Source organism: Pseudomonas sp. Sample_21 (genome assembly GCF_004307525.1).
GTDB classification, from domain to species: Bacteria; Pseudomonadota; Gammaproteobacteria; order Pseudomonadales; family Pseudomonadaceae; genus Aquipseudomonas; species Aquipseudomonas atacamensis.
Genome location: NZ_RCNZ01000114.1, coordinates 1 through 94,527 on the forward strand (window position 1 = coordinate 1; position 94,527 = coordinate 94,527).

Sequence of the window (94,527 nt, forward strand, 5' to 3'; positions counted from 1 at the left end):
TGAGGTTTGAGGTTTGAGGTTTGAGGTTTGAGGTTTGAGGTTTGAGGTTTGAGGTTTGAGGGGATGTGGTAGCGCATCAGCAGCATCGCAATTGCCTCCGATAAAGGTGGCAATTGCATGCCAAGGCACGCCAGTTACCAACTACCGTAAGGGATGCCGTATTTGTCGATATACCGCTTGGCCTTTTCACTTACAGGATAAGCATAGCGTCCTTCGTTCTTCCCTTGGCTAGGTCCCAACGGCTCGATTTCAGCCTTGGCCCTGGCTACTTTGACGGGGCGATGACAGGCATCGCGAACAAACACCTGCACGACGCCTCCGGGCGCCAGTCCCAAATAAATCGAGGCGCTATAGCTGGCTTGTTCATCCGGAGTTTCAGGACATCTTTGATTAACCGATGCCGCCATCAGTTGCCTGGCTTCTTCCGGCACATCTATCCAGACCCGATAGGTCTGTGATTCGGCAATAGACTGCCAGCGCACATAAATACGTTTGGGCAAGTCGGCACCAATCACCGGTTTTGCAGCAGCGCCAACCGCATGCCAACCTCGAGCGGATTCTTCACCGGTTTCCGGTTCGCCGCCTGCTGCAGTTCCCGATCCGGTGCGTCGATATAACTTGCCGTTGATGTCTTCAACAGCGCTGTCTTCTACCCATACCTTCATGTAGTACGGTTCAGTGAAGGCGAGCTCCCATGCACTCGATTTGGGGTCGGATTCGGCGGACAGCGGATCAGCGGATTGGCAGCCAGACATAAAGAGTGCAAACAAGATGGTTACATAAATCTTCATCACCAGAGCGTCCAGTCAGGTACGTGTGGATGTTGCACTCGGATGGAGTCTTGAGTTGGTGCATTGATGTAAACCGCGTTTATTCCGCCTCCGTCTGTTCGTCCTAATGGATGGTTCCAGTTGGCGGAGGTGTGAATGTACTTTAATTTCAGCAATTCGTTTTCCTGCGCTGTAACGCTGTAATTTCCAGCCAAAAATCTATCGCACAACGCTTGAAGCTCTGCCGGAATCGTTAAATCCGGAGTATCTGGAATGTCGTTGAAGCGGGCACCCTTTTCTTTCGCCAAGCGATGCATCAATCGCAAATACACTCTGGAGAGCATGCCGCTCACCGGGCGCTTGAGCTGAAGAGCAGCATAAACACGCTTTTGAGTACGACTGAGCCGATCCCGAGGTTCATTAGGGATCAACGATGCTTCAGGCGTCACTATTTCCAGCATGGCCTTAGGCCAACCTTTGGCCATCCATTGGCTTTGTGCATCAAGTGCATCGCGATAGATTGACGTCGCTTTGACGTCGGTGTTTAAGGATACAACCAGCGTTTGCATGGGGCTTACCAGTACACACTCTTGGGCGCTTTCGAGATAGCCTCCGCCGATATCCGAATGTACCCCCGGTAGCGTAATTTCCAAATGGTCAGCTTTGACACGACTCAGTGCGAAGTTGGCCCTGCATTCATCGCGCGCTGATAGCTGAACCACATCGGTAAAGAAACGACGGTCGAGATAAAGTTTTATGCCGGTCGCGATTGGGCTTTTGATATTTCCGACATTGGACCAACCAGCTATCGACGGGACTGTGTCGAACAAGCCGATGAAGCCTATGTCGATGTCACCTTGGTATTGATCGTTGAATTTTGGACTGAAAGCGCGTGGCAAGTTTCTTAGCACAGTGCCAAGTGGGCCGCGGCTAGTGCGGACGACCTCATTGGCAAAATGCCGCGCAGCAGCCGCGCCGCGACTGAAGCCGAACACATCAAATTTCAAAGATGTGATTTCACTACCAGGATTATCGATCAGAGCTCGGCTGATAGCTTGTTGAATGCTCGGAAATGAGGATTCGACTTTGCTGGCTACACCGGTTCCCCCCCGACCAGTGCCTGCACCGAACTTGCTGTCTTCTTCGCCGGATCGCGTTCCGATACCCTCGACATAAACAACGCGAGAAGCGCTCTTCTGAGTGCCCTCTCCTATTGCCTCAGGCATGGCGTCGTACAGGTCACTCAGCTTTTTTACATTGCTGACATCGTTACCATAACTACTATCCGGATCACTCATATAAGGCATACAGCTAGCTGGTATATCCTCAGGCGCAATCGGATGCTGAGCACCGCACAACAACCCCGCAGCAGAGTTGTTCGCATTGTTGCCTGTGCCATCAAAGAAAACCCCGATCCTCAACGCAATGCCTATCTTCTCAGGCTCGCGCGCGGGCTCTTTCCCGTGTTTCTCATACTCGGCCCAATGCTGGGCGTGTAGGTCGACGGGTTTGGCTTGTTCGTAGCGGTAGTTTTTCGGCGGGTTTGGAACGTAACCACTCAATCCTTGATTCCTTGTTCTGATCCTTGAAGAACGGCCCGAAGGGTGACAGTGGAGGCCGGGTGGTGCAAGCCGTGGCCGTGTGCCAGCCCTGGCGCGCCCGGGGATTGCGACGAGGTTTTGCGCTCGTCGCATTGCGGGTCATTTGGCTATTTCGACTTTATCCAACGCCTGATTTACCGCGATTTCGCCGAGCATGACGACCTGGGCAATGCCCAGCAGCGTCTTGCGGCGCGGGTTGTCGAGCAGCGCGGCGAAGTCGTAGAGCATGGTGGTGGCCGAGCCGAGGGATTCGCTGGCGTTGGCCAGCAGGGACTCGGTGTCGTATTTCGGGTTGGCGAGGAACATCTGTTCCGGAGTGTTGGTGCTGGCCAGGATTTCGGCGGGGCCGAGGTAGTGATCGAGGGCGCGTTCGGCGGCTTCGTGAAGCTTTTTCGAGGCGCTGGATTCGTAGGGCGATGCGGGGTCGGTGGCTGGGGGATTGGGTGTGACTTTGAACATGGTGAAACTCCTAGTTAGCTAAAAGGAGCCTTCACTTTCGCTACCAAACGAAGGTGGCGGCCATACGCGGGTTGGTAGACCGGTAACTAGGAACCGGCACACCCGAAGGTGTCCTGCGCATGGCCACCATTGAGCAGCGACCTGAAGCAGGTCTGCGAACGGTGCGCGATGCGACTAGTTATGGCGGGCTACCAAACCCGATCACTGTTTTTCAGCGACCGACAGACGATAGAACCCGCGACCTAGACGCACAAGCCGGCGGATTCTGGCGTAGTCGTAGGGAATGACGCAAGGCGTTGTAGCCGTTTGCTTAAGGCTGGAGTTACTATTCAAACGGGCTGAGGGTTTTCTGTTTATGTAGTGGTGAATGAGCTGACGTCATCTCGAGCAGGCTCGCTCCTTGGTATTGGGACGTTGATTAACCAACACGAGCCTCACACCATCCGCCGCGAATCCCGCCGTACCGCCTGCGGCGGCACGCCAAAGCCGCGCATGAACACCTCGCGCATGTGCCGGCGGTCACGAAACCCGGTTTCCCTGGCGACCACATCCAGACTGTGACTGCTCTGCTCGATCAGCAAACGCGCCGCTTCCAGGCGCAGGCTCTCTATCGCCTTGGCTGGTGACTGGCCGGTTTCGGCGGTGAAAACGCGGGTGAATTGCCGCGGACTCAGGTGCACCACTTCGGCCAGTTCTTCGACGCTCAGCGGGCGATTGAGGTGCTTGCGCGCGTAATCCAGCGCACTCTGAATGCGGTCGGATTTGGGCGACAGCGAGAGCAGTTCCGAATGCTGCGACTGCCCTCCGGACCTACGCTGATGCATCACCAGTCGATGGGCGACCGAGCGGGCGATTTCGCTGCCCAGATCCTTCTCGACCATACCCAGCGCCATGTCGACACCAGCGGTCATGCCCGCCGATGTCCACACCGGGCCGTCGATGATGAAGATGCGGTCGTCCTCGACATTCACCGATGGATGCATCCTGCGCAGCGCCGGGGCGAACGCCCAGTGCGTGGTCACGCGGCGGTTATCCAGCACTCCGGCCTGCGCCAGTACGAACGAGCCGGTGCAGATGCCGGCCACGCGGCGTGCGCCGTCGGCGAGCCCGCGCACGCTGTGCAGCACGTCAGCACCGGGCGGCGTCAGCGGTGTCAGCGTGCCAGCCACCAGCCAACTGTCGGCCAGCCCCGCTTGCGTCAGCGGCAACGTATCGACGTGCAAGCCCAGCGAGGAGCTGACGATGCCGCCGGCCTGGGAAAAATTTTGCACCTTGTACACGGCTTTGCCGGTGACGATGTTGGCGAACTCGAACACCGACTGGGTCGCCAGCGCCATGACCTGAAAACCTTCCGAGAGCAGATAGCCGACTCGATGCATGGTCGCGCTCCGTTTGTTGAATGTCCTGAAACACTACCACATACGTCATTCAGGTCGGAGCAGGTTTTCTCCATCATGGCTTGCATACCAATCAATCCACTCGCGGGACGCAGCTCATGAAACTTGAAGCGAACACGATCTTCATCACCGGCGGCACTTCCGGCATCGGCCGCGCACTGGCCGAGGCCCTGCATCAGCGCGGCAACAAGGTCATCATCGCTGGTCGTCGCCAGACCCTGCTGGCAGAGATTGCCCAAGCGAATCCGGGCATCGACACCGTGCAGCTGGACATCAACGATGCGCGGCAGATCAAGGACGTCGCCGCCGAAGTCATCCGCCGCCATCCGTCGTTGAACGTAATCATCAACAACGCCGGAATCATGCCCTTCGACAACGCGGGTTCAGGCGACTACGACGATGCGCAGGCTGTCGGTCTGTTGCAGACCAACCTGCTCGGCCCGGTACGCGTCAGCGCGGCGTTCGTCGAACACCTCAAGCGCCAGCCCGAGGCCTACATCATCAACAACAGCTCGGTGCTGGCCTACCTGCCGCTGGCGACCACGGCGCTATATTCGGCGACCAAAGCGGCTATCCATTCCTACTCGCTGTCGCAGCGTTTCATGCTGCGCGACACCAGCGTCAAGGTCCTGGAAATCGCGCCACCTTGGGTTGATACCGACCTGATTCACAAGAGCGGCGACGAGCGCGCCATGCCGCTGGGCGAGTTCATCGAGGAAACCCTGATCAAGCTGGAAACCGCCACTACCGAAGTGCTGGTTGACCGAGTCTTGCCGCTGCGAGCCAACCAGGGCGCGAACGAGCACGGGTTGATCGAGCAATTCAACCTGTCGCTGCTGGAAAATCCTATTCCGGTGGCCTGAACTCACCGACAGAAACACCCGGGCTCAATGCCCGGGTAGCCTGGCTGTTGATCATGTTCATTCACAACGCGGCAAGCCAAACACCACCCGCGCCCCGCTCGGCTCATTGCGCTCGGCCCACAATTTGCCGCCGTGTCCTTCAATGATCGTGCGGCAAATCGACAGGCCCATGCCCAGCCCGGTGGATTTGGTCGTGTAGAACGCCGTGAACACTTGCTCCGCCCGCTCGCAGGCAAAGCCCGGCCCTGAATCGCTGACACTGATGTGCACGTTATCACCCAGCGCCTCACTGCGAATCAGCAGACGTCGCTGCCCCTCTGCCATGATCGTCATGGCTTCGAGGCTGTTGATGATCAGGTTAAGCAGCACCTGTTGCAGTTCGACCCGGTCCGCCACTACGAAAGGCAAATCTGCCGCCAGTTCAACGCTGACTTCGGCGCCGTGCTTGAGCGCTTCGCCACGGCTGAAACCGACCATTTCTTCAATCAGCAGATTGAGGCTGACAGGCTGACGCTGCGGTGGCGTTTTGTGAATCAGCGCGCGGATGCGCCCGAGTACGTCGGCGGCGCGGTTGCCGTCGAGAATGATATGCCGCAGGCCCTGCTCGACTTCGTTGATATTTGGTGGCTTTGCACCGAGCCAGCGCAACGCGGCATTGGCATGGGTCACCGTGGCGGCGATCGGCTGATTGACTTCGTGGGCAATCGATGCGGCCAACTGGCCCATGGTTGCCACACGATTGGCGTGGGCCAGTTCCGTTTGCACCTGACGATAACGACGCTCGCCTTCGCGCACTTGCTCTTCAGCCAGCTTGCGTTCGCTGATATCCAGCACAAAGGCCAGGCCCTGTTGCTGACTCGCTTCGAAGGCGGCCAGACCGACAATCACCGGCAGCCGACTGCCGTCCTTGCGGATGTACTCCTTTTCGAATGGCTGGGCCCGGCCGGTGTGGATCGCCGTTGCCAGTGCAATATCGCTGTTAGCGCGCATCGCCGGCGGGGTCATGTCACGCCAATGGACATTGCCCGAAAGCAACTCATCACGGGTGTAACCGACCATGCGCAGGAACGCGTCGTTGGCCTCGATGATTTCCCCTTCCACGCCCCAGACGATGATGCCGATGATGTTGGCGTCGACCAGCCGACGGATCTTCGCTTCTCGCTCGGCGAGGTCGCGGTACAGGCGCGCGTTGTCCAGCGAGATCGCTGCCTGCGACGCCACCAGGCGCAACACGGCGAGACGCGTCGGGCTGAACACCCCGGCGGACAGGTTGTTTTCCAGATACAGCGCCCCGGCGACCCGCGCCTGATTCATCAATGCCAGGCAAAGGATCGAGCGCGCGCCTCGTTGCTGAACGTATGGATCAGCGGCGAACAGCGGATCGGCAACCGCGTCGTCCAGGCACAGGTTTTCGCCGGTGCGCAGCGTCTGGTAGAGCACCGACTCTGCCAGCGCCACCGTGTGCAGCGGCGCGTTGCACAACTGCGTGGCACCGTCGCCGATACGGGTTCGCGCAGCGACATAGGGAACGTCGGCGTTCAACAAAATAAGCAGGCCATGCTCGGCCCCGGCCTGTTCGATCGCGGTGCGCATCACCGTTTCGATCAAACGGTCCAGGACGATCTCGCCGGAGACTGCTTGAGAGACCTTGAGCACCGTCGCCAGGTCGAGATGTTCAACTGGCGTAATGAGCGTGGTGACCGGATTCGGTTGCGCCTCTTCGGCACGCAGAAAACGATGACGTCGCTCCAGCTCCCGCACCTTGCCAGCAGCCCCCCAACGCAGATAGGCATAACGTGCGTCGCGCAGGTAGACGCGGGATATCCTGGCCAGACCGCGAGCGCTGTAGAACCGTGCGGCCAGTTCGTTGGCCAGCGCTTGGATATGGAGCAAACCATTGTCCTGAGCCAATTGAATGGCTTGCTCGTACTGCAATTCGGCTTCGAGCAACTGCCCGGTGACGCGCGCCATTTCCGCGCCGACCAGCGCCACCTGACTGGCGAAGGTCTCTGCACACAAGCGCGCCCACGTCTGCAACTGTTCATGATGTTGACCCAGACGCTGCAAAGCACCGGCGTCAGTTTCGCCGTGGGCCGCCAAGGTCAAAGCCGCGTAGAAATGGTATTCGGCCTCCTCGAAAAACGCCGAAACCACCCACAAAAGTCCCTGCGCCTGGGCCGCGCACTCAGCGGCCGCCGCGTAATCCCCGGCCAGATAGCGCGCCTGCAACTTGCGTACCCAGTACTTGCCGCGCGCCAGCGCCAGATCCGCCGAACCGGCCAGATGCGCTTCGACAGCTGTTTCATCGAACCCCTCATCGTCGAAACAGCCGAACGTCGGCGTCTGCCCGCGCAGCATGCGGATCAGCGTCAACTGGCAGCGCATGAAATCCGCCACCAGACCGAAACCGACCTTTTGTGCATAGACCAGCCCTGATTCCGCTTGCGCCTGCACCTCGGCCAGCGGCTCGCCGATAAACAACAGATCGGAAATCAGGCTGTTTCCAGCGAACGCTGCATACGGCAGATCGCCGCTGCGATGGGCCGCGTTGAGCGCACGGCGCAACAGTTCGCGGCACTCGCGCACTGGCCGCATCCAGCGCACCACGAAGATCGAGAAGCACAACCAAGTGCTCGCTTCATAACGCGTGAGCCCGCGCCGATCAACCAGATCGCAGCCCAGACGGCCAAATCGATAACCAGCGGCATAGTCGCCAAAACGCGGCCCCGACACGCGCCCGAAGTTGGCATAGAGCAGGCAGGAGGCGTCGCAGTTGCCATATTGCAGGCTCAGGCTGATCGCTTTGCAAATGGTCAGGCTGGCGAGGTTCAGATCCGACTGCACCGCCGGCGCGAAGAGTTTGCCCAGCGCATCGAGGGTGGCCCGCGCGGCAGGATCCTCCATCAGCGGCAAGTCGATCATCTGCTCGATACTGCGCCCGCGCAGCCTGGTCCAGACCTGCTGATATTCGTCGCGCACCTGAATATCGTCCGGACGCGCTGGCCAATCGATGCCGACCTGACGCAGAAAGGCCAGACACACCGTCACCGCCCGGTCACTGCGATCGAGCAGCAAGTAGACATCCATCTGCATGCACGCCACCGCCGCGCGCTCGACGGTGGTCACGGCGCGCTCGGCCAATGTCGCCAGGCGCGAGTCGGCAAGCTGCAGTTGGCCGGTGAGAAATTCGCACTCGGCACGGTTCAGCTCCAGAGCGAAACCCAGTTCATGCCGACTGTCATAACCCTGCTCGCCCAACAGTTCTGCGCCGGCGCCCAGATAGGTCAGTGCTGAGGTATAAGCGGTCGAGGCCTTCGCTCGCTGGCCGGCGAGCAGGTTGAACTCGGCCAGCTGCTCGCGCTCGGCACGCAGGCTGATCAGATGCGCACCGCGATTGAGCTGGCCGACAATCTCGAAGATCGCCTCCTCGCGCCGCTCACCCTGGGTTTGCAGTGCCAGCAGCCGGCCGATGCGCAGGTGCATTTGCGCCCGTTCGGTTTCCGCGATCAGCGAATACGCCGCCTCATGGATGCGATCATGCACAAACCTGTAGGCACCGTCCTGACGCTCGACCAACTCCAGCCGCACCGCCGGCGACAATGCGGAGTGAACGTGAGGCACCGGCACATCAAGGACTGTGGCCAGCGTGTCGAGACGCGCGACGTTGCCCAGGCAGGCCAGTTGTTGCAGCGCCTGGCGGGTTTCCTGGGGCAGCCGCGCCAGTTTGCCGACCATCAAATCGACGACATTGTCGGTGTAGTCCTTGCCGTTGATCAGGTGCACATCCCACCGCCAGCGCTGGCGCGCAGGCTCGTATGTCAGCAGCTTCTCCTCGGCCAGGGCGTGCAGAAACTGGATGACGAAGAACGGATTGCCAGCGGTCTTGTCCAGTACCAGCCGCGCCAGCGCGACAATGCTCGCCGGCGGGCAGCGCAGTGACTCGCTGATCAGTTGTTCGATGTGCGCGCCAGCCAGTGGCGCCAGACGAATTTCGTCAATGTGTACGTCGGCGTGATGCAGGGTCTTGAGTGTGCGGCTGAGTGGGTGATCGCCATCTACCTCGTTGTCGCGATAAGCACCGACCAGCAGCAGATGAGGGGTCTCTGCGCGACTGAGCATATCTTCGAGCAGATCAAGGGTGGCCGCGTCGAGCCATTGCAGGTCGTCAAGGAACAGCGCCAACGGATGCTCGGCCTGAGCGAACACGCCGATAAAACGCTGCAAGACCTGAAGGAACCGCTGCTGCGCCTGTTGCGGCTCCAACTCAGGCACGGGCGGCGGCTCGCCGATGATCAGCTTGAGTTCGGGGATCAGATCGGTGATCAACCGCGCATTCGCTTCCAGTGCCCGCAACAGTGCTTCGCGCCAGCCCGCCAGTACGTCGGTGCGCTTGCCCAATAGCGTCCGCACCAGCCCCTGAAAGGCCTGAACCAGGGTCGAATAAGGCACGTCGCGCTGGTACTGGTCGAACTTGCCGGCGGCGAACAAGCCACGCGACGGCACCAGCACCTTGTGCAGTTCACTGACCACCGACGATTTGCCGATGCCGGAATAGCCGGATACCAGCACCAGTGTCGGCGCGCCTGTCTGCACCACATTGGCGAAGGCATCGATCAACGTTTGCACTTCGTGTTCGCGGCCGTAGAGTTTTTCCGGAATCAGCAAGCGCTCGCAGGCGCCCTGCTCGTTCAACGTGAACGTCTCGATCTGCCGCATACGGCGCCAGTCATCGAGGCAACGGCGCAAGTCATGCTCGACACCGGCTGCGCTCTGATAGCGTTCCTCGGCCGTTTTCGCCAGCAGTTTCATGACCAGTCGCGAGAACATCGGCGGCACCGTCGCCACCCGTTCACACACGGGCATTGGCAGCCGCGCGATATGGCAATGCACCCACTCCGTCGGGTCATTTGCACTGAACGGCAGCGAGCCGGTGAGCATCTGGTAAAGCGTCACGCCAAAGGCATACAGATCACTACGCGAATCAATCGAACGATTCATCCGCCCGGTTTGTTCCGGCGCCATGTAGGCCAGCGTCCCGGCGATAGATTCCGGTGGCGTGGGCGCTTGCCGCTCCCGTGGCAAGCGCGTGGCCAGGCCGAAGCCGGTCAGCCGCGCCTGCCCATCATGACAATGGACAAAAACATGCTGCGGTTTCAGGTCTTTGTGCACCAGACCACGCTGATGCATATGGCCCAGTGCCTTGGCGATGTTCGTGGCCAATTCCAGACAGGTTTCGATATCCAGCGGGGCGACCAGCAACCGCGACAACGGCTCGCCGCCCGGATCGTCGAACAGCAGACGAACTCGGGTGCCCGTACGCTCGAAAGCTGTCGGCTGCAGCGCCCAGGCAGGATTGAGGTCGTCCCTGAGGCTGTATTCATGCGCCAGACGCTCCAGGGTGCTCGGCAATGGCTGGCCCATCGCCGGACGCACCGCCAGTAGGCTGCCATCATTCGAACCGCGCTCACGGGACAGCACCCGCTCGCCGTCGTCCCACAAAATCTGTTTTCTGCTGGCCATCTGCGTCAACACTGCTCAGGTTTTTTGCCGCACGGTGAGTTGCACGTCGCCAGCGCTCAGGGGTTGCGCTGGACAGGCTCGATGCCCAGCGCTTCTGCGATACGCACCAGATCGGCCACTGAACGTGCGGCCATTTTGCGCATGACCTGGCCACGGTGGACCTTGACCGTGACCTCGCTGAGGTTGAGCTGTCCGGCAATCTGTTTGTTCATCAGCCCGGCAATGACGAAGCCGAGCACTTCGCGCTCACGTGCGGTCAGGGTTTGGTAAGCCCGACACAAAACGGCGCCGGAGTGTTCGGCTGCCAGCCGCGCACGGTCGCGAGCCAACGCACTGGCCACGGCGTCGAGCATGTCCTGATCACGGAACGGCTTGGCCAGAAAATCCACCGCGCCGGCCTTCATCGCCTTGACGCTCATGGCGATGTCGCCGTGGCCGGTCATGAACACCACGGGGATGCGCAAGCCGTTTTTTTCCATCTGTTCCTGAAACGTCAGGCCACTTTCGCCGCGCAGGCGCACGTCGAGCACCAGGCAACCGGGTACCTCACGTTGCGCTTGCGCGAGAAAATCTCCGGCGCTGTCGAAGGTTTGCACCTGGAGGCCGATCGAGCGCAGCAAGCTGTCGAGCGCCTGGCGCATCGAGGCATCGTCATCGACCACGTACACCACTGGCTCGCCGAGCACGCCGGGACTTTGCGCAGGGCTGGAATGCGACCACAAGGTCATTGTGTCTCCTCGGCGAGATCGCAGCACGCATTGGGCTGGTCAATAAATCTAGTTCAGGATGGCCACCGCAGCCAGACACCGGCCGGACGGTCAGCAATCAGGCTAACAGTCAGCGCCATTGCCGGCCGGCCAGAAACCCCTGAAAATCGGCCAGGCTGAGGCAGTCCCGCCTTTAGCGCTGCAAACAGGCAGGCCCGCGATGTCCACTCATCCCGCTTTTACAACGGCTCCGCGCGACGTGGTGTTCATCGCCTACCCACGCCTGAGCCTGCTCGATCTTAGCGGTGCGCAAACCGTGTTCTGGGCCGCGAGCAAAGCCTTGGCCGAGCGCGGGCAGCCCGGTTATCAACTGCACACCGCCAGCCTCAGCGGCGGCTTGATCCAGACCGTCGAAGGGCTGGCCATCGACACCCAGGCGTTAACCACGCTCGACACCGCCGCGCTGGACACGCTGGTCGTGCCCGGCGCCCCTGACATCTGCCAGACCCTTGAGGAGCACCGCGAACTGAGCGACTGGCTGCAGGACCATGCTCACCTCGCCCGCCGCGTGGTCTCGGTGTGCAGTGGTGCGTTTCTGCTGGCTCAGGCCGGATTGCTCGACGCCCGCCGCGCTGCCACTCACTGGGCGATGTGCGACGCTTTGCGCGATCGCTTTCCAGCGGTCGAGGTAGATGCCGACGCGATCTTCATTCAGCAAGGCAAGGTCTGGACCTCGGCCGGAGTCACTGCCGGGATCGATCTGGCGCTGGCGCTGGTCGAGGCCGATTGCGGCCGTGAAGTGACGTTGCAAGTCGCGCGGGAATTGGTGGTGTACATCAAACGCCCCGGCGGCCAGGCGCAATACAGCACGCTGTTGCAATCGCAGGCGCAGGACGCTGCGATGTTCGATGATCTGCACCTTTGGCTCATGGAGCGCCTCGGCGATCCGAATCTGACGGTGGAGCGCCTCGCCGAGCAAGCCGCAATGAGCCTGCGCAACTTCACGCGGGTCTATAAAGCGCGCACCGGGCGCACACCGTCGAAAGCGCTCGAGCTGTTCCGACTCGAAGCGGCCAAACGCCTACTGGAAAACTCCCCGCACAAAATCGAACGAATCGCCCGCATCTGCGGCTTCAACGATGAAGAACGCCTGCGCGCCTGCTTCCAGCGCCACCTGTCGATCTCCCCGCGCGACTACCGCAGTCGCTTCAGCCGCGATGGTTGAACCGCTATACCTACGTATAGTTTTGCCCGCTGGCCATCAGCGTATGGTGCAAGAACGACAGGAGTCACCAGCTCGGCCGCCCGGCCCGGGAGCGTTATGCACAAGACGCATGTCATTGCGGTAGTGGACGACGACGAGGCAATGCGCACATCGCTGAGCAGCCTGCTGCGGGCGTCGGGGTATCAGGTGTTCTGCTATGCGGCGCCGGCGGACTACCTTGACTCGGACGGGCCGGTGCAGACTGATTGTTTGATCTCCGATATTCAGATGCCGGGCATGGGTGGTTTGCAGATGCTGGATGCACTGCGGGCGCGAGGCTGGCGGATGCCGGTGATTTTTGTGTCGGCGGATCAGAGTGGTTTGCTTTGCGCCAAGTTTCGGGAAGCCGATGTCGTTGCCTGCCTGCGTAAACCCTTTGCGGCGGACGAGCTACTTGCCTGGGTTGAGTTTGCACCGCGTAAATCTGAAAACACTTGATAAGGCCCTCATCGCATTGAATTGCGTGTCGCCTGGATTTATCGCCTCCTATCGACTCGGTCGATCAGGCCGATTTCTGACAGAAGACAACACGGTCGGCTCCCTCTCCTCGAGGAGAGGGCTGGGAGCGAGGGGAAGCTCCAGAGATTACGGAGGTAGTTGAGCTACCCCATTTCCTTAAGCGCTGACTTGATCACATGGAAATGAGAGGCGCCTCAGAATCTAGAATCAAAGCGCCACTAATTGCCACTGCAAACTCCGCCTGTCACCCTTCACCCCGTTCAAAAGGACCAGAACAAGGAACCAAGGATTGAGCGGCTACGTCCCAAACCACCCAAGGGTTACCGCAACGCCGGCGTCGAACCCGTCGACCTAAACGCCCAGCACTGGGCGCAATACAAAGAACTCCCGCCAGCGCCAGACGCGAAACCCGACCTCAAGGGCTGCGTCTTCGCCAAAAGCTGCAACCTGCCCGACGGTGAAATTAACCACAGCAACCCGACAGGCTTCGTTCCCGTCGAAAAGCTGGCCGACTATGGGCTATGGGCCGTTTTGGCCACTGGCGAAGCGATTACCGCCGAAGGCACGTCCCTTCAGTTTGTCGGCGGCTCCGCAACTGGCAGTGCCGTTGCCCAACGGCTGGGTGGCTCACTCGCGCTAGGCCTACTCGACGGCGCAGGCGCCATGGCAGCAGGCGCTGCCGTGGGCACCGTCGCGCTATTGATGCCCAACACCAGCATCGCCCCGGACAGTGCCTTCTATAAGGACGAGCAATACGCCACGCTTGAAACCGGCCGAACGCGTGTTCGTGTCAACGTAAAAACGTTGCCGGACGGCTCCGTCAACGCCTACGGCTTTTACACCGGCGGCAAGAAGGACTGGGAAAATGTACCGGTCATCAAAGCGCAGAAAGACGGCGAAAAATTCATCGCCGACATCGGCAACGGCATCGGTCTGACCTGGACACCCGGAGCAAGCCCGGATGGAGTGCTGGGGATCCCAGCGCTGGAAGGTGCCCCTCAGCTATCTCCCGTCTGGGTCTATCCGCCGACAGCACAGTCGGACACGCTGCTGGCCAACCCCGCGCACCCACCTGAGTTTCAGGATGCGATCATCTGGTTCCCGGAGGATGCGGGGCTTGAGCCCATCTACGTCGTGCTCAGCACGCAGCTAGAGAAGAATAAGCAAAAGGGCAAAGCGTTCGAAGAAGCGTCCTTTGACGAATTCAGTAAGATCAAACCTGAAGCCGCTCGTGAGGTCACCGTCAAAACCGACAGCGGTGTACGCACGCGCATTGATATGATGGGCCGCGATGCGGACGGCAACATCTCCTGCGTCGAATGCAAATCTTCGGAAACAGCGCCACTGACGCGCAATCAGAAATTGGGCTTTCCAGAAATAGAAAAGACCGGCGCAACCGTCGTCGGCAAAGGTAAACCCGGCTTCACCGGAGGCACCCGAATCCCACCCACCAGAGTCGACATCCTTCGACCTGACCCGACCCTCTGAGGGAGCAGACATGTCCATCACCGAAACAAAAGTCGTCGACATCATCGCAGTGCCCGAGTGGGAGCCCGACAATGTCGTACTCGTCATCACTGATCACTTGGAATGGGGCGAAAAAGCCCAACAGGGCGAACATCTGTTGTTGCTACAAGAAAAGATCAACACCTACATCGCCTTCATCGAGAGCGGCGAACTGCTGGAAAGCTATCCGCCAGCCAAGGGCAAGAATCCGAAAATTCGCATCAATGGTTTATATGAGCTGCCTGAGCAAGGTGAAACCTTTATCGACCGCGTGACCGAGGTACTCAAAGGCGTAGGCATCGGATTGGAATTTGTGCTTAAGGACGACTTTGCCGTTCGACACTAGGCGTGTGAGCTAGTAGAGCTGAAGCAAAGCAAAGAAAAGAAAAGGGCGGCAAGCCACAGAGCTGTAGCTCGGTTCCCTCAGAGGTATTGAACAAATCGGCTGGAGGCCAAGGATCCGCAGTGTCCTTAACAGACCCGAACATTATCGATATGTGGGGAATCCCCAAATCGGACAGTGGCACCATCATCCTGGGCATCGCTGACCACCTAGAATGGGGCAATAAGACCCTACAAGCCGAGCACCTGCTCGCGCTACAACGGAAGATAAACGGCTACGTCGCTTTCATCGAAAACGGTGAGATCTATAACAAGATTACCGCTGCACTCGGCAAGTCACTTGTAATCCGTGTTTACGGCAAGTACGAGGTTTCGGAGCAGGGGGAATTGTTCTTCGAGCGCGTGGCCGAGCTCCTGAGAAAAATGGGAATCGGTTTTGAGTTCGTTTTCAAAGCAGACTAAGCGCTATGTCATTTGTGATCCCAGTGCTGGCAGTTAATTTTTTCACCTGCCAGCCGAGGCGTTTTTCTGCTGATCTACGGCCAACAGTGGAAGAGCCAAAAAGCCCGTCTACGACGCGACTTGCTTGAAACTCTCCGCCCCACGGCGCAACGGCCTTGAGATCGGCCTAAACAGATTCGGGTCTCCGATATTCTGAAAATGTGAGATGAGCAGGCACGTACAGCGCATAAACACGACTTGGCAAGCACGTTTAAATTACACCGATTTCTCCTCCAAAAAGCCTACAACGCCTTGCGCCGCTGCCTACGGGTACTTCAGAATCCGCCGGCTTGTGCGTCTAGGCTGCGGGTCCTATCGTTTGTCGGTCACTGAAATAGGTGATCGGGTTTGGTAGCCCGCAGTGTTAGATATACAGATCTGCCGTCGAGATTTCTGTCTCGGATTTGCGGTGGCCATGTATAGGGCGTCCTAGGACGCGCCGGATCCTAACACCCGGTCTACCAACCTGTGCATGGCCGCCACCCTTCGTTTGGTAGCGAAAGGGTGAAGCCTCCCTTAAATGTGTTAGGAGCTTCATCAATGTTCAAAGTAACCCCAAACCCGCCGGAAGCGGATTCAATCCCGTACGACCCTGCTCTGGAACCTCAGCGGATAAAAGATGCGGCTGCTCGCGCCATCAACTTTTACCTCGACCCTCAGACGCTCAAAACCACCATTCCCAAGCGCCAGCCAGGCAGGATCTTTCTCATTGACCCGACGGTGGATGAGGAAACGTTGCTCGTCGAAGCCTGTGAATCGCTGGCAGCCGCCAATGACATGGCCCGCGAAATCGGCGGCGTGATTGACCATCCACAGCGTCGATCGCTGCTGATGTTGCAGCAGGTGATCATGTTGAGTGAGCTCATCGTCAATCGCGTGCTCGACAGCCGACGCGTGTCGAACTAGCCGGCCATCGAGGCATGAGGGGGCGTGCTCCCCTCACTGCCAGCGGACGCGCCACAGCCGTGGCGCGTCGTCCTCATACCCAGACGCTCAAGCGGCGCTCATCGGAGTTTCAGCTGATGTCACAGACACCGTCCCATCCGCCGGTCACCGACCCGGTATCGCCTTACGAATCCTTCCATTCAAAAAAACTTCATGACGCCGCCGAGCGCGCGCTCGACCATTACCTCGCGCCGGCCAAGGTCAACGCCACGCCTTACAGTCCCAACACGCTGTTTATGGTCAACCCGGAATCCGACACCGAATCCTTGCTGGTCAACGCGTGCGAATCCCTGGCGTCCGCCACGGTGATGCTCGGTGATTTCGCCGGGATGCTGGAAGGCTCACGGCGCAATACGCTGTTAGGCATTGCACAGGTGGTCATGCTGGGGGAATTGGCCGTCAACAAAGCGTTGGATAACGTAGTGCCCACCGACTGAACAACGGCATCGGCCGTGCAGGCGTGCTGGCACCCTGCGCGGCGATGTTCGTTTCGAACAACACCTCGCCCGGTATTCCCACCTCGCCCCCCCATACCTTCGTATACCCCTCTTCCACCCATGCGTACCCCACGCACACCGATGGACAACTGCGCCCGCATCCTCCCCGCCCTAGCATGACTCTCGACGGCGAACGATTGAGCGCCAGGTAGTACGGCAAGCAGTTGCGGCGGCCACTGATCGTCACGCCAGAGTCCGCGCCGGGCTCGGGTGTCATCCATCCATCAGCGTCAGGGAGCACATTATGAAACAGCAATTATTGGTGATCGGTGCAGGGTTCGGCGGGCTGTGGAGTGCGCTGAGCGCTGCGCGTTTGCTGGATATGCATGCCCGTCAGGATGTCGAGATCACGCTGCTCGCCCCGCAAGCCGAATTGCGTATTCGCCCGCGCTTCTACGAGCCGGACGTGCACAGCATGTACGCGCCGCTCGACGCGCTGTTCGATGCGGTGGGTGTGCGCTTCGTCAAAGGCACCGCTGAAAGCATCGACGCCCGGGCGCGCCGAATCGGTTACCGCGACGAGGCCGGGCGTCCGGGTGAACTGGCCTACGATCGGCTGGTTCTCGCCAGCGGCAGCCAGCTCGCTCGGCCTCCGGTGCCTGGCCTCAAGGAGCATGCGTTCGATGTCGATCAGATCGAATCCTCGGCGCGTCTGGAACGCCATCTCATCGCCCTCGGCAACCAACCGCCCAGTGTTGCGCGCAACACCGTGGTGGTGGCCGGTGGCGGTTTCACCGGGATTGAAACTGCGACGGAAATGCCGGCGCGCCTGCGTGCGATCATCGGTGAGGATCAAGACCTGCGCGTGATCATTGTCGATCGCAGCAAGGACATCGCCGCGACCATGGGTGATGGCATTCGCCCGTCGATCATCGAGGCGTCCAATGACCTGGGTATCGAATGGATCGTCGATGCCAGCGTTGCCGCTGTGGATGCCAATGGCGTCACGCTCGCCGATGGCCGCCACATCGAAAGCCACACCGTGATCTGGACCGTAGGTTTCCGCGCCAGCCCGCTCACCGAACAACTCGACGCCGAACGCGATGGCCAGGGCCGCCTGCACGTCGATGGCAACCTCAAGGTGCAAGGCATCGATCACGTCTTTGCCGCTGGTGATGTCGCTCGCGCCGCCACAGACGACCTCGGCAACTATGCCGCGATGTCTTGCCAGCACGCGATCAGCTTGGGTCGCTACGCCGGCAACAACGCCGCCGCCGATCTCCTCGGCGTCGCTCCGACAATGTATCGCCAGCCCAAGTACGTGACTTGCCTGGATCTGGGCGCCTGGGGCGCGGTGTACACGGAAGGCTGGGATCGTCAGCTGAAACTGGTGAAGGCCGAAGCCAAAGAGCTGAAGACGCAGATCAACACGGTGTGGATCTACCCGCCCGCCGCCGATCGTCGCGCTGCCCTCGCGGCCGCCGATCCGCTGATCCCTGTAGCCTGATTTCACCCTCCGCTTTAGCCCTGAAAACAAGGAGAACACCATGACCCTGCATCTGGATTCCTTCACCGCCAACCGCGCGGTGGCCCTGCAAACCCAAAGCGAAGAACTGGTGCCGTCGCGCTACGCCCTGCGCCTGGGCGACATTGACGTGATGGTGATCAGCGACGGCGTGTTGCCGTTGCCGACCCAGACCATGTCAACCAATGCCGACCCCGCCGACCGTGCCGCCTGGTTCAAGGAAATGTATCTGGGCCCTGACGCCTTCGACTGGGCGCTCAACGTGCTGGTGGTGCGTAGCGGCGAACAAGTCATCCTCGTCGACGCCGGCCTCGGTGGCCAATTCCCCGGTTTCCCGCGTGCCGGGCAGTTCCCCAAGCGCCTGGCCGCTGCCGGGGTGGATCTCGCCGACATCACTGATATCGTCATCACGCACATGCACATGGACCATATCGGCGGCCTGCTGGTCGACTCGGTGAAGAGCCGTCTGCGTCACGACGTGCGCATCCACGTCACCGCGGCCGAAGTGAATTTCTGGTCCACGCCAGACTTCACCAGCACCGACATGCCCGCACCAGTACCAGACGTCCTGCGCAGCACCGCCAACGCGTTCATCGACCACTATGAAAGCAAGTTGCACATCTTCGAAGACGAATGTCAGGTTGCACCTGGCGTAGTTGCAAAACTCACCGGTGGTCATACGCCAGGGCACTGCGTGGTCTACGTCAACTCCGGTGGCGAGCGCCTGACCTTTGCCGGTGACGCATTGTTCCCGGTGGCGTTCGATCACCCCGACTGGCACAACGGTTTCGAACACGATCCGGCCAAATCGGTGGAAGTGCGCGTGCGCATGCTCAAGGAAGCCGCCGCCAGCGGCGAGCTGTTCGTCGCCACGCATCTGGCCTTCCCTTCGGTGGGTAGGGTCGCGATCAATGGTGCTGCTTTCCGTTGGATACCTGCGATTTGGGATTACTGATTGCGCGCCTGAAATCTTCGCCCGGCTTCTGCCGGGCGAAACCTTTTTCACCGCCATTGCGACGCAGAGCCGTGCGGGCGGTGACCATCCTTCGGTTGCTGTGTACCCTTTCTGCATCAAGCAAATCTGTGCAGAGGAAAGGGTGTTGGCATATCTGGATTGGGTGCAATGGCCGGCGATGCTGGTCACCGTTCTGGCCGCGTGGCTGATCGGTTCGCAACGACCGCAACGGCGCATGAGCGGTTTCGTTTGTTTCAGTCTGAGCAATTTGCTGTGGGTGATCTGGGGCGTCCATGCCGGGGCTTACGCGCTGATCGTTCTGCAGCTCTGCCTGTTCCTGATGAACCTGCGCGGCTTCATGAAGAACCGCGTTTTAGAGCGCTGAGTGACGCTGATCATCCGGCCAGAAAATCCTTTGAATTTTTCTTGTCGGACAAAATCATTTACGTATGAGCGTAAGGAGGAACTCATGCGTAGCACCGATATTTTCGTCATCGAATACAAACATCACGACCAGCCAAAATCATTCGTCATCCGCGCCAAGAGTATGCGCAACGCCGACGCTTGGCATTGGGCGAGCTGTGACGCCGGTATTGCGCCGATTCCGAAACCGGGTAAACCACCGTTGAAAGTGGTTTCCAAACCCCAGGCCGAGCGTTATGGGATTACGGAGGTGAAGTGGCGCGAGACGGCTGCGCTGGACTGGACGGAGGCTTAGGCAAATCGGGTCGCTTGGCTGAGCTTGCACGTCAGCCAGGCGCCCCAGAACAGACTGCTGAAAAACCGTGTTGCATCGCCGAATCCGGCGTCCTGCAGCAGTGCCTGAACCGCCGCCTCCGAGTGCGGCGGATCAGCGCCCTGCAAAATCTTCCCGAGTTTCGCCTGCACCTCGTCAGCGGTTGCGCCCTGCTGTCGCCAGCGCTGGCTCCAGGCTTGCAGCAGCAACGGCTGACTGGCGTAAGCGTAATGATTGCCGGCCACGATCAATGGCGCGCCGGGTTTGAGGCGGGCCTGAATGGAGCGCAGTATCTGTTGCTTGGCCTCATCACCGCCCAGGTGATGGAGTACACCGATCAGGGTGGCGGCGTCGAAAGATGCGTCGGCCGGCAAGTCTTCGACATGACCGAGATGTATCTGGACTCTGTGCAATAGATCATTGGCGCGCAGATGTTCGGTCGCAGCATCGAGCATCGGCCCGGAAGGATCGACCGCAGTGAAGTGCCAATCCGGCTCCAGCGCGGCCATCGCGATGATTTCCTGCGCGGTGCCCCCCGCGCCCACCACCAGCACGTTTGCCGGACGCGACTGCCCGAGGCTGGCGGCTAGCATGCAGGCCGACAGGTCGTGACAGGCATCGTAGCCAGCCAGGGCAATGCGGCTTTGCCGGGCATATTCATTGGCGCGGGAGGTGTCGAATTTGCCGGCGGCGTCAGTGGCGGGTTGGGTCATGGCGATTCTCCTTGTCTTTGCGACACGCTACGCGGTGAGCGTGGAGAAGAAAAATCCAATGATTTCATGGGGGGCATTCCGCTGGGGAATGTGTGGATGTCATCCCGGCGAAGTAAAAGTGACGCAGAGCGTCAGCGGATGCGTCCCCACGCAGGAGCGTGGGAACGATCCATATCGACTAAGACCAGAACCCTTTATGCGGTTCAGCCGCCTCTGCCTCCAGCATCGGCCCGAAGACACTGACCGTGCGTTGCCCTCTGGCAAACACTTCGCGACACGGCAACGAGAACGTCGGGTTCTCCGGATGATCGCCAGTCAGCCCGAGCAAAGCATGTTCCGACAACGCATACACCACTCGCCCGACACCGGTCCAATACACCGCGCCTGCGCACATGCAGCAAGGTTCGGCGCTGGTGTACAGCGTGCACGCCTCCAACTCCGGGGGTGACAACCGCTTCGCCGCCGCAGCCACCGCGACCAGTTCGGCATGCTGGGTGGGATCACCCTCCGGCGGCATCGAATTGTTGCCCGCTTCGGCAATCACCTTGCCGTCGCGATCCGCCACCAGCGCCGCAAACGGGTGCCGGCCACGTTGTTTCGACGCCTGCGACAGGGCGATGGTCTGGCGCAGCAATGCCAGGTCCAGATCGCTGACGCCGGCCGGAACAAGCTGAGTGAATTGATTCATGGGTAACTCCTGGGCAGTGAGAAAAGACAAAAGTCAGTCGGCCAGTTCGGCCGTGGAAGCGCCGACGGCGTCGGTCGATGGTTTTTGTTTGTTGAGCAGTACGTTGAGCAGAATGGCGGTGATCGCACCGAGGAAAATGCCGCTATCGAGCACCAGTTTCAGCGTCGGGCCGACGTGTTCGAACAGGGCCGGAAACGACATTGGCAAGACGCCGACGCTGACCGACACCGCAACAATGATGGCGTTACGTGTGCCTTCGAACTGCACCCGTGACAATTCCTGAATGCCCGCCACCGTGGTCATGCCGAACATGACGATCGCGCAGCCGCCCAGCACCGGCGTCGGCACCGCCGCAATCAGCGCGCCGAGCTTGGGGAACAAGCCCATCAACACCATGATCGCGCCAGCGGCGGCGACGACGAAGCGGCTCTTGATGCTCGAAAGCGCAATCAGGCCGGTGTTTTGCGTGAAGGCGTTATAGGGAAAGCTGTTGAACAGACCACCGAGCATGGTCGACAAGCCGTCGGCGCGGAAGGCGTTGCCGAGGGTCTGCTGCGTAGTCGGTTTGCCGACCAGTTTGCCGATGGCCAGGCAGTTGCCAGTGGTCTCGGCCATGATCACCAGCATCGCCAGGGTCATGATCAGAATCGGTACCAGAGAAAATTCCGGCGGACCGAACGCCATTGGCGCGCTCAACTCGAACCACGCCGCCTCGCTGACCCGATTGAAGTGCGTCATGCCGCAGGCGGCAGCGATCAGGCTGCCGACAAACAAGCCGATGAGCACGCTGAGGTTGCCGATGAAACCGCTGAATTTCGCATAAATCACCAGCGTCACACTGACCGTGGCCAGGCCCAGCAGCAGATTGCCCGGGCGACCGAAGTCAGGCGAATCGGGATTACCGCCACCCAGCCAGATTGCCGCCGCCGGCATCAGTGAAATACCGATGATGGTGATCAGGCTGCCAATCACCACGGGCGGAAAGAATCGCAGCAAGCGGCTGAACACAGGCGCCAGTGCGATGGTCAGGAAGCCGGCGGCGATCACCGCCCCAAAGATCTGGCTGAGGCCGAACTCCTTGCCGATCATGATCATCGGCGCCAGCGCAATGAACGAGCAGCCCTGAATCAACGGTAACCGCGCGCCGAACTTCCAGAAGCCGAGGGTCTGAATCAACGTCGCCACACCGGACGTCAGCAGGTTGGCGTTGATCAGTAAAACCACCTGAGCCGACGTCAGCCCCATCGCACTGCCGAGAATCAGCGGCACCGCCACCGCTCCCGCATACATCACCAGAACATGCTGCAGACCGAAGGTGACCAGCTGCCGCAGGGGCAACACCTCATCGACCGGGTGAACGCGTTGTGTAGTCATGGCACAAGCTCCTGAAGGGGCAGCGTTGGTTGTAATCGCGGGCGCTCAGGGACAGATGCACAGAAAGAATCGGCCCCGGCGTTCGAAGACGCGGGGTCATCCTTGAATGTTTTTGACGATGAAACAAATTGGCAACCATCGCTTTTTTCGATGGCAAAGACGCGGCACAATCGCCGTCTCGCTCAAACCCGGAGTACACCGCGTGCGCTTCTCACTCGATCAGTTGCTGATGTTCGTCCAGGTGGTGAAAAGCGGCTCGTTCTCCGCCGCCGGGCGCAAGCTGGGCAAGACACAGTCGACTATCAGCGCGGCTATTGCCAATCTGGAAACCGACCTTGGCGTCGAGCTGTTCGACCGCCGCAATCGCAGCCCTGCCCTCACCGCCAGCGGGCATAAATTGCTGGTGCAGGCAGAGGCGGTACTGGAGCGCTGCATGACCTTCGAGGCCCACGCCGATTGCCTCTCGGACAGTGTCGAACCGAGCCTGACCTTGGCGATTGAAACGCCGTACGGCCCGATCATGCCGGTGCTGCAAGCGTTCGAGCAGGCCTTCCCGTTTGTCGATCTGATCATTCGTCACCCGGTCTACGGCGATGTCAGCGAACTGGTCAGCAGTGGCGAGGCGGTGCTGGGCGTGGCGTTTTCGCAGCCGGGCTATCCTCGGGAACTGGCGTTTCAGCAACTGGGCAAACTGATCATGCTGCACGTCTGCCATCCCGATCATCCGCTGGCGAAACTGGACAATGTCACGTTCGACGATTTGCACGTGCACCGGCGCCTGGCGTTCAGTGCGCACGCCAGCAAATTGCCGAGCAGTGAATACCTGCGTTCGACGCAGCTGTGGCAAGCGGAAAGCTATCTGGCGCTGCTGGAAATGGTCCGCGCCGGCCTCGGCTGGGCGACCCTGCCGCGACAACTGATCCAGCGTGAACTGGGCAATGGCGAACTGGTCGAGTTGCAGCTGTCGGCATACCCGCATACCGACTGGCAAATCGGCGTCGACCTGTTATGGGCACGCCAACGGCCGCTGGGCACGGCCGAGCGCTGGCTCAAGGAAAAGCTGCAGGCCAACAAGGTTTATGAGCGCGATCGCAACGGGCAGATCACTACGCTGTGATCATTTGGCAAACACCTGACTCATGTCTTTGAACGCCTTGAATTCCAGCGCATTGCCGCAGGGATCGAGTAGAAACATGGTCGCCTGTTCGCCGACCTGACCCTTGAATCGAATGTAGGGCTCGATCACGAATTGCGTGCCGAATGACTTCAGCCGCTCGGCCAGTGCCTCCCATTGCTCCCACTGCAAAATGATGCCGAAGTGCGGGACCGGTACGTCGTGACCGTCTACCGGGTTGCTATTAATGCTTTGCTGGGCAGCCGTTTTCGGCTGTTCGTGGATCACCAATTGGTGGCCGTAGAAGTTGAAGTCGACCCATTGCGCGCTGGACCGGCCCTCCTCCAGGCCGAACACTTCACCGTAAAAACGTCGGCAAGCGGCAAGATCGTAGACCGGGATGGCGAGGTGGAAAGGTGAAAGGCTCATCAGGCACTCCGGTAATTGCGTTGCTGGAAATATGGCAACGGCGCACCGCTGCTGATCGAGGATCGAAAACAGCCTAGATCAAAAACCCGCCAGACGCCGACCCGACATGTCACGAGAAGGCGCGGCTATCGATACGTGCCACGGCTATCCGCCCGGTTTCACTGCCCGCGCCTGACAACCTGTCGGTGACAATCCTCCGGGCTCAGCACGGCACCGGCTCTGGAGCGTACGACAATGGTTTCAACGGGCTCGGCCCGTTCGTTGTCGAGCAGAATCGAATGCTCCTCACCCTCCGCAAACAGAAAGCGCTCGCCCCACTGCCGCAGGCTGACGACGATGGGGAACACCGCGCGGCCCATGTCGGTGAGCACGTATTCCTTGTAGGCACTGCCGTCCGACGCGGGCTGAATCTGCAACACGCCGAGCTCGACGAGCATTTTCAGTTTGACCGTGAGGATGTTCTTGGCCAGGCCCAGACGTTTCTGGAATTCGCTGAACCGGCGCACGTCATCGAACGCATCGCGAATGATCATCAAGGCCCAGCGATCGCCAATGGCTTCGAGGGTTCGGGCCACCGGGCATTCGCTCTGTGCCAATGTTTGTTGTCGGGCCATGTGGTTCCTGATGGATCAGCTACTGAATGTGGTTGCATTTAACAACCCGAATGAATAAAGATCAACGCCTCGGTTTCAATTCAAAACCACACTACGAGGAAGCACGGATGCCCTGCCAGACGCGAACCCTGGTCAATGCGCAAGCCGCAACTGACAGCGCAACGACCGGGCTGAGTCGTTTGCAGACTTTGCTTTTTGCAATCACCTGCGCGATGGCGGTGGCCAATGTTTACTTCGCGCAGCCATTGCTGGAATCGATGGCCGCCAGTCTCGGGGTTTCACCCGGTGCAATCGGCGTTGTGGTCACGGCCACGCAAGCCGGGTATGCCGTGGGGCTGCTGTTCATTGTGCCGCTGGGTGATCTGCTCGATCGCAAGAAACTCATCGTCAGCCAACTGCTTTTGTCTGCGACTGCGCTGTGTGCCGTGGGCCTGTCCGAGAGCTGGGGAGTGTTGCTCGGTGCCATGATGCTGGTGGGATTGCTGGCGGTGGTGGTGCAAGTGGTGGTCGCCTGCACCGCCAGCCTTGCACGCCCGCAGCAGCGCGGCGCCGCGGTGGGCACCGTCACCAGTGGCGTGGTACTGGGCATTTTGCTGGCGCGTTTCGTTTCCGGCGTAGTGGCTGATCTGGCCGGATGGCGCGGCGTGTATTTTGTCTCGGCCGTACTGATGATCGGCATGGCCCTGCTGTTATGGCGCACCCTGCCCGCCTCGGCAAAACCACCCGCACAGGGCAATTACTGGCGACTGCTGCGCTCGGTAATGGAATTGTTTTTGACTGAGCGGGTACTGCGCGTGCGCGGCATCTTCGCCCTGCTGATCTTCGCCGCCTTCAGTGTGTTGTGGACGTCGATGGTGCTGCCGCTCAGCGCCCCGCCCCTGTCGTTGTCCCACACGCAGATCGGCCTGTTTGGTCTGGCCGGAGTGGCGGGCGCGCTCGCCGCCGCACGGGCTGGGCGCCTGGCCGACTTAGGGTTGGGCAATCGCACCACCGGCATCGCCCTGGCGCTGCTGACGCTGTCCTGGCTGCCCATCGCATTTGTCGACAGTTCGCTGCTGGCGATGGCCGTCGGGGTGATCTTGCTCGACTTCGCCGTGCAAGCAGTGCACGTGACCAATCAAAGCCTGATCTTCGCCGCACGGCCCGATGCGCAGAGTCGACTGGTCGGTGCGTATATGTGCTTTTACTCGGTGGGCAGTGGTTTGGGCGCGATCGCGGCGACGTATACCTATGCGCAATATGGCTGGGTGGCGGTGTGTTTTCTCGGAGGCGGGATCAGTGCTGTGGCTTTACTGTATTGGGCATGGCTGGAATACCGCTACTCGAACTGAACCAATGCGGGAGCGAGCCTGCTCGCGAAGACGGAGCATCAGTCAGCACAGAGTTGTCCGACCTGACGCCTTCGCGAGCAGGCTCGCTCCCACAGGGATTATTTGCCAGCAGTTACTTGCCCTCCTCAGGCTTCTCGGTCTGCATCTGCACCGACGGTTTGCTTTTGTCACCGTCCTTGTTGGGTGCATCGTTGGAATCGAAGCAGCCGCTCAACAGAAACATCGAGCAGAACCCCAGACATACACAGATTTTTTTCATGACGATCTCCTGCCAGCAGTGGTATCGCTACCCGGTTCCAGCTTGACCTTGATCCAGCCGGATTGATGTTGATCAAACGCCTTGAACGCCGAAATCGCGTCAGTCAAAGGCTCGTCCTGCGTCAGCACTTTTGCTGGGTCGACGCGCCCGGCGAGGGTCATTTCGATCAGCTTGGGAATGTATTTGCGGTGATGACAGTTGCCCATGTTGATATGCACGTTCTTGTTCATCGCCTCGCCGATCGGGAAGCTGTCGAACCCGGCGGGATATACACCGATGATGGAAATCGTGCCGGCCTTGGCCACAGCCTTGACCGCCCATTCCAGCGCTTGCGAAGGCGCATCGCCCGGTTGCCACTGCGCAGGATGGTGATGGCCGTGATGGGAATGGTTGGCGTCGATGCCCACGGCCTCGATCACCCGATCCACGCCAATTTCCGCAGTCAGGCGCGCAATGGTTTCAACCGGATCTTCTTTCTCGAAATTGATGCACTCGGCACCCAATGCCTGCGCGCGAGCGAGGCGATCTTCCAGGCCATCAATGGCGAACACCCGGCCAGCGCCCATCAGTTTCGCGCTGATAATCGCAAACAGTCCGACCGGCCCGCAGCCGAACACCGCCACCGTGTCGCCGTCCTTGATCCGGGCCATGTCGGCACCGAACCAGGCAGTGGGAAAGATATCCGACATGGCAATCGCCTGATCGTCGGTAATGGCGTCGGGCAGCTTGATCAGGCCGATGTTGGCGAAAGGGATTCGCGCTTTCTCGGCTTGCAGGCCATCGAATGGCCCGGTGGTTTTCGGCCCACCAAAGAATGACGTGCCAGCGGTTTTACCGTTGGGATTGGCCACGTCGCACTGGGCGAAATAGCCGGCGCGGCAGTACGAGCAGTTGCCGCAGGCAATGGTCGAGGGAATGAGCACGCGATCGCCAACCTTGAGGTTGCGCACATCTTCACCGAGCGCTTCGACAATCCCCACGCCCTCGTGCCCAAGGATCGTGCCGGGCTGCATGTCCGGCGCACTGCCGCGAATGAAATGCAGATCGGTGCCACAAATGGCCGACGCGGTCAGCCTGACAATGGCATCGGTCGGCGCTTGAATGGTTGGATCGGGAACATCGTCCAGGCGGATGTCCCCGACGCCATGAAATACAACAGCTTTCATCGTTCACCTCCAATTTTCCGGATGTGCGCAAATCAGGGTTCTTAACCCTTACTGTGCTCCGGCGACGAAGGCCCTTCCTTGACACCGCGCGGGCCGGCGATGCCCCACACGATCAGGCCGAGCACCGGGAATACGATCAGACCGATCGCCCAGGCGGCTTTGACGCCGACGCTTTTGTTGCTGCGAAACACACTGACGATCGCCCACAGGTCGACCAGCAGAATGATCACCGCCACGGCGATGGAAAAATAACTGGCTGCCTCGTTCATTTCGCAATCCTCCGATGACTTGTAAGCATTGGGCTGTGAGGCGTTTTCAGCGTTCAAAAAAATTGCGGCCGTGCGGCGTCAAAGGTTCAGCCGCCTTCCGGATCCTGGCGGATCACGGAAATCTTGCCGTTGCGCTCGATGATTGCGAATTTGATCTGGTCGATGGTTTCTATGCCCTGACTGGAGCGCGCCGCCTCCATGACATCCGCCTCGACCAGCCGCGCATGGCGCAGGCGCCGGTGCAACAGCTTGCCGTTCTCGACAATGATCGTCGGCTCGCCATCGATCAGCCGCGACACCCAACTGGAACGCTGTTTGAGCAGGGAGAAACCGACATCCACAGCGATCAGCGTAATGATCACCAGAAACGCATTGGTCAGAGAAAAATCATCACCGAGCAGCGCCTGCTGGGTGGCTTCACCGATGATCATCAGCAGGACGAAATCAAACGTCGTCAACTCGGCCAGCGAACGCCGGCCGGCAATTTTGAACAGCACCATCAGTGCCAGATACATCGCGAGTGCGCGCAACACCGAGTCCATGGGTCACCTATGGATAAATGAATTGAGTGAGCTTCACTTCGCTCGAGCCCGGCACGCGGATTTGGCTGCGAAACAGGCCCAATCCGTCACCGCGCAGCGTCACATAGAGCGTCGCCTGGCCTTGGGCATCCGCCTGCAACCACAAGCGCATGCCCTGTTTTGAGCTGCGCATACGCACCGGGGCCGGTTGCATGGTTTCGACGCTGAAGCCATCGAGCATCTCGCCGCCGATGTCGAGTTCTACAGTGGCTTCAGGCGCCGCGTGCACGCTGAGTTTCAGCGGGTTGGTCGAGCCGTTGCGATGGAACATCTCGTATTCGATCTGGACTTTGCCGTCGTCGCTGCGGGCGTCCTGCGAACTGAGCACGCCACGGGAAAACAACCCCAACAGGCCCAGCAGCATGCACAGCACCAACAGGTACCAACCGATGTGCTCGAAGCGCCAGACCTTCAACTGATAGGCCATGTCCTCCTGCACCGGGAACTGCCGACTGCGCAGATCGGGATGCTCAGCGTCAGGCTTCATCGGCGCCACCCTCCTTCGCCGCGCAAGGCGCGACGGTGATAGTCCGGCAACTGCTGCAAGGCGAATGCAGAAGCGAGGGTCTGCACTTCACTGCGCGATCCGGCAAACCATTGCTGGGTGCTGAACAGAAAATGTTTGTCATCGAACTGGAATGCCCAGGCGAAACACACCGTACCGGCCTTGATGCCATCCATATCGTCGGGTCCGAGAATGCCGGTGGTGGCAACGGCGACGTTGGCCGTGCTGTCGCGCAACGCACCGATGGCCATTTCACTGGCCACTTCCACGCTGGTCAGATTGAAGGTGTCCATGGTCGCCGGGCTGACGTGCAGCAGGCGCTGCTTGGCTTGCGGCGAATAGACCACATAGCCGCACTCGATCAGCTCGCCGCTGCCGGGTACTTCCGACAGCAACATGACGATCTCCCCGGCCGTGCAGGATTCGGCGGTGGTGATGATCAGTGAATGTTGGCGCAGGTATTCAATCGTTTCCTTGGCGATGGACATGGCACGCTCTCGAAGCTGTTATTGCCGGTTGACCGCTCGCTGCGCGGATCATTCCGCCGGATTGGATGAGCGTGTAAGCGCCTCTTGCAGTGAAAGTTTTCCGCCCCGTTCGGCGCGATCACCTACCCTCATAGACTGTGTGATCCACTCGAGCCCGCCGCCCCCATGCGCTGTTCATTCAAGTCGTTGTTTTTCATTCTGTTCCTACTGCTCATGCCGGGCAGCGCTGCACTGTGGGCGGCGGACCTTGGCGCACCGGCAAACACAGGCGCAGCGCCGCTACCAGTGATTTCGCAAAGCGATCTGCAAGCCCTGCAACAACGCCTCGACGGGCTCAAGCAGCAGATTTCGGCGGCAAACAATTACAACCAGCTCGAAGGCCCGCAGGATCGGGTGCAGGCGTTCATTCTCGATGTCGATCGGTTGTCGGCAGCGCTGTTGCCGCAACAGGCGCAACTGGCGGTGCAACTGGGCGTGCTCGGCACGGCGCCCGACGCCGAGGTGGCCGCCGAGCAAGCCGATATCGTCGCGCAGCGGGCGGCGCTGGCGGAGCAGAAAAGCAAGGTCGATGGCACGCTGAAAAGCCTAGCCGCACTGAAACAGAACGCCGCCGACCTGATCACGCAAATCGCCGGCATCCGCCGCACCCTGCTGGAAAGCGAACTGACCCTGAGCACCCGCAGCGTATTGAGCCCGTATTTCTGGGCACCGCTGGTCAATCCAAGCGAAGACGACCGCCAGCGCCTGCGACTGTTCGTCGAGCAGGTGGCTGACGTATGGGCCACGGTCTGGGCGCCGGGCGAGCGGTTTTACACCTGCGTACTGGTGCTGTTGGCGCTGCTGATCTGGACCTTCGGCCGACGTCTGGCTGAGCGCGGGCTGACCTGGTTCTGCATCCATCGCGTGGCGGAGGGCCGACTGCGCCGCAGTGCCTTGGCCTTCGCCTCAGCCATAGCGACCTTCGTCACTACCGCCATCGCCCTGAAGCTGTTGTTCTACGCCTGCACCCGCCACGACGCACTGCCTCCGGTGCTGGAAACCTTCTCCGAAGAGTTCGAGAAAGTCGTCTATGCCTGCGTGCTGATCACCGGCCTCAGCCGCGCATTGCTCTCCACCGCGCACCCGTCCTGGCGCCTGCCGTCGATTGCCGATCCGGTGGCGCTGGCCCTCAAGCCTTATCCGCGAATCCTCGCCTGCTCGTTGCTGGTGTTGGTGACGCTGGTGCAAGTCGCCAATGCCACAGGCATGAGCAGCCACATCGTGATGGCCGGGCGCGGCGTGATTTCCATGGTGGTGCTGGCGATCATCGGCACGATGCTGTTGCGTGTCGGTAAAGTGCGCAAGGCCTTGGTCGCAGCCAATGACGCGTCGGCTACGAACAGCGTGTTCGCCGGGCTGATCTACAGCGTCGCCAGTCTCTCGATGTTGGTGACGGCCATCGCCCTGCTGGCCGGCTATGTTTCGCTGGCACGGTTCATCTGTTATGAGCTGGTGTGGGGCTATGTCGTGCTGTCGGGCTTCTACTTGCTGATTCAGCTGGTCAAAGACGCCTGTGAGCACCTGTTTTCGCCGAAACACGCGAGCGGCCAGGCGCTCAAGCAGTTGCTCGGTGTCAGCGACCGGCGCCTCGAGCAGACGTCGATCCTGTTGTCCGGCGTCAGCCGCGCCGGCCTGATGCTGATGGCGCTGATTTCGTTGTTTGTCGGCGGCATCGGCACCACGCTCGGCCAACTGGTCACCAACATCATGTCGATCCTCGGCGGCGCCGGGTTGCGCAAGCTGAATATCGTCCCGGCGCATCTGCTCAACGCGCTGCTGGCACTGCTGATCGGTATCTGGCTGATCCGTGCGTTGAGCCGCTGGCTCGACAACGAATTCCTGCCCAAAACCGACATGGACCCGGGCATGTGCGCATCACTAAGCACGCTGTTTTCCAACATCGGCTACGCCTTTGTGATTCTGCTGACGCTGTCGTCGCTGGGCGTGCAGTGGACCAATCTGGCGTGGATCGTCAGTGCGCTGTCAGTGGGCATCGGCTTTGGCTTGCAGGAGATCGTCAAGAACTTCGTCTCCGGCCTGATCCTGCTCACCGAGCGCCCGGTGAAAGTCGGCGACCTGATCAGCATCAGCGGCGTCGAGGGCGACATCCGCCGGATCAACGTGCGTGCCACGGAAATCCAGCTCAGCGACCGCTCGATCGTGATCGTGCCCAACTCGCAGCTGATCTCGCAGAACCTGCGCAACGTTACCCTCGGCGGCAGTGCTCAAGGCGTGGCATCGCTGGAGCTGGTGTTCCCGCTGGATATCGATCCTGAGCAGGTCAAACAACTGCTGCTGGATGCTTATCACGAGAACGAAACTATCCTCGATAAACCGGCGCCGTTCGTGCGTTTCAGCAAATTGTCGCCGGACGGCATAACCCTCACGGTCACCGGCTATGTCGGCAGCCCGAGGATTGTCGGGCTGACCAAGAGCGATTTGTTGTTTGAGGTGTTGAAGCGGTTGGGCGCGGCGGGGATTGCGCTGGCGAAGCCGCCAGCGGCGTGATTCGGTTAGCGCTTGCCCGTGTTGTCAATGCGGGCCGTGCTGCTGCGTGGTGTGAGCTCGAACGGCAGGACGACATGGCGCTCTGTCAGCGGCTGTTTCTCAATCAGGGCAATCAGCATCTCGACTGCTTTGGTCCCGAAGGCTTCGGCTGGTTGCGAGATGGTGGTCAGCGGCGGATCGCAGTACGCAGCCATCGGAATGTCATCGAAACCCACCAGGGAAATATCCTCGGGCACGCGCAGCCCGGCCTGCCGGATGCGCTTGAGTGCGCCGATGGCCATTTCATCGTTTTCGCAGAACAGCGCGCTCGGCCGCTCGGCCAATGCGAGCATCTTTTGCGCGCCGGCAAAACCGGCCTCGAGGCTGAAATTGCCATGGCAGATCAGTGCTTCATCGAAGGCAATCCCGGCCTCGCGCAGCGCCGCTTCGTAGCCTGCCAGTCGATCCAAAGTCAGCGGGCTGTTTTTTGAGCCCTTGATCAGGCCGATGCGTCGGTGCCCCAAGGCGATCAGATGTTCGGTCATGGCTTTGGCGGCGGCGACGTTGTCCAGGCTGATAGTTGGATAACGCCCGGCCTTGAGCACTTCGCAGGCGTTCACGATCGGCGGCACATCGGCGTCGGCCGGAGCGTTTTCGAAAGGATCGTAAGCGCGCAACTGGATCACCCCGTCGGCCTGATAGGCGTACACCAGCTCGGCGAATTGTCGCTCCAGTTCTTCCCGGCCCTGGGTGTCGCACAGCAGCAGGCGATAACCGGCCGCCTGCGCCGCTTGCTGCGCGCCGCTGATGACGCGGGCGAAGAAGGTATTGGCGATGGTCGGCACCAGAATCACCAGATTGCCGGTGCGCCGCGAACGAAACTGCACGGCCATCAGGTTCGGCCGATAGCCGGCCTGCTCCACCGCAGCCATGACGCGCTCACGGGTTGGCGCGAGCACGCGCTCGGGAGATTTCAAAGTCCTCGAAACCGTCGCCACGGAAACCCCGGCCAGCCGAGCCACTTCGCGAATATTGGACAAAACCACCTCGTTGATTCATGCCGATCAGGCGCGGAGCTTACCGCAGGCGACGAGCGATCGAAACGCTGTCGATCATCCGCTGACATTTGACACTCGGCTAATTCAAGCCTAGATTTTGTCCACGATGTAACCGGTTACATCGCTCATCAACATTGCATCCAGCTACCGAGACGACTGCCATGTACGCTGCCGCAAAAATAAGAATGGGTTTTGTTGGAGGCGGTGAAGGTTCATTCATTGCCCGTGCCCACCGGCAAGCCGCCGGCCTCGACGGACGCTTCGAACTGGTCTGCGGCGCATTCAGCCGCGACTCGGAGAATAATCAGCACACCGCTGCGGCCTTGGGTGTCGCGGCCGAGCGTTGTTACGAAGACTGGCAAACCCTGCTCGCCCGCGAGGCCGCCCTGCCCGCCGAGCAGCGCATGCAACTGCTGGTCATCGTCACTCCCAATCATCTACACGCACCGATTGCCCGCGAGGCGTTGAGTGCCGGTTTTCATGTGTTCAGCGAGAAACCGGCGGCGCTGAACCTCGCCGAGGTGCAGGCGCTGCACTCGGTGGTCATCAACAGCCAGCGAATTTACGGGCTGGCGCACACCTACCTCGGTTACGCGATGGTCTGGCAGGCCCGCGAAATGGTCGCCAGCGGCGTGCTCGGGCGCGTGCGCAAAGTTCTCGTCGAGTACCCGCAAGGCTGGCTCAGCACCGATGTCGCCGGGCAAGGCAACAAGCAGGCCGGCTGGCGCGACGACCCGACGCAATCCGGGATCGGCGGCTGCATCGGCGACATCGGCACCCATGCGTTTTCCCTCGCCGAGTTCGTCACCGGCCAGTCGATTCAGTTCATCAGCGCGATGCTCGGCTCGCATGTCGAGGGTCGGCAACTGGATGACGATGTGGCGATGCTGTTCAAAATGCGCGACGGCGCCAGTGGCGTATTGCTCGCCAGCCAGGTCTGCGCCGGTGAGGAAAACCCGCTAAAGATCCGCGTCTACGGGGACAAGGGCGGCCTGGAATGGCGCCAAGAGGATCCGGCCAGCCTGATTCATCGACCGTTGAACGAGCCGATGCGCGTTCTGCGCTCCGGGGTCGGTCAGCCGTGGCTGTGTGCCGCCGCAACCCAACGCATGCGCCTGCCTGCAGGGCATCCCGAAGGTTATCTGGAAGCCATGGCCAACCTGTACGGCGATCTCGCCGAAGCGATTGTGCATGGCGCCGAGGGCCATCAGGCACCGGGCGTACCGGGCATCGATACCGGCCTGCGCGGCATGGCCTTCATTGAAACCGCGATCGCCAATCACCTTGGCAATGAAAAGTGGAGCGAGATCCCCGGCCCACTGACAGGAGCCCAGCACAATGAACAGTGATCAGCAAAATTCGACTGGCCTGAAAGGTCCGGGGATTTTCCTCGCTCAATTCATCGCCGACGAAGCGCCTTTCGACTCCCTCGCCAACATCGCCGAGTGGGCGGCCTCGCAAGGCTACAAAGCCATTCAGGTACCGACCCTCGGCACACGGTTCATCGATTTGCAGCGCGCCGCTGAGAGCCAGGATTACTGCGACGAACTCATCGCCGTCTGCGCCCGCGCCGGTGTGGTGATCAGTGAGTTGTCGACGCACCTGCAAGGGCAATTGGTCGCGGTGCATCCGGCGTTCGACAGCCTGTTCGATGACTTCGCCCCACCAGCACTGCGCGGCAAGCCGCAGGAGCGCACCGAGTGGGCCATTGAGCAGTTGAAACTGGCCGCCCGTGCCAGCAAGCGTTTGGGACTTACGGCCCATGCGACCTTCTCCGGCGCCCTACTCTGGCCTTACGTCTATCCGTGGCCACAGCGTCCGGCCGGTTTGGTCGAGCAAGGTTTCGCCGAACTGGGCAAGCGCTGGCTGCCGATCCTCGACTGCTTCGAAGAGGCCGGCGTTGATCTGTGCTACGAAATCCATCCCGGCGAAGACTTGCATGACGGCGCCTCGTTCGAACAGTTTCTCGAAGCGGTGAATCATCACCCTCGCGCCGCAATCCTCTACGACCCGAGCCACCTGCTGCTGCAGCAAATGGACTACCTCGGCTTCATCGACCGTTACCACCAACGCATCCGCATGTTCCACGTCAAGGACGCCGAATTCCGCCCCGATGCGCGCTCCGGCGTCTACGGCGGATATCAGGGTTGGGTCGAGCGTCCCGGGCGCTTTCGCTCGCTGGGCGATGGCCAGATCGATTTCAAATCGATCTTCAGCAAATTGTGCCAATACGACTTCAACGGCTGGGCCGTGCTCGAGTGGGAGTGCTGCCTGAAAGACTCCGCACAGGGCGCGGCGGAAGGCGCGGCGTTCATCGAGCGACACATGATCCGCAAGACCGCCAAGGCTTTCGACGATTTCGCCGGGGTCAGCGCCGATGCCGCTTCCAACCGGCGACTGCTCGGCCTGACCGACGACTGATTCATCCGCGTTACCGACATAAAAACAATACGGTGATCTGAAATGAACGTAATGAATGCGCGACTCAGCGTGATGATGTTTTTGCAGTTCTTTATCTGGGGCGGCTGGTTCGTCACCCTCGGCACTTTTCTGGCGACAACGCTGGCCGCCAGCGGTGGTCAGGTCGGCATGGCCTTCGCCACGCAATCCTGGGGTGCGATTCTGGCACCGTTTGTCATTGGCCTGATTGCCGACCGTTTCTTCAACGCCGAACGCATTCTGGCAGTGCTGCATCTGCTTGGCGCAGTGTTGCTCTATCAGCTCTATCGCGCGGCAGACTTCAGCGCGTTTTATCCCTATGTGCTCGCCTACATGATGGTCTACATGCCGACATTGGCACTGGTGAACGCCGTGGCGTTCCGCCAGATCAAAGACCCGGCGCTGGAGTTCTCGCGCATTCGCGTGTGGGGCACGGTGGGCTGGATCGTCGCCGGCGTGGTGATCAGCTTCGTGTTCGCTTGGGACTCGCAGCAAAGCATCGCGGCCGGAGGCTTGCGCAATACGTTCCTGATGTCCGCCGTCGCGTCGCTGTTGCTGGGGCTTTACAGCTTCAGCCTGCCGAACACTGCGCCGTTGAAAAGCGCAGCGGGCACATCAAGCCTCAAGCAGATGCTCGGCGTCGATGCGTTGGGTTTGCTCAAGGATCGCAGCTATCTGGTGTTCTTCCTCGCCTCGATCCTGATCTGCATTCCGCTGGCCTTCTATTACCAGAATGCCAATCCGTTTCTGGCCGAGATAGGCGTGACCAACCCGACAGCGAAGATGGCCATCGGTCAGGTGTCGGAAGTGCTGTTCATGTTGCTGTTACCGCTGTTCATCCATCGTTTCGGCATCAAGATCGCCCTGCTGGTTGGCATGGCTGCCTGGGCGTTGCGCTACGTGCTGTTTGCGTTCGGCAATAACGACGATCAGGCATTCATGCTGCTGATCGGCATTGCCCTGCACGGTGTGTGCTATGACTTCTTCTTCGTGTCCGGGCAAATCTACACCGATGCCAAGGCACCGGAACGCTTCCGCAGCTCGGCGCAAGGTTTGATCACCTTGGCTACGTACGGATTGGGCATGTTGATTGGTTTCTGGATCGCGGGACGGATTACCGACCACTTCACATCAAGCGCAGGGCATGACTGGAGAAGCATCTGGCTGTTCCCCGCCAGTTTTTCCGTGGCGGTATTGCTGTGTTTCTGGGCGACATTCAAGAGCCGCGATCGCGACAAGGCCGTGCTGCCGAGTGCGGTTTAGAGCAGAGTTGTAAAGCGTGAATAGAACGAATGCCGCCTGTGGTTGAGGCGGCATTCGTTATCGATGCTCATCGTTGCGCTCAAGCGGTGCGACGTTCGAGCAGACGGTCAGCGCCACCTTCGGCGACCCGATTGCCTTGCAGATGATCGGAGCCATCAGAGGCTACTGCATCGCTGAACAGTGGATCGGTTTCGGTTGCGGCTACTGCATCGCTGAACAGCGGGTCAGTTTCGGTTGCGGCTACTGCGTCGCTGAACAAGCGGTCCGTTTGAGTGGAGGCGACCGCGTCGCTGAACAGTGGGTCGGTTTCGGTGGCGGCGAAGGCATTCAGTGCAAAAACCGAGAAAGCGATACCGAGGATAGTCTGGCGTTTCATGATGATGTGCTCCGAATTGCAGTGGTTGGGTACGGAGCCGATCTTACGCCGCGCTATGAATATGAGAACTTCATTGACTTAATGGTTGTTATTGACGCAATCAATGGTTGATCGAGCATGAGCCGCTATTGGATCGATCTTCATGCTGTTGCTTACGTCATTAAGCGAAACGCCCTACAAAGTCGAAAGCATAAAACCGACAATCTCGTTTTTGACAGTTTTTTGCACACAAAAAAAGACCCGTATCAGTCGAAACCGAAACGGGTCTTTCCCCACTTAGACGACCTTATTTCAAGTCGTCAAAGTGGTCTCGCAGGAACTCGTAAAAGCGCAAGGCTTTCAACAATCTCCATACAAGGCTCAGCGTACGCAGCAGAAGCTTCATACGTTTTGGCCTCCAGGGCTGGCGGCCAAACCTCCAGCAAACTTACCGGACCATGCGTGCCTTCAGCCTACATGTTGGTGTAGCTAGTGAGGCGGCCGGTTGAAATCCCTCCGAGACATCATTCCGGCGCGGGTGCGAATCCGCGTCAGAGGGCGTGAAACCTTTTGCGCCCCCAGCCAAACCTCACAGCTCTACCAACAAGATGAGCGCAGGCATCTTAACGCAGAAATCAGAAGAGAAAACCCGAGTAGCCAAGGTTATTCTGCGGCTACGCCTGAACCTTTGTAAAACCGTATTTCTGACAATGTTTATTGACAGACCTGAATTCAGTTACATGCGTTGGACGTTCCGAAAAAACCTCGCACATCACGCTAAACCTTCGTTGCACTGACGGGAGAAACTCAATACCATGCGCGGACATGTTGGTGTGGCTAGTGAAGCACATGGCCTCGGCTCCAAACCGAGGATTGAAAAACCGCCCCGCGAAGGCGGTTTTTTTTCGTCTGCGTTTTGTGGTCCCACCCCATCCAGGACACATTGCCTGACTCGATCCCCCTGCGCACCTGCACAAATCTTCTAAACACTCTCCTCCTTCACGCGGTACTTTAGAAACGCCCCTGCTCAACCGCCCTATGGAGTCCTCCCATGGACAAACGCAACTGGATCTCTCTCTCCCAGGATGTCGATACCGGGATCGAGTCGATTCGTGCGCATTTCCGTGGGCATGCCTACGATCCGCACTGGCATGACAGTTTTCTCGTCGGAGTGACCGAGCAAGGCGTGCAGCAGTTCAATTGTCGCCGGGTGCGTCATCGCAGTACGCCGGGGCATGTGTTTCTGCTTGAGCCGGGAGAAATCCACGATGGCCACGCGCCGACCGAGGATGGCTTTACCTACTCGATGCTGTACCTCGATCCGCACTGGCTGGAGCGCGAACTGCACGCGCTGTTCGAAGAGGCACCCGCCGACAGCCAGCCAGGCTTTGCCGACACCCTGAGCCACGATCCGCACCTGTCGACGGCGATCGTGCAAGCCTTCCACGTGTTACATGACGGCGATCTGCGCATCGTCCGGCAGACTGCGCTGGATGGCCTGCTGGCGTCCCTCACCCGCCATCTCGACTGGCGCAAGCGTCAGGACTTCGATCCGCGCCTGCCACTGGTTGCGCAGGTTGCGCGCGACTATCTGCATGCCCACACCTACGAAGACATCGGCCTCGACGACCTAGCGCAAGCCTGTGGTATCGATCGTTTTCGCTTGACCCGCGCGTTCAAGGCCGCTTTCGGTCTGGCACCCCACGCCTACCTGATCCAGTTGCGCCTGGCCAAGGCGCGGCAATTGCTCGCACGCGGCGAGACGCCAGCGCAGGTGGCCAGCGTGCTCGGTTTTGCCGATCAAAGTCACCTCGGTCGCTGGTTCCGCCGCGCCTATCAACTGACCCCGGCGGACTACCGCAGACGCTGCTCAAATCTTCCAGACTGAGGCCTGCCCACTGACGATCATGGTGTCCTGTTTCGACTCTCAGGAATCTGCACCATGGCTTCTTTACTGCCCTTTCTGCTGTTTGCTTTCGTCGCCTCGATCACTCCGGGGCCGACCAATATTCTGGTGCTGAGCCACAGTTCGCGGCGCGGATTGATTGCCACGTTGCCGATCATTTTCGGCGCCTGTGCGGCGGCGGCGTTGATTGTGCTGGTGGTCGGGCTCGGTGCTGGCGAAACCCTGTTGCGCTTTCCGCGCGTGCAGCAAGCCATGGCCTGGGCTGGCGTGCTCTGGTTGAGCTGGCTGGCGTGGCAGATCTTTCGCAGCCCGCCGCCATCGCTGGACCCAAATGCTGCACAGGAACAAGGCTTGAGCGTCTTCGGCGCGGCGCTGCTGCAACTGGTCAATCCGAAGGTGTGGATGATGGCTGTGGCCGTGGTCAGCGTATTCGTTGGCGGCGGCGACAAGACCCTGCGCCTGCTGGTGTTGTCGCTGGCATTTCTGCTGGTGTCGCTGCCGTGCATGACGCTCTGGGCGCTGCTCGGCGTTGGCAGCGCGCGGTTGCTCAGCTCACCGCAAGCGTTCAAGCGAATGAACGCGGCACTGGCCCTTCTTCTGCTGCTCTCGGCCTGGCTGGCCGTGTTGGTCTAATGCCCGGTGGCTTGCCGGTATTCGCGTGGTGTAAACCCGGTCGAGGCCTTGAACTGACGGGTGAAAGCGCTGTGATCGGTGTAGCCGCATTGCAGCGCAACCTCGGTAATCGGCAAGTCGCTGTGCAGCAATCGATGCGCGTGTTCCAGGCGGACTTTCTGAATCATCTGCCGTGGTGTCAGGTGGAAAACGCGTTTGCAATAGCGCTCCAGTTGCGCCACGGATATCCCGGCGATCCGCGTCAGTTCACCCAGCGTCACCCGCCGGTTGAAGTTGCCGCGGATGTATTCATCGACCGCCGCCAGGCGCTCGAACGCCGGGTGGGTTTCGCTGGCTGACTGCAGATCCACCGAGATCCCCACCAAGCCGATGATCGTCCCGTCACGGTTGTAGATCGGCCTCTTGTGAGTCAGGCACCAGCCCGGCTCGCGACTGCCATACAGGTGCAGTTCGAGCTGATCCTCCAACACAAAACCTTCCTCCAGCACCTTGCGATCCTGCTCGGTGTAACCCGGGCCCAACTGCGCCGGGAACACTTGCGCGCTGGTCTTCCCCAGCAACGGGCGTAGGTCCTTCAAGCCACAACGCTGCACCAGCGTGCGGTTGGCCAGCACATAGCGCGCGTGCAGATCCTTGATGAAGATCGCCGCATTGGGGATCACATCGAGTATCGGCAACAGCTGCGCGGCACCGGCGACCATCGCTTCGAGGGTCTGCGGACGCAAGCCGTCAGTGCCCTGGCACAGGATCGAAAACGCTGACTGCATCAAAGACTTCCCCTTGAGCTGAACCACCGCAAATGTCACTCGCCAGCAGATTGCAGCAACGTCGCGGCCCTGTCGAGGCCGCGCATTCATCGGCGCCATTGTGCTGAATTCGTCATCGATCCCGGCATAAAACATCAATCGCCGCCACTGCCGACCAGTGCAAAGTCTGCTCGTCCACGTGACACAACTGCCTATCCAATAACTCACAAGAAGGCGATGCCATGTCAGGCCAAGGCAAGTTCAAAAAACAGCTTTCATTGATCGACCTCACCTTTATCGGACTCGGCGCGATCTTCGGCTCCGGCTGGTTGTTCGCCGCCAGCCATGTCTCGGCGATTGCCGGTCCGGCGGGGATTTTTTCCTGGTTGCTGGGCGGTTTCGCCGTGTTGCTGCTGGGCATCGTCTACTGCGAACTGGGCGCGGCATTGCCCCGTGCCGGCGGTGTGGTGCGCTACCCGGTTTATTCCCACGGCCCGCTGCTCGGCTACCTGATGGGCTTCATTACGCTGATTGCGTTTTCCAGTCTGGTAGCGATCGAAGTGGTCGCCTCGCGCCAATACGCGGCGGCGTGGTTTCCCGGCTTGACCAAGGCTGGCAGCGGCGATCCGACGATCCTCGGCTGGCTGGTGCAGTTCGGCCTGCTCTGCGTGTTTTTCCTGCTCAACTACCGCAGCGTGAAGACCTTCGCCAAGGCCAACAATCTGGTCAGCGTGTTCAAGTTCATCGTGCCGTTGCTGGTCATCGGCGTGCTGTTCACCTTCTTCAAACCGGAGAATTTCCAGGTTCATGGATTCGCTCCATTCGGCCTGTCCGGCGTGGAGATGGCGGTCTCTGCCGGCGGAATCATCTTTGCCTACCTGGGCCTGACGCCGATCATTTCCGTCGCCAGCGAAGTGAAGAATCCACAGCGCACCATTCCCATCGCGCTGATTCTTTCGGTGCTGCTGTCGACCCTGATTTACGTGCTGCTGCAAATGGCCTTTCTCGGCAGCATCCCGACGGAAATGCTCGCCAACGGCTGGGCCGGTATCAGCAAGGAATTCGCCCTGCCCTATCGCGACATCGCCCTGGCGCTCGGTGTCGGCTGGCTGGCGTATCTGGTGGTTGCCGATGCGGTCATTTCGCCGAGCGGCTGCGGCAACATCTACATGAATGCCACGCCGCGAGTGATCTACGGCTGGGCGCAGACCGGCACCTTCTTCAAGGTCTTCACCCACATCGATGAAAAGTCCGGCATCCCGCGTCCGGCGCTGTGGCTGACTTTCGCCCTGTCGGTGTTCTGGACCCTGCCATTCCCGTCGTGGGAAGCGCTGATCAACGTGGTCTCCGCCGCGCTGGTGTTGAGCTATGCGGTGGCGCCCGTATCGGTTGCGGCGCTGCGGCGCAATGCGCCGGACATGCCGCGCCCGTTCCGGGTCAAGAGCATGGGCCTGCTCGGGCCGGTGTCGTTCATCATCGCCGCGCTGATCGTTTACTGGTCGGGCTGGAACACCGTGTCGTGGCTGCTTGGCCTGCAGATTCTGATGTTTGTCATCTATCTGTTCTGTGGCCGCTTTGTGCCCACCGCTCACCTGAGCCTGGCGCGTCAGGTGCGTTCATCGGCGTGGCTGATCGCCTTCTACGCGGTGACCATCGTGCTGTCGAAACTCGGCACTTTCGGTGGCCTGGGTATCCTCGCCCATCCGTTCGATACGATCGTCGTCGCCGCTTGCGCCACCGGCATTTACTACTGGGGCGCCGCGACCGGCGTGCCTGCCCATCTGCTGCGCTTGGACGACGAGGACGAAGAAAGCGACAGCCCTGCGCCCTCGTCCACCGTCAGCGCCCGGCCTGCCGGCGCCTACTGAAATCATCCAACGGGATCTCTTCATGAAACGAGTACACGTCATTGATTCCCACACCGGCGGCGAGCCGACACGGCTGGTGATGAGCGGCTTCCCCGAGCTGTCCGGCAACAGCATGGTCGATAAACGCGATGCCCTGCGCAGCCAGCACGATCAGTGGCGCCGCGCCTGTCTGCTCGAGCCGCGTGGCAACGATGTTCTGGTCGGCGCGCTGTATTGTCCGCCGGTGTCGGCAGACGCCACCTGCGGGGTGATCTTCTTCAACAACGCCGGATACCTGGGCATGTGCGGCCACGGCACCATCGGCCTGATCAATTCGTTGCAGCATCTGGGGAAAATCCAGCCGGGCGTACACAAGATCGACACGCCGGTGGGGCAAGTCAGCGCGACTTTGCATGACGATGGCTCGGTCACCCTGGGCAACGTGCCCGCCTACCGCTATCGCAAACAGGTACCGGTGGAGGTGCCGGGTTATGGCCGCGTGGTCGGCGATATCGCCTATGGCGGCAACTGGTTTTATCTGGTCTCCGAGCATGGCCAGAGGTTAACGATGGACAACGTCGAACACCTGACCGCGTACACCTGGGCGATGCTCAAGGCGCTGGAAGATCAGGGCATTTTTGGCGAAGACGGCGCGGTCATCGACCACATCGAACTGTTCGCCGATGACGATCGGGCCGACAGCCGCAACTTCGTCATGTGTCCCGGCAAAGCCTACGACCGCTCACCGTGCGGCACCGGCACCAGCGCCAAACTTGCCTGCCTGGCCGCCGACGACAAGTTGCAAGCGGGCGCGCCATGGATCCAGGCGAGCATTACCGGCAGCCAGTTCGAAGGGCGCTTCGAATGGGAGGGCGAACGCATTCGCCCGTTCATCACCGGCCGCGCCTACATGACCGCCGACAGCACCTTGCTGATCGACGAAACCGACCCGTTCGCGTGGGGCATCTGAGCCGCCACGCCGATTTTTCACTTCGAATCAAACGAAATGCCAAGGAGTTGAATCATGAGCGACAACATCTTCACCGGCTGCATGCCGGCCCTGATGACCCCATGCACCGCCCAGCGCAAACCGGACTTCGATGCGCTGGTGGCCAAGGGACGCGAGCTGATCGATGTCGGCATGAGCGCCGTGGTCTACTGCGGCTCGATGGGCGACTGGCCGCTGCTGACTGAAGCCGAGCGTCAGGAAGGCGTGGCGCGGCTGGTCGCTGCCGGGGTGCCGACCATCGTCGGCACTGGCGCGGTGAACACCCGAGAAGCGGTTTCCCACGCAGCGCATGCGGCGAAAGTCGGCGCGCAAGGCTTGATGGTCATCCCGCGCGTGCTGTCCCGTGGTGCTTCCGCAACAGCGCAAAAAGCCCACTTCGCCGCGATCCTGCAAGCCGCACCGAACTTGGCGGCGGTGATCTACAACAGCCCTTACTACGGCTTCGCCACCCGCGCCGATCTGTTTTTCGAACTGCGCCGTGAATACCCGAACCTGATCGGTTTCAAGGAATTCGGCGGCGGCGCGGACCTGCGCTACGCGGCCGAGAACATCACCTCCAAGGATGACGACGTGACGCTGATGGTCGGCGTCGACACGCAAGTGGTGCACGGCTTCGTCAACTGCAACGCCACCGGCGCCATCACCGGCATCGGCAACGCCCTGCCCCGCGAAGTGCTGCAACTGGTGGCGCTGAGCAAACAGGCCGCGCAAGGCGATGCCAAGGCCCGGCGCCAGGCGCGGGAGCTGGAGTCGGCGCTGGCGGTGCTGTCCTCGTTCGACGAAGGTTGCGATCTGGTGCTGTATTACAAGCATCTGATGGTGCTCAACGGCGACAAGGAATACACCCTGCACTTCAACGAAAGCGACGTGCTGAGCGATTCGCAAAGACGCTATGCCGAGAAGCAGTATTCGCTGTTCCGTCACTGGTACGAAAACTGGTCCGCCGAGCAGAATTTCGCCTGACTACTACCTGCCGCGAGTCAAAACGATTCGCGGCAGGCCTCGCTCATTTCACAGGAAGACACCATGACTCTGACGGGCAACATGCTGATCGGCCAACAATCCGTGGCGGGTACGCGTCCGGCCTTTCGCGGGATTGATCCGGCGACCAACCAGGCACTTGAACCGCAGTTCGCCGGGGCATCAGCCGAACAGGTGGAACAGGCCTGCGCCCTGGCCTGGGCGGCGCAAGATGCGTATCGCGAAACCAGCCTGAGCGCCCGTGCGGCATTTCTCGAAAGCATTGCCGAGCACATCGAAAACCTTGGCGATGAACTGATCGAGCGCGCCCACGCCGAAACCGGTCTGCCGCCTGCACGCCTTCAGGGCGAACGTGGCCGCACCTGCTCGCAATTGCGCCTGTTCGCCCGTACCGTGCGCGCCGGTGAATGGCTGGACGTGCGCGTCGACAGTGCGCAACCGCAACGCCAACCGCTGCCGCGCTCCGACTTGCGCCAGCGGCAGATTGCCTTGGGGCCGGTCGCGGTGTTCGGCGCGAGCAACTTTCCGCTGGCATTTTCCGTGGCCGGTGGCGACACCGCCGCAGCACTGGCGGCCGGTTGCCCGGTGATCGTCAAGGCGCACAGCGCCCATCCGGGCACCAGCGAACTGGTCGGCCGCGCAGTCGCGCAAGCGGTCAAAGCCTGCGCTCTGCCCGAGGGCGTGTTTTCCTTGTTGTTCGATTCTGGCTACGAAGTCGGCATCGCATTGGTCAGCGACTGGCGCATCAAAGCCGCTGGTTTCACCGGCTCGCGCACTGGCGGTCTGGCCTTGATGAAAGCTGCGCAAGCGCGGCCCGAGCCGATTCCGGTGTATGCGGAAATGAGCTCGATCAACCCGGTTTTGCTGTTACCCGCCGCGCTGGAAAATCGCGCGCAGGCGCTGGCCGAAGGGTTTGTCGCGTCGCTGACACTGGGCGCCGGGCAGTTCTGCACCAACCCGGGATTGCTGATTGCCCGCAAAGGCCCGGCGCTCGACGGGTTACTCAGCGCGGTGGCTGAACTGATCCCGCGCAGCGCGGCGCAAACCATGCTCACGCCCGGCATCTTCGGCGCCTATCAAGCAGGCGTGACCGCTCTGCAAGACAACCCCCGTGCACGCGCGATAGCGGTTGGCCAAGTCGGCGGCGGCCCGAATCAGTGTCAGGCGCATGTCTTCAGCACCGATGCAGCGGATTTTCTTGCCGATCAAAGCTTGCAAGCCGAGGTCTTCGGCGCGACAGCGCTGATCGTGCAATGCAGCAGTGACGAAGAAATCCGTCAGGTCTGCGCACATCTGGAAGGCCAACTGACCGCGACCCTGCACATGGATGACGCCGACCTTGCACTGGCGCGTTCGTTGCTGCCAACCCTGGAGCGCAAGGCCGGTCGCTTGCTGGTCAATGGCTGGCCGACCGGCGTGGAAGTCTGCGATGCAATGGTGCATGGCGGGCCTTATCCGGCGACCTCAGATGCGCGCAGCACCTCGGTCGGCACTGCGGCGATCCTGCGTTTCCTGCGGCCGGTGTGCTATCAGGATTTCCCCGACAGCTTGCTGCCGACGGCGCTGCAACAGACCAATCCGCTCAACCTTCGGCGCTTGCTCGATGGCCAATGGGAAGCGACACGCCATGGCGAATAACCCTTCGCACGACATCGCCGTGGTCGGCGCCGGGATCATTGGCGTGGCTTGCGCACTGCGCCTGGCCCGCCAGGGTTTGCGCGTGGTGGTCATCGATCAGCAGGAACCGGGACATGGCGCTTCGTTCGGTAATGCCGGGCATCTGGCCACCGAGCAGGTATTTCCGATTGCAGACGTGTCGATCCTCAAGCGCTTGCCAGCCATGCTGATGGACCCGATGGGGCCGCTACGCCTGGACTGGAAATATCTGCCGCGCGCCCTGCCGTGGTTCACCCGCTTGCTGCTGAATCTGCGGTCTGAACCTTTTCAGAAAACCGTCGCCGGCCTGCGCGCGCTCAATGAAAGCAGTCTCGACGCGTGGCAGCGCTTGCTCAGCGATATCCAGCGCCCGGATCTGCTCAAGGTTGACGGCTCGTTACTGGTCTTCGAAAAACCTGAATCGCGGCAATCCCTCGAAGCCTTGCAGGCACGCCTGAATCAGCAGCAGGTGCCGGTGGACTATTGGCAGGCGGGGGCGATCCGCGAAACGGCGCCGCAGCTCAGCGAACAGATTCAGGGCGGACTGTTTTTCCCGCGCACCGGGCATTTCCTTGATCCCTATCGGGTGGTCTGCGCACTGGTCGAAGCGGCTCGCAGCAGCGGCGTGAGTTTTCTCCAGCAGCAGGTTCAGGGCGGCTGCGTGCAGGAGAACGGTGTTTTATTAGTGACCGGTAATGGCGGGGTAACGGCCAGACGCGTGTTACTGGCCTGCGGTGCGCATTCGGCGAAACTGACTGCCGCGCTGACTGGCAAGCAGGTACCGTTGGACACCGAACGTGGCTATCACCTGATGCTGCCGCACGAGCATGATCGCCTGCCCTTCCCCGTCACCTCGCTGGAACGCAAATTCATCATGACGCCGATGCGCGAAGGCCTGCGCCTGGCCGGCACGGTCGAATTCGCCGGGCTGGAGCGGCCGGCGAACATGGCACGCGCCTGGCAGTTGCAGCGCCTGAGCCAAGGCCTGTTTCGCAAGGATCTGAACGCTGATGGCGCCACACCGTGGATGGGCTTTCGCCCGTCGCTGCCGGATTCCCTGCCAGTGATCGATCAGGTTTGCGCCGGCAAGGTCTTGCTTGCCTTCGGTCATCAGCATCTGGGCCTGACTCAAGCGGCGCTGACGGCGGAATTGATCGGGCAGATGGTCTCAGGCGCGGCTCTCGCGCTGCCGAGTGTCGACGCCTACCGACTGGCACGTTTCTAAGCGTGCTTCAGCGCGTCGCCGTGATGCATGGCCAGGTGGCCGGTCTTGTCGCTCTTGACCTCGTACTGCGGCGCGTCTTTCGAAGCCGGCCGGTGGCGGCCCATGAACTCGGTATCGCGAGTGTGCACCTTGACCACTTTGCCGTGGATCTCGCCGGCCTCGGAATTCCAGCGCACCGCTTCGCCGACCTTGAATGAACTGCTCATCATTGCGTCCTCGCCTCTGGCTGTTGATTTATGGAGCCGCGCGCGTCGGAGAAATTCCGCTTTTTTGCGAGGCGACCGAAGGCAGGCAAAAAAATCGAACGGCGAAAATCGCCCGCACCTCCAACCTGCACAAGCCGTAGAAAACGGCCATGACGAGGTGTGAGATGAATAACGATCAAGGCAAGCAAGGTGACGATCCGCTCCCAACCACGCCCGACCCGCTGAGTCCGGGGCGTACCGAGGTCGATCCGATGAAGGAACGCGGCATCGACGAGCTACCCGACAACGAAGGCGAAATCCCGCTGGATGATGACAGTACCGGCCTGGATCCGGAGCGCGTACGTCAGGAAACCGATAACGCCGAGATGGACGACCAGCCCAATCCGCGTTGAGCCTGAAACGGCAGCCATACGGCTGCCTTTCGGTTGCGCAATCAACAGCAGAATCAGGCAAGCATTTCACAGAAATGCACTACCTCGCGCTCCGACCCAGGCGCAACAATGGGCGTCCGACAACCCCATGGAGGATGCTCACATGCTCGTACAAGCCTACGGCGCCCACGCTGGCGACAAACCTCTTGAACCGATGCAGATCAACCGCCGTGCCCCGGCGGCGCACGACGTGCAGATCGATATCGCCTTCTGCGGCATCTGCCATTCCGACTTGCATCAGGTGCGCGCCGAATGGGCTGGCACGCAATTCCCTTGCGTGCCCGGCCATGAAATCGTCGGCCGCGTCTCGGCGGTCGGCGATCACGTCAAAAACTACAAGGTCGGCGATCTGGTCGGTGTCGGCTGCATCGTCGACAGCTGCCAGCACTGCGATGACTGCGAGTCCGGTTTGGAAAACTACTGTGACGGCATGATCGGCACCTACAACTTCCCGACCCCGGACGCACCGGGCTGGACTCTCGGTGGTTACTCGCAAAACATCGTCGTGCACGAGCGCTATGTGTTGCGCATCCGTCATCCCGAGGCGCAACTGGCAGCCGTCGCACCGCTGCTCTGCGCCGGCATTACCACCTACTCGCCGCTGCGCCAGTGGCACGCTGGCCCCGGCAAGAAAGTCGGCGTGGTCGGCATCGGTGGCCTGGGCCACATGGGCATCAAACTGGCCCACGCCATGGGCGCCCATGTCGTCGCATTCACCACTTCCGAATCCAAGCGTGAAGCGGCCAAGGCACTGGGCGCGGACGAAGTGGTGGTGTCACGCAATGCCGAGGAAATGGCGGCACACACCAAGAGCTTCGACTTCATCCTCAATACCGTCGCAGCGCCGCACGATCTCGACGCGTTCCTGGTTCTGCTCAAGCGCGACGGCGCGTTGACCCTGGTCGGAGCGCCCGCATCGCCGCATCCGTCGCCGAACGTGTTCAACCTGATCACCAAGCGGCGCACCATTGCCGGTTCAATGATCGGCGGCATTCCCGAAACTCAGGAAATGCTGGATTTCTGCGCCGAGCACGGCATCGTTTCCGACATCGAATTGATCCGCGCCGACCAGATCAACGAGTCCTATGAGCGCATGCTCAAGGGCGACGTGAAATACCGCTTCGTCATCGACAACGCAACGCTCGCCGGCTAAGCGCCAACGTCCATCGGCAGCGCCGTGCTGCCGATGGCTTGAAGGATTCCATCGGCGCGATTTGACAGCGCCCGCGTTGCTCGCCAGAGTCGCACCCCTTTTTCCACCGCTGGGTGAACAGGGGTCGCCGTTGAACCAACAGACATTGTCCATGCGCCTTGAACGCGTCGCCGCTCACGTGCCGGTCGGCGCACGACTGGCCGATATCGGTTCCGATCACGCCTATTTGCCGGTTGCCCTGATGCGCCGAGGCCTGATTACAGCGGCGGTGGCTGGCGAGGTCGCGCGCACGCCGTTCCACGCAGCGCAACGCACCGTCAATGACAACGATCTGCACGGCCAGATCAGCGTGCGTCTGGCCGATGGCCTGGCGGCGATCAGGCCTGACGACGGCATCAGCGCCATCACCCTGTGCGGCATGGGCGGCGAAACCATTCGCGATATTTTCGACAGTGGCAAGGCCCATCTCAGTGGCCACGAACGCTTGATCCTGCAACCCAACGGCGGCGAGCAAGCGCTGCGCCAGTGGTTGATGGATGACGGCTACCGCATCGTTTGCGAAGAAGTGCTGCACGAGAACCGCTTCGACTACGAAATTATCGTTGCCGAGCGGGCCTCTGATCCGGTGACTTACGATGCCAGGGAACTGTTTTTCGGACCGCTGCATCTGCAGGCACGCTGCCCGGCATTTCTGCACAAATGGCAACGCAGGCTGAGTCAGCGGCAGAAGACGTTGGGGCAGTTTACGCGAGCGCAACAGGCGTTGCCGGAGGATAAAATTCTTGCGCTGAAGCAAGAGATGCAGTGGATCAGTGAATTGCTCGGGTGACTGTGCCGCCGTCTTCGCGAGCAGGCTCGCTCCCACAGGAAATTGCATTTCTCCTGAGGGAACACGGTCAACTGTGGGAGCGAGCCTGCTCGCGAAAGCGGTGGGTCAAGCTACACAGCAACCAAGTTGGCCGCAGCCGTCGGAAAAACAAAAAGCCTGCTGTTAAAAGCAGGCTTTTTCGTGGGTGGTGAACTTACTTCTGCTGCGTCAGCGCCGAGTAGCTGTTCATCAGGTTGCGGTAGTTAGGAATGCGCTGCGACAACAGATTGCCCAGGCCTTCAATGTCGTTGCGCCAGTCGCGGTGCAGTTCGCAGGCCACCGAGAACCAGTTCATCATCTGCGCGCCAGCCTGAGTCATGCGGCTCCATGCGGCTTGCTGCACGGTCGTGTTGAAAGTGCCGGACGCATCGGTGACCACGAACACATCAAAACCTTCCGCCAGCGCCGACAAGGTCGGGAACGCTACACACACATCCGTGACCACACCGGCAATGATGATCTGCTTGCGCCCGGTGGCCTTGATCGCCTTGACGAAGTCCTCGTTGTCCCAAGCGTTGATCTGGCCTGGACGAGCGATGTACGGCGCGTCCGGGAACATCTCTTTCAGCTCCGGCACCAGCGGGCCGTTCGGGCCTTGTTCGAAGCTGGTGGTGAGGATGGTTGGCAGGTCGAAGAACTTGGCCAGATCCGCCAGCGCCAGCACGTTGTTCTTGAACTCGTTCGGCGAGAAGTCCTGCACCAGCGAGATAAGACCGGTCTGGTGGTCAACCAGCAGCACGATAGCGTCGTCTTTGTTCAGGCGGTTGTAGGTTGGAGTGGTCATGGTGTGCGTCCCTTTTCAAGTTTGGAGTTTTGTTGTTGCGTTCAAGTTGGGTACAGATTACTGACGCACAGCAAAGGGATAAATCGGCTGAAAAGCGTTTCACCGTCCACTCAAACGGGACAATCATTCGAGGTCCGCTCTGATTAGATACACCACAGTACAAATGATGTACCTCAGCCCCCATTTATCAACTTCGCTCAACTTCCTAAAGTCTCCTCCAACAGCCACCCGCCATCCTGACGGGCCAGCGACAGAGGAAATCATCATGAGCACATCGAAAAAAGTAGTTGTCATCACCGGCGCTTCGCAAGGCATTGGTGCAGGTCTGGTCGAAGGCTTTCGCGCCCTTGGCCATCAAGTGGTCGCTACCTCGCGCTCGATCAAAGAGTCGAGCGACCCGAATGTCCTGACCGTCGCCGGCGACATTGCCGATCCGCAAACCGCCGAGCGCGTGATTCGCGCCGCTGTCGCCCGCTTCGGTCGCGTCGATACGCTGGTCAACAATGCCGGGATCTTTCTGGCAAAGCCGTTCACCGCTTACAGCCAGGCGGACTATGCCCAGGTCGTGGCGACCAACATGAGCGGCTTCTTCTACATCTCGCAACTGGCCATCGCCGAGATGGAAAAACACGGCAGCGGCCACGTCGTCAGCGTGACCACCAGCCTGGTCGATCATGCAATCGACGGCGTGCCTTCGGTATTGGCGTCGCTGACCAAGGGCGGCATCAACGCCGCGACCAAATCCCTGGCGATCGAGTACGCCAAGCGCGGGATTCGGGTCAACGCCGTGTCGCCGGGCATCATCAAAACGCCGATGCACGCCGAAGAAACCCATCAGGCGCTGGGCAGCCTGCACCCGGTCGGTCACATGGGGGAAATCGACGACATCGTGCAAGCGATCCTCTACCTCGACGGTGCAAATTTCGTCACTGGCGAGATCCTGCATGTCGACGGTGGCCAGAGCGCCGGCCATTGATCGAAACCCTGCAACGCCGCCGGTGGATACCGGCGGCGTCGTTGGTTGTGGTACACAGAGGATGAACGTCCGTCGATCCTCGGTGCGAGCCACAATGAAACGCCATTTTGAAGATTTGCAGTTAGGCAGTATCGAACTGTTCTGCCTGGCCGCCGAAGCCGGCAGCTTCACCGCCGCCGCGCAACTGGCCGGAGTCACGCCCGCTGCGGTGAGCCGGTCGATTCTGCGTCTGGAGCAACGCCTGGGTTCGCGACTGTTCGCGCGCACCACGCGCAGCATCCGCCTCACCGACGCCGGACGGAGCTTCTTCGAACAATGCAGCCAGGCGCTGACGCAACTGGTTGAAGCGCAGCAGGAAGTCATGGGCGCGCAGACTTCGCCGTCGGGGCGACTGCGCATCAGCCTGCCGACCACCTACGGGCATCACCGCATCCTGCCGCTGCTACCGAAATTTCGCGCGTTGTACCCCGAGGTCACGGTCGACGTGCACTTGGGCAATCGCAATATCGACTTCGTCGAAGAGGGCTACGACCTGGCGATACGCGTGCGCGCACAACCGGACTCGACGCTGATCGCGCGCTTGCTGGAAGACGCCGCCCTGGTGGTGGTCGCCGCCCCCGAATATCTGCATAGAGCCGGTACGCCGCAGACGCTGGACGATCTCATCGCGCATGAGTGCATCCAGTTCGAATTGCCCAGCAGCGGGCGGCGGATTTCCTGGCTGTTTCAGGAAAACGGCCGGGACCTGGAAGTGATTTCCGACGGTGGCTATTCCTGTTCCGACGATGTGCTCGGCGGTGTGACGCTGGCCAAGCACGGCGCCGGGCTGTTTCAGACTTACCGTTTCATCGTCGAGCAGGAACTCGCCGATGGCCGCCTGATTGAGGTGCTGCAACCGTACGCCGGACGTTCGCGCCCCTACACCCTGCTCTACCCGCACGGCCGCTATGTGCCGCAGCGGGTGCGGGCGTTTGTGGATTTTCTGCTGGGGTTTCGTGAGCAATGGACAGGACCCGCGCGGTAATCAACCGGTCTGACGCAGGCGGCTGAGTTCCTTGGACGGCGGGCAGCCGAACTGGCGGTTGTATTCGCGGCTGAACTGCGAAGCGCTTTCGTAGCCGACGCGGTAACAGGCGCTCGAGACGTCCAGCCCTTCATTGATGATCAGCCGCCGCGCCTCTTGCAGGCGCAGCTGTTTTTGATATTGCAGCGGGCTCATGGCGGTGACGGCTTTGAAGCGGTGATGCAGCGCCGAGTTGCTCAGGTTGGCCACCTGCGCCAGCGCGTCGATACGCAGCGGCTCGGTGAAATTCTTGTTCAGCCAGTCGATAGCGCGCGTGACCCGGTGGGTCTGCGAATCGTTGACGGCGATTTCATACAGCAGATGCCCGTGCTGGCCGCGCAGCAGGCGGTAATACAGCTCACGCAACACCATCGGCGCGAGCATGCCGATGTCGCGTGGATTATCCAGCAGGCGCACCAGACGCAGCATGGTATCGAGCAAGGTCACGTCGATCTTGTCGAGGAACATCCCGCGCCCGGCGTCCTGTGGCATGCCGGTCAGCGGCGACTCGGCAATCAGTTGCGTCAGTTGTGCCGGATCGAAATCCAGCCGTACGCAAAAATACGGCGCCTCGGGCGAGGCTTCGATCACCCGTCCCGACACCGGCAACGTCACTGACACCACCAGATAATTCAGCGGGTCGTAGAGGAAGCGCTCATCACCCAGCCCGACTTCCTTGCGCCCCTGCACGATCAGGCACAGCGCGGGCCGGTGCACAACGTGAATCAGCTCGGACGGGCCATCGAGACGGATCACGTGCAGTGGCGCAATCGCGGTTTCGTAGGTGCCCGGCGCGTCAAAGCGTTGAGTCAGCAGGCGCACCAGTTCGGCGCGATACACCGCCGTATCGTGGAGGATGGAAGCGTCGTGGTTATCCATGCAAAGGGCCTCGAAAGCAGACGAAGGTGGGTCAACTGCGGAGGAAGATTAGCCAGTTTTATCCAGCGGCGACTAGATCAAAGATGCTGCAGATTTGCCTGATTCTGCGTGCTCGTCTTACTGGCAAAACCATGGGCGCGTTATCACACGCGCCCTTGGCTTCTCACCCGACTATCAACCCGCCGTAACCGTCATGCCGCCATCGGCCATGACCACCGAGCCGACCATGAAACTGGCGCGGTCGGAGGCGAGGAAGGTGACGATTTCGGCGATTTCTTCCGGCTGCGCCGCCCGACCGATCGGCGCCGCTTCGCCGTGCTGCGCGAGGAAGCCAGGGCCGTCCTCGACCACATCGTTGAGAATATTGGTCACCACATCGCCGACGCCGATGGCATTGACGCGAATGCCGTGCTCGATGACTTCCAGGGCCAGCGTGCGGGTCAATTGTGCCAGCGCACCTTTGGAAGCGGTGTAGGCGGCAATGGTCGGAAAGGCAAAGTACGACGCATAGGAAGCGATATTTACGATTGCACCGGACTTGTTCGGGATCATCGCCTTGACCGCTTCGCGGCAGTGCAGGAAGGCGGCCGTGGCATTGACTGCCTGGATCTTTTCCCAGTCGTCGCGACTCATGTCGATCACGGCTTTGTTGATAATGATCCCGGCGTTGTTGATCAGAATATCCAGGCGCCCGAACTGCTCGACGGCAAGGCCGACTGCGCGTTCGGCGGCGCCGTCCTCGGTGATGTCCGCCACCAGCGGCACCAGATCGGGACGAGCCAGTTCTTCGACAGCCGGGTTGAGGTCTTCGGCAATCACCTTGGCGCCGCGAGCGTGCAGCATCAGCGCAATCGCCTTGCCGATGCCACTGGCCGCGCCAGTGACCAGTGCAACTTTACCGGCGACTTCTTGTGGCAGGGTGTGGTTGAAATCAGTCATGGTTTTAACTCCTCGATAGCGAATCGGTGTTGCGCCTGATGGCGCGCTCGTAAACACGGCTTCACTGTCGCGCACTGGCCGCCGCCGGGCTTTCGGGCGATTGCCGGGACTGTCGGAGTTTTGCGCTGGAATTTCTCATTCGCCCGCCCTAACCTGCAAAATCATTCGCAGCCGAAGCTTTTCATGGAGCGTCCTGTGCCCTCTGCCAGCCCCGCTACACCGACAATCAGCCAGCCCGCGCGCATCGCCGCCGAAGCCATGCCGGAGCATCTGCCCGGTGTTGCGGAAACGACCACGCCGCGGCCGCAGATCAAGGATGCAGTGGTGCAACTGTTCCGCCATCAGACTCTGCTCGAACCGATCCGCGTGCCCTGCGTGGCCGAACCGCTGCTGGTGCTGGTATTGGCCGGCACTGCCCGGGTCGAAGAACGTTCGTTGGGCGGAGAATGGCAGGCGAGCCAGGTCACGGCGGGCGACTTCTTCCTGACCAACACCCGCGAACCCTATGAAATGCGCTGGCAAACCGAAGGTTGCGAGGTGTTCGAAGTCATGCACCTTTACCTAGGTCTGGGCCTGATCGAACAAGCGGCGCGCGAAGCGTTCGGCGAACAGGCCGGTGCAGTGACGTTTGTCGATGTGTCCGGTGCGCGTGACGAGCAGGTCAGCTTCATTCTTGAGCAACTGCGCATCGAACTGACCGAACAGCGCCAACCCAGCGCACTGCTGGTGCACAGCCTGGCTCAGGCGTTGGCGATCCATTTGCTGCGTCATTATCTCGACCCCGACAGCAACCCGCGCCGCGACAACGCCCTGCCCGCCTACAAACTGCGCCGGGTGATCGAAGCCATGAATGCGCATCTGGCGGAAGATTTCAGCCTCGGTGATATGGCCGCAGTCGCTGAGCTGAGCGACTACCACTTCAGCCGCACCTTCAAGCGCGCCACCGGTTTATCGCCCTCGCAATACTTCATCCGCCTGCGCATGAGCCGCGCGCGTCATCTGTTGCTGGAGACGGCACGCAGCGTGATCGACATTGGCCTGGAAGTCGGCTACTCCAGCCCCAGCCACTTTTCCCAGGTGTTCCGCCGTGAAGTCGGGGTCACTCCGAGTGCCTACCGGGACGCGCCACGCGGGGCCTGAAAACCTGTCGAAAAGCGATGCAGCAGAATTGGGCAAATCCCGTGGAGGAATCGATTAATAGCCCATGAGCCGCCGCACTTAATCTTCTTCCAAGCCCACTCACGGGCACACAGAAGAGGACGACATCATGCTGAACATTCAAGACAAAGTGATCGTGATTACCGGCGCCAGCAGCGGCATCGGCGAAGCCACCGCACGCCTGCTCGCCGAACGTGGCGCCAAAGTGGTGTTGGGCGCACGGCGCACCGAGCGTCTGGCCGTGATTGCCGATGAGATCAACGGCGCCGGTGGCCACGCGCAGTTCCGCGCACTGGACGTCACCGATCAGCAGGATGTGCAGCGCTTCGTTGATTTCGCCGTCGAGCATTACGGCCGCGTCGATGTGCTGGTCAACAACGCCGGGGTCATGCCGTTGTCACGGCTGGATGCGCTGAAGGTCGATGAGTGGAACCGCATGATCGACGTCAACATCCGTGGCGTACTCCACGGCATCGCTGCCAGTCTGCCGTTGATGCAGCGCCAGCGCGCCGGGCAGATCATCAACATCGCCTCGATCGGCGCTTACGCGGTCAGCCCCACCGCAGCGGTGTACTGCGCAACCAAATACGCAGTACGGGCCATTTCCGAAGGCTTGCGTCAGGAAGTCGGCGGCGATATCCGCGTCACCGTCATTGCACCGGGCGTGACCGAATCGGAACTGGCCGAGAGCATTTCCGATGAAGGCGGCCGCGCCGAGATGAAGTCATTCCGCAAGATCGCCATCCCCGCCGAAGCCATCGCCCGCGCGATTGCGTATGCCGTCGAACAACCGGCGGACGTGGACGTCAGCGAACTGATCGTGCGCCCGACCGCGAGCCCTTATTGAAACCAGGAGTCAATCTGTGGCAGCGAGCCTGCTCGCGAAAGTGCTGGGTCAGGCGAACATGATGTTGAATGTACCGCCGCATTCGCGAGCAGGCTCGCTCCCACAGGGTGGTTGTGGCGCCACCAAATCATTGGTCAACACATTGTGGGAGCGAGCTTGCTCGCGAAAGCGGTGGTTCAGGCGAATATGAAGTTGAATGTGACGCCGCCTTCGCGAGCAGACTCGCTCCCACAGAGGTTGTAGCACCACCAAATCATTGGTCAACACGGAACACTGTGGGAGCGAGCTTGCTCGCGAAAGCGGTGGTTCAGCGGGCAAAGAGGTTGAATATGCCGCCGTCTCGCGAGCAGGCTCGCTCCCACAGGGAATCGCGGTGCCGCTGACGAAACGGGCTGGCACTCATATCTAGCTTAACGCGCTCCCGGCCCGATCAACATGCTTTCGATCTCGGCACCGGGCATCAATTGTTGCAGGCCATCGATCAACTTGTCGCCGGCCTCGGTCAGCGCTTCCAGCGGCATGGCGGGCAGGCTTTCGAGGATGAACCACATGTGCTGCGCCTGCGCATCGAGGCGGGTTCGCACGCCTTGGCGCCAGTTCCAGCGCCGGCAGGTCACGCCTTGGTCATCGCGCCAGATCACTTCGCCGGCGTCCGGGAATTCATGCGCGGGCAGACCTTCTTTCATCGTGTCGAACGGTTCGCTGCCATCGGCGACGACCAGACGCGGTGAGCCGACGTAGGCCTCGGCATTCTCGCCCCCCACGGGAATCGCGTATTCCAGACTGATGGCGTTGTACAGATCAACCACCGGATCGATGCTCGGCAACTCGCCGTCGCGCAACACCCGTTTGCGCAGAGCCTCGGCCGAGCAAGGCGTGCGCTGCGGCTTGGCACCGAACTGGCGAAACACGTCCGCCCAGGCCTGCAAGTGCGCGGGCCCCCATGACGGGCCACCGTTGGCGACGATCTGACAGGCTTTGGCCAGTGCTTCACCGGCCACGTATGCCTGAGTAATCGGCGCCGCTTGCACGACAATACTCAGCGCTCTGAAGCCCGGCGCGAGTTGCGCAACAGCCGGATCGATTGACGGCACGACAGACAGCATCCCAGAATCCCCCTCATACCCGAATTTCAAACGATGCTAGCGATCAATGACCAAGAAAGTCAATATAACGACCGAGGCCGGCGCCGACGTCGAGACCGTCAGCGCGGCGGTGTCGCGCACGCTCAAACAGGCGCGCAAACAACAGGGCATCACCCTGGATGAACTGTCCAGGCGCTCCGGCGTGAGCAAAGGCATGGTGGTCGAGATCGAGAAGGGCTCGGCCAACCCAAGCATCGCGACATTGTGCAAAATTGCCGCAGCGCTGGGCTTGTCCGTGGCGGACTTCGTCAATGTCGCCGACACTCCGGCGGCGCATCTGATCGACAGTGATGACATCCCCACGCTATGGACCGGTGAGCTGGGTGGATCGGCACGACTGCTGGCCGGCACCGGCGGCCCGAACATGCTCGAGTTGTGGCGCTGGGAATTGTTTCCCGGCGAGTCGTTTGCTTCAGCCGGTCACCCGAATGGCACCACAGAGCTGTTTCATGTCGAGAAAGGCACGTTGCATTTGAGGGTGGGCGATGCCGAGCTGATTGTCGGGCCAGGGTGTTCGGCGGTAGCGCGGACCGATGTGGCGCATGGGTATGCCAACCATGGCCGGTCGAAACTGGTTTTCACGATGTCGGTGACTGAACTGCATCAGGGTGCCAGGGAAAGCCCCTCACCCTAGCCCTCTCCCCGAGGAGAGGGAACTGTCCGGGTTGACCATCACAGGGAGCGTTCCCCTTCAAACAGCACGGTCAGCGTGACGGCGGATGCTCCGTCGAAACCGAATTGGCCGCGTCCACATCCGACATGTCTTCTTCTACAGGCGCATCATCGTCCGGCGGCAAAGGCACCTCGGGGTTCTCGCGCTTGGGATCGTGCCCGGTCTCGTTGTCGGTGGTGCGCGTCACGGCTTGTTGCGACTGGTTGCCCGGTGCGTTTTCATCAATGTCCATGTCGTTCTCCGAGGTGTTCAGCGATAGGTACCTGAACGTGTGAAATGCCCTTGCGTGACAAGTGCCCGACAATGGACGAACGGCGTTCTGTAGAAAACGCAAAAAGCCTGCTTTCGAGGCAGGCTTTCGCTTTGGATTTAACGCTTACTTCTGCTGCGTCAGCGCCGAGTAGCTGTTCATCAGGTTGCGGTAGTTGGGAATGCGCTGCGACAACAGATTGCCCAGGCCTTCAATGTCATTGCGCCAGTCGCGGTGCAGCTCACAGGCCACCGAGAACCAGTTCATCATCTGCGCGCCGGCCTGAGTCATGCGACTCCATGCGGCTTGCTGCACGGTGGTGTTAAAGGTGCCGGACGCATCAGTCACCACAAACACATCAAAACCTTCCGCCAGTGCCGACAGGGTCGGGAACGCTACGCAGACATCCGTGACCACACCGGCAATGATGATCTGCTTGCGCCCGGTGGCCTTGATCGCCTTGACGAAGTCCTCGTTGTCCCAAGCGTTGATCTGGCCTGGACGAGCGATGTACGGCGCGTCCGGGAACATCTCTTTCAGCTCCGGCACCAGCGGGCCGTTCGGGCCTTGTTCGAAGCTGGTGGTGAGGATGGTTGGCAGGTCGAAGAACTTGGCCAGATCCGCCAGCGCCAGCACGTTGTTCTTGAACTCGTTCGGCGAGAAGTCCTGCACCAGCGAGATAAGACCGGTCTGGTGGTCAACCAGCAGCACGATAGCGTCGTCTTTGTTCAGGCGGTTGTAGGTTGGAGTGGTCATGGTGTGCGTCCCTTTTCAAGTTTGGAGTTTTGTTGTTGCGTTCAAGTTGGGTACAGATTACTGACGCACAGCAAAGGGATAAATCGCTTGAAAAGGGTTACACCGTCCACTCAAACCGGACAATCCACTTCAATCATAGAACGGCTCAACCAACGCCCGACTACCGACAAAGAAACTGTCCGCCACCAAGCGCAACGGTTGCAGATCCAGGTCGCTGTCCTTGTCGCTGATCAATTGCTGGAAGTGGCGGTAGACCGCTGCGTACTCGCCCTCCTCCGAGACGCTTTGGCGCACGCCGTCGATGCTCAGCACGGCGCCGCCATTGTCCAGGCGCAGGATGCCTTCGACGCAGCGGATTTCGATGCTCCACAGCTCGTCGTGGCCATGGTCGAAGTCGAACTCGGCGCGCACGTCGAGACGACGCGCATCGGACATGTTGATCGAGGCGGCAATCGGCGACTGGCAGTTGCTCGGCACGCGCAGCTCGGCGGCTTCGACAAACAGCGGCAGCGCCAGCAGGTGGGTGACGATCGACAGCGCGTTGATGCCCGGGTCGAAGACGCCGAGGCCGCCCGGCTGCCAGATCCATGCCTGGCCCGGATGCCACTTGCGCACGTCTTCCTTCCAGTCGATCTGCACGCTTTGCAGGGTGCGGCTGGCAAGCCAGTCGCGGGCGGCGGCGATGCCCGGTGCGTAGCGTGAATGCCAGGCGAACAAAGCGCTGACGCCTTGTTCGGCGACTTGATCGACCAGGGCCATGGCCTCGCCCAATGTCGCACAGGGCGGTTTTTCCACGAGCACGTGCTTGCCGGCCGCCAACGCCTGTTGCACCAGCGCGAAGCGCCCTTGTGGCGGCGTGCAGAACGCAATTGCGTCGACAGTCGGGCCGTTTTCGAGCAGTTCGCCCAGCGACTGGAAGTTCTCCACCCCGGCGCAAGGTTTGCCCTGGGTAGCGACCGCCACCAACTGGAACGCCGGGTTGGCGAGGATGGCGGGAACGTGTTGATCCTGGGCGATCTTGCCGTAGCCCACCAGGCCGAGACGAATCGGTTGCATTACAGACTCCTGTTGTTGTTTTGGTCTTTGCAGCGCAGCGGCAAGAGTACGTGTTTCTGCGCCCGCCTCCAATCGTCATACTATTTAAATCAAGTTTAGACGTAAGGCTTATTCGTCATTTCTTCTTACACCTTTTGTCGTCCGATCCCGCACCGCGCGGCGATCGGCAGCCGGCGATCAGCCTCAGTTTGCTATCATGCGGCGCTTTTACGGTTAACCCCTCGCCAGTCCTGCCGACTGGCGGGCTGCAAAAGGCGGTATTAGATGACGGCTTTGTTGACTCGCCGCAAGGTACTTGCGGGAATGGGCGTGCTCGGGCTCGGCCTGCTCGCCGGTTGCGATACCCGTGGCCAACTGTCGTACAAGTACGGCAAGGATCTGAGCGACAAGATTCTCGGACGCACCTTCAAGCTGAAGAATCCCGAAGGCGAAACCATGTCGCTGTCGAGCTTTCGCGGGATGATGCCGATGATCTTCTTCGGCTTCACCCAGTGCCCGGCCGTTTGCCCCACTACCCTGGCCCGCGCCGCACAGATCAAAAAACTGATGGGCCGCGACGGCGACCGTTTGCAAGTGGTGTTCATCACCCTCGACCCTGAGCGCGACACGCCGCAGATCCTCGACGCCTATGTCAAAGCCTTCGACCCGAGCTTCGTCGCGCTGTACGGGACGCTTGAGGAAACCAAGGCCACCGCCAAGGAATTCGACGTGTTCTACGAGAAAGTCCCGGCCGGCGACACCTACACCATCTCCCATACGTCCACCAGCTACGTCTACGACTCGCGTGGTGAGTTGCGCCTGGGCCTGTCCACTTCGCTGACAGCCCAAGAGTGCACGGAAGATTTGCTTACTGTTATGGAGGTCTGCTGATGCATCCCGTTCTGAATCACCTCAAACGCACCGTATGTGCACTGTCCCTGCTCGGCCTGGCCTTTCAGGCGTCGGCGCAGACCAAAGTCGACGATGCCTGGGTCCGTGCCACCGTGCCGACCCAGTCCGCCAGCGGCGCGTTCATGACCGTCACTGCCGACAGCGACAGCAAACTGCTCAGCGTTGCCTCGCCAGTGGCCAAGGACGTTCAGATTCATGAAATGAGCATGAAGAACGATGTGATGACCATGGGCCCGGTGAAGTCGGTTGAGTTGCCTGCCGGCAAAGCCGTGAGCTTCGATCCGAACGGCTACCACGTCATGCTGATGGGCCTGACCGGTCAGTTGAAGGAAGGCGAAAACGTGCCGCTGACCCTGACCGTGGAAAACGCCAAGGGCGAGAAAGAAACCATTGAAGTCAAGGCACCGGTCCGCGCGCTGACCAACATGGGCGGCCACGATCACAGCAAGATGCATTGATCGCTGACTGAAAGACTGTTCGCCTGACAGAAAAACGGGGCGGCCTGATCGATGATCAGGCCGCCCCGTTTTTTATGAAAACGATGCTCTGACGCATGGAAAGCTTGCTTTACATAAGCGAAGATTTCGATGAGGATGTAAAGGGTCTTTTACAGGGAGTTGAACATGAATCGCTATTACCTCGAAATGGGCGCCGCATTGACGCTGTACACGCTCGTGCTGATCGCCTCGGTGGTTGCCAGCCAACATTTTCTGGACGCCCATCTGCTGTTGCGTTCAGCCGTCGCGCTGGCGCCGATGATCCCCGCCGGATTGATGTGCTGGGCTATCGTGCGCAACCTGCGGCGCCTGGATGAAATGCACCTGCGCATCCAGTTTGAAGCGCTGGGCTTTGCCTTCGCCGCTTCCGCGTTACTGACGTTCAGCTATGGCTTTCTCGAAAATATCGGCGCCCCGCACATACCGTGGACCTGCGTATGGCCGGTGATGGCCGCGATGTGGATCCTCGGTCTGCAAATCGCCCGACGTCGCTATCAATGAAAAATCACCTCAAGGCGCTGCGCGCCGAGCGCAAGTGGTCACAGGTCGATCTGGCGGAGCGCTTGAACGTCTCGCGCCAGACCATCAACGCCATCGAAAATGAACGCTACGACCCGAGCCTGCCGCTGGCGTTTCAGATCGCGCGAACGTTTGGATTGGCCATTGAAAGTATTTTCGAGGATCCGGAAGCAGAATCCGATTCGCAAACTGCTGTGAGGGGTGGCAAACAGCCGTAGTTGATTTCGATTCATGCTAAAAACTGTCAACTTTTACAGTGTTGCATCGATGCCATGCGCCCTATCCTGCCTACTCCCGGCAATGATTGCAGGGGTCTCATTGATCAGATGGAGCATTGCAAAGATGACTAGCACAGTAGCCTTTCCTTTTAAGTTCCAAGGGTTGAATGCCGAGAAAACCGAGATTTCGCTATCCAGGATCAGCGACATCGGCGCGCAGATAACGCCGACGGAGCAAATGACCCGTCTCAATCTGAATTTCACTTTTGCCGACGGCAGCAGTCTGAGTACCGATATTGTTCCCAGCGCAAACGTGACAGAAACTTACGGAATCGTTCCCCGCTGGGGTCTGGAGCGCAGCAAAAACAATTCGGTCACCTGTACGTTCCGCTGGTGGCCCGACAACCAAGTTTTCCAGAGCACATTCAAGGTCGTTGCATGATGGTTCGGGACGGCTGTCCGGCAACGGACAGCCACTACTCAGCAGCATGAAGCGTCAACCAAGCTCGGCAGCGTAAGGCCACAGGATCCTGCTGCACTCGCCTCAACTCCCCGCACCACCATGCGCCTCTTCAAAGAAGTAATCCTTCCAGCTCCCCGCCTTGTTCTTCAGCACGCCCAATTCCTGCAATTTTTCGGCATAGATAAACGTGCGTTGCGGTACGACGGTGAAGTCGATTTCCGGGTCTTTGACGATTTGCTCGACCAGGGCCAGCGGCAGTTTCGATTGCTCTACACGAATGTAGGCCTGGGCGGCGGCGGGTTTGTCGGCTTTGATGATGTTCTCGGCTTCGGCCAGTGCGTCGTAGAACGCCTTGTAGGTTTTCGGGTTTTCGTCGTGGAATTTTTCCGTGGTGTAGAGCACGTTGAACGTCGCCGGGCCGCCGAGGATGTCGTAGGAGCTCAGCACTTTATGCACGTTGGGGTTTTGCAGCGCCTGGTACTGGAACGGTGGGCTGGAGAAATGCGAGTTGATTTCCGAGCCACCGGCAATCAGCGCGGCGGTGGCGTCCGGGTGCGGCAGGCTGACCGAAATGTTGTCGAACTTCTTGAACTGGTCGTCACCGAATTGCCTGGCGGTTTCAATCTGCAGAGTGCGCGACTGGAAGCCTACGCCTGCGGCTGGCACGGCGATGCGGTCCTTGTCGCTGAAGTCCTTGAGGGTTTTGATGTTCGGGTTGTTGGTCAGCAGGTAATTGGGCATCGACCCCAGCGCGGCGATGGCTTTGACGTTCTGCTTGCCCTTGGTGCGATCCCACACGGTGAGCATCGGCGGCACGCCGGCCGAGACGACGTCCAGCGCACCGGTGAGCAGCGCCTCGTTCATCGCCGTGGCGCCGGAAATGCTGTTCCAGTCGACCTTGATCTCCAGGCCCTGAGCCTTGCCGTGTTTCTCGATCAATTGTTGATCGCGCACGACGTCGAGAATCAGGTAACCGATGCCGAATTGCTGGGCGATGCTGATTTTGCCCTCGGCCCGGGCGCCGCTGCTGAACAGCGCGCCCGCTGCCAGAGTTGCGGCCAACAGAGTCAGCGCAGAACGTTTGAACGGTGTGGCCATGACAACCTCGCAGCATGGGGGTGGGCTGAAAGGCCTGACTTTATAGCTATAAAAAAAAGAAATTAAATATCCTTATCGCATATCGATAGCACTGAGCGCTTTGACGTCTGCTGCTGGAATTCAGGAGCAGTGGATGGACCTACAACAGTCTGAAACAAAAAACTGCCCCTCCGAAAAACAGCCATACGTCCCACAACCCACGCCCGCTATGGGCACGCGCCGTATCAGCGATCGCCAGCCGCAGGTTTTAAAAGCCGATCAGCCTTTCTGCCCTTGGTATCATCACCCACACTTTTTTGACCCTTTGATGACAAGCAGGCCTTTTTTGTGAGCGCTCTTTTCAACTGGCTGCGGCGGCCGAATGCCCGCCTTCTTTCTCTCATCGCTCTGGTATTGGTCGTGCCGGTGTGCCTGCGGGCGGCGCTGGGCTGGTCGAACCCGCTGGGCTTTTTGTCGGATCTGGCCGTCGGCAGTTTGCTGGTGGTAACGCTGCATCGCCGCGCATGGTGGCTGGCCTTGCCGGTGCTGATGTTCTGGGCGCTGCTGGCGATCGCCACGGCAGAATTGGTCAGCGCCGTCGGCCGCCTGCCGACGCCTTCGGATATTCACTACCTGATCGACCCGCAATTCGTCGAAAACTCCACTGGCGGCGGACTTGCGCACCCTGCCCTGGCCATGGCTTTGCTGGGTGCCCTGGCTTTCTGGCTGCTGACTCAGTTTGTTGCTCGCGGCTTGTCTCGCCCTGCTCTGCCTCGCTCCGTCTGGGCCGCGCCTATTGTGTTGTTCGCCGCCCATTGGGGCGCGCAAAACCTGTGGCCGAATGACGGCGACGCCTGGCGCCTGTACAACCTGCCGCATCAGTTGCTCGCCAGTGAAGTCGCCGACATGCAGATCCAGGCCGAGGAATGGCTCGACGGCGACGTTGAAGAACCCACACCGGCGATGGCCGGGCTCACCGACGTCGATCTCAATGGCCAGAAGCTGCTCGCCGCGCCGGGCCAGGCGCGCAATGTATTGATCATCGCGCTCGAAGGCATCCCCGGCGCCTACATCCGTGCCAACCGTGAGGCGATCGGCAGTCATTATCAGGAAGACCTGATGCCCAACCTCAGCCGCTGGGCCGAGCGCGGCATGAACACCCCGGATTACGTGCTGCACACCCATCAGACCATTCGCGGTCTGTACGCCATGCTCTGCGGTGACTACGACAAGCTCAACAATGGCACGCCCAAAGGCGTGGAAATGCTCACCCTCAACGAACGCAATCAGGCCTGCCTGCCGGCACAATTGCGCGAGCACGGCTTCAGCACGCATTACTTGCAGGGCGCCGGACTGCGCTTCATGGCCAAAGACAAGATCATGCCGCACATCGGTTTCGATGCGACCCATGGTCTGGAATGGTTCAGCAACAGCAACTATCTGGAGTTCCCCTGGGGCAAGGATGACAAGGCGTTCTTCGAAGGTGCGCTGGATTATGTCGGCCAACTGAAGAAGCAAAAACAGCCGTGGATGCTCACGCTGCTGACAGTCGGCACCCACCAGCCCTACTCTGCACCGGAGGATTATCTGCAGCGTTATGAGACGCCCAAGCAGGCTGCCGTCGGTTATCTCGACGATGCGCTGGATCAATTTCTTGCCGGACTTGAGCGCCAGGGCGTTCTCAAGGACACGCTGGTAGTGATCACCTCGGATGAATCCCACGGCATCGACGGCGTGCGGCTGGCCTCCTCGTGGGGTTTCAACCTGACGCTGGCACCGGAGCAGGCGCAACTGCCGCGTCTGAATGCCGGGGTTTATGGCCATGTCGATCTGAGCACCTCGATCCTCGACTATTTTGACCTGCCGGTGCCGTCTGCGCTGAGCGGCCGCTCGCTGTTTCGCGACTACGATTCCGGGCGAGAAATCATGTCGTTCACCAACGGCAAGCTGCGATACCACGACGGTCAGGGCATCTTCTCCGAGTGCGACCTGCCGCGCCGCTGCCGCTACTACCAAAGCACCGGCTTCATCGCCGAAAGCGCTACTTACAAAGGCACCTACAGCGGCCATCCGGCCCGGCAGATCGCCGCGCGCGCCGATGCCCTCGACTTGTCCCTGTTGCGCACACCGCTCAATCATCGCTACCAGTTCGGCGGCAACAACATCATCCCTCTGCAAGCGCAGATCAAGGATGACTGGGCCGACAACCTGATCGGCGCGCAATACCTGGAAATGCCCAAAGGCTCGCACACCCGCGTGCGCCTGACCGTGCGCTCGGTCGATCCGCAGCAGGCGGCGTACATTCAGCTCAAGGCCAAGGAATTTGAACAGGACGTGCAACTGGGCCTGCCTACGGAAATGGTCGCCACGGCGGACCAGCCACTGGAGTTGGACTTCAGCTTTGAAAACCCGCAGCCGCGCAAAGCCTTCTCGTTTCATCTGTTGGGGTATGGCAATGGCGCGGTTGAAGTCAGCGACTTCAGCGTCATCACCGAATTGCCCGGCCAGGAAGACATCCTTGATGACGTTCCTGATGACGAAACCGCGCAATCCAGCTAACCCCTGTAGGCGCTGCCGGAGGCTCGGGCCGCGGTCGGACGATCTTTTGATCTTGCTGTTCAATGAAAAATAAAAGGCAAAAGATCGCAGCCTTCGGCAACACCTACCTGTGCGGTGAAAGAGTTTGCCTATCGGTATCCAATAGTCGGGCTATTAGCCGACTTGCCAACTCGGGTCTAGCCTTACCAGTCCGAAGTCGGCACGAGCCGGCCGCAGACCTGATAGGGATACGAACATGGCAAACGAATCGAAATGCCCGTTCAACCACGCCGCCGGCGGCGGTACGACGAACCGTGACTGGTGGCCGAATCAACTCAATCTGAAAATCCTCAGCCAGCATTCCCCCAAGTCCGATCCGCTGGGCCAGGACTTCGACTACGCCAAGGCCTTCAAAAGCCTCGACTTTCAGGCGCTGAAACAAGACATCAGAGCGCTGATGACTGATTCTCAGGACTGGTGGCCAGCCGACTTTGGCCACTACGGCCCGCTGTTCGTGCGCATGGCCTGGCACAGCGCCGGGACCTATCGCACCGCCGATGGCCGTGGGGGCGCCGGCTCCGGACAGCAACGCTTCGCCCCGCTCAACAGTTGGCCGGACAACGTCAGCCTCGACAAGGCCCGCCGCCTGCTGTGGCCGATCAAGCAAAAATACGGGCGCAATATTTCCTGGGCTGACTTGATCGTGCTTACCGGCAACGTCGCGCTGGAATCCATGGGCTTCAAGACCTTCGGTTTTTCCGGGGGCCGCGCCGATGTCTGGGAACCGGATGAAGACGTGTACTGGGGTTCGGAAACCGAATGGCTGGGTGGCGATAACCGTTACGGCAAGAGCAATGGCCCGGTGCAAGAGCCCGGCGACGGCACGCTGGTGGCTGAGCCCGATTTGCATGGCCGTGAAGAAAGCCGTACCGATCAGGGCGAACGTAATCTGGAAAATCCCCTCGCCGCCGTGCAGATGGGCCTGATCTACGTCAACCCGGAAGGCCCGGAAGGCAACCCGGACCCGGTGGCCTCGGCCAAGGACATTCGCGAAACCTTCGGCCGCATGGCCATGAACGACGAAGAAACCGTGGCGCTGATCGCCGGCGGCCACGCGTTCGGCAAGACCCATGGCGCCGGCCCGGCCGACAATGTCGGCCCAGAGCCGGAAGCGGCCGGTCTGGAGCAACAGGGTCTGGGCTGGAAAAACGCCTTCGGCACCGGTAAAGGCGCCGACACCATCACCAGTGGTCTGGAAGTGACCTGGACCACCACACCAACGCAGTGGAGCAACAACTATCTGGAAAACCTGTTCGGCTTCGAGTGGGAGCTGACCAAAAGCCCGGCGGGCGCCCATCAGTGGCAACCGAAAAACGGCGCGGGTGCAGGCACCGTTCCCCACGCTCACGATCCGAACAAGAAGCTCTCGCCGACCATGCTCACCTCCGATCTGGCGTTGCGCTTCGATCCTGCCTACGAACAAATCTCGCGGCGCTTTCTGGCCAATCCCGATCAGCTCGCCGACGCGTTCGCCCGCGCCTGGTACAAGCTGATCCATCGCGACATGGGTCCGCTCTCCCGCTACCTCGGCCCGGAATTTCCACAAGAGGAATTGCTCTGGCAAGACCCGCTGCCCGACGTGACGCACCCGCTGATCGATGACAGCGACGCCACGGCGCTGAAAAACAAGGTGCTGGCTTCAGGGTTGTCAGTGTCGCAACTTGTCTCGACCGCGTGGGCTGCAGCATCGACCTTCCGCGGCTCGGACAAACGCGGTGGCGCCAACGGCGGACGCTTGCGTCTGGCCCCGCAGAAGTTCTGGCAGGCCAACCAGCCCGAGCAATTGGACAAGGTGCTAAGCACCCTGGAAGGCATTCAGAACGAGTTCAACGGTTCTGCTGCCAATGGCAAGAAGATCTCGCTGGCGGACCTGATCGTCCTGGCCGGTAATGCCGGAGTGGAAAAAGCCGCGCAGAACGCCGGGCATTCAGTGTCGGTGCCGTTTTCACCGGGCCGCGTCGATGCTTCGCAGGAGCAGACCGATGTCGAATCGTTCGGCTTCCTCGAACCGATTGCCGATGGCTTCCGCAATTACAGCAAAGGAAAATACACGGTTGCGGCGGAAACCCTGCTGATCGACAAGGCGCAGTTGCTGACGCTCACGGCACCGGAAATGACCGTGCTGCTGGGTGGTTTGCGGGTATTGAACACCAATGTCGGCCAGACGCGGCATGGCGTGTTCACCGATAAAACCGAAACGCTGAGCAATGACTTCTTCACCCACCTGCTGGACATGGGAGTTGAGTGGACCCCAACGTCACGGGATGCCGATGAGTTTGAAGGCCGTGACCGCAAGACCGGGGCGCCAAAGTGGACGGCGACTCGGGTGGATCTGGTGTTCGGCTCGAATGCGCAATTGCGCGCGTTGGCCGAGGTGTACGCCAGTTCCGACGCGAAGGCGCAGTTCGTCAACGATTTCGTCAAGGCATGGACGAAGGTGATGAATCTGGATCGGTTTGATCTGCGTAAATAGCTGTTTGTTGTACCAATAAAAATGCCGCTCGTTGAGCGGCATTTTTTGTTGATCGTTCCCACGCGCAGCAAAGGAATGCAGCAAGGGACGCTCTGCGTCCCAAAGCCGACGCAGAGCGTCGAGAGAGTCATTCCCACGCAGAGCATGGGAACGATCAATTAAACGCCCCAAACATCTAATCGGCGTTAAGCCAGGCTCTTGCTCACCACTTCATAGACGTCACTGGACAGCGACCCGGACGCCAGAATGCGTTCCAGCTCAGCCTTCATCAGAGCCTGGCGCGCGCTGTCGTATTTGCGCCAGCGAGTCAGTGGGGCCAGTTGGCGCGAGGCGATCTGTGGGTTGAAGCCGTTCAGTTCGATCACCAGATCGGCAAGGAAGCGATAACCGGAACCGTCCGCCGCGTGGAAGTTGATCAGGTTCTGCCCGGCGAACGCGCCGATCAATGCCCGCACCTTGTTCGGGTTCTTGATGTTGAACGCCGGGTGCTGCATCAACGCCTTCACCCGCTCCAAACCGCCCGGCAAGGTGCTGCCGGCCTGCACGCTGAACCACTGATCCATGACCAGCGGATTGTCCTTGAAGTGCTCGGCGAAGCTGGCCAGGGCGAGGGCCTTCTGTTCTTCGAACGGCGAGTTGACCAGCACCGCCAGCGCAGTCAGGCGCTCGGTCATGTTGTCGGCGGTCTCGAACTGCTCCAGCGCCGCCGCCAGCACTTCCGGCTTGCCGCTGAGCATCAGGTACGACAGGGCAATGTTCTGCAAGGCGCGACGAGCGAAGTGCTCTGCCTCGGCGACGTACGGAGTCTTTTTCGACAGATCGCGATTGGCCTGATAACGCAGCCACAGCGCTTCGAACAAGCCTTCGGCGAGTTGCTTGCGGGCGAACTCGCGAGCGACATGAATCGCCTCGACGTCAGTCACTTCGCTGATCTCGGTGAGATAGGCCTCACCCGGCAGCGAGAGCATTTCGGCAACCATCGCCTGATCCAGCGACTCGTCGGACAGCACCGTGCGCAGCGCCGACACCAAACGCGGATCGAGCTTCAGGCTCTCGCCTTTCTGATGTTGGCCGATCAACTCTTGAAGCACTTGCACCGACAATTGCTGACCGGCATCCCAGCGATTGAAACCGTCGCTGTCGTGCTGCATCAGGAACATCAGTTGATCGCGGTTGTACGGGAAGCTCAATTTCACTGGCGCCGAGAAGCCGCGCAGCAGCGACGGCAAAGGCTGTTCGTTGATGTCGACGAAAGTGAAGGTCTGCTCGGCTTCGGTCACCGAGATCACTCGGGTGGTACCTTGTGCCGAGGCTTCGCCAGCCAGACGCAGGGCGATTTCATTGCCCTGGCTGTCGAGCAGGCCGAGCTCGACCGGAATCACGAACGGCAGTTTTTCTACCTTGTCCGGGGTCGGCGGGCAGCTCTGGCGGAAGGTCAGGCTGTAGGTTTTCGCCGCAGCGTCGTAGGACTCGCTGACGGCCAGACGCGGTGTGCCGGCCTGGCTGTACCAGCGCTTGAACTGGCTGAGATCAACGCCATTGGCATCTTCCATGGCCTTGACGAAGTCGTCGCAGGTCACGGCCTGGCCGTCGTGGCGCTCGAAGTACAGATCGCTGCCCTTGCGGAAGCCTTCTGCGCCCAGCAGGGTGTGGATCATGCCGACCACTTCCGAGCCCTTTTCGTACACGGTCAGTGTGTAGAAGTTGGAAATCTCGATGAAGCTGTCCGGACGCACGGCGTGGGCCATCGGCCCGGCATCTTCGGCGAACTGGTGGGTACGCAGGTACGCCACGTCCTGAATGCGCTTGACCGTCGCCGAGTTCATGTCCGATGAGAAACCGGCATCGCGGAACACCGTGAAACCTTCCTTGAGCGACAGCTGGAACCAGTCGCGGCAGGTCACGCGGTTGCCCGACCAGTTGTGGAAGTATTCATGGGCGACGATCGCCTCGACCCGCTGGTGCGCGGCGTCGGTGGCGGTTTCGGCGCGGGCCAGCACGGCGCTGGAGTTGAAGATGTTGAGGCCCTTGTTCTCCATCGCGCCCATGTTGAAATCGTTGACGGCGACGATCATGAAGATGTCCAGATCGTACTCGCGACCGTAGACCTCTTCGTCCCAGCGCATGGACTTCTTCAGGCTGTTCATCGCGTGCTGGCACTTGTCGATGTTTTCCGGCTCGACATAAATGCGCAGCGCGACAGTGCGCTGGCTCATGGTGGTGAAGGTGTCTTCGACGCACCACAGATCACCGGCGACCAGCGCAAACAGGTACGCCGGTTTCTTGAACGGGTCTTCCCAGGTCGCCCAGTGCCGGCCGTCTTCGCCGGGGCCGGAAGCGATCGGGTTACCGTTGGAGAGCAACACCGGGTAGCTGTGCTGTTCGGCCACGACGGTGGTGGTGAACTTGCTCATCACGTCCGGGCGGTCGAGGTAATAGGTGATCTTGCGAAAGCCTTCGGCTTCGCACTGGGTGCAGAACATCGTGCCGGACTTGTACAGGCCTTCCAGCGCGGTATTGGTTTCCGGATGGATGCGCACGCTGGTGTCGAGGGTGAAGGTTTCACTGGTCGGCTGCAGGGTCAGGTGACTGTCCGAGACTTGATAGTCAGCGGCGGTCAGCTCCTGATCCGCCAGCGTCACCGACAGCAGCTCAAGTTGCTGGCCGTCGAGCACCAGCGGCGGCAGTCCGGCGCCACGTTCAGGGTTACGGCGCATCACCAGTTGCGCGTGAACCAGGCTGTGGTCCTCGAACAACTCGAAGGTCAGGTGCGTTTCGTCAATCAGGTACTCGGGCGCCTGATAGTCCTTGAGGTAAATCATCTTCGGTTGTTCGGTGCGCATGCTGGAATCCTTATTGATGCACGGCGAGCTGGTAAGCCGTGTATTTACGAATGTTGATCACGCCGGTGTCGAAGATCAGGTACTGACCCTTGATCCCCAGCAGCGTGCCTTCGGCAATCGGGTTCTTGTCCAGGTTGAAGCTGACGATTTTCGCCGGGTATTGCTCGACGGGATAGCGGATTTCCAGCGGTTCGACATCGGCAATCGTCTGAATCGCCTGTAGGCCGAATCGCTCCTGCAACCCTTGCAGGCCCTCAGCGCAGCTTTCGAACAACTGATCGCGCACCTGCGCCAGATCCACCGCCGCCGCATCGCCCTTGAGCAGTGCGCGCCAGTTGGTCTTGTCCGCCACCTGACTGCGGAACAAGTCTTCGACAAAGCCCGATTGCTGCCGTGTCGACACGCGCATGATCGGCAGCGCCTGACTCGCGCCCTGATCGAGCCAGCGGGTCGGCAACTGCGTGGCACGGGTGATGCCGACCTTGATCCCCGACGAGTTGGCCAGGTAGACCACATGGTCGGTCATGCAGAACTGCTGGCCCCACACCGGATCGCGGCAGGTGCCGGCGTCGAAGTGGCAGCGCTCCGGGCTCATGATGCACAGGTCGCACTGCGCCAGTTTGGTCATGCACGGGTAGCAATAACCCTGACTGAAACTGGTTTTGGTCTTGCGCCCGCAATGGGTGCAGTGGATCGCCCCCAGGAATTCCAGACGCAACGTGCTGCCGATCAACGGATTGACCGGCACCTCGACGTCATCCAGACGAAACGCGTACTGCACGTTCGGCCCGTCCAGACGCGCCGACATTTTACTGATTGCACCGCGGCCAATCTCGATCAATGGATGGCATCCGACTTGAACAGGATGTTCGGCACTTCGATCGACTTCGACGCACACTCTTGCGGGCCCATGTAGCCAGTACGCTGGTCTTCCGGCAGGTTCTGGATTTCCCAGGCAATCATCGCCTGCAACGACAGCTCGCGCTGTTCGGCAGTGAGTTTGTTGCCGTCGGACCATTTGCCGATTTCCACGGCCAGTTTCAGGCTTTCGTAGATGTCCGGGGTGATGGTGCTGATCATGTCGTTGAAAGAGGACATCAGGGTCTCCGTGCTCTTTACTGAAACAAAAAATGTTAGACGGCCAGTTTACGGCGGTTATACAAACCGCCCAACAAACCGGTGAAGCATCCGATGAGTAACCCGCTCAGGTGCGCGGCGTTGGCGATCTGGCCGAAACCGATCAGCGAAATCAGCCCGGACATGCACACCACCAGCCACACCAGCATCATCACCAGCACGCCGCGCGGCAAACGATAGGCCGGGTTCGGCGCCAGCAACTGGAAAATCCAGCAATGCCCGAGCAAGCCGTAAAGCACGCCGGACAGCCCACCAAACAGGCTCGGGCCGCTCCAGACGAACTGCGCGTAGTTGGACACCAGACTGAACAGCAGCGTCAGGCCGATCAGGTTGATGCTGCCCTGGCGCGACTCGATGCGCCGCCCCAGCTCCCAGTACCACATGCCGTTCATGGCCAGATGGAGGATGCCGAAGTGGATCAGCATCGGCGTGACCAGCCGCCACCACTGCCCCGCCGCCAGACTGTCGGCCAGCGGCGTGAAGTGGATGTACTCGCCGATCACGCGAAAATCGAGGAAGGTCAGCCAGCGCAGGGTCTCGAGATTTTCACCGAGAAAGGTCAGACCGCCGACAATCAGGCTCAACAGCAGAATCAATCCGGTGGCCCTGGCGTGTTTCAGCTGCTCGGCGAAGCTCGGGCGCTTGAAGGTCTGGCCCACGGGAATGTCCAGTTGCTGATCCGGGTCGCCGGCCGGGAAGCGCTCGTACAAGGAACGCACGTCCTCGCTGATTTCCTCCGGCGCCCACAACACCTGTTCGCCCGCCTCTTCGCTGACCCGATGGGGCACTTGCATGCGTTGCAGCAGTTTGACAAAACCGCTCAAATCCACCGCCAACGGCAGGCGCAATACCGCTACCGCACTCATTGCAGGACCTCCGGCCGCTCGACATCGACCCAGACGAATTTTTGCGGATCCAGGCGCGTTTCCTCGTCCAGACGATAGGCCACCAGTTTGCCGTAGAGCACCGCACTGTAATCCAGGCACGCGAGGTTCGGGCGGATCGGCGCCGGTTTGCCGCTGCGCCAGTAGTGGCCGACGAACAGCAACGGCTCGTCGACGCCATAGCGCAGCAGGGAATTCTTTTCGGTTGAAGTCAGCGGCGTCTGCGCGACAGGTTCCGGCAGTGCATCGGGCTGGAAGACGATGTCGCCGTAGGTTTTCGGATCGTCTTCCCAGAACTTGGTGCGGAAGAACGAACGCACCAGACCGTCGCCGCTGGTCATGGTCAAGCCACCGGGCAGGCGCATGTCGGTGCCGCGCAGCAAGCGGTCGAACACGGTGCAGGCGAAGCTGCCGGGCACCGCCGAGGCCTGGAGGAAATGCTCATCGACGCAGCCATTGGGGAACAACGCCCGCAGCGGCTCGATCAGACCGGCGTCCCAGCACGCATGGACGACGCGGAAGCGCCGGGCATCGACGAACAGCGGCAGCTCGTAGAACCATTGCTGGAAGTCATGCCAGTCGCCGGGATGGTCTTCAAATTGAGTCAGGGTTTCCTGCAACAGCCGCGCATGGCGTTTGGTGTGTTCGCGCACGAACTGCTTGCCGCTGCCCGGTGGCGCCGGGGTGACCCAGCCGAGCGCATTGAATTCATGGTTGCCCATGATGCACAGCGCCTGCCCTGCTTCGACCATGTCGTGGACGATGTGCAGCGCCTCGCGAATGCGCGGGCCACGGTCGATGATGTCGCCGACGAACACCGCCATGCGTGACGGATGCCGCCAGACCCCGCCCTGCTTGTGATAACCGAGACGGTCCAGCAAGTGTTCGAGGGTCATGGCGCATCCGTGCACGTCACCGATCAGGTCGTAACTGCGCGCGGGATCGAGCATCAGTCGCCTCCGCCCCCCAGCTTGCTGCCCCAGCCAAGCTTGGTGCGGCACACCTCGTAGTAATTGTGATCGAGCGGATGAATCAGGCGCAGCTTCTGTGCCTTTTTGCTCACGGTAATGGTGTCGCCCGGTGCGCAGGTGAAGTGGTTCTGGCCGTCGCAGGAGACCTGCGGGTAGATCTGCATATCTTTGGACACGACGATTTTCAGCTCACTGTTGCCATCGACCACGATCGGCCGTCCCGACAAGGTATGGGGGTACATCGGCACAATCACAATAGCGTCGAGCTTGGGATGCATGATCGGCCCGCCGGCAGACAAGGCGTAGGCAGTGGAGCCGGTGGGCGTGGCGACGATCAGGCCGTCGGCCTTCTGGCTGCAGACAAACTGGCCGTCGATGTACAGCTCGAATTCGATCATCCGCGTCGATTTGCCCGGGTGCAGCACCACGTCGTTGAGCGCATCGCCCTGGCCGATGGCCTCGCCATGGCGACGCACTTCGGCTTGCAGCAGGAAGCGGTTTTCCACCAGATAGTGGCCGTCGAGCACTTCGGCGACCTTGATTTCCAACTCGTCCGGGCGAATATCGGTGAGGAAGCCGAGGCTGCCACGGTTGATGCCGAGCACCGGAATATTGTGTTTGGCCAGCGCCCGCGCGGCGCCGAGCAGGCTGCCGTCACCGCCGACGACGATGACCATGTCGCAGACTTCGCCGAGCATCTTGCGCGACGAAGTTTGCAGGCCGTGGCCGGGCAGGACTTCAGCGATGGTGTCTTCGAGGATCACATGCAGGTGACGGTCGAGCAGAAAGCGTTTCAGTCGGCGGACGGTATCCAGCACCTGGGAGCTGCCCAGGCGACCGATGATGCCGATATTACGAAATTGCTCCATGGGACCTCTGCGGACAATCGAAAACGCGAAAACCCGATTATGGGCGAAAGCGCCAGATAGACAAAATCCTTTCAGCCTCAAGGGTGCGCTCAGGTTTAAGGCTATGCTCGCAAGATGATCCTGTTTCCCGACTTGTTGCAGTTGCCCCATCAGTTACGCCATCCCGAAGTGCGGGACCTGGCGTGGGTGATCCTCGCGCCGCCGATGCTCGCCGCTACACCGTGGCCGCAGCGCCATCCGCTCGCCGGCAGCGACTGGGTGCACGACCCGCAGCGTCTCGAACACTGGCTGCGCCAGCTCGACCACGACAGTTACGGCCTGCTGCAATGGCTGGCGCAGGCGCGCACCCGCCGTCTGGGCCTGTATTACGAGCGCCTGTGGCAGTTCGCCGTCTCGCATGCGCCGGGCATCGAACTGATCGCCGCCAACCTGCCAATCCGCCGCGCCGGGCACACCCTCGGCGAGCTGGACATGCTGCTGCGTGACCGCGACGGCGTGCATCATCTGGAACTGGCGATCAAGCTCTACCTTGGCCCGCAGGATGGCAATGGCCGCGATCCCGCGCAGTGGCTGGGGCCGGGTTGTCATGATCGGCTGGATCGCAAACTGGCGCATCTGGCCGAGCATCAATTGCCGATCTCGGCGCGCCCGGAAAGCCGCGAAGTGCTCGCGGCGCTGGATATCGAAACCTTCAGCGCGCAGCTGTGGCTGGGCGGTTATCTGCTGTATCCGTGGCCCGGGCAGGCCGAGTCACCGCACGGCGCGCATCCGCAACATTTGCGTGGCAGTTGGCTGCATCAGAAGGACTGGCCGGCGTTTGTCGCCCAACGCCCGCCGGGCCGCTGGCAACCCCTGCCCCGCCACGCCTGGCTGGCGCCGGCGCATTACCCGGCGGATCAGGTCTGGGCGGACGAACATCTGCGCTTGTGGCTGGAAGACCTGCCAGCACTGGCCCCGGCGCAGTTGATGGTGCGCCTGACCGAGAATGCCTTGGGCGAATGGGAAGAGGCGGAGCGGTTGTTTCTGGTGGCGGATCTTTGGCCGAATGTGCCGGGGCAAACCTGAGATTTGTGGTGCCTGAACTGGCCCAATCGCTGGCAAGCCAGCTCCCACAGGTTTCGCGGTGAATACAAATCCTGTGGGAGCTGGCTTGCCAGCGATCGGGCCCACCCGGGTCTACAGCGAAAGCCGCACCGCCAGCGCCGCCAACGTCACCAGCAACACCGGCACCGTCAGCACAATCCCGACGCGGAAGTAATAGCCCCAGCCGATGTGAATGCCCTTGCGCTCCAGCACATGCAACCACAACAAGGTCGCCAGACTGCCGATCGGAGTGATCTTCGGCCCAAGGTCGCTACCGATGACGTTGGCGTAGATCATCGCTTCTTTGATCACGCCGCTGGCCTGACTGGCGTCAATCGACAGCAAGCCGATCAGTACGGTTGGCAAGTTGTTCATGATCGACGACAGCAGCGCCGTCAGCACCCCGGTGCCCATGGCCGCGCCCCACACGCCGTGGCCGGCGAACACATCCAGCCATCCGGCGAGGTAACCGGTGAGCCCGGCGTTGCGCAGGCCGTACACCACCAGGTACATGCCCAGCGAGAAAATCACGATCTGCCACGGCGCTTCTTTCATAACCTTGCGCGTGGAGATTTTGTGACCGCGCGCAGCGATGCCCAGCAGCAGCGCGGCGCACACGGCAGAAATCGCGCTGATTGGAATGCCCAGCGGTTCCAGAGCGAAGCAGCCAATCAACAGGATCACCAGCACCGCCCAACCGGCATAGAACGTCGCCTTGTCGTGGATCGCGGTTTGCGGGTTTTCCAGTTGTGCAGGATCGTACGCCGCCGGGATGTCACGACGGAAAAACCACAGCAACATGCCCAGCGTCGCCGCCACGCTGACGAAGTTCACCGGCACCATCACCGCGGCATAGCGGTTGAAGCCGATGTGGAAGAAGTCCGCCGAAACGATGTTGACCAGGTTCGACACCACCAGCGGCAGGCTCGCCGTATCGGCGATAAACCCGGCGCCCATGACGAATGCCAGCGTCGCCGCCGGTGAAAAGCGCAACGCCAACAGCATCGAAATCACGATCGGCGTGAGAATCAGCGCCGCGCCGTCATTGGCGAACAACGCCGAGACCAGCGCACCGAGCAGCACCATGAAGGCAAACAGTTTGCGCCCACTGCCCCGCCCCCAACGCGCCACGTGCAGCGCTGCCCAATTGAAAAAGCCAGCCTCGTCGAGCAACAGGCTGATGATGATCAGCGCCACGAAGGTGCCGGTGGCGTTCCAGATGATCTGCCAGACCAGCGTGATATCCGTGAGGTGGACGACGCCGAAAATCAACGCCAGCACGGCGCCCAACGTTGCACTCCAGCCGACGCCTAGACCTTTGGGTTGCCAGATGACGAGGGTGATGGTCAGCAGGAAAATCAGTGACGCAGCGAGCATTCGCAGGAGCCTTCAAATAGCGAAACGGGTGGAAATCGAACGAATGTGGGAGCGAGCCTGCTCGCGAAAGCGGTGTGTCAGACGTGAAATTGTTATCTGACAGTCCGCCTTCGCGAGCAGGCTCGCTCCCACAGTGAGTTTCGGTAAGTTTATTTCTTGTGTTGCTCGACGAACTGGCCGTACGCATCGATGAATTTCTGCAGGAACGGCTTCACCGAGTCGCTCAGCTTGCCCGCTTCATCAAACGCGTTGCCCGCACCGCCCAGATACGCTTCCGGCTGTTGCAGGCAGTGAATATCGAGAAAAACGAAGGTCTGACGCAGGTGCTGGTTGGCGCCGAAGCCACCAATGGCGCCTGGCGATACGCTGATCACCGCACCGGGTTTGCCGCTCCAAGCGCTCTGGCCATAAGGGCGCGAACCGACGTCGATGGCGTTCTTCAACGGTGCCGGGATCGAGCGGTTGTACTCGGGGGTGACAAACAGCACCGCGTCGGATGACGCCACTTTCTGACGGAAAGTGCTGTAGGCTGCCGGCGGAGAAGCGCCGTCGATGTCTTCGTTGTACAGCGGCAGCTCACCGATTTCGACAATCTCGAGCTTGAGATTGGCCGGCGCCAGTTCGGCGAGGGCCAGTGCGACTTTGCGATTGATCGATGCTTTGCGCAGGCTACCGACCACTACAGCGACGTTGTAGACATTGCTCATGGATGACTCTCGATGGTCCGTGGGAAGAGTCGCTAGTTATAGATGATCCAGTGACGCTTTCACCAGTGGTCATTGGTTTTTCCTGCGCGGCGAATATTTTTTTCCTGTAGGAAAACTTACCGAGCTTGGTGACGGTCTACAAAGCCGCAAATCAAGCGTTTTATCTCCAGAGGTTCTAAGCAGATGGCAGCAGTACTCGTCGGTCAGTTTCATGCAAGAGATGCGGAAGGCCGCGTTTATTCCGTGCATGAATTCCAGGAATCGAACCCGTCTGCAGACGGATCCACTGGCTCGGAGCCCATTTACAGACTGGCTATTGGCGATCGGGTCAATAAGGTCAGTGACAGCGAGTTTCTCCTGGTTCAATCAGGCATTACCCTGATTCGCGAACCTGAGCCAACCGTCGCTCAATAACCCAGCGTTATGAGCAGAAGTCATGCGAGCGGACTTGGGGTAGGATTCAGCGTCTGACCCCACCTGCTGAACATGGACTTCACGCATGCGTTTACGCCACATCGAAGTGATTCAGGCGCTCTTGCAGACCGGTCACCTGGGCACCGCCGCCGAATGGCTGCAATTGCCGGTGACCGAGGTCGAAGAGCGCTTGCGCGAAGCCGAGAGTCAGCTGGGGTTCATGCTGTTTGCCAGCGTTCGCGGGCGCCTGCAATCGACCCCCGAAGCGCGCGCTTTGCAGGTGGAAATCGCACACGTTTACGAGGCGCTTGAGCCGGTGCAGCGTCTGGCCAGCAGCCTCAAGCAATACCTCGCACCACCCCTGCGCATCATCGGCACCCCGCCGCTGGCCCAGCAATTGCTGCCACAAAGCCTTGCGACTCTGCGTCGGCGCTTGCCGGACGCACCGTGCAGCCTGCTCAGCGCGCCGACTCGCGACATCGTCCGCAGCCTGTTACTGCGCGAAAGCGATCTGGGCCTGAGCCTGCGCGATCCCGAACACCCCGATATCCACTGCCAGCCGCTGGCCCAGGGCAAGCTGCAATTGCTCGCGCCGCACGGCTGGCTGCAACCCAAGCAGAAATACATTTCCCTCGCGGATCTGGCCGGTCAGGCCATGGTCGGTCTCGAAGGTCAGGATCCGCTGAGCCCGGCACTGGAAAACAAACTCCAGGCCCTGCGCCCGGCGCCAAGCATCCAGACCCGCGTGCAGACCCATCAGATGATGCGCAGCATGGTCGAGGCCGGCGAAGGCCTGGCGATCGTCGACCCCTTCACCGCGGTGGGCGCCCGCGCCGGTGGGCTTGACGTCTGCCCGCTCTCACCGGCTGTGCCGATCAACCTCTACGCCCTGACCTTCAAACATGCCACGCCGTCGGCGGCGATTCAGACACTGCTGACCATCGTCACGGAACAAGCCGAGGCGATGTTGTCGAGCTGAGTGGTTTTTCCAGCGGATTATCGAACAGGCGATACCAGAACAACGCGACTTCAGCGGTATGCGGATCGATGCCGCGATAGCGCAACTGGTCGATGCCGCCGATCACATAACCGCAGCGCTCATACAGCCGACAGGCGCCGAGATTGTTGTTCTGGGTTTCGAGCATGATGCCCGGCAGCTTCTTCTTGCGACTCCAGAACTGCGCGACATCGAGCAACGCCTTGGCCACGCCGTGGCGACGGGCCGGGGCATGCACCGCCAGTTCATCGATGTGGGCAAAGCCGTTCCAGTTGGTGCTGATCACCAGGTGACCGACCGGCTCGTCGTCCAGGTACGCCATGAAAATCGCACTGTCGGGCGCGTTGTGAAAGGCGCTGAATTCTTCCGGATCGATGCCGTAGCACTTGCGGTACGGCACGATTGGCGTCACCGGCCATTGCTCGACCGGTTTGCCGATCACGGCAGCGCCGTAGGCCGCGACCTCGAAACTGAAGTCGCTGCCCCAGATATACGGCGCAAAACCTTCGTCGGCGACCCGCACCGACAACCCTGGGTATTTCGGATTCATGACCGGTTGCATACTGGGAAAAGTCCTCATTCCTTGACGCAGCCGACAGTGTCGACCTTGCTGTCGCGATGGATGATTGCCAGCGCAAATTTCAACTCTTTGTACATGGGGCTCAGTGTCCTGAGGCGGCAGATTTGCACCTGACCAGTGCACTCAGGGTAGAGGGTTGCGACGAATGTGGCGAGAGTGGCCACTTGGCTCCATGTCGCCAAACGCAAAAAATCGCTGCCTTGCTGGTCCCCACTATGGAATGCAATCCCGGTAAGAGCTGCCGAAGGCTGCGATCTTTTGATCTTCGGTTTTTTCAGGCCTGCGCATCAGCCTCGGCAATCTGCGTCCACAACGCCGGCGCACCCGCCGATTTGGCGATGATTTCCAGCCGCACCAGATGCGCCGCCAGTTCTTCTTCGGTCGCCCGGATGATGCGTGCTGGCTGGCGATCGACCGGCAGGCGGCGGATTTCGGTAGCCGAGTTGTCGGCGCCCTCGCCCGTGCCATTGCCGTCGGACGCGTTGCCAGCCAGCGACAGGCTGGTCTGGCCGCCGGTCATGGTCAGGTAGACGTCGGCGAGAATCTCCGAGTCGAGCAAGGCGCCGTGCAGTTCACGGCCGGAGTTGTCGACGCCGTAACGTTTGCACAACGCGTCGAGGCTGTTGCGCTGCCCCGGGTGACGTTCCCGGGCCATCATCAGGGTATCGAGGATGGTGCAATGCTGGGTGATATCGGCGCGATCGTGCTGGCCCATCAAGGCGAATTCGTTGTTGATGAAGCCAACGTCGAACGCCGCGTTGTGAATGATCAGCTGTGCGCCCTGGATGAACTCGAAGAACTCGTCGGCGACTTCGGCAAAGCGCGGCTTGCCAACGAGGAATTCGTTGGTAATACCGTGCACACCGATCGCACCCTCGTCGCTCTCGCGATCCGGTTGCAGATAAACGTGAAAATGCCGGCCCGTCAGGCGCCGACCGATCAGTTCGACGCAACCGATTTCAATGATCCGGTGACCATCGGTCACCGGCATGCCGGTGGTTTCGGTATCGAGTACAACGGATCTGGTGGCCATCAGTGCTCAGCTCTCAACGGGTCAATCGGGCAAAGGCGCGGATGTTAACACGCTCGGCGGGGTGTTTCAGTCAGACCGTGGCGGGTCCTTCGCGAGCAGGCTCGCTACCACATTGGAATGCATTCCAATTCAAGGCCTGGAATACATTTCCCTGTGGGAGCGAGCCTGCTCGCGAACGGCCACGCCACGGTTAGAAGCGAAATCAGCTCTGCTTGTAACCACGCACTTCGTCAACGCCGCGATTGGCCAGTTGGTCCGCCCGCTCGTTACCATGATGGCCAATGTGCCCGCGCACCCATTTCCAGGTGACTTTGTGGCGGTTGACCTGCTCGTCCAGCTCTTTCCACAGATCGGCATTCTTCACCGGCTCTTTCGCAGCCGTTTTCCAGCCGCGCTTCTTCCAGTTGGCCATCCACTCGTTGATGCCTTTCATCACGTATTGCGAGTCGGTGACCAGCAGCACTTCGCATGGGCGTTTGAGCGCTTCGAGGCCACGAATCGCGCCGAGCAGCTCCATGCGGTTGTTGGTGGTGTTGGCCTCGCCGCCCCACAGTTCCTTTTCGACGCCCTTGCACACCAGCAGCGCGCCCCAGCCGCCGGGGCCGGGATTACCCTTGCAGGCGCCGTCGGTGAACAGTTCTACGGTGTCGACGCTTTCCACGCTTTCGCTCATGCCAGTCTTTCCAGAAAAATGCCTGTCCTGCCAATCACGGATCGACAATGACCGCGGCCGGGACAAGCCCGGCCACAAATAAAAGAGGGTTTACGGTTCGATGCGGCGGCGGTTGACCTTGGCCATCGGCAGCGGAATCAGCTTGCCCATCGGCTCGCGGCGTTCCTGGCGCAATGGCCGCAGCCCCACCACGATCTTGCGCGCCACCAGCAGATAGAAGCCACCGCCGGACAGCTGCCAGTCACCGGCCTTGCGTTCCCAGCCGGCCAGGCGGTGCTGCCACTTGGGCGACGCGAGCGGCGGACGATAGCACCCGAAGCGGCGTTTCTCCAGCGCGAAGCCCAGCAGATTGAGCCAGTCGGCGACCCGCGACGGCGAGATGCAGCGCGCCTTGCGCAGGGCATCATTGGCGAAGAAATGCCGCAGCCCCCAAGTGCTCCAGGGGTTGATGCCGATGATCAGCAGATGCCCGCCGGGGCGCACGCTGCTCGCCGCTTCACGCAGCAAACCGTGGGGCGACAGGCAGAAATCCAGGCCATGCTGCATCACCACCACGTCGGCGGCGTGCTCGCTCAACGGCCAGGCCTGCTCTTCGCAGACGATCTCGACCCCGGGCAACGGCGCGCCAAGACGCACGTTACGCTGCACCTGCGGCGCGGCCGGCGGGGTTTCGGCGGACGGGCCGTAATGCACAAGATAACCGCCGAAGAACCGGCCGAGCTCGTCGTCGAGCATGCGCCGCTCTTCATCCAGCAGAAATTGCCCGAGCGGCCCCGACAGCCATTCGCGGGCGGCGCTGATCAATGCCAGCCAGTCGGGATCGGCCTGAGCGAACGCTTTATCGGTCATGTCATTCTCCAACGCGCCAGGAACTACTAAGATGCGCCAATGTTTTCCGCTTGGCGAATTCCGACGATGATACAGATCAGTGCCCTGCCCGCGTTCACCGACAACTACATCTGGTTGTTACAGGATCATCAGACCCAGCGCTGTGCGGTGGTCGATCCGGGCGACGCCGCCCCGGTGCAGGCGTGGCTCGATGCGCATCCGGGCTGGGTGCTCAGCGATATTCTGATCACTCACCATCACCATGACCATGTCGGCGGCGTCGAGCGCCTGAAAGCCGCGACCGGTGCCAAAGTCTACGGCCCGGCCAGCGAAAGCATTCCGGCGCGTGACATAGCGCTCAAGGACAACGACAGCGTCAGCGTGCTCGGCTGGGACTTCGACGTCTATGCGGTGCCCGGTCACACCCTGGGGCACATCGCCTATTACCACCATGGCCTGTTGTTCTGCGGCGACACCCTGTTCGCCGCCGGTTGCGGCCGGTTGTTCGAAGGCACGCCCGAGCAGATGTACCACTCGCTCAGCCGTCTCGCGGCCCTGCCGGAAGATACGCTGGTGTACTGCACCCACGAATACACCTTGAGCAATCTGAAATTTGCCGCCGCCGTCGAGCCGGGCAACCCGGACATTGCCGCCCGTCTGGAAAAGGTCACCCAGCAACGGCAGAACGGCGTGATGACATTGCCGTCGACTTTAGCCCTGGAAAAGCTCACCAATCCGTTTTTACGCACTTCTGAAACATTGGTTACACAAAAAGTGGACGAACGGGAAGGCGTTCAAAACCGGGAGCCGAGCGAGGTATTTGCGGCTCTGCGGGCATGGAAAGACAAGTTCTAACAAGCGCGCCGGCCGGGACAAAAATTCTCAATGGTTGACCGCAGGGGGTGCGCTTTCTAGAATCGCCCGACATTTTTGCCCGGAACTTACTTCCAGCCAATGTCGTCATCCATACGTAAGTCCGTCAATTCAGATGCTTTGACCCGCCTGGCGCAAGCCATCGCGGTGGCTGTGTCCGCCACGCTGGCGGGTTGCTCCAGCCACGCTCCGCAGACTGAAGCGACGCACACGCCGAACATTGCTGCGCGAGCCAAGCAGAAGCCGATCTGGCTGACCGAGAAGCCCACTCCCGTGGCGCCCCAGGACATCTGGGAACGCATGCGTCAGGGCTTCCAGTTGCAGGAAGGCCTTGGCGTCAATCCGCGCATCGAGCAACAGCGCCTGTGGTTCGCCAGTAATCCCTCTTTTCTCGAGAATGCCGGCGAACGCGGCAGCCTCTACATTCATTACATTGTCGAACGCCTCGAAGAGCGCAACATGCCGCTGGAACTGGCCCTGCTGCCGGTGATCGAGAGCGCGTACAACCCGATGGCCTATTCCCGCGCCGATGCGGTGGGCCTGTGGCAATTCATTCCGTCCACCGGGCGCTACTTCAACCTGCGCCAGACGCGTTTCTACGACGGTCGTCGCGACATCACCGCTTCGACCACGGCAGCGATGGATTACCTGACTCGCCTGCACGACATGTTCAACGGCGACTGGCTGCTGGCTCTGGCGGCCTACAACGCCGGTGAAGGCACCGTCAGCCGCGCGATCGAGCGCAACGAAAAGCTCGGCCTGCCCACCGACTACTGGAACCTGCCACTGCCGGCGGAAACCCAGGCCTATGTGCCGAAGTTGCTGGCGCTGTCGCAAGTGGTGCTGGCACCGGAAGCCTACGGCGTCAACCTCAATCCAATCGCCAACGAGCCGTACTTCCAGGTCGTCGAAATCAACCAGCGCATGGACCTGTCCAAGGTCGCTGCGGTGGCGAACATCGATGAAGACGAACTGTTCCAGCTCAATCCGGCGTTCAAACAGCGCACTACCATCGACGGCCCGCAGCATCTGCTGGTGCCGACGTCCAAGGCGCAACTGCTGACCGCGAGTCTGCAGACCATGCGCCCGGACGAACTGATCAGCCCGCGCTCGCTGAAACCGGTGTTCGAAGGCGCCGATCCGTCGGAAGTGGCACAGCTCAAGCGCGCCTATCGGGTCAAGCGTGGCGACAACCTCGGCTCCATCGCCAAGGCCAACAAGGTCGAAGTCAAGGATCTGCAGCGCTGGAACAAGCTGACCGGCAAGAACCTCAAGGTCGGCCAGACCCTGGTCATGCAGGACAACACCAAGCGTGCACCGGCGCGCAAGTCCGGTCGGGTCAACACCGTGGTCGCGGCGAATACCAAGAGCAAAGGCAAGGACGAGAGCAAGCAGCAGACCCGGTACAAGGTCAAGCGCGGCGACACCCTGTATGTGGTGGCCAAGCGCTTCAACGTCGAGATGCAACATCTCAAGCGCTGGAACCCGGGTGCGGGCAAGGCGTTGAAGCCGGGGCAGATGCTTACGGTTTATCAGCCGCACTGACAGAAGAGCCCCTGAATTCAGGGGCTTTTTTTGGATGAAGTTTTTGGTGTGCTTTAGATCCATCCCCCTCACCCCAGCCCTCCCGAAACGTCGGACCGCCCCCAAGGGGGAGAGGGGGAAAGGGAGCCGATCGGGGGCTTTTCAGAAACTGAGTTCGACTCGGTATCGCACCTCGGTGCAATTCGCCCAGACACCACGATCAGTCCCCTCTCCCTCCGGGAGAGGGTTAGGGTGAGGGGCTCTTCGCGCAAACGATTAACCCGGCATTAACCCGCATCTTTTTCCTGTCCAGACAAGCTGTTACTGTACGGCCCACAAAGCCCAAGCCGCTGGATCGGATCTGACTTGAAGCGTGCCCTCTCCCTGCTCCTGATCAGCCTGGCCTTGAGCTCACCCGCAAGCGCGACGATTACCGAAAGTCACGGTTATGCGCAGTTCGGCACGCTCAAGTACCCGGCCAGATTTACCCACTTCGACTGGGTCAACCCGCAAGCGCCCAAGGGCGGTACGTTGCGGGTGATGGCGTTCGGCACCTTCGATACGGTCAATCCGTACACTTTCAAGGGCACCAGCCCGGTCACCACCGCCAATTTTCTCCAGTACGGCATCAACGAGCTCAACGAGCCGCTGATGGTTGGCACCGGGCAGTATTCGCCGTCCGGCGACGAACCCGCGTCGAGTTACGGGTTGATCGCACAATCGGTGGAGTACAGCGAAGATCGCAGCTGGGTCGTCTTCAATTTGCGCCCCGAAGCGCGCTTTCACGACGGCGCGCCTGTCACCGCCTACGACGTGGCGTTCTCCTATCGAACGCTGCTCAAGGACGGTCATCCGCTGTATCGCACGGCCCTGCAGGAAGTGCTGCGAGTCGACATTCTCAACAAGCAGCGCATTCGTTTCGTGTTCAAGCGCTCGGGCAATCCGCTGTTGATCCTGCGCCTGGGCGAATTGCCGGTACTGCCGCAGCATTACTGGAAAGACCGCGACTTCAAAGCCACCACCTTCGAACCGCCGCTGGGTAGCGGGCCGTACCGCATCACGTCGGTCACGCCGGGTCGGCAGCTGATTTTCGAGCGGGTCAAGGATTACTGGGGCAAGGACTTACCGGTCAATCGCGGCAAGTACAACTTCGATCGCATGGAAGTCGAGTTCTACCGCGACAGCGATGTCGCCTTCGAAGCGTTCAAGGCCGGTGAGTTCGACATCTACATCGAGCATCAGGCGAAGAACTGGGTCAACGGTTACAACTTCCCTGCTGTACGTCGTGGCGAAGTGATCAAGGTGCAGATCCCGCATCAGATCCCGACCCAGACTCAGGGCCTGTTCATGAACAGCCGCCGCGCAACCTTCGCCGATGTCAGGACGCGCGAAGCGTTGGGTCTGATGTTCGACTTCGAATGGACCAACCGCGCGCTGTTCAGCGATGCCTATAAACGCACCACCAGCTACTATCCCAACAGTGAATTCAGCGCCTCGGGTTTGCCGGTCGGGCATGAATGGCTGATGCTCAAGCCTTACAAGGAGCATTTGCCAGCCCGGCTGTTCACCGAGCCGTTCAGCCTGCCGAAAACCGACGGCCGTGGCATCCCGCGCGAGACCATGCGTAAAGCCCTCGCCCTGCTCGCTGAGGCCGGTTGGAAGCTCCACGGCCAGCGCCTGCAAGACAAAGACGGCCAGCCGCTGCGTTTCGAACTGCTGCTGGTCAATCCGAGCCTGGAGCGGCTCTATCAGCCGTACATCGAAAACCTCAACAGCATCGGCATCGACGCGCGCCTGCGTACCGTCGATCGCGCCCAGTACAAACAGCGCCTCGACCAATTCGATTTCGACATGATCTCGATGACCCTCGGCCAGACCCTGAGCCCCGGTCTTGAGCAGTGGCAGTACTTCCACTCCAGCCAGGTGAACGTCAAGGGCAGCAAGAATTACGCGGGCATCGCCAATCCGGTGGTCGATCACCTGCTCGAACAATTGCTCGCCGCCCGCACCCGCGACGAGCAGGTTGCCGCCGGCAAAGCGCTCGACCGCGTGCTGCTCTGGCAGCACTACAGCATTCCCAACTGGTACCTCAATTATCACCGTCTGGCCTACCGCAACCGGTTGGCCTTTGTCACCACGCCGCCTTACACCCTGGGCCTGAGCGCATGGTGGCTGAAGTCTTCGGAGAAAGATCGATGAACGCTGTTCGCACCCTGCTCGTGCAGGCCGGCGGCTTGCTGTTCGCCGGGCTGGCCTGGGCCGCCCCGCAACACGCCGTGACCCTGTACAACGAGCCGCCGAAATACCCGGCCGATTTCAAGCATTTTGACTATGTGAATCCCGATGCGCCCAAGGGCGGCGTGTTTCGTCAGGCCGGGTTCGGCGGCTTCGACAGCCTCAACCCGTTCATCAACAAAGGCGTGCCCGCCGATGACATCGGCCAGATCTACGACACCCTGACCAAACACAGCCTCGACGAGCCGTTCACCGAGTACGGCCTGATTGCCAGCAAGATAGAAAAAGCCGATGACAACAGTTGGGTGCGTTTCTACCTGCGCCCGGAAGCACGCTTTCACGACGGCCACCCGGTCCGCGCCGAAGATGTAGTGTTCAGCTTCGAGACGCTGACCAAGGAAGGCTCGCCGATGTTTCGCGGCTACTACAACGACGTTGCCGAAGCCATCGCCGAAGACCCGCTGAAGGTCTTGTTCAAGTTCAAGCACAGCAACAACCGCGAGCTGCCGCTGATCCTCGGCCAGTTGCCGGTCCTGCCGAAACACTGGTGGGCCAGCCGCGACTTCAACAAGGGCAATCTGGAAATCCCATTGGGCAGCGGCCCGTACAAGGTCACCCAAGTGAAGGCCGGCCGTTCGGTACGTTACGAGCGGGTCAAGGATTACTGGGGCAAGGACTTGCCGGTCAACCGTGGCTTCTACAACTTCGACACGATGACCACCGACTACTACCGCGACAACACCGTCGCCCTCGAAGCGCTGAAGGCCGGGCAGTTCGATTATTGGCTGGAGATGACCGCGAAGAACTGGGCCAGCGCCTATAACGTTCCGGCGGTCACCGAGGGCCGTTTGATCAAGGAACTGATCCCCAACAGCAACCCGACCGGCATGCAAGGCTTCGTCTTCAACCTGCGCCGCCCGGTGTTCCAGGATGTGCGCGTGCGTCAGGCTCTCGGGCTGCTGTTCGACTTCGAATGGACCAACAAGCAATTGTTCAACGGCGCCTACGTGCGCACTCGCAGCTACTTCGAAAACTCTGAAATGGCCGCCACCGGCCTGCCCGACGCCGAGCAACGGAAGATCCTCGAACCGTTCCGCAGCAAACTGCCGGCTCAGGTATTCAGCGAAGCCTTCGAAAATCCCAAGACCGACGCCAGCGGCATGATCCGCACCCAGCAGCGCGAGGCCTATCAACTGCTGCAAGAGGCCGGCTGGAAAATCGTCGATGACAAAATGGTCGACGCCACCGGCAAACCGGTGGTGATCGAATTCCTCCTCGCCCAGACCGAATTCGAACGCGTGCTGCTGCCGTTCAAGCGCAACCTCAGCGACCTCGGCATCGATCTGGTGATCCGCCGCGTCGACGTCTCGCAGTACATCAACCGCGTGCGCTCGCGTGATTTCGACATGATGGTCGGCAGCTTTCCGCAGTCCAACTCGCCGGGCAACGAGCAGCGCGAATACTGGATGAGCGCCGCCGCCGACAAACCGAGCAGCCGCAACAGCATGGGTCTGAAGGATCCGACCGTTGACCAACTGGTGGAAAGCCTGATCAACGCCGACTCGCGCAAAAGTCTGGTGGCCCACGCCCGCGCGCTGGATCGCGTACTGCAATGGGGCTACTACGTGGTGCCCAACTGGCACATCAAGAGCTGGCGCGTGGCCTACTGGAACCACATCGGCCACCCGAAAACCTCGCCCAAGTACGACATCGGCATCAATACCTGGTGGGTCAAGCCTGACGCCAAGCCTGCCGTAGAAGTCGAAACCCAACTGCAAGCCGACCCTGCGGGCACGGAGTAATCAGATGCTGGCGTATATCTTTCGGCGACTGCTGCTGATCATCCCGACCCTGTTCGGCATCCTGCTGATCAACTTCGTGATCATCCAGGCCGCGCCCGGCGGGCCGGTCGAGCAGATGATCGCCAAGCTCGAAGGTTTCGAAGGCGCCACCAGCCGGATTGCCGGCGGCGGTGCCGAAGTGGCGGTGGCCGGCTCGTCCTACCGTGGCGCGCAGGGGCTGGACCCGGCGCTGATCAAGGAAATCGAGCACATGTACGGGTTCGACAAATCGGCCCCGGAACGTCTGTGGATCATGGTCAAGAACTACGCGCAGCTGGATTTCGGCGACAGTTTCTTCCGCGACGCCAAGGTCATCGACCTGATCAAGGAAAAGATGCCGGTGTCGATCTCGCTGGGGCTGTGGAGCACGCTGATCATGTATCTGGTGTCGATCCCGCTGGGCATCGCCAAGGCCACGCGGCACGGCAGCCACTTCGATGTCTGGACCAGTTCGGCGATCATCGTCGGCTATGCGATCCCGGCGTTCCTGTTTGCGATCCTGCTGATCGTGGTATTTGCCGGCGGCAGTTATCTGGACTGGTTCCCCCTGCGCGGGCTGACTTCGAACAACTTCGATGAGCTGAGCCTGGGCGGCAAGATCCTCGATTACTTCTGGCACTTGACATTGCCAGTGACCGCGCTGGTGATCGGCAACTTCGCGACCATGACTCTGCTGACAAAAAACAGCTTTCTCGACGAGATCAACAAACAGTACGTGGTCACCGCCAAGGCCAAGGGTCTGACCCGCCATCGCGTCCTTTACGGCCACGTGTTCCGCAACGCCATGCTGCTGGTGATTGCCGGTTTTCCGTCGGCATTCATTGGCATTTTCTTCACCGGTTCCCTGCTGGTGGAAGTGATTTTCTCCCTCGATGGCCTCGGCCTGATGAGTTTCGAAGCGGCGATCAACCGCGATTACCCGGTGGTGTTCGGCACCCTGTTCATCTTCACCTTGCTCGGGCTGGTGGTGAAACTGATCGGCGACCTGACCTACACCTTTGTCGATCCGCGTATCGACTTCGCCAGCCGGGAGCATTGAGATGAACCTGTCCCCTCTCAACCGCCGACGCTTCGAACTGTTCAAGGCCAACAAGCGTGGCTGGTGGTCGCTGTGGCTGTTTCTGATCCTGTTCGGCCTGAGTCTGGGCGCCGAGCTGATTGCCAACGACAAGCCGCTGGTCGTGCATTACGACAACAACTGGTATTTCCCGGCGATCAAGCGCTACCCGGAAACCGCGTTCGGCGGCGAATTCCCGCTGGAAGCCAACTACAAGAGTCCGTACATCCGCGAACTGCTGAAAGCCAAGGACGCGTGGATTCTGTGGGCACCGATCCCCTACAGCTACCAAAGCATCAACTACGACCTGAAAGTCCCGGCCCCGGCACCGCCCTCGGCGGACAACCTGCTGGGCACCGACGATCAGGGCCGCGACGTGTTGGCGCGGGTGATCTACGGTTTCCGCATTTCCGTGTTGTTTGCGCTGACGCTGACCGTGCTGAGCTCGATCATCGGCGTGATTGCCGGGGCGCTGCAGGGCTTTTATGGCGGCTGGGTCGATCTCGCCGGGCAGCGTTTTCTGGAGATCTGGTCGGGGCTGCCGGTGCTGTATCTATTGATCATCCTTGCCAGTTTCGTCCAGCCGAATTTCTGGTGGCTGCTGGGCATCATGCTGCTGTTCTCGTGGATGAGCCTGGTCGATGTGGTGCGCGCCGAGTTCTTGCGCGGACGCAATCTGGAATATGTGCGCGCCGCCCGCGCGCTGGGCATGCAGAACGGCGCGATCATGTTCCGTCATATCCTGCCCAACGCCATGGTCTCGACCATGACTTTCATGCCGTTCATCCTCACCGGCGCCATCGGCACCCTGACCGCACTGGACTTCCTCGGCTTCGGCTTGCCGGCCGGCAGTCCGTCGCTGGGCGAACTGGTCGCGCAAGGCAAATCCAATTTGCAGGCGCCGTGGCTGGGCATGAGCGCGTTTGCCGTGCTGGCGCTGATGTTGAGCCTGCTGGTGTTTATCGGCGAGTCCGCTCGCGATGCCTTCGACCCGAGGAAGTGAAATGAATCAGGACAATCTGATCGAAGTGCGCGACCTCGCCGTCGAATTCGGTTTCGGCGAGCGCGTCCACCGCGTGGTCGAGGGCGTGAGCTTCGACATCAAGCGCGGCGAAACCCTGGCGCTGGTCGGTGAATCGGGCTCGGGCAAATCGGTCACGGCGCATTCAATCCTGCGCCTGCTGCCCTACCCCATGGCGCGGCATCCGGCCGGCAGCATCAATTACGCCGGGCAGAACCTGCTGGATTTGAGCGAGAAGACCATCCGCCATATTCGTGGCAACCGCATCGCGATGATCTTTCAGGAGCCGATGACCTCGCTCAATCCGCTGCATTCGATCGAGAAGCAGATCAACGAAGTGCTCGGCATCCACAAGGGCCTGAGCGGCAAAGTCGCGACCAAGCGCACTTTGGAGCTGCTGGAGATGGTCGGCATTCCCGAGCCGCACAAGCGTCTCAAGGCCCTGCCCCATGAATTGTCCGGCGGCCAGCGCCAGCGGGTGATGATCGCCATGGCCCTGGCCAACGAGCCGGAATTGCTGATTGCCGACGAACCGACCACCGCGCTGGACGTGACCGTTCAGCTGAAAATCCTCGATTTGCTCAAGGATCTTCAGGCTCGATTGGGCATGTCGCTGCTACTGATCAGTCACGATTTGAACCTGGTGCGAAGAATTGCGCATCGCGTATGTGTCATGCAGCGCGGTTGCATCGTCGAACAGGCATCGTGCGCAGAGCTGTTCCGTTCGCCGCAGCATCCGTACACTCGGGAATTGCTCGGCGCGGAGCCCAGCGGCGGCCCGGCGAGCAATGAAATCGGCGCGCCGCTGCTCGAAGTCGAGGACCTCAAAGTCTGGTTCCCGATCAAGAAAGGCCTGCTCAAGCGCACGGTGGATTACGTCAAGGCAGTGGACGGCATCAATTTCAGCCTGCCGCAGGGTCAGACCCTGGGGATCGTCGGCGAAAGCGGTTCCGGCAAATCCACCCTTGGTCTGGCGATTTTGCGGCTGATCGGCAGCAAAGGCGCGATCCGCTTTGAAGGCAAGCAGCTAGACTGCCTGACGCAGAGTGAGGTTCGCCCGCTGCGGCGGGAGATGCAGGTGGTGTTTCAGGACCCGTTTGGCAGCCTGAGCCCGCGCATGTGCGTCAATGACATCGTTGGCGAAGGCCTGCGGATACACAAGATGGGCACCGCGACCGAACAGGAAGCGGCGATCATTGCGGCATTGAAGGAGGTAGGTCTGGATCCGGAAACCCGGCACCGCTACCCCCACGAATTTTCCGGAGGGCAACGGCAGCGAATCGCCATTGCCCGGGCCTTGGTGCTGAAACCGGCGCTGATCCTGCTGGACGAGCCGACTTCGGCCCTCGACCGCACGGTGCAGCGGCAAGTGGTGGAGCTGTTGCGTTCACTGCAAGCCAAGTACAACCTGACGTATTTGTTCATCAGCCATGACCTGGCTGTCGTCAAAGCGCTGAGCCACCAACTGATGGTGGTCAAGCATGGCCAAGTGGTCGAACAGGGAGACGCGCAAAGTATCTTTGCCGCCCCCCAACATCCGTATACACAGCAGTTGCTGGAAGCCGCTTTTCTGGCACCAGCCACTGCGCAATAACCTGAAAGAGGAGCAACACATGGGTTTTCTCGCCGGTAAGCGCGTACTGATCGTCGGTGTCGCCAGCAAGCTGTCCATCGCATCCGGCATCGCTGCCGCCATGCATCGCGAGGGCGCTGAGCTTGCCTTCACTTATCAGAACGACAAACTCAAGGGTCGCGTCGAAGAGTTTGCACAAGGCTGGGGTTCGAGCCCTGAGCTGTGCTTCCCGTGCGACGTGGCCAGCGATGAAGAAATCGCCAAGGTCTTCGAAGAGCTGAGCAAGAAGTGGGACGGCCTGGACTGCATCGTGCACTCCGTCGGCTTCGCCCCGGGCGACCAACTGGACGGCGACTTCACCGAAGCCACTACCCGTGAAGGTTTCCGCATCGCTCACGACATCAGCGCCTACAGCTTCGTGGCCCTGGCCAAAGCCGGCCGCGAAATGATGAAAGGCCGCAACGGCAGCCTGCTGACCCTGTCGTACCTGGGCGCCGAGCGCACCATGCCGAACTACAACGTGATGGGCATGGCCAAGGCTTCGCTGGAAGCCGGCGTCCGTTACCTGGCCGGTTCCCTCGGTCCGGACGGTACCCGCGTCAACTGCGTATCGGCTGGCCCGATCCGCACCCTGGCCGCTTCCGGCATCAAGAACTTCCGCAAGATGCTGGCTGCCAACGAAGCGCAGACTCCCCTGCGCCGCAACGTCACCATCGAAGAAGTCGGCAACGCCGGCGCCTTCCTGTGCTCCGACCTGGCGTCGGGCATCAGCGGTGAAATCATGTACGTCGACGGCGGCTTCAACACCACCGCGATGGGCAACATCGAAGAGTGATCTTCCTGTAGCCAATAGAAAAACCCGCCGGATCCCAGACTGTGTGAAAACCTAGCAATCTGCGCAGCGCTCAAAGAAAATGCTCCGTAT

Annotated in this window: 93 protein-coding genes; 52 read left to right on the forward strand and 41 right to left on the reverse strand. The window is 60.6% G+C overall.

Going from position 1 to position 94,527, the window contains the following annotated elements; translation table 11 throughout:
• Positions 1–134: 134 nt before the first annotated feature.
• The 4 genes from D8U71_RS21470 to D8U71_RS21485 all read right to left on the reverse strand — a co-directional run bounded on the left by D8U71_RS21470 (position 135) and on the right by D8U71_RS21485 (position 4,209).
• On the reverse strand, positions 135–791 hold the full coding sequence (locus tag D8U71_RS21470; protein ID WP_024012553.1) for a DUF2931 family protein: 657 nt from the start codon (positions 789–791) through the stop codon (positions 135–137).
• The gene (locus D8U71_RS21475) at positions 791–2,332 is read right to left on the reverse strand and encodes a DUF2235 domain-containing protein (protein WP_130888618.1); all 1,542 of its coding nucleotides are present in this window, start codon (positions 2,330–2,332) and stop codon (positions 791–793) included. The genes D8U71_RS21470 and D8U71_RS21475 overlap by 1 nt, the downstream gene beginning before the upstream one ends.
• A gap of 138 nt (positions 2,333–2,470) precedes the next feature.
• Positions 2,471–2,830, reverse strand: coding sequence for a DUF6124 family protein (locus D8U71_RS21480; RefSeq protein WP_130888619.1), 360 nt, complete (start codon positions 2,828–2,830; stop codon positions 2,471–2,473).
• A 434-nt stretch (positions 2,831–3,264) separates the two neighbouring features.
• The gene (locus D8U71_RS21485; RefSeq protein ID WP_016774277.1) at positions 3,265–4,209 is read right to left on the reverse strand and encodes a GlxA family transcriptional regulator; all 945 of its coding nucleotides are present in this window, start codon (positions 4,207–4,209) and stop codon (positions 3,265–3,267) included.
• 116 nt (positions 4,210–4,325) lie between these two features.
• Between D8U71_RS21485 and D8U71_RS21490 the strand changes: the two genes are divergently transcribed.
• Complete coding sequence (locus D8U71_RS21490) at positions 4,326–5,090, forward strand: SDR family NAD(P)-dependent oxidoreductase (RefSeq protein WP_125915978.1); 765 nt, start codon at positions 4,326–4,328, stop codon at positions 5,088–5,090.
• A 57-nt stretch (positions 5,091–5,147) separates the two neighbouring features.
• Here D8U71_RS21490 and D8U71_RS21495 read toward each other — a convergent pair whose 3' ends face one another.
• Together D8U71_RS21495 and D8U71_RS21500 are read right to left on the reverse strand one after the other, a co-directional pair.
• Positions 5,148–10,610, reverse strand: a complete 5,463-nt coding sequence (locus tag D8U71_RS21495) for an ATP-binding sensor histidine kinase (protein ID WP_130888620.1) — start codon at positions 10,608–10,610, stop codon at positions 5,148–5,150.
• A gap of 56 nt (positions 10,611–10,666) precedes the next feature.
• Positions 10,667–11,338: a response regulator transcription factor gene (locus D8U71_RS21500; RefSeq protein WP_016774275.1), complete on the reverse strand. Its 672-nt coding sequence runs from the start codon at positions 11,336–11,338 to the stop codon at positions 10,667–10,669.
• Between the two features lie 199 nt (positions 11,339–11,537).
• Here D8U71_RS21500 and D8U71_RS21505 point away from each other — a divergent pair, with 199 nt between their 5' ends.
• The 11 genes from D8U71_RS21505 to D8U71_RS21555 all read left to right on the forward strand — a co-directional run bounded on the left by D8U71_RS21505 (position 11,538) and on the right by D8U71_RS21555 (position 19,969).
• Positions 11,538–12,542 carry a DJ-1/PfpI family protein gene (locus tag D8U71_RS21505; RefSeq protein WP_130888621.1) on the forward strand — a complete coding sequence of 335 codons (1,005 nt, stop codon included), beginning with the start codon at positions 11,538–11,540 and terminating at the stop codon, positions 12,540–12,542.
• A 96-nt stretch (positions 12,543–12,638) separates the two neighbouring features.
• Entirely contained in the window at positions 12,639–13,019 is a 381-nt protein-coding gene (locus D8U71_RS21510; protein ID WP_016774274.1) for a response regulator, read from the forward strand.
• 309 nt (positions 13,020–13,328) lie between these two features.
• A complete protein-coding gene (locus D8U71_RS21515) occupies positions 13,329–14,528 on the forward strand; it encodes an S-type pyocin domain-containing protein (RefSeq protein WP_130888669.1) in 1,200 nt (399 codons plus the stop codon).
• Between the two features lie 10 nt (positions 14,529–14,538).
• A complete protein-coding gene (locus tag D8U71_RS21520; protein WP_130888622.1) occupies positions 14,539–14,892 on the forward strand; it encodes a DUF6572 domain-containing protein in 354 nt (117 codons plus the stop codon).
• Positions 14,893–15,011: 119 nt separating this feature from the next.
• A complete protein-coding gene (locus D8U71_RS21525; RefSeq protein WP_130888623.1) occupies positions 15,012–15,350 on the forward strand; it encodes a DUF6572 domain-containing protein in 339 nt (112 codons plus the stop codon).
• A gap of 579 nt (positions 15,351–15,929) precedes the next feature.
• Positions 15,930–16,295, forward strand: coding sequence for a hypothetical protein (locus D8U71_RS21530; RefSeq protein WP_016774271.1), 366 nt, complete (start codon positions 15,930–15,932; stop codon positions 16,293–16,295).
• Positions 16,296–16,411: 116 nt separating this feature from the next.
• Entirely contained in the window at positions 16,412–16,771 is a 360-nt protein-coding gene (locus tag D8U71_RS21535; RefSeq protein WP_130888624.1) for a DUF6124 family protein, read from the forward strand.
• A 304-nt stretch (positions 16,772–17,075) separates the two neighbouring features.
• Positions 17,076–18,278, forward strand: a complete 1,203-nt coding sequence (locus D8U71_RS21540) for an NAD(P)/FAD-dependent oxidoreductase (RefSeq protein WP_130888625.1) — start codon at positions 17,076–17,078, stop codon at positions 18,276–18,278.
• Between the two features lie 40 nt (positions 18,279–18,318).
• Positions 18,319–19,251 carry an MBL fold metallo-hydrolase gene (locus tag D8U71_RS21545; RefSeq protein ID WP_016774269.1) on the forward strand — a complete coding sequence of 311 codons (933 nt, stop codon included), beginning with the start codon at positions 18,319–18,321 and terminating at the stop codon, positions 19,249–19,251.
• 145 nt (positions 19,252–19,396) lie between these two features.
• Positions 19,397–19,636, forward strand: a complete 240-nt coding sequence (locus D8U71_RS21550; RefSeq protein WP_016774268.1) for a hypothetical protein — start codon at positions 19,397–19,399, stop codon at positions 19,634–19,636.
• An 84-nt stretch (positions 19,637–19,720) separates the two neighbouring features.
• A complete protein-coding gene (locus D8U71_RS21555; RefSeq protein ID WP_041480580.1) occupies positions 19,721–19,969 on the forward strand; it encodes a DUF6555 family protein in 249 nt (82 codons plus the stop codon).
• Here D8U71_RS21555 and D8U71_RS21560 read toward each other — a convergent pair.
• From D8U71_RS21560 to D8U71_RS21570, 3 genes are all read right to left on the reverse strand, one after another.
• Complete coding sequence (locus tag D8U71_RS21560) at positions 19,966–20,700, reverse strand: class I SAM-dependent methyltransferase (RefSeq protein WP_130888626.1); 735 nt, start codon at positions 20,698–20,700, stop codon at positions 19,966–19,968. The two genes, D8U71_RS21555 and D8U71_RS21560, sit on opposite strands and share 4 nt — an antisense overlap.
• 178 nt (positions 20,701–20,878) lie before the next feature.
• Positions 20,879–21,388, reverse strand: a complete 510-nt coding sequence (locus D8U71_RS21565) for a nucleoside deaminase (RefSeq protein ID WP_122699068.1) — start codon at positions 21,386–21,388, stop codon at positions 20,879–20,881.
• A gap of 33 nt (positions 21,389–21,421) precedes the next feature.
• Complete coding sequence (locus D8U71_RS21570) at positions 21,422–22,762, reverse strand: nucleobase:cation symporter-2 family protein (protein WP_130888627.1); 1,341 nt, start codon at positions 22,760–22,762, stop codon at positions 21,422–21,424.
• A 202-nt stretch (positions 22,763–22,964) separates the two neighbouring features.
• Here D8U71_RS21570 and D8U71_RS21575 point away from each other — a divergent pair, with 202 nt between their 5' ends.
• Entirely contained in the window at positions 22,965–23,879 is a 915-nt protein-coding gene (locus tag D8U71_RS21575) for a LysR family transcriptional regulator (RefSeq protein WP_130888628.1), read from the forward strand.
• Here the strand turns inward: D8U71_RS21575 and D8U71_RS21580 are convergent, their stop codons facing one another.
• Together D8U71_RS21580 and D8U71_RS21585 are read right to left on the reverse strand one after the other, a co-directional pair.
• Positions 23,880–24,305, reverse strand: coding sequence for a VOC family protein (locus D8U71_RS21580; RefSeq protein ID WP_024012539.1), 426 nt, complete (start codon positions 24,303–24,305; stop codon positions 23,880–23,882). It lies immediately after the preceding gene.
• Between the two features lie 158 nt (positions 24,306–24,463).
• A complete protein-coding gene (locus tag D8U71_RS21585; protein ID WP_130888629.1) occupies positions 24,464–24,919 on the reverse strand; it encodes a helix-turn-helix domain-containing protein in 456 nt (151 codons plus the stop codon).
• A 107-nt stretch (positions 24,920–25,026) separates the two neighbouring features.
• Between D8U71_RS21585 and D8U71_RS21590 the strand changes: the two genes are divergently transcribed.
• Positions 25,027–26,250 (forward strand): MFS transporter, encoded by a 1,224-nt coding sequence (locus D8U71_RS21590; protein ID WP_130888630.1) that lies wholly within the window; start codon positions 25,027–25,029, stop codon positions 26,248–26,250.
• Between the two features lie 112 nt (positions 26,251–26,362).
• Here the strand turns inward: D8U71_RS21590 and D8U71_RS28410 are convergent, their stop codons facing one another.
• From D8U71_RS28410 to D8U71_RS21615, 6 genes are all read right to left on the reverse strand, one after another.
• Positions 26,363–26,509: a hypothetical protein gene (locus D8U71_RS28410; protein ID WP_016774259.1), complete on the reverse strand. Its 147-nt coding sequence runs from the start codon at positions 26,507–26,509 to the stop codon at positions 26,363–26,365.
• Positions 26,506–27,675, reverse strand: a complete 1,170-nt coding sequence (locus tag D8U71_RS21595; protein ID WP_130888631.1) for a zinc-dependent alcohol dehydrogenase — start codon at positions 27,673–27,675, stop codon at positions 26,506–26,508. The genes D8U71_RS28410 and D8U71_RS21595 overlap by 4 nt, the downstream gene beginning before the upstream one ends.
• A gap of 41 nt (positions 27,676–27,716) precedes the next feature.
• Entirely contained in the window at positions 27,717–27,944 is a 228-nt protein-coding gene (locus D8U71_RS21600; protein ID WP_024012535.1) for a PLD nuclease N-terminal domain-containing protein, read from the reverse strand.
• A gap of 86 nt (positions 27,945–28,030) precedes the next feature.
• Entirely contained in the window at positions 28,031–28,486 is a 456-nt protein-coding gene (locus D8U71_RS21605; RefSeq protein ID WP_024012534.1) for a YetF domain-containing protein, read from the reverse strand.
• 7 nt (positions 28,487–28,493) lie between these two features.
• Positions 28,494–29,012: a hypothetical protein gene (locus D8U71_RS21610; protein ID WP_130888632.1), complete on the reverse strand. Its 519-nt coding sequence runs from the start codon at positions 29,010–29,012 to the stop codon at positions 28,494–28,496.
• Positions 29,009–29,518 (reverse strand): CinA family protein, encoded by a 510-nt coding sequence (locus D8U71_RS21615; RefSeq protein ID WP_130888633.1) that lies wholly within the window; start codon positions 29,516–29,518, stop codon positions 29,009–29,011. Before D8U71_RS21615 ends, D8U71_RS21610 begins: the two co-directional genes overlap by 4 nt.
• A 165-nt stretch (positions 29,519–29,683) precedes the next feature.
• Between D8U71_RS21615 and D8U71_RS21620 the strand changes: the two genes are divergently transcribed.
• Entirely contained in the window at positions 29,684–32,065 is a 2,382-nt protein-coding gene (locus D8U71_RS21620; protein ID WP_130888634.1) for a DUF3772 domain-containing protein, read from the forward strand.
• 5 nt (positions 32,066–32,070) lie between these two features.
• On the opposite strand, the gene D8U71_RS21625 is transcribed toward D8U71_RS21620, so the two are convergent.
• On the reverse strand, positions 32,071–33,084 hold the full coding sequence (locus D8U71_RS21625) for a LacI family DNA-binding transcriptional regulator (protein WP_130888635.1): 1,014 nt from the start codon (positions 33,082–33,084) through the stop codon (positions 32,071–32,073).
• 203 nt (positions 33,085–33,287) lie between these two features.
• Here D8U71_RS21625 and D8U71_RS21630 point away from each other — a divergent pair, with 203 nt between their 5' ends.
• From D8U71_RS21630 to D8U71_RS21640, 3 genes are read left to right on the forward strand one after another with little or no spacing between them, the layout of a single operon-like run.
• Positions 33,288–34,451, forward strand: coding sequence for a Gfo/Idh/MocA family oxidoreductase (locus D8U71_RS21630; protein WP_130888636.1), 1,164 nt, complete (start codon positions 33,288–33,290; stop codon positions 34,449–34,451).
• Entirely contained in the window at positions 34,441–35,523 is a 1,083-nt protein-coding gene (locus D8U71_RS21635) for a sugar phosphate isomerase/epimerase family protein (protein WP_130888637.1), read from the forward strand. Before D8U71_RS21630 ends, D8U71_RS21635 begins: the two co-directional genes overlap by 11 nt.
• A 42-nt stretch (positions 35,524–35,565) precedes the next feature.
• Positions 35,566–36,804 carry a nucleoside permease gene (locus tag D8U71_RS21640; RefSeq protein WP_130888638.1) on the forward strand — a complete coding sequence of 413 codons (1,239 nt, stop codon included), beginning with the start codon at positions 35,566–35,568 and terminating at the stop codon, positions 36,802–36,804.
• A gap of 79 nt (positions 36,805–36,883) precedes the next feature.
• Here the strand turns inward: D8U71_RS21640 and D8U71_RS21645 are convergent, their stop codons facing one another.
• Entirely contained in the window at positions 36,884–37,180 is a 297-nt protein-coding gene (locus D8U71_RS21645; RefSeq protein ID WP_024012526.1) for a hypothetical protein, read from the reverse strand.
• Positions 37,181–38,210: 1,030 nt separating this feature from the next.
• On the opposite strand from D8U71_RS21645, the gene D8U71_RS21650 reads away from it, so the two are divergent.
• The gene (locus D8U71_RS21650; RefSeq protein ID WP_130888639.1) at positions 38,211–39,047 is read left to right on the forward strand and encodes an AraC family transcriptional regulator; all 837 of its coding nucleotides are present in this window, start codon (positions 38,211–38,213) and stop codon (positions 39,045–39,047) included.
• A gap of 54 nt (positions 39,048–39,101) precedes the next feature.
• On the forward strand, positions 39,102–39,698 hold the full coding sequence (locus tag D8U71_RS21655) for a LysE family translocator (protein ID WP_125915963.1): 597 nt from the start codon (positions 39,102–39,104) through the stop codon (positions 39,696–39,698).
• On the opposite strand, the gene D8U71_RS21660 is transcribed toward D8U71_RS21655, so the two are convergent.
• Positions 39,695–40,465 carry an AraC family transcriptional regulator gene (locus D8U71_RS21660; RefSeq protein ID WP_130888640.1) on the reverse strand — a complete coding sequence of 257 codons (771 nt, stop codon included), beginning with the start codon at positions 40,463–40,465 and terminating at the stop codon, positions 39,695–39,697. The genes D8U71_RS21655 and D8U71_RS21660 overlap by 4 nt on opposite strands.
• Positions 40,466–40,686: 221 nt before the next feature.
• Between D8U71_RS21660 and D8U71_RS21665 the strand changes: the two genes are divergently transcribed.
• From D8U71_RS21665 to D8U71_RS21685, 5 genes are all read left to right on the forward strand, one after another.
• Positions 40,687–42,312 carry an APC family permease gene (locus D8U71_RS21665; RefSeq protein ID WP_130888641.1) on the forward strand — a complete coding sequence of 542 codons (1,626 nt, stop codon included), beginning with the start codon at positions 40,687–40,689 and terminating at the stop codon, positions 42,310–42,312.
• Between the two features lie 22 nt (positions 42,313–42,334).
• On the forward strand, positions 42,335–43,261 hold the full coding sequence (locus D8U71_RS21670; RefSeq protein WP_130888642.1) for a 4-hydroxyproline epimerase: 927 nt from the start codon (positions 42,335–42,337) through the stop codon (positions 43,259–43,261).
• A gap of 54 nt (positions 43,262–43,315) precedes the next feature.
• Complete coding sequence (locus D8U71_RS21675) at positions 43,316–44,263, forward strand: dihydrodipicolinate synthase family protein (RefSeq protein ID WP_130888643.1); 948 nt, start codon at positions 43,316–43,318, stop codon at positions 44,261–44,263.
• Positions 44,264–44,326: 63 nt separating this feature from the next.
• Complete coding sequence (locus D8U71_RS21680; protein ID WP_130888644.1) at positions 44,327–45,919, forward strand: aldehyde dehydrogenase (NADP(+)); 1,593 nt, start codon at positions 44,327–44,329, stop codon at positions 45,917–45,919.
• Positions 45,909–47,162 carry an FAD-dependent oxidoreductase gene (locus D8U71_RS21685; protein WP_125926052.1) on the forward strand — a complete coding sequence of 418 codons (1,254 nt, stop codon included), beginning with the start codon at positions 45,909–45,911 and terminating at the stop codon, positions 47,160–47,162. The genes D8U71_RS21680 and D8U71_RS21685 overlap by 11 nt, the downstream gene beginning before the upstream one ends.
• Here D8U71_RS21685 and D8U71_RS21690 read toward each other — a convergent pair.
• Positions 47,159–47,368, reverse strand: a complete 210-nt coding sequence (locus D8U71_RS21690; RefSeq protein ID WP_122507430.1) for a DUF2945 domain-containing protein — start codon at positions 47,366–47,368, stop codon at positions 47,159–47,161. The genes D8U71_RS21685 and D8U71_RS21690 overlap by 4 nt on opposite strands.
• Positions 47,369–47,532: 164 nt before the next feature.
• Between D8U71_RS21690 and D8U71_RS21695 the strand changes: the two genes are divergently transcribed.
• From D8U71_RS21695 to D8U71_RS21705, 3 genes are all read left to right on the forward strand, one after another.
• Positions 47,533–47,760, forward strand: coding sequence for a hypothetical protein (locus D8U71_RS21695; protein WP_056784730.1), 228 nt, complete (start codon positions 47,533–47,535; stop codon positions 47,758–47,760).
• 142 nt (positions 47,761–47,902) lie between these two features.
• Complete coding sequence (locus D8U71_RS21700) at positions 47,903–48,952, forward strand: NAD(P)-dependent alcohol dehydrogenase (RefSeq protein WP_130888645.1); 1,050 nt, start codon at positions 47,903–47,905, stop codon at positions 48,950–48,952.
• Positions 48,953–49,082: 130 nt separating this feature from the next.
• A complete protein-coding gene (locus D8U71_RS21705) occupies positions 49,083–49,781 on the forward strand; it encodes a tRNA (adenine(22)-N(1))-methyltransferase TrmK (protein ID WP_323163723.1) in 699 nt (232 codons plus the stop codon).
• Positions 49,782–49,974: 193 nt separating this feature from the next.
• On the opposite strand, the gene ycaC (D8U71_RS21710) is transcribed toward D8U71_RS21705, so the two are convergent.
• The gene (gene ycaC, locus D8U71_RS21710) at positions 49,975–50,604 is read right to left on the reverse strand and encodes an isochorismate family cysteine hydrolase YcaC (RefSeq protein WP_016774235.1); all 630 of its coding nucleotides are present in this window, start codon (positions 50,602–50,604) and stop codon (positions 49,975–49,977) included.
• A gap of 265 nt (positions 50,605–50,869) precedes the next feature.
• Here ycaC (D8U71_RS21710) and D8U71_RS21715 point away from each other — a divergent pair, with 265 nt between their 5' ends.
• Together D8U71_RS21715 and D8U71_RS21720 are read left to right on the forward strand one after the other, a co-directional pair.
• Complete coding sequence (locus D8U71_RS21715; RefSeq protein WP_125926049.1) at positions 50,870–51,580, forward strand: SDR family NAD(P)-dependent oxidoreductase; 711 nt, start codon at positions 50,870–50,872, stop codon at positions 51,578–51,580.
• A 94-nt stretch (positions 51,581–51,674) separates the two neighbouring features.
• Positions 51,675–52,604: a LysR family transcriptional regulator gene (locus D8U71_RS21720; RefSeq protein ID WP_130888647.1), complete on the forward strand. Its 930-nt coding sequence runs from the start codon at positions 51,675–51,677 to the stop codon at positions 52,602–52,604.
• On the opposite strand, the gene D8U71_RS21725 is transcribed toward D8U71_RS21720, so the two are convergent.
• Both D8U71_RS21725 and D8U71_RS21730 read right to left on the reverse strand, forming a co-directional pair.
• Positions 52,605–53,522: an AraC family transcriptional regulator gene (locus D8U71_RS21725; RefSeq protein WP_130888648.1), complete on the reverse strand. Its 918-nt coding sequence runs from the start codon at positions 53,520–53,522 to the stop codon at positions 52,605–52,607.
• Between the two features lie 174 nt (positions 53,523–53,696).
• A complete protein-coding gene (locus D8U71_RS21730) occupies positions 53,697–54,461 on the reverse strand; it encodes an SDR family oxidoreductase (protein ID WP_130888649.1) in 765 nt (254 codons plus the stop codon).
• Between the two features lie 258 nt (positions 54,462–54,719).
• Here D8U71_RS21730 and D8U71_RS21735 point away from each other — a divergent pair, with 258 nt between their 5' ends.
• Positions 54,720–55,601, forward strand: coding sequence for an AraC family transcriptional regulator (locus tag D8U71_RS21735; RefSeq protein WP_130888670.1), 882 nt, complete (start codon positions 54,720–54,722; stop codon positions 55,599–55,601).
• A gap of 127 nt (positions 55,602–55,728) precedes the next feature.
• On the forward strand, positions 55,729–56,466 hold the full coding sequence (locus D8U71_RS21740; RefSeq protein WP_130888650.1) for an SDR family oxidoreductase: 738 nt from the start codon (positions 55,729–55,731) through the stop codon (positions 56,464–56,466).
• Positions 56,467–56,876: 410 nt separating this feature from the next.
• On the opposite strand, the gene D8U71_RS21745 is transcribed toward D8U71_RS21740, so the two are convergent.
• Positions 56,877–57,572, reverse strand: a complete 696-nt coding sequence (locus D8U71_RS21745; RefSeq protein ID WP_130888651.1) for a B3/4 domain-containing protein — start codon at positions 57,570–57,572, stop codon at positions 56,877–56,879.
• A gap of 46 nt (positions 57,573–57,618) precedes the next feature.
• On the opposite strand from D8U71_RS21745, the gene D8U71_RS21750 reads away from it, so the two are divergent.
• Complete coding sequence (locus D8U71_RS21750) at positions 57,619–58,245, forward strand: XRE family transcriptional regulator (RefSeq protein ID WP_122610175.1); 627 nt, start codon at positions 57,619–57,621, stop codon at positions 58,243–58,245.
• Between the two features lie 70 nt (positions 58,246–58,315).
• On the opposite strand, the gene D8U71_RS21755 is transcribed toward D8U71_RS21750, so the two are convergent.
• The 3 genes from D8U71_RS21755 to D8U71_RS21765 form a co-directional block, all read right to left on the reverse strand.
• On the reverse strand, positions 58,316–58,516 hold the full coding sequence (locus D8U71_RS21755; protein WP_095179589.1) for a hypothetical protein: 201 nt from the start codon (positions 58,514–58,516) through the stop codon (positions 58,316–58,318).
• A gap of 144 nt (positions 58,517–58,660) precedes the next feature.
• The gene (gene ycaC / locus D8U71_RS21760; RefSeq protein ID WP_016774235.1) at positions 58,661–59,290 is read right to left on the reverse strand and encodes an isochorismate family cysteine hydrolase YcaC; all 630 of its coding nucleotides are present in this window, start codon (positions 59,288–59,290) and stop codon (positions 58,661–58,663) included.
• A 129-nt stretch (positions 59,291–59,419) separates the two neighbouring features.
• A complete protein-coding gene (locus D8U71_RS21765) occupies positions 59,420–60,346 on the reverse strand; it encodes a Gfo/Idh/MocA family oxidoreductase (RefSeq protein ID WP_130888652.1) in 927 nt (308 codons plus the stop codon).
• Between the two features lie 264 nt (positions 60,347–60,610).
• On the opposite strand from D8U71_RS21765, the gene D8U71_RS21770 reads away from it, so the two are divergent.
• The 5 genes from D8U71_RS21770 (at position 60,611) to D8U71_RS21790 (ending at position 62,913) form a co-directional block, all read left to right on the forward strand.
• Positions 60,611–61,216, forward strand: coding sequence for an SCO family protein (locus tag D8U71_RS21770; protein ID WP_016774221.1), 606 nt, complete (start codon positions 60,611–60,613; stop codon positions 61,214–61,216).
• Positions 61,216–61,695 carry a copper chaperone PCu(A)C gene (locus D8U71_RS21775; RefSeq protein ID WP_056784698.1) on the forward strand — a complete coding sequence of 160 codons (480 nt, stop codon included), beginning with the start codon at positions 61,216–61,218 and terminating at the stop codon, positions 61,693–61,695. The genes D8U71_RS21770 and D8U71_RS21775 overlap by 1 nt, the downstream gene beginning before the upstream one ends.
• A gap of 165 nt (positions 61,696–61,860) precedes the next feature.
• A complete protein-coding gene (locus tag D8U71_RS21780) occupies positions 61,861–62,235 on the forward strand; it encodes a hypothetical protein (protein WP_123441672.1) in 375 nt (124 codons plus the stop codon).
• Positions 62,232–62,471, forward strand: a complete 240-nt coding sequence (locus D8U71_RS21785) for a helix-turn-helix transcriptional regulator (RefSeq protein ID WP_125926181.1) — start codon at positions 62,232–62,234, stop codon at positions 62,469–62,471. The genes D8U71_RS21780 and D8U71_RS21785 overlap by 4 nt, the downstream gene beginning before the upstream one ends.
• 124 nt (positions 62,472–62,595) lie before the next feature.
• Entirely contained in the window at positions 62,596–62,913 is a 318-nt protein-coding gene (locus tag D8U71_RS21790; protein WP_130888653.1) for a hypothetical protein, read from the forward strand.
• 102 nt (positions 62,914–63,015) lie between these two features.
• Here D8U71_RS21790 and D8U71_RS21795 read toward each other — a convergent pair whose 3' ends face one another.
• Positions 63,016–64,032, reverse strand: coding sequence for an ABC transporter substrate-binding protein (locus D8U71_RS21795; RefSeq protein ID WP_130888654.1), 1,017 nt, complete (start codon positions 64,030–64,032; stop codon positions 63,016–63,018).
• A gap of 133 nt (positions 64,033–64,165) precedes the next feature.
• On the opposite strand from D8U71_RS21795, the gene D8U71_RS21800 reads away from it, so the two are divergent.
• The 3 genes from D8U71_RS21800 to katG all read left to right on the forward strand — a co-directional run bounded on the left by D8U71_RS21800 (position 64,166) and on the right by katG (position 69,082).
• A complete protein-coding gene (locus tag D8U71_RS21800; protein ID WP_130888655.1) occupies positions 64,166–64,363 on the forward strand; it encodes a hypothetical protein in 198 nt (65 codons plus the stop codon).
• On the forward strand, positions 64,360–66,570 hold the full coding sequence (locus D8U71_RS21805; protein ID WP_130888656.1) for an LTA synthase family protein: 2,211 nt from the start codon (positions 64,360–64,362) through the stop codon (positions 66,568–66,570). Before D8U71_RS21800 ends, D8U71_RS21805 begins: the two co-directional genes overlap by 4 nt.
• Before the next feature lie 235 nt (positions 66,571–66,805).
• Complete coding sequence (gene katG / locus D8U71_RS21810) at positions 66,806–69,082, forward strand: catalase/peroxidase HPI (protein WP_130888657.1); 2,277 nt, start codon at positions 66,806–66,808, stop codon at positions 69,080–69,082.
• A gap of 185 nt (positions 69,083–69,267) precedes the next feature.
• On the opposite strand, the gene pepN is transcribed toward katG, so the two are convergent.
• The 6 genes from pepN to D8U71_RS21840 are packed head-to-tail and all read right to left on the reverse strand — an operon-like array spanning position 69,268 to position 75,786.
• Positions 69,268–71,925 carry an aminopeptidase N gene (pepN, locus tag D8U71_RS21815; RefSeq protein ID WP_130888658.1) on the reverse strand — a complete coding sequence of 886 codons (2,658 nt, stop codon included), beginning with the start codon at positions 71,923–71,925 and terminating at the stop codon, positions 69,268–69,270.
• A gap of 10 nt (positions 71,926–71,935) precedes the next feature.
• Positions 71,936–72,766: a DUF2797 domain-containing protein gene (locus tag D8U71_RS21820; protein WP_024012501.1), complete on the reverse strand. Its 831-nt coding sequence runs from the start codon at positions 72,764–72,766 to the stop codon at positions 71,936–71,938.
• Positions 72,763–73,023 carry a DUF1315 family protein gene (locus D8U71_RS21825; RefSeq protein ID WP_130888659.1) on the reverse strand — a complete coding sequence of 87 codons (261 nt, stop codon included), beginning with the start codon at positions 73,021–73,023 and terminating at the stop codon, positions 72,763–72,765. Before D8U71_RS21825 ends, D8U71_RS21820 begins: the two co-directional genes overlap by 4 nt.
• A gap of 35 nt (positions 73,024–73,058) precedes the next feature.
• Complete coding sequence (locus D8U71_RS21830) at positions 73,059–73,928, reverse strand: rhomboid family intramembrane serine protease (protein ID WP_130888660.1); 870 nt, start codon at positions 73,926–73,928, stop codon at positions 73,059–73,061.
• Positions 73,925–74,896, reverse strand: a complete 972-nt coding sequence (locus D8U71_RS21835; RefSeq protein ID WP_130888661.1) for a metallophosphoesterase — start codon at positions 74,894–74,896, stop codon at positions 73,925–73,927. Before D8U71_RS21835 ends, D8U71_RS21830 begins: the two co-directional genes overlap by 4 nt.
• The gene (locus tag D8U71_RS21840; protein WP_016774212.1) at positions 74,896–75,786 is read right to left on the reverse strand and encodes an NAD(+) kinase; all 891 of its coding nucleotides are present in this window, start codon (positions 75,784–75,786) and stop codon (positions 74,896–74,898) included. Before D8U71_RS21840 ends, D8U71_RS21835 begins: the two co-directional genes overlap by 1 nt.
• Positions 75,787–75,900: 114 nt before the next feature.
• Here D8U71_RS21840 and D8U71_RS21845 point away from each other — a divergent pair, with 114 nt between their 5' ends.
• Entirely contained in the window at positions 75,901–76,851 is a 951-nt protein-coding gene (locus tag D8U71_RS21845; RefSeq protein WP_130888662.1) for a DUF1853 family protein, read from the forward strand.
• Positions 76,852–76,962: 111 nt separating this feature from the next.
• On the opposite strand, the gene D8U71_RS21850 is transcribed toward D8U71_RS21845, so the two are convergent.
• Positions 76,963–78,246 (reverse strand): arsenic transporter, encoded by a 1,284-nt coding sequence (locus tag D8U71_RS21850; RefSeq protein ID WP_130888663.1) that lies wholly within the window; start codon positions 78,244–78,246, stop codon positions 76,963–76,965.
• Positions 78,247–78,395: 149 nt separating this feature from the next.
• Positions 78,396–78,953, reverse strand: coding sequence for an NAD(P)H-dependent oxidoreductase (locus tag D8U71_RS21855; protein ID WP_024012496.1), 558 nt, complete (start codon positions 78,951–78,953; stop codon positions 78,396–78,398).
• A gap of 183 nt (positions 78,954–79,136) precedes the next feature.
• On the opposite strand from D8U71_RS21855, the gene D8U71_RS21860 reads away from it, so the two are divergent.
• The gene (locus tag D8U71_RS21860) at positions 79,137–79,367 is read left to right on the forward strand and encodes a hypothetical protein (protein ID WP_016774209.1); all 231 of its coding nucleotides are present in this window, start codon (positions 79,137–79,139) and stop codon (positions 79,365–79,367) included.
• Between the two features lie 85 nt (positions 79,368–79,452).
• Positions 79,453–80,346, forward strand: coding sequence for a LysR family transcriptional regulator (locus D8U71_RS21865; protein ID WP_130888664.1), 894 nt, complete (start codon positions 79,453–79,455; stop codon positions 80,344–80,346).
• On the opposite strand, the gene D8U71_RS21870 is transcribed toward D8U71_RS21865, so the two are convergent.
• The 4 genes from D8U71_RS21870 to D8U71_RS21885 form a co-directional block, all read right to left on the reverse strand.
• Positions 80,312–80,926, reverse strand: a complete 615-nt coding sequence (locus D8U71_RS21870; protein ID WP_016774208.1) for a GNAT family N-acetyltransferase — start codon at positions 80,924–80,926, stop codon at positions 80,312–80,314. The genes D8U71_RS21865 and D8U71_RS21870 overlap by 35 nt on opposite strands.
• Positions 80,927–81,218: 292 nt before the next feature.
• Entirely contained in the window at positions 81,219–81,977 is a 759-nt protein-coding gene (dnaQ, locus tag D8U71_RS21875) for a DNA polymerase III subunit epsilon (RefSeq protein WP_024012494.1), read from the reverse strand.
• Positions 81,978–82,179: 202 nt separating this feature from the next.
• Positions 82,180–82,650, reverse strand: a complete 471-nt coding sequence (gene rnhA, locus D8U71_RS21880) for a ribonuclease HI (RefSeq protein ID WP_007910572.1) — start codon at positions 82,648–82,650, stop codon at positions 82,180–82,182.
• A gap of 90 nt (positions 82,651–82,740) precedes the next feature.
• Positions 82,741–83,499 carry a methyltransferase domain-containing protein gene (locus D8U71_RS21885; RefSeq protein WP_130888665.1) on the reverse strand — a complete coding sequence of 253 codons (759 nt, stop codon included), beginning with the start codon at positions 83,497–83,499 and terminating at the stop codon, positions 82,741–82,743.
• Between the two features lie 66 nt (positions 83,500–83,565).
• Here D8U71_RS21885 and gloB point away from each other — a divergent pair, with 66 nt between their 5' ends.
• From gloB to fabI, 8 genes are all read left to right on the forward strand, one after another.
• Positions 83,566–84,333 carry a hydroxyacylglutathione hydrolase gene (gloB, locus tag D8U71_RS21890; protein WP_130888666.1) on the forward strand — a complete coding sequence of 256 codons (768 nt, stop codon included), beginning with the start codon at positions 83,566–83,568 and terminating at the stop codon, positions 84,331–84,333.
• Between the two features lie 99 nt (positions 84,334–84,432).
• On the forward strand, positions 84,433–85,896 hold the full coding sequence (locus D8U71_RS21895; RefSeq protein WP_016774157.1) for a transglycosylase SLT domain-containing protein: 1,464 nt from the start codon (positions 84,433–84,435) through the stop codon (positions 85,894–85,896).
• Positions 85,897–86,241: 345 nt separating this feature from the next.
• The gene (locus tag D8U71_RS21900) at positions 86,242–88,074 is read left to right on the forward strand and encodes an extracellular solute-binding protein (RefSeq protein WP_130888667.1); all 1,833 of its coding nucleotides are present in this window, start codon (positions 86,242–86,244) and stop codon (positions 88,072–88,074) included.
• Positions 88,071–89,912 (forward strand): extracellular solute-binding protein, encoded by a 1,842-nt coding sequence (locus D8U71_RS21905; protein ID WP_016774155.1) that lies wholly within the window; start codon positions 88,071–88,073, stop codon positions 89,910–89,912. Before D8U71_RS21900 ends, D8U71_RS21905 begins: the two co-directional genes overlap by 4 nt.
• Before the next feature lie 4 nt (positions 89,913–89,916).
• The gene (locus D8U71_RS21910) at positions 89,917–90,990 is read left to right on the forward strand and encodes a microcin C ABC transporter permease YejB (protein ID WP_130888668.1); all 1,074 of its coding nucleotides are present in this window, start codon (positions 89,917–89,919) and stop codon (positions 90,988–90,990) included.
• A gap of 1 nt (position 90,991) precedes the next feature.
• The gene (locus tag D8U71_RS21915; RefSeq protein WP_016774153.1) at positions 90,992–92,011 is read left to right on the forward strand and encodes an ABC transporter permease; all 1,020 of its coding nucleotides are present in this window, start codon (positions 90,992–90,994) and stop codon (positions 92,009–92,011) included.
• Position 92,012: 1 nt separating this feature from the next.
• Positions 92,013–93,623 (forward strand): ABC transporter ATP-binding protein, encoded by a 1,611-nt coding sequence (locus tag D8U71_RS21920; protein ID WP_039763245.1) that lies wholly within the window; start codon positions 92,013–92,015, stop codon positions 93,621–93,623.
• Between the two features lie 19 nt (positions 93,624–93,642).
• Positions 93,643–94,437 carry an enoyl-ACP reductase FabI gene (gene fabI, locus D8U71_RS21925; protein WP_003202751.1) on the forward strand — a complete coding sequence of 265 codons (795 nt, stop codon included), beginning with the start codon at positions 93,643–93,645 and terminating at the stop codon, positions 94,435–94,437.
• The last annotated feature ends 90 nt before the right edge of the window (positions 94,438–94,527 follow it).

Bases quoted from the DNA above. Each gene is read 5' to 3' on its own strand.
- D8U71_RS21740 (WP_130888650.1), top strand. From the start codon at position 55,729: ATGCTGAACATTCAAGACAAAGTGATCGTGATTACCGGCGCCAGCAGC.
- D8U71_RS21895 (WP_016774157.1), top strand. From the start codon at position 84,433: ATGTCGTCATCCATACGTAAGTCCGTCAATTCAGATGCTTTGACCCGC.
- D8U71_RS21615 (WP_130888633.1), bottom strand. From the start codon at position 29,518: ATGTCCATCGCCAAGGAAACGATTGAATACCTGCGCCAACATTCACTG.
- D8U71_RS21585 (WP_130888629.1), bottom strand. From the start codon at position 24,919: ATGGCCCGACAACAAACATTGGCACAGAGCGAATGCCCGGTGGCCCGA.
- D8U71_RS21630 (WP_130888636.1), top strand. From the start codon at position 33,288: ATGGGTTTTGTTGGAGGCGGTGAAGGTTCATTCATTGCCCGTGCCCAC.
- D8U71_RS21855 (WP_024012496.1), bottom strand. From the start codon at position 78,953: ATGAGCAATGTCTACAACGTCGCTGTAGTGGTCGGTAGCCTGCGCAAA.
- D8U71_RS21690 (WP_122507430.1), bottom strand. From the start codon at position 47,368: ATGAGCAGTTCATTCAAGGTCGGCGAAGCGGTGCGCTGGAATTCCGAG.
- dnaQ (WP_024012494.1), bottom strand. From the start codon at position 81,977: ATGGCCACCAGATCCGTTGTACTCGATACCGAAACCACCGGCATGCCG.
- D8U71_RS21520 (WP_130888622.1), top strand. From the start codon at position 14,539: ATGTCCATCACCGAAACAAAAGTCGTCGACATCATCGCAGTGCCCGAG.
- D8U71_RS21700 (WP_130888645.1), top strand. From the start codon at position 47,903: ATGCTCGTACAAGCCTACGGCGCCCACGCTGGCGACAAACCTCTTGAA.
- D8U71_RS21725 (WP_130888648.1), bottom strand. From the start codon at position 53,522: ATGGATAACCACGACGCTTCCATCCTCCACGATACGGCGGTGTATCGC.
- D8U71_RS21730 (WP_130888649.1), bottom strand. From the start codon at position 54,461: ATGACTGATTTCAACCACACCCTGCCACAAGAAGTCGCCGGTAAAGTT.
- D8U71_RS21640 (WP_130888638.1), top strand. From the start codon at position 35,566: ATGAACGTAATGAATGCGCGACTCAGCGTGATGATGTTTTTGCAGTTC.
- D8U71_RS21560 (WP_130888626.1), bottom strand. From the start codon at position 20,700: ATGACCCAACCCGCCACTGACGCCGCCGGCAAATTCGACACCTCCCGC.
- D8U71_RS21825 (WP_130888659.1), bottom strand. From the start codon at position 73,023: ATGTCCTCTTTCAACGACATGATCAGCACCATCACCCCGGACATCTAC.
- D8U71_RS21675 (WP_130888643.1), top strand. From the start codon at position 43,316: ATGAGCGACAACATCTTCACCGGCTGCATGCCGGCCCTGATGACCCCA.
- D8U71_RS21915 (WP_016774153.1), top strand. From the start codon at position 90,992: ATGAACCTGTCCCCTCTCAACCGCCGACGCTTCGAACTGTTCAAGGCC.
- D8U71_RS21635 (WP_130888637.1), top strand. From the start codon at position 34,441: ATGAACAGTGATCAGCAAAATTCGACTGGCCTGAAAGGTCCGGGGATT.
- D8U71_RS21695 (WP_056784730.1), top strand. From the start codon at position 47,533: ATGAATAACGATCAAGGCAAGCAAGGTGACGATCCGCTCCCAACCACG.
- D8U71_RS21620 (WP_130888634.1), top strand. From the start codon at position 29,684: ATGCGCTGTTCATTCAAGTCGTTGTTTTTCATTCTGTTCCTACTGCTC.
- D8U71_RS21910 (WP_130888668.1), top strand. From the start codon at position 89,917: ATGCTGGCGTATATCTTTCGGCGACTGCTGCTGATCATCCCGACCCTG.
- D8U71_RS21920 (WP_039763245.1), top strand. From the start codon at position 92,013: ATGAATCAGGACAATCTGATCGAAGTGCGCGACCTCGCCGTCGAATTC.
- D8U71_RS21655 (WP_125915963.1), top strand. From the start codon at position 39,102: ATGGCTTCTTTACTGCCCTTTCTGCTGTTTGCTTTCGTCGCCTCGATC.
- ycaC (WP_016774235.1), bottom strand. From the start codon at position 59,290: ATGACCACTCCAACCTACAACCGCCTGAACAAAGACGACGCTATCGTG.
- D8U71_RS21500 (WP_016774275.1), bottom strand. From the start codon at position 11,338: ATGACCTTGTGGTCGCATTCCAGCCCTGCGCAAAGTCCCGGCGTGCTC.
- rnhA (WP_007910572.1), bottom strand. From the start codon at position 82,650: ATGAGCGAAAGCGTGGAAAGCGTCGACACCGTAGAACTGTTCACCGAC.
- D8U71_RS21735 (WP_130888670.1), top strand. From the start codon at position 54,720: ATGCCGGAGCATCTGCCCGGTGTTGCGGAAACGACCACGCCGCGGCCG.
- D8U71_RS21540 (WP_130888625.1), top strand. From the start codon at position 17,076: ATGAAACAGCAATTATTGGTGATCGGTGCAGGGTTCGGCGGGCTGTGG.
- D8U71_RS21565 (WP_122699068.1), bottom strand. From the start codon at position 21,388: ATGAATCAATTCACTCAGCTTGTTCCGGCCGGCGTCAGCGATCTGGAC.
- D8U71_RS28410 (WP_016774259.1), bottom strand. From the start codon at position 26,509: ATGAAAAAAATCTGTGTATGTCTGGGGTTCTGCTCGATGTTTCTGTTG.
- D8U71_RS21715 (WP_125926049.1), top strand. From the start codon at position 50,870: ATGAGCACATCGAAAAAAGTAGTTGTCATCACCGGCGCTTCGCAAGGC.
- D8U71_RS21885 (WP_130888665.1), bottom strand. From the start codon at position 83,499: ATGACCGATAAAGCGTTCGCTCAGGCCGATCCCGACTGGCTGGCATTG.
- D8U71_RS21490 (WP_125915978.1), top strand. From the start codon at position 4,326: ATGAAACTTGAAGCGAACACGATCTTCATCACCGGCGGCACTTCCGGC.
- D8U71_RS21480 (WP_130888619.1), bottom strand. From the start codon at position 2,830: ATGTTCAAAGTCACACCCAATCCCCCAGCCACCGACCCCGCATCGCCC.
- D8U71_RS21595 (WP_130888631.1), bottom strand. From the start codon at position 27,675: ATGAAAGCTGTTGTATTTCATGGCGTCGGGGACATCCGCCTGGACGAT.
- D8U71_RS21505 (WP_130888621.1), top strand. From the start codon at position 11,538: ATGTCCACTCATCCCGCTTTTACAACGGCTCCGCGCGACGTGGTGTTC.
- D8U71_RS21830 (WP_130888660.1), bottom strand. From the start codon at position 73,928: ATGAGTGCGGTAGCGGTATTGCGCCTGCCGTTGGCGGTGGATTTGAGC.
- D8U71_RS21860 (WP_016774209.1), top strand. From the start codon at position 79,137: ATGGCAGCAGTACTCGTCGGTCAGTTTCATGCAAGAGATGCGGAAGGC.
- D8U71_RS21605 (WP_024012534.1), bottom strand. From the start codon at position 28,486: ATGGACTCGGTGTTGCGCGCACTCGCGATGTATCTGGCACTGATGGTG.
- D8U71_RS21770 (WP_016774221.1), top strand. From the start codon at position 60,611: ATGACGGCTTTGTTGACTCGCCGCAAGGTACTTGCGGGAATGGGCGTG.
- D8U71_RS21670 (WP_130888642.1), top strand. From the start codon at position 42,335: ATGAAACGAGTACACGTCATTGATTCCCACACCGGCGGCGAGCCGACA.
- D8U71_RS21795 (WP_130888654.1), bottom strand. From the start codon at position 64,032: ATGGCCACACCGTTCAAACGTTCTGCGCTGACTCTGTTGGCCGCAACT.
- D8U71_RS21580 (WP_024012539.1), bottom strand. From the start codon at position 24,305: ATGAGCCTTTCACCTTTCCACCTCGCCATCCCGGTCTACGATCTTGCC.
- D8U71_RS21785 (WP_125926181.1), top strand. From the start codon at position 62,232: ATGAAAAATCACCTCAAGGCGCTGCGCGCCGAGCGCAAGTGGTCACAG.
- D8U71_RS21570 (WP_130888627.1), bottom strand. From the start codon at position 22,762: ATGACTACACAACGCGTTCACCCGGTCGATGAGGTGTTGCCCCTGCGG.
- D8U71_RS21800 (WP_130888655.1), top strand. From the start codon at position 64,166: ATGGACCTACAACAGTCTGAAACAAAAAACTGCCCCTCCGAAAAACAG.
- D8U71_RS21650 (WP_130888639.1), top strand. From the start codon at position 38,211: ATGGACAAACGCAACTGGATCTCTCTCTCCCAGGATGTCGATACCGGG.
- ycaC (WP_016774235.1), bottom strand. From the start codon at position 50,604: ATGACCACTCCAACCTACAACCGCCTGAACAAAGACGACGCTATCGTG.
- D8U71_RS21510 (WP_016774274.1), top strand. From the start codon at position 12,639: ATGCACAAGACGCATGTCATTGCGGTAGTGGACGACGACGAGGCAATG.
- D8U71_RS21545 (WP_016774269.1), top strand. From the start codon at position 18,319: ATGACCCTGCATCTGGATTCCTTCACCGCCAACCGCGCGGTGGCCCTG.
- D8U71_RS21775 (WP_056784698.1), top strand. From the start codon at position 61,216: ATGCATCCCGTTCTGAATCACCTCAAACGCACCGTATGTGCACTGTCC.
- katG (WP_130888657.1), top strand. From the start codon at position 66,806: ATGGCAAACGAATCGAAATGCCCGTTCAACCACGCCGCCGGCGGCGGT.
- D8U71_RS21845 (WP_130888662.1), top strand. From the start codon at position 75,901: ATGATCCTGTTTCCCGACTTGTTGCAGTTGCCCCATCAGTTACGCCAT.
- pepN (WP_130888658.1), bottom strand. From the start codon at position 71,925: ATGCGCACCGAACAACCGAAGATGATTTACCTCAAGGACTATCAGGCG.
- D8U71_RS21750 (WP_122610175.1), top strand. From the start codon at position 57,619: ATGACCAAGAAAGTCAATATAACGACCGAGGCCGGCGCCGACGTCGAG.
- D8U71_RS21905 (WP_016774155.1), top strand. From the start codon at position 88,071: ATGAACGCTGTTCGCACCCTGCTCGTGCAGGCCGGCGGCTTGCTGTTC.
- D8U71_RS21600 (WP_024012535.1), bottom strand. From the start codon at position 27,944: ATGAACGAGGCAGCCAGTTATTTTTCCATCGCCGTGGCGGTGATCATT.
- D8U71_RS21780 (WP_123441672.1), top strand. From the start codon at position 61,861: ATGAATCGCTATTACCTCGAAATGGGCGCCGCATTGACGCTGTACACG.
- D8U71_RS21745 (WP_130888651.1), bottom strand. From the start codon at position 57,572: ATGCTGTCTGTCGTGCCGTCAATCGATCCGGCTGTTGCGCAACTCGCG.
- D8U71_RS21850 (WP_130888663.1), bottom strand. From the start codon at position 78,246: ATGCTCGCTGCGTCACTGATTTTCCTGCTGACCATCACCCTCGTCATC.
- D8U71_RS21530 (WP_016774271.1), top strand. From the start codon at position 15,930: ATGTTCAAAGTAACCCCAAACCCGCCGGAAGCGGATTCAATCCCGTAC.
- D8U71_RS21665 (WP_130888641.1), top strand. From the start codon at position 40,687: ATGTCAGGCCAAGGCAAGTTCAAAAAACAGCTTTCATTGATCGACCTC.
- D8U71_RS21685 (WP_125926052.1), top strand. From the start codon at position 45,909: ATGGCGAATAACCCTTCGCACGACATCGCCGTGGTCGGCGCCGGGATC.
- D8U71_RS21660 (WP_130888640.1), bottom strand. From the start codon at position 40,465: ATGCAGTCAGCGTTTTCGATCCTGTGCCAGGGCACTGACGGCTTGCGT.
- D8U71_RS21870 (WP_016774208.1), bottom strand. From the start codon at position 80,926: ATGCAACCGGTCATGAATCCGAAATACCCAGGGTTGTCGGTGCGGGTC.
- D8U71_RS21555 (WP_041480580.1), top strand. From the start codon at position 19,721: ATGCGTAGCACCGATATTTTCGTCATCGAATACAAACATCACGACCAG.
- fabI (WP_003202751.1), top strand. From the start codon at position 93,643: ATGGGTTTTCTCGCCGGTAAGCGCGTACTGATCGTCGGTGTCGCCAGC.
- D8U71_RS21835 (WP_130888661.1), bottom strand. From the start codon at position 74,896: ATGCTCGATCCCGCGCGCAGTTACGACCTGATCGGTGACGTGCACGGA.
- D8U71_RS21470 (WP_024012553.1), bottom strand. From the start codon at position 791: ATGAAGATTTATGTAACCATCTTGTTTGCACTCTTTATGTCTGGCTGC.
- D8U71_RS21680 (WP_130888644.1), top strand. From the start codon at position 44,327: ATGACTCTGACGGGCAACATGCTGATCGGCCAACAATCCGTGGCGGGT.
- D8U71_RS21645 (WP_024012526.1), bottom strand. From the start codon at position 37,180: ATGAAACGCCAGACTATCCTCGGTATCGCTTTCTCGGTTTTTGCACTG.
- gloB (WP_130888666.1), top strand. From the start codon at position 83,566: ATGATACAGATCAGTGCCCTGCCCGCGTTCACCGACAACTACATCTGG.
- D8U71_RS21720 (WP_130888647.1), top strand. From the start codon at position 51,675: ATGAAACGCCATTTTGAAGATTTGCAGTTAGGCAGTATCGAACTGTTC.
- D8U71_RS21590 (WP_130888630.1), top strand. From the start codon at position 25,027: ATGCCCTGCCAGACGCGAACCCTGGTCAATGCGCAAGCCGCAACTGAC.
- D8U71_RS21865 (WP_130888664.1), top strand. From the start codon at position 79,453: ATGCGTTTACGCCACATCGAAGTGATTCAGGCGCTCTTGCAGACCGGT.
- D8U71_RS21790 (WP_130888653.1), top strand. From the start codon at position 62,596: ATGACTAGCACAGTAGCCTTTCCTTTTAAGTTCCAAGGGTTGAATGCC.
- D8U71_RS21610 (WP_130888632.1), bottom strand. From the start codon at position 29,012: ATGAAGCCTGACGCTGAGCATCCCGATCTGCGCAGTCGGCAGTTCCCG.
- D8U71_RS21485 (WP_016774277.1), bottom strand. From the start codon at position 4,209: ATGCATCGAGTCGGCTATCTGCTCTCGGAAGGTTTTCAGGTCATGGCG.
- D8U71_RS21755 (WP_095179589.1), bottom strand. From the start codon at position 58,516: ATGGACATTGATGAAAACGCACCGGGCAACCAGTCGCAACAAGCCGTG.
- D8U71_RS21535 (WP_130888624.1), top strand. From the start codon at position 16,412: ATGTCACAGACACCGTCCCATCCGCCGGTCACCGACCCGGTATCGCCT.
- D8U71_RS21765 (WP_130888652.1), bottom strand. From the start codon at position 60,346: ATGCAACCGATTCGTCTCGGCCTGGTGGGCTACGGCAAGATCGCCCAG.
- D8U71_RS21840 (WP_016774212.1), bottom strand. From the start codon at position 75,786: ATGGAGCAATTTCGTAATATCGGCATCATCGGTCGCCTGGGCAGCTCC.
- D8U71_RS21495 (WP_130888620.1), bottom strand. From the start codon at position 10,610: ATGGCCAGCAGAAAACAGATTTTGTGGGACGACGGCGAGCGGGTGCTG.